Genomic DNA, 109,096 nt, shown 5'->3' with positions numbered 1-109,096 from the left:
CACGGGCGCGGGCGGCGGCGCGGCGTTCGCGTTTGCGTTCGCATTCGCAGGCGCGGATGCACCCGACGTGGCCATCGGTGCGGCTTCCGGTTTCGGCGCGACAAGCGCCGAAGGCGCGGACGCTGCCGGAGCCGCAACGGTTGCCGCCGGTGCAGTCGCGGCGGGCGGCGCGCTGGTGTTCGTCGCCGGTTCGGCCGCGCGTGCTTGCCACGTCGCCATCGTGCCGAACATCGCGCAAGCCGCCAGAATGGCCAGGTGCGGGGCACGGCAGAACGCGCGCATGCGATATGCAGGCGATCGGCGGAATTCAGCGCGCGAGGCCGGGCCAATGGCGGCGCGCCGCGACGCAAACAACATCACGACTGCTTACTCCAAGGGGCGATCCGGAACAACAGTAGCATGCCTGGAATAGCAAGCGCCGTGCAGGCCAGGAAGTAGTCGAACCAGCCGATCTGCGCGACCACGAAGCCGCTCGCCGCCGAAGCGAGCGTGCGCGGCACCGAGGCCAGCGACGTGAAGAGCGCGAACTGCGTCGCGGTATAGCGTGGGTCGGTCGTGCTGGCGATGTAAGCCGTGAACGCAGCAAGCGTGAGGCCCGTCGTGAACGTTTCGAAGCCGTACACGAGCGCAAGCGCCACCGACATCGGATCGAGCTGCACCGTCCAGCCGATGCCGAGCAGCGACAACAGCTCCGTCGTGCCCGTGCTGAGCGCCACGGCGATGTCGTAGACGACGTTCAGCCCCGGCGACGTCGGCCCGACATGCGCGAGCCACGCGAAGCCGAGCGTCGACGCCATCTGCAGAATGCCGAAGATCCACAGCCCTCGTCCGATGCCGATTTTCATCAGCGCAACGCCGCCGATGATGCCGCCCGCGAGACTCGCACCGAATGCCGTCGTCTTCGCGATCACGCCGATCTGCGTGCGCGAAAAGCCGATGTCGAGAAAGAACGACGTGGACAGCGTTGTCGCCATCGTGTCGCCGAGCTTGTACAGAAAGATGAAGCCGAGCACGAACAGCGCGCCGCGCCAGCCGTCGCGCGTGATGAATTCATGAAACGGCTCGATGATGGCTTCGCGCAGATTTTTGGGCGGCGCGCCATGCACCTCGGGTTCGCTGACGACGAGCGTCATGATCATGCCCGGCAGCATGAACGCGGCCGTCACCATGAACACGGTCGCCCACGGCATGTGATCGGAGAGGATCAGCGCGAGCGAGCCGGGCACGAGCGCCGCGATCTTGTACGCATTGACGTGCACGGCGTTGCCGAGACCCTGCTCGGTGTCGCGCAGCAGTTCGCGCCGGTAGGCGTCGATCACGATGTCCTGGCTCGCGCCGAAAAACGCAACGAGCGCGGTCAAGGCAGCCACCGTCCAGATCGAATCGCGCGGCGACACGATGCCGAGCGACGCAATCGCCACCGCGACGAGAATCTGGGTGGCGAGCATCCAGCCGCGCCGACGGCCCGGACGCCAGCCGGGCAGGCGCGGCACGTAGCGGTCCATGAGCGGCGCCCAGATGAATTTCCACGTATAAGGAAACTGGATCAGCGCGAACAGGCCGATTTCCTTCAGGTTCACACCTTCGGAACGCAGCCAGGCCTGAACGAGATAGACGAGCGTGAAGAGCGGCAAGCCCGACGTGAAGCCAAGAAAGACGCAGATCAGCATGCGCGCGTTGAGAAACGCGCGCCAGCCGGGATGTTCTTCGTGAGCGGTTAGTGCAGGCGCCTCGTGTGGCGGGTTCGACATGAGATGGGTGGCGTTAGCTTTTCTTGACGCGATAGACCGCAAGACTACCACGCCAGTTCACGCCCCAACGCACCTGCTGACCACCATGCAGCACGACGCGGTCGAGAATCTCGATGCCGACTTCCGGCGCGAGCGCCTCGAAGTCCTTGATGGTCAACACGCGCACGTTCGGCGTGTTGTGCCACTGATAAGGTAGCGACTTCGACACAGGCATACGCCCCTGCAACACGGACAAGCGATGCGCCCAATACCCGAAATTTGGGAACGAAACGATGCACTCTTTGCCGACGCGCACCGTCTCGCGCAGGATCGCGGCCGTCTGATGAATGGTCTGCAGCGTTTGAGACAGAATCGCGAAGTCGAAGCTCTCGTCTTCGAACAGGCGCAAGCCGTCTTCCAGATTCTGCTGGATCACGTTGATGCCGTTCTTCGTCGATGCGAGCACGCCGGCGTCGTTGATCTCGATGCCGTAGCCCGACACGTCGAGTTCTTCCATCAGCAGCGACAGCAGCGAGCCGTCGCCGCAACCCAGATCGAGCACCGTCGCGCGCGGTTCGACCCAGCGGGCGATCGCGCGGAAATCCGGGCGCGTCGCAAGATAATCGAGTGCGCGCTGGTTCATGCGTTGACCTCGTTGGCGATACGTTCGTAGTAGGCGCGCATCAGGTTGTGATAGCGCGCGTCGTCGAGCAGGAAGGCGTCGTGGCCATGCGGCGCATCGATCTCGCCATAGGTGACGTGGCGCTTGTGATCGAGCAGCGCCTTCACCAGTTCGCGCGAGCGCGCGGGCGCGAAACGCCAGTCGGTCGTGAAGCTTGCGATCAGATACTTTGCCTTCGTGTGCGCGAGTGCCGCCGTGAGATCGCCGTCGTAGGCTTTGGCGGGGTCGAAGTAATCGAGCGCGCGCGTGATCAGCAGATATGTGTTCGCGTCGAAATAATCGGCGAACTTGTCGCCCTGGTAGCGCAGATACGACTCCACTTCGAACTCGACGTCGAAGTTGAAGTTGTAGACGTCGTCGGCGCCCTCCGCGCGGCGCAGCGCACGGCCGAACTTCGCTGCCATGTCGTCGTCGGATAGATAGGTGATGTGCCCGATCATCCGCGCGACGCGCAAGCCGCGCTTCGGTTTCACGCCGTGCGCGTAGTAGTCGCCGCCGTGAAAGTCGGGGTCGGACAAAATCGACGAGCGCGCCACTTCGTTGAACGCGATGTTCTGCGCCGACAGCTTCGGTGTCGACGCGACGACGATGCAGTGCGCGAGCCGGTCCGGATACATCATGCTCCACGCGAGCGCCTGCATGCCGCCGAGGCTGCCGCCCATCACGGCCGCGAATTTCTCGATGCCAAACTCGTCGGCGACGCGTGCCTGCGCGTTCACCCAGTCTTCGACGGTCACGACGGGAAAGCTCGCGCCATACGGCTTGCCCGTCGCCGGATCGACGCTCATCGGCCCCGTCGAGCCGAAGCACGAACCCAGGTTGTTCACGCCGATCACGAAGAAGCGGTTGGTGTCGAGCGGCTTGCCCGGCCCGACCATGTTGTCCCACCAACCGACGTTCTTCGGATCGTCCGCGTACACGCCCGCCACGTGATGCGACGCGTTGAGCGCGTGGCAGACGAGCACGGCGTTGCTGCGCGCCGCGTTGAGCGTGCCGTATGTCTCGACGACAAGGTCGTAGTTCGCGAGCGAGCTGCCGTTCTGCAGGCGCAGCGGCTCGGAGAAATGCATTGTTTGTGGAGTGACGATCCCGATCGATTCCATTCATTCCGCCTTCTGACATGGGGCGGCTAAATGGTGTCGGCGATTGCGCGGAAGGTGTGGTTGCGCGGCTGACGACCTCTTTAGCCGCATTTGTAGTGAACCGCGAGATGGGTACCCTCTCGCTGGTTCGCGCGCCCGCAATCGAGTCAGCAAATCGGCGCGCTGTCACACTTTCAGACCGTTAAAAACGGTCAAGCGCAGAGTATAGCGGAAAAAAGCGGCGGAAAACCCGCGCGCCTCTATTGCAGGATCAGCCGCAATTGCGCGTCGGCCTGTTCGATCGGCGCGCGCGTGAAGCCGCTGCGTATGTATCGGTGCCAGCGTCCGACGATATAGCTCAGCAACAGGCTCGCGCGCACGACGGGATCATAGTCGGCGGGCAGCGGGATCGCGTTCGGTCCGGCGTGGCTCGATGCGTCCATCAGCCCGAGCCGCAGGCATTGCTTGAGCGACGCCTCGACGCGCTCGAGCAACTGGTTGACGCGCTCGGTGAGCCGCTCATGCTCGCCGACGAGCGCCTCGCACGTCAGCACGCGCGTCATGCCCGGATTCTTCGCGGAGAAGTTCAGCAGCGTCAGCGCGATCGCGCGCGCCTGCAGCACGCCGTTCGATTCTTTTGCGGTGATCTGGTTGATGAGCCCGAAGAGCGTCTGCTCGATGAATTCGATCAGCCCCTCGAACATCTGCGCCTTGCTCGCAAAATGACGATACAGCGCGGCTTCCGATACGCCGAGACGTGCGGCCAGCGCCGAGGTCGTGATTTTTTCGTTCTTCGGCGCTTCCAGCATCGCAGCGAGCGTCTGCAGGATATGCACGCGCCGCTCGCCCGGTTTCAGGCGCGTCGTGCGCGGCGCGGCCAGCTGCTGTTCGGTTACGTCGTCGTCATGCTTGCGGATTGGCTGCATGTCTGTCGTCCCTCGTTTGACAGGCTGGCTGAGTTTTCCCGTTACCCGTTCGGGATGCCTGTTCGCAACGATTTTAACGAACGAATGCAGCGGTCGACATAGTGCGGGCGCCCCGTGCCAGGCAGCGGTGCAACCGTGCCGTCGGCGCGAGCGTGGCGTGGCAGATGGCCGGTGATCCACACCGTGCGGATGCCGAGGCGCCGGTAATTCTTCAGATGGCTGCGCGTGTCTTCGACGAGAATGGCGTCGGCGAGACGCACGCGCGCGTCGCGCATCGCACGGCGCAGCATCGCGTGATCGGGCTTGGCGCGCCACGCGCGACGGTCGCGCATGTGCTCGATCGCGATCACGCGCTCGAACAGCCGCTCGATGCCCAGTTCCTTCAGCACGTCACGCGCGTAGGTTTCGGGCGCGTTGGTGAGCACGATCTTGCGGCCGGGCAGCGCATCGACGAGACGTTTCAGGCCGCGCTCGCTTCGCAGCATCGCTCGCAAGTCCGGAAACGTGTGGACGTACTCGAGGAAATCGTGCGGATCGATGGTGTGATGACGCGTCAGACCCAGCAGCGCCGCGCCGTAGCGCTGCGTGTATCCCGTGCGCAGACGGTTCGCTTCGACGCGCTCGACTTGCAGCGCGTCGATGATGTACTGCGTCATCGCGGAGTTGATCGCCGGGAAAATCGCGTGCGACGCGTGATGCAGCGTGTTGTCGAGATCGAACAGCCAGACGGGCGTGCCGGCGTGAATCTGCGGCCGGCGACGCTTTGCACGATGAGAATGCATGGAAGTGCCGCGTGGTAAGTGTCGCGCGCGACGGGCGCCCGCTGCCGTGTGAAACCGGGCGTCGCGCGATGCGTGCAGGGGAGATTCGTGAGACAGCGCAGCGTGATGCGCGAAAGACCAGGCCAGTATGCCTTGTGCGAAGCGCGGCGGCCAGCGTGCCGCGCTTCGCGTGATGCTTGCGTGATGCGCTCAGTGCGAGCGGATCATCGTGCCGAACGGCTGTTCCGTCAGGATTTCGAGCAGGACCGAATGCTCGATGCGGCCGTCGATGATGTGCACCGAACGCACACCGCTCTTCGCGGCGTCGAGTGCCGACGAAATTTTCGGCAGCATGCCGCCCGAAATCGTGCCGTCGGCGAACAGCGCGTCGATTTCGCGCGCGGACAGATCGGTCAGCAGCGTGCCTTCCTTGTCCATCACGCCGGGGATGTTGGTCATCATCACGAGCTTTTCGGCGTTCAGCACGACGGCCAGCTTGCCCGCGACCAGATCCGCGTTGATGTTGTACGACAGGCCGTCTTCACCGAAGCCGATGGGCGAAATGACGGGGATGAACGCATCGTCCTGCAGCGCCTTCACGACGGCCGGGTTGATCGCCTCGACTTCGCCGACCTGACCGATATCGATGTACTGACCCGGATTGTCGCGGTCCGGCATCATCAGCTTGCGCGCGTGGATCAGGCCGCCGTCCTTGCCCGTCAGACCGACAGCCTGGCCGCCGAAGTGATTGATCAGCGTGACGATGTCCTGCTGCACTTCGCCGCCCAGCACCCATTCGACGACTTCCATCGTCTCCTCGTCGGTGACGCGCATGCCCTGGATGAACGTGCCCTGCTTGCCGATTTTTTTCAGCGCCTGATCGATCTGCGGCCCGCCGCCGTGCACGATCACCGGATTGATGCCGACCAGCTTCAGGAGAATCACGTCGCGTGCGAAGCCCTGCTTCAGACGCTCTTCCGTCATCGCGTTGCCGCCGTACTTGATGACGACGGTCTTGCCGTGATACTGGCGAATGTAGGGCAGCGCCTCGGCGAGAATTTCAGCCTTCAGCGTGGGAGCGATCTGGGACAGGTCGGGGGAATCGGACATGGCGGCGGCTCGGACGGAAACGGTGAAAACAGGCCGAATTGTACACAACTGGCGCGCTGCAACACTGAATTCGACGGATGCCGCCGCGGCCGTCCTGACGCTTTTTTTGCACTGCGCAATGGGGCGTTCGGCGGCGGGCGGGAAGCCCTTTCGGATGCGCTTTTCGCGATCAGGCCGGGAAACTCCTGGCAGCGCGTGCACCGATCAGCGTGCCTAATCCGGCGACAAACAGGCAGACGTTTTACCGGTTCGCCGGAAGTGGCATCATGTTCTGATCCACCGACCGGTTTCATCCCGCTGTCATGAATGCAATTTCACACGATCCGCCCGACGTCCCGGAGACGTCCAGCGTGCGCTGCCCGCGCTGCCGTCGCGTGTTCGACTGCGGCGCGCGCAGCGAGGTGTCGGCGTGCTGGTGCAAGTCGATGCCCGCGCTGCCCGCCGATGCGCTCGAACCCGGCAGCGGCTGTCTGTGTCCCGAATGTCTTGCGACGGCCATCGCGCGCGCACGCGCGGCGAAGGAAAGCTCGGCAGGCAGCGCAGCGCCCGCACCCGATTGACGCGAGACGCAGTGCCTGCAGCATCAGGCGTCAGGCGAGCGCTACTGGCCTGAAGCGGCCAGCGCGGCCAGATCGCGCGTGAGTGTTTCGAACACGGGCTCCCACGCGGCAAAACGCGGTTGCCGGTACAACGTCGCGTTGGGATACCAAGGGCTGTCGGTGCGATTGAGCAGCCAGACCCAATGCGGATTGACGTCGAGCAGAACCCAGGTGCGCTGTCCGAGTGCGCCGCTCAGATGCGCAATCGACGTACACACCGTCATCACCAGATCGAGCGCGCCGAGGTAGGCCGCCGTGTCGTCGAAGGTCTTGAATTCGGCCGTGTGATCAGCAATGTCGAGCCCGGCCGCGCGCGCCGCCGCCACTTCGCCGCCGGCGCCCGGCTGCAGCGAATAGAACGCGACACCGTCCAGCTCGCGGAAATAATCGACGTACCGTTCGAGTCCGACCCGGCGATACGGATTGCGCTGATGTCCGTGGCTGCCCGTCCACACGAGCCCGACCTTGAGCCGCGTCTCTCGCGCAAGGCGCTGGCGCCACGCGTCGACGGCTTTCGGATCGGCCTGCAGATACGGAACGGCCGACGGAATCGTTTCTTCCCGCGTGTCGAACAGCAAAGGCAGCGACAGCAGCGAGATTTCGTAGTCGAACTTCGGCAGGTGTTCGACGCCGCCGCCGAGCGTGAATTCGTCGGCGTGCTGGGCGAGCGTGCGCGCGAGCAGCGAGCCCATCTGCGGAAACGAATTCCACGCGAGGCGTCCGCCTTCGCGATGCACGCGCTCGGCGAGCATGGGCACGTAGCGGCAGAATTGCAGCAGATCGCCCATGCCCTGTTCGCCCCACAGCAGCAGCGTCTTGCCGGCGAGCGGCTCGCCTTGCCAGCGCGGTCCGGGCAGAACGGGGCGCTTGCCGGCCAGTTCCTTCGAACCGTCCCAGCGCGCTTCGTGTTCCCGCCAGCCGTCGGCGTAATTGCCGCGCAGCAGGTGAATCATGCTGAGGTTCGACAGGTACGATGCGCTGTCCGGCGCGACGCGATGGGCCTCACGCGTGAAGCGTTCTGCTTCGTCCCATTGCCCGGCTTCGCGCAAGGTCTGTCCGTGATTGCCGAGCGCGATCGGATTGTCCGGCTGAAGCGCCAGAGCGCGCCGGCCTGCTTCGAGTGCGCCGTCCAGATCGAATTGCGCCTGGCGAATCTTCGCGATATTGATCCATGCATTTGCATCGGCGGGCGTGCGTTCGAGCGCGGCCTGCAACAGCCCGGCCGCCTCCGACGATGCGGGATCGCCCGACATCAGCGCGGCCGCGAGATTGTTGCGCAGGCTGTGCAGTTCGGGATCGGCGGCGAGCGCCTCGCGGTAAGGCTCGATGGCTTCGCCGTGCCGGTTCATCAGCTGCAGCGCGAGGCCGAGGCGAAAGAGCGCGCGCGGGTCTTGCGGCCACAGCTCGACGAAGGCGCGCGCGATGTGCGCGGCGTCGGCGGCACGCTGGCTCACGGCCAGTTGCTGACACAAGGTATCGAGTGAATCGGCATCGGTTGGAAAGAGATGGGAAGCGGCCTGAAGCCAGATGCCGCGAGCAAGTGGATCATCGTGCTGCTGTGCTGCGACAGCATGACGCAGGAAAGTCTGGAAGGATTCCAAAAGAACTTGATGTGGATCAACAGGTGTTTTAAGCATTGGCCGTAAAGGATGGCGAGCGGGCGGTAAAAGACAAAGGACACTATAGTTCGGAAGGATTGCGCGATGAATCAGACCGCTCCCAACAGGTAAACTCGCAGGATGCACCGTATAACCGTCACCGGCCGGGTCAATCTCGGACATCTCTTCTGGCTGCGCAGTCTTGCCATCATCGGGCAGCTCCTGACGATCGCGTTCGTCCAGAGCTTCGTCGGCGTGAAGCTGCCGTTGCCGGCGATGCTGCTCGTCATCGGTCTCGAAGTGATCTTCAACGCGCTCACCTGGCTGCGCGTCGCGAGCCAGAAGCCCGAGTCGAATCTCGAGCTGTTCGGGCAGTTGTGGGTCGATCTCGGCGCGCTGTCGGCGCTGCTGTTTCTATCGGGCGGCACGACCAATCCTTTCGTGTCGCTGTATCTGCCGTCGCTGGCCATCGCGGCCGCCGTGCTGCCCTGGCATCTGATGGCGTGGCTCGCCGCGTTCGCCGTCGCCTGCTACGCGGTGTTGAGCTTCGAATCCGTGCCGCTCAATCTCGACAATCCCGCGAACCTGTTCGACTACTACCGCGCCGGCATGTGGGTGAACTTCATGGTGAGCGTCGGGTTGATCGCGTGGTTCGTCGCGCGTATGTCGCGTGCGCTGCGCCAGCGCGACGCCGCGCTCGGCGACGCGCAGCAGCGCCTGCTGCGCGACGAGCGCGCGGTGGCGCTCGGCGTGCAGGCCGCGACAGTCGCGCATGAAATGGGCACGCCTTTGTCGACGATCGCGATGCTCACGGAAGAACTGCGCGACGCCGCGCGCAGCGACGAAGGCTTAAAGCCCTACGCGCCCGACCTCGATATCCTCGACCAGCAGATGACGCTCTGCACGTCCGCGCTTGCGCGTCTGCGCAGCCGCGCATCGACGCACGGCAGCCGGCAGCGCGTCGACGAATGGCTCGACTCGTTCGCCGAACAATGGCGCCTGCGCCATCCGCACGTGAAGTTCGAGCGGCTCGGCGAGCCGCCTGCGGACGTCAGCCTCGACGACACCGTCGCCGTCAGCCAGATTCTGACCATCCTGCTCGACAACGCCGCGCGCGCGAGCCGCGATCACGTGACGCTGGCGGCGAGGATCGTCGAACACGGATCGATCGAATTCGAAGTCTGCGACGCGGGGCCGGGCGTGCCAGCGGCGCTGCGCGGCTTGCTGGGGGCGGCGCCGGTCGACAGCACCCAGGGCGGACACGGCGTCGGGCTGTATCTGGCGTTTACGGCGGCGGCGCGGCTCGGCGGATCGATCGAGCTGAGCGACGTCAGCGAATCCAGGCCGCGCGGTACGCGCGCGGTGTTGCGGTTGCCTTTGGCCCGCGAGCAAACGGGCGCGGGCCGGCAGGGCGCCGCGTCGTCCAATACGGAGAAGCAAGCATGAGCGACAACAATTTTCTGGTGATCGACGACGACGAAGTGTTTTCCGGCATCCTCGCGCGCGGCCTGACGCGCCGCGGGTTCACGGTATCCGAGGCGCACAACGCCGACGAAGCGATCCGCCTCGCGAATCAGCAGAAGTTCGGGCAGATCACCGTCGATCTGCATCTGGGCAATGACTCGGGCCTGAATCTCGTCGCGCCGCTGCGCGACTTGCAGCCGAACGCGCGGATGCTGGTGCTCACGGGCTACGCGAGCATCGCGACGGCTGTTCAGGCCGTGAAAGATGGCGCGGACAACTATCTGGCGAAGCCCGCGAACGTCGAGACGATTCTCTCGGCGCTACAAGCCGAAGCGAGCGCGCTGCAAGCCGAAGAAGCCATCGAGAAGCCGACGCCGCTGTCCGTGGCGCGGCTCGAGTGGGAGCACATCCAGCGCGTGCTGGCCGAAAACGGCGGCAACATTTCGGCGACGGCGCGCGCGCTGAACATGCACCGGCGCACGTTGCAACGCAAGCTCGCGAAGCGGCCAGTCAAGCAATGACGTTTCGCGCATGAAAAAGGGCGGCGCTTTTGAGGCGCCGCCCTTTCTGCTTCAGCCGTCCGGCAACGTGAATTACAGCACGTAGCGCGACAGATCTTCGTCCTGCGCGACGTCGTTCAATGCGCGATCGACATACGCCCCGTCGATCACCACGTTCTTGCCCGTGTGGTTGCCCGCCGAGAACGACACTTCCTCCAGCAGCTTTTCGATCACCGTGTAGAGACGGCGCGCGCCGATGTTTTCCGTCTTCTCGTTGACCGAGTAGGCGATCTCGGCGAGACGGCGGATGCCGTCGTCAGCGAATTCGAGGTGCACGTCTTCCGTCGCGAGCAGCGCCTGGTATTGCTTGACGAGGCTTGCGTCGGTGGCGACGAGAATCGATTCGAAGTCCTTCACCGACAGCGAATCCAGTTCGACGCGAATCGGAAAGCGCCCTTGCAGCTCGGGAATCAGATCGCTGGGCTTCGCGAGATGAAACGCGCCGCTGGCGATGAACAGGATATGATCGGTTTTCACCATCCCGTACTTCGTGTTGATCGTCGTGCCTTCGACGAGCGGCAGAAGGTCGCGCTGCACGCCCTGACGCGATACCTCGCCGCCGCCCGCTTCGTTGCGCGACGCGATCTTGTCGATTTCATCGAGGAACACGATGCCGTTCTGCTCGACGTTCTGCACGGCCTTCGTCTTGACCTCTTCGTCGTTCAGCATCTTCGCAGCTTCTTCGTCGGTGAGGAGCTTCAGTGCTTCCTTCACCTTCACCTTGCGGCGCGTTTTCTTGCCGCCGCCGAGGTTCGCGAACATCGAACGGATCTGCTCGGTCATGTCTTCCATGCCCGGCGGGCCCATGATGTCCATGGTGGGCTGCGCCATCTCAATGTCGAGCTCGATCTCCTTGTCGTCGAGCAGGCCTTCGCGCAGACGCTTGCGGAACGTCTGACGCGTCACGTTCGATTCGTCGCTGGCCGCGTCATTGCCCGAGCCGAAGCCGACCGTGGTGCGCGCGCCCGGCAGCAGAATATCGAGAATGCGGTCTTCCGCGAGGTCTTCCGCCTTCGTGCGAACCTTGCGCATTTCGGTTTCGCGCGTCTGCTTGACGGAAATTTCGATCAGGTCGCGCACGATGCTGTCGACGTCTCGGCCCACGTAACCGACTTCCGTGAACTTGGTCGCTTCGATCTTGATGAACGGCGCATCGGCGAGCTTGGCCAGACGCCGCGCGATTTCCGTCTTGCCGACGCCCGTCGGCCCGATCATCAGAATGTTCTTGGGCGTGATTTCCTGGCGCAGCGGATCCGCCACCTGCTGACGGCGCCAGCGGTTGCGCAGCGCGACGGCGACAGCCTTCTTCGCGCGATGCTGGCCGATGATGTGCTTGTCGAGTTCCGAGACGATCTCGGCGGGAGTCATGGTGCTCATCGTGTGTCCTTACTCGATCGTCTCGATGACGCGGTTGTGGTTCGTGTAGATGCACATGTCGCCGGCGATCTCCAGCGCTTTTTCGACGATGTCGCGCGGCGAAAGGTCCGTGTTGTCGGCCAGCGCCTTTGCCGCGGCCTGCGCATACGCACCACCCGAGCCGATTGCGCAGATGCCGCCTTCCGGGTCGAGCACGTCGCCGTTGCCCGTGATGACAAGCGTGGTGGTGGCGTCGGCCGTGATCAGCATCGCTTCGAGACGGCGCAGCATGCGGTCGGTGCGCCAGTCTTTCGCGAGCTCGACAGCGGCGCGCGTCAGATTGCCCTGATGTTTTTCGAGCTTCGCTTCGAAGCGGTCGAGCAGCGAGAAGGCGTCGGCCGTGCCGCCCGCGAAACCGACGAGCACCTTGCCGTTGTAGATGCGCCGGACCTTCTTCGCGCCGCCTTTCATGACGATGTTGCCCAGCGTGACCTGGCCGTCGCCGCCGAGCGCGACCTTGTCGCCGCGACGCACGGAAACGATCGTCGTGCCGTGAAATTGCTCCATATGCGTTCCTTTTGCAAAAACCGCAATTAATTGCATCGGGCAGAAGCCAGCGCTGAAGCGCTCGCTCCCGCCGACAGGGAGGACGCGGGGACGCCAACGCGCCACCGCGGAATCCGAGAGCGGACGGCGCGCGATGCGAGGTGCCGCGCGCGCGTGCAACGCATGTCGAAGTTATTTTAGGGCGGGCGCCGCCATATCAAGAGCCGAAGTCGAACGGCCGAGGGAAAAGCCGCACGGGAAAGCGCAGGCAAGGACGGCCGACGTGGGAAGGGCCTGGCGGTAAAAGGTGCGCATGCTGGGTCTGCCAGGCGCAATTATGCGATACGCATTTACCGACTGGCGCATCACACCTGGCAAATGGACCGATCGATTCGCCGGCGGAAAAGAAAAAGAGGCGCACGGGCCTCCGTGCGCCTCTGACGAAGCGTGTCCTGGGGGCGCGGACCCCGAAAACCGCGCCTTGCGCCGATCAGTCGCCGAACAGCTTCTGGCGCAGTTCGCGGCGTTCCTGTGCTTCGAGCGACAGGGTCGCGGTGGGGCGCGCGAGCAGACGCGGAATGCCAATCGGCTCGCCCGTTTCCTCGCACCAGCCGTAGTCGCCCGATTCGATGCGCGCGATCGATTGCTGCACCTTCTTCAGCAGCTTGCGTTCGCGGTCGCGCGTGCGCAGTTCGAGCGCATGCTCTTCCTCGATCGTCGCGCGGTCGGCCGGGTCCGGCACGATCACGGTTTCGCGGAGATTTTCGGTCGTCTGGCCGGCATTGCGGAGGATGTCCGCCTGCAGCTGTTCGAGCCGGTTCTTGAAGAAAGCGAGCTGATCCTCATTCATGTAATCCTTGTCGCTCATCTTCAGGATTTCGGCTTCGGTCAAGAGTCGTTTCGTCGTCATCTGGCTTGCTTCTTCAATGTGAGGCAAATCATTGCCCGCACTTTCGTGTTGCCCGCAAAAGGCGCCTCGATGACGCTCAAATGAGCGCCGGCGAACACGGACGGTGGGCTGTCGTGACGCCGAAGCGCCGATGCGGGGCCGAACTCCTCTGGAAACCGATTCTTCCAATGCTCCTGAGGCAATGCTTCCCGGCAGCGCGTTATGAGCCGGCGAGTGGCAGGCCGGCATATCGGCGATGTCCCCGGATGAGATTTTCCGGCGCCGTTTTCGGCCCGGCACGGCTGCGACGCGATTACGCGTTTTCCACCGGGCAAATCGTTCTCTTTCTCCAGTGGGGCCGTATTGTAACTGAATCACAATACGAAACCGCAAGCGGGGGAAATCCCTGCGGCAAACTCCACTTATCGTGAAAATATAACGCGCTGCTCAGTAAAAAGCGATGGTCGTGCACGTATTCTCGCAACAGGGTTTTCACGTGTTTTGACCGTAAGCCGGCCATTTAATTGCCGGGCTTGCGCTTTTGGGGCTTTTCTACGTTTGGTAGCGAACAAACGGCGCAGGGCGCGAAGCGGCGAGGGCGGACACGGAAGTGTCCGCCCCGATCAAACGGTATCGGACGCGATCAGACGAGACAGGCTTCGAGGCCGTCAGTGATCAGATCCTGCGGCAGTTCAATGCCGATGAAGACCATTTTGTTGGTCTTTTTTTCGATGGGCAGCCATTTGGCCGCGAGATCGCTGCCCATCATCTGATGGACGCCCTGGAATACGACCTTGCGATCGACGCCCTTCATATACAGCACGCCCTTATAACGCAGCAGGCGCTCGCCATAAATCTGCAGAATGCCACCGAGGAAGTCTTCGAGCTTGTTCGGGTCGAACGGTCGGTCGCTGCGGAAAACGAACGACTTGATCTTGTCGTCGTGATGCGCGTGATGGTGATGATGATGGCGGTGATCGTGGCCTTCGTGATCGCATTGGCCATGATCGTGATCGCAGTTCGCGTGGTCATGATCGTGGTCGTGATCGTGATGCGCGTGATCGTGATCGTCCTCGGCGAGGAAGTCGGGGTCGATTTCGAGCTTCGCGTTCAGGTTGAAGCCGCGCAGATCGAAAATTTCCTTGATGTCCGCTTCGCCGAAATTGACGACGCGAATTTGCGCCTTCGGGTTCATGTGCAGCAGACGGTGACGCAGGTCGCCGAGCACGGCTTCGTCGACGAGATCCGACTTGGTGATGAACAGGCGGTCCGCGAAACCGACCTGGCGCTGCACGACTTCGTGTTCGTCGAGTTGATGATTGCCGTGCTTCGCGTCGACCAGCGTGATGATAGCGTCGAGCAGGAATTCGTCGGCGATCTGGTTATCCATGAAGAACGTCTGCGCGACGGGGCCGGGATTCGCGAGGCCGGTGGTTTCGATCACGACGCGGTCGAAATCGAGTTTGCCTTCCTGCTTTTGCGCGGCCAGATCGCCGAGCACGCGCGCGAGGTCGCCGCGAATCGTGCAGCAGATGCAGCCGTTGCTCATCTGGATGATCTGCTCGCCCGTGTCCTGCACGAGGATGTCGTTGTCGATGTTTTCTTCGCCGAACTCGTTTTCGATCACGGCGATCTTCATGCCGTGCTTCTCGTTCAGGATACGCTTGAGCAGCGTGGTTTTGCCGCTGCCGAGAAAGCCGGTCAGGATGGTGACGGGGATCATTGTGTTCGCCATGGGAAGTCGCCTTGTGTTCGTCAATCTGGGGTTGGAACCGCGCCTGAGCGCTGGTTCCGGACCGCAGCAATGTCAGCGGAATATTGAAGCATAAGTGCCGGGGCGCCGCTGCTGCATGGCCAAAGCCCCGTTCAAGCAAAGGGAAATAACGCGTAACTATGGGCGATCAGGCGATTTGCAACAATAGGCCTTTCAGGTATTCGCCTTCCGGGAACGCCGTCAGCAGCGGATGATCGACGCCCGCGCCCAGACGCTTGAGAATGCGCGCGTCGACGCGCGCATCGGCGGCCGCACCGGCGACGATCTTCTGAAACAGCTCAGCATCGATCGCGCCCGAGCACGAATACGTGAACAGCAGGCCGCCCGGACGCAACAGCTTCAGCCCCGTCAGGTTGATTTCCTTGTAGGCGCGCGCGGCGCGGTCCACGTGCTCGCGCGACGGCGCGAACTTCGGCGGATCGAGCACGATCAGGTCGAAGCGCTCGCCATCGTCGTAGAGCTTGCGCAGCGTCTTGAACGCGTCGGCGTCGAGCCAGGTCGCGCGTCCGGCGTCGAAGCCGTTGGCCGCGACGTTTTGCTGGGCGAGCGCGAGCGCCTCGCCGGACGAATCGATCGATACCACCCGCTTCGCGCCGCCCTTGAGCGCCGCCAGAGAAAAGCCGCCCGTGTAGCAAAAGCAGTTCAGCACGTCGCGGTCTTTCGATAGTTCCTGCACCAGCGCGCGGTTGTCGCGCTGATCGACGTAGAAGCCCGTCTTGTGGCCGTTGCGTACGTCGACGTGATAGCGCACGCCGTTTTCGCTCGCGATCAGCGTCTCGGGCGGCGCGTCGCCGGCGAGCACGCCGACCGTCTGCTCGAGCCCTTCCTTTTCGCGGATCGACACGTCCGAGCGCTCATAGACGTTCGGGCAGCCCGTAGCACCCATCAGCGCCTGCACGATCGCGTCCTTCCACGCTTCGACGCCCGCCGCCATGAACTGGCAAACGATCTGGCCGCGCTTCGATGCGTCATCCTGGATGTAGTAATCGACGATCAGGCCCGGCAAGCCATCGGCCTCGCCGAAGATCAGGCGCGTGGCGCCCGTGTTGTGCACCATCGCCTGGCGATGCGCAAGCGCGCGCTGCACGCGCCGCTTGAAGAACGCGTGATCGACGGGTTCGTTTTCATCGAAGCTCCAGACGCGCGCGCGAATCTGCGAATGCGGGCTGTACGCGGCGCGCGCGAGAAAACGGCCGTCGTGCGCGCGCACCAGCACGGTCGCGCCGGCGGCGGGCTTGCCGTCCACGCGATCGATCGCATTCGCGTAGACCCACGGATGGCGGCGCAGCAGCGATTTTTCTTTCGACGGTTTGAGCGTAACGGTATTCATGACTTCGTGAGGACTTCAGCAGAACAATATGCCGCGAAGCGCGGCAAAGCGGAGATGACTGGCGCGCAGACGGCGTCAGTCGCGTTTTTTTGCGCGCGGATGCGCCTGATCGTAGATGCGCGCGAGGTGCTGGAAATCGAGCCCCGTATAGACCTGCGTCGCGGCAATGCTCGCGTGACCGAGCAGTTCCTGCACGGCGCGCAGATCGCCGCTCGATTGCAGCACGTGCGTCGCGAACGAGTGGCGCAGCACGTGCGGATGCACGTTGGCGGGTATGCCCGCCGTGAGCGCCGCGCGCTTCACGCGCTCGCGCACCACGTTCGGCGACATCCGGTTGCCGCGCGCGGACAAGAACAGCGGATGCGGATCATGCTTCACCAGTTCGACGCGCACGGCGAGCCAGGCGCGCAGCGCGTCGAGCGCCTTGCTGCCGACGGGCACCGAGCGCCGGCGGCTGCCCTTGCCGAGCACCTCGACTTCGGCTTCGTCGAGCTTCAGCCAGCCGACCGAGCGATAACCGTCGACGTCGGCGAAACGCACGTCGAGTCCGACGAGTTCCGACAGCCGCAAGCCCGACGAATAGAACAGTTCGAGCATCGCGTGATCGCGCAAGCCTTCTGCCGTGGCGGTGGCGGGCGATTCCATCAGCTTGTGGGCGTCGTCGACGGAGAGCGCCTTGGGCAGCGTTTTCGCGCGCTTGGGCGCGCGCACGGTGGCGACAGGATTCGCCGGCAGTTCGATGCGCCCCGCGAGCCAGCGATAGAACGCGCGCCACGCCGACAGCCGGTGCCCGATCGAGCGCGCCGACAATCCGCCCCCATGCGCGCGCGCGACGGCGCCGCGGATATCGGTCGCCGTGAGGCTTTCGAGCGGACGGCCGTTGGCGAGCTTCTTCAGCTCGTCGAGTTCGTGCGTGTAGGCGCGCAGCGTATGCGCCGACAGCCGCCGCTCGTGCTCGAGGCTCGACAGGTAGCTGGCGATGGAGTCGGCGGAGCTCACGCGCTCACGCCTTCAGCGCGGCAGCAGGCGGCTCAGCGCCGCGCTGGCGAGCGCACCGATCTGCGTGAGGAAATCGGTGGCCATGCCGTCGTGGAAGCGGCGCGAATCGGGCGAACCCATGACCAGCAGGCCGAACGCGGCGCCTTCATTGGCTGCTTCAGGGTCGCGCAGCGCGATCAGCGCGATCGATTCGACCGCAGCGGATGCGCCTTCCTTGTCGGCGTCGCCGCCGGCCACGGCCGATACCGCGGGCGTCAGCCATTGTGCTGCCTCGAAGCCGGTGTTCGCGCCGCAATACGGCGTGGCGAGGCTGTTCGCGAAGATGCGCACTTCTTCGCCGACCTGACGCGTGAAGTCCGCCTGCGAATAGGGTTCGGACACGTCCCACACACGCAGCGCCGCCTGCGGCACGTCGAACACGTCGCGCAGGCCCGTCGAGATCGTGCGCGGCAGCGCGCCGGGGTCACGCTCGGCCATGACGCGCGTCGTCCAGCGGCCGAACTTCGACGCGATGCTGTCGTTTTCATGGCCGTAGCGCAGCAACTCGGCGAGACGCCGCTCGAGATGCTTGTTCTTCTCGCGCAGCATGTCCATCTGACGTTCCTGCAGCGACACGGCCGCCTTGCCGTGCGGATTGGCGAGCCGCACGGTGGCGAGCAGTTCCGCGTGTTCGGCGAAGAATTCGGGGTTGGCTAGCAGGTAGTCGGCGACTTCGCGATCGTTCATGGTTTCGGCTTAAAGGTTGCGCGCTTCGTTGCTGTCTTGCTGCTGCGCCGCGCGGTTCGGGTTTCGCGCGGCGTCGTTATGTTCCGTCGGTTCGGTCGATTCGGCTAGCTTAATCGGCCTGATCGGCTCAATCGGCGATTTCGATCTCGCCTTCGAACACGGTGGCTGCCGGTCCCGACATCATCAGCGGCGACTCGGGCTTGCCGTCCCACGCGATGGTCAATGCGCCGCCGTGCGTGTGCACCTTCACGGGCGCATCCAGCAGCCCGCGCCGGATGCCTGCCGCGACGGCCGCGCACGCGCCCGTGCCGCACGCGAGCGTCTCGCCCGCGCCGCGCTCGTAGACGCGCAGCTTCACCTCGTTGCGGCTGACGATCTGCATGAAACCCGCATTCACGCGCTGCGGAAAGCGCGCATGGTTCTCGATCACGGGACCGTCGACGAGCACCGGAAACGCCTCGACGTCATCGACCAGTTGCACCGCGTGCGGATTGCCCATCGACACGACCGAGACCCAGCGCGTCGCGCCGTCGACGTCGAGCGCGTAGAGCGTGTCGTTGCCTTCGCGGCGCGTGTCGAGGCCGTTTGCGTCGAACGGCACCCTGGCCGGTTCGAACACGGGCGCACCCATATCGACGACGACTTCGCCGTTGTCCTGCATGGTCAGCGTGATCAGGCCGTTTTGCACCTGCACGCGCACGCTGCGTTTGGCGGTGAGGCCCGTGTCGCGCACGAACTTGACGAAGCAGCGCGCGCCGTTGCCGCAATGCTCGACCTCGCCGCCGTCGCAATTGAAGATGCGGTATCTGAAATCAACGCCGTCGACGGTCGGTTTCTCGACCAGCAGCAACTGGTCCGCGCCCACGCCGAAATGCCGGTTCGCGAGCGCGCGCACCTGCGCCTGCGTCAGGTTGAGCGGTTGCGTGTAGCCGTCGAGCACGACGAAATCGTTGCCCGCGCCGTGCATCTTCGTGAATTTCAGTTTCATCCCGCTATTGTAAGTGACGGACGACCGCTCTCGCCCACGGAGCATGGACACGCGTCAGTAAAAGCTGGGATCGCCCGGCGGACGCGTCTTGAAGCGCTTGTGCACCCAGTAATACTGCTCGGGAATGCGCGGAATCTGCTCTTCGAGAAACGCGTTCATGCGGCGCGCGTCGGCCTCGTCGTCGCCCGTCGGGTAGTTGTCCCACGGCTTGAACACCTTCAGCCGATAACCCTTGTAGTTCGGCAGCACTTCGCCGATGAACGGCACCACCTGCGCGCGCCCGACCTTCGCGAGTCGCCCGACGGCCGTCAGTGTGCAGGTCGGCACGCCGAAAAACGGCACGAAGGTGGAATTGCGCATGCCGTAGTCCATGTCGGCGCCGAGCATCACCGGCTTGCGCTCGCGCAGCCAGCGCAGCACGATGCGCGCGCTGTCGGCGCGGCTCGCCATTTCGGCGTCGAAACGGCCGCGCTGCGCTTTCGCCACGGCTTCGAGCTGCTGGTTCGACATCGGCTGATATAGCGAGCCGCACGGCCGATGCAGCGAGTAATTGAGAAATATCGAACCGGCCTCGATGCCGACGAAGTGAAAACCGAGAAACAGCGTAGGCGGCAGATCGGGATCGGTGAGATCGATTTCGCTGTCGAGCTGGACCAGCTTTTCGAGCTTCTTCGCCGAGCCGAACCATTGCACGCTGCGCTCCAGATAGCTGCGGATCGCGTGCCGGAAGTGCTTTTGCGCGACGTCCTCGCGACGCTCGTCGCTCCACTCGGGAAAGCACAGCTTCAGATTGGTGTGGACGATGCGGCGGCGTCGGCTCGGAATCTGATAGAGCAGCCAGCCGAGGCCGTCGCCCAGCCGCGCGACGAAACCATACGGCAGCAACGCGAACAGCTTGAGCAGACCGATGGCGAAGTTGACGCCCAGACGGCTCAGCATGCGGCGGCCTCCATCAGTCGATGTTGGTCCGCGAGGTTTAGAAACTGACCGAAAGTGTCGATATACCGCACGTGCACGCACTCTGTGACAAATGAAAGAAGTCGCTATAATAAGGGCTTCGCCGAGTTAATAGACAACTTGCGGGGCGAAGCCGGCGGACGTTTATCTTTCGGATAGGCGTCCGGCGGTAAGGAAATCCGCTAAAGCGTCGCCGCTTCAGGCTCGAAGCAGGCTACGTGAAACCCAACCGTAACCATTAAAAAGGAGCCTGCAACGTGGCTAATGATTACCTCTTCACCTCAGAATCCGTCTCCGAAGGCCATCCGGACAAGGTCGCCGACCAGATCTCGGACGCCATCCTCGACGCAATCCTCGCGCAGGACAAATACTCGCGTGTCGCCGCCGAAACCCTGTGCAACACGGGTCTCGTCGTGCTCGCAGGTGAAATCACCACGACGGCCAACGTCGACTACATCCAGGTTGCGCGCGAAACCATCAAGCGCATCGGTTACGACAACACCGACTACGGCATCGACTACCGCGGCTGCGCGGTGCTCGTGGCGTACGACAAGCAATCGCCGGATATCGCGCAAGGCGTCGATCGCGCGCACGACAACAATCTCGATCAAGGCGCGGGCGACCAGGGCCTGATGTTCGGCTACGCATGCGACGAAACGCCCGAACTGATGCCGCTGCCCATTCATCTGTCGCACCGCCTCGTCGAGCGTCAGGCGAACCTGCGCCGCGACGGCCGTCTGCCCTGGCTGCGCCCGGACGCGAAGTCGCAGGTTACCGTTCGCTATGTCGACGGCAAGCCGCATTCGATCGACACCGTCGTGCTGTCCACGCAGCACGCGCCGGACATCGACCTGCCGCAACTGCGCGAAGCCGTGATCGAAGAGATCATCAAGCCGACGCTGCCGGCTGAGCTGATCAAGGGCGACATCAAGTTCCTCGTGAACCCGACTGGCCGGTTCGTGATCGGCGGCCCGCAAGGCGACTGCGGTCTGACGGGCCGCAAGATCATCGTCGACACGTACGGCGGCGCGGCTCCGCACGGCGGCGGCGCGTTCTCGGGCAAGGACCCGTCGAAGGTCGACCGCTCGGCGGCGTACGCTGGCCGTTACGTTGCGAAGAACATCGTCGCAGCGGGCCTCGCATCGCGCGCGCTGATCCAGGTGTCGTACGCAATCGGCGTCGCGCAGCCCACTTCCGTGATGGTCAACACGTTCGGCACGGGCCGCGTGTCGGATGCGACGATCACGCGTCTGGTTCAGGAGCACTTCGATCTGCGTCCGAAGGGCATCATCCAGATGCTCGACCTGCTGCGCCCCGTCTACGAAAAGACGGCTGCGTATGGTCACTTCGGCCGCGAAGAGCCGGAATTCTCGTGGGAAGCCACGGACAAGGCGCTGACACTGGCGGAAGCCGCCGGCACCGAGCCCGTTGCCGCTCTCGCCTGATTCCATGCGTTGAAGAAGCCGCGCGGCTGATCGTCGCGCGGTGGCATTCGCGAAGCTGGGAACAGAAACAGAAACGCCCTGCATGTGCTGTCAAGCGCATGCAGGGCGTTTTCGTTTTGTCTCGTGCGCGCGTCGCGCGAAGCCCTTGCCGTCACGCACCAACCGACGCGCACCCCTGCGTGCGAGCGCACGTACGCGCCAAGTGGTGCAGCGAGCGAAACGAGCGACAGGAGCGCCCGAAGCCTCAACGTGCAAACGCGAACCAGCCCTCGCTCGTCGCCGACACGCGGCGCGGACGGCGGCTCGTGCTGTGCGTCGCGCTGGCGGGTTTCGCGGCGCGCGGCGACGCGCCGAGCATGCGCACGCTCGCCGTATTGCGCAGCATCGTACGCAGCGAGAAGCGCCGCGACGCGCCTTGCATGCGCAACGCGCTGAAGAACGTGTGGAACCAGACGCGCACGCTATCGACAGGCTTCGCGTCGCGCAGTTGCTCGGCGAGTGCCCGCGTGCGGGCGGAATGGTGACGCAGCGCACGCGCCACATGGCGGCGTGCGGGACGCGCGGCGTTGAACGCGCGTGAGAGTCGAGTGCTCAATGGACTATGCATGGCTTCAAATCAGGCAGCGTGAGTCGCGTGGCAAGCGACGAAAAGTGCCGCAAAAGCAGCACCATCCATGCCAGCGAGCGGGACGCAATAGCCTGAGGAATGATGGAATGATCAGCAGCGGCTGCGGATGGCCGTGCCGATAGCGGAATAGCGTGTGCTGCAATCGACATGTGCGACAGGCTACACGCGATTCGTGACCGTCGAAAGTCCAGAGGGATAGGGGTTTTTCCGGGGCGCACGCTCGCGCGATCGCGCCCTTTGCGCTCGACGAGCGTGCACGCCTGCCCAGCCGGCGTGCAAGTTTGCCCGCCGGAATGGCGAACGGATCATCCGATCGCTTCATCGTCTGGGACGGCACGATCGTGCCCGTTTTACAATGAGGATCGGTTGTCGAACGAACGCAGGTTGAACGGAACGTCCATGTCAGTCCATTCGAAGAAAGAGCAGATTCAGGTGCTGCGCGAGCAGGGCTTCGTCATCGTACCGGGGCTCATCGCGCCCGAGCGCTGCGAAGAGATGAAACGGATCGCGCGTCAGCAGTTACACGAAGCCGCGCCGCCCGTCGAGTTCGAAGCGGACTTGCGCTACCCCGGCGCGCCGGAATCGAAACATGCGCCCGGCGGCCATACCGTGCGTCGCCTGCTGGACGCCTACGCGCGTCATCCGCGCTTCGCCGAATGGGCGACGGCGCCCGAACTTCGCGGCTGGATGGAGCTGTACTTCGGCGAAGAGCCGCGTCTTTCGCGCGCGCACCACAACTGCATGATGACCAAGCATCCCGCGTACGGCAGCCTGACGGGCTGGCATCGCGACGTGCGTTACTGGTCGTTCGAACGGGACGATCTGGTGTCCGTGTGGCTCGCGCTCGGCGACGAAACCGTCGATAACGGCGCGCTGTGGTTCGTGCCCGGCTCGCACACGGCGGCATTCACGTCCGACCGTTTCGACGAAGCGAAGTTTTTCCGCTCCGATCTGCCGGAGAACCAGGCGTTGATCCAGAAAGCGGTCTCGCCCGCGCTCAAGGCGGGCGACGTGGTCTTCTTCCACTGCAACACGCTGCATTCGGCGGGCAAGAATCTGACCGACCAGGTGAAGTTCTCGCTCGTGTTCACGTATCACGGCGCGAGCAACGTGCCGCTGCCGGGCTCGCGCTCGGCGTCGAAGCCCGAAGTGGCGTTCTGAGCGCTGCTCGCTTCGCGCGCGGCGGCTAGCGCATTACGGTCAGCGCTTCGACGACGCAAGCCCGATCAGTCCGGCGAGCGTCGCGACAATGCCGCCTGCGATCAGAAAGATCGTCTTGTTGGTCGGTGCGCCCGTGAACACGCGTGACACGTCGTTGCTGAACGAATGAAACGACTGTCCGCCGAAGTAAAGCAGCACCACGCCGCCGACGATCAATGCCAGCGAAATCGCTTTGGTCATGAACCAATCCTTATCGATGGATGACGGTGGCCGAAAGTCTAGGTGATCGCTGCCGCCGAGTCCATGTTCGCGTCCGGGCGCATGCAGCGAACACGTCGATTGGCTAACATAGCGGGTTGAATGCGGATTGAACGGGCGCTGACGGCCGGGCACGAGGGCATCATGGAACCCGCGCATGATACCGGTATCAAAACGCATCGGTATCGACACCCGTTGCGTCACCTCACGCTGACGGCGCCTGAATACAACGCAGAAAGCAACGTAAACAGAGACACCCTTCACCACGCGATGCGCAGCCCGCATCGCCGACTCCCCCCAGTTCTCGACAAGGACTCCATCAATGGCTTACGAAGCAGCTTCAGCACGCTATTCGGACATGCAGTACCGCGTTTGCGGCAGGTCTGGTCTCAAACTGCCGGCGCTGTCGCTTGGCCTGTGGCACAACTTCGGCGACACCACGCCGATCTCCACGCAACGCGAAATCCTGCGCACGTCGTTCGATCTCGGCATCACGCACTTCGACCTCGCGAACAACTACGGGCCGCCGTACGGCAGCGCGGAAACGAACTTCGGCCGCATCTTCAAGGACGATTTCCGGCCGTATCGCGACGAACTGCTGATCTCGTCGAAGGCCGGCTGGGACATGTGGCCCGGCCCGTACGGCCAGGGCGGCGGCTCGCGCAAGTATGTGCTCGCGAGCCTCGACCAGAGCCTGCAGCGCATGGGTCTCGATTACGTCGACATCTTCTATTCGCATCGTTTCGACGTCGATACGCCGCTCGAAGAAACGGCGGGCGCGCTGGCGAGCGCCGTGCAGCAGGGTAAGGCGCTGTACATCGGCATTTCATCGTATTCGGCGCAGAAGACGCGCGAAATGGCCAAGCTGCTGGCCGAATACAAGGTGCCGCTCCTGATCCATCAGCCCGCGTACAACATGCTGAACCGCTGGATCGAAAAGGAATTGCTCGGCGCGCTCGAAGAGACGGGCTCGGGCGCGATCGCGTTTACGCCGCTCGCGCAGGGACTGCTGACGGGCAAATACCTGAACGGCGTGCCGCAGGATGCACGCGTGAACAAGGCGGGCGGCGGCTCGCTGAAGCAGGAGCATCTGAGCGAGCAGAACATCGAGCGCGTGCGCAAGCTCAACGACATCGCGCAGCGTCGCGGCCAGAGCCTCGCGCAGATGGCGCTCGCCTGGACACTGCGCGATCCGCGCGTGACGTCGGCGCTGATCGGCGCGAGCAAGGCCGAGCAGGTGCGCGAAAACGTCGCGGCGCTGAAGAACCTGTCGTTTTCGGCGGAGGAGCTGGCGGAGATCGATCGCTATGCGACGGAGGGCGGCGTGAACCTGTGGGAGAAGCCTTCGACGGATCAGCACATCTGATCCATGGTGTGTGCGAGCTGGGCCGACGGGCCCGGCAAGCAGGCACAACAGGCACAAGCCGGCATGCAGAAGCCGCCTCATGAGGCGGCTTTTTCATCTGCACGTCGAGACCCGGCGGGTGTCGGCGTGCCGCCTTTCGTGCGTTGCGGGCAACGACGCCCCTACACCAGCGCCGGCAACCCCTCGACCAGCACGACCGCGAACACCACCCCTAGCAGCGCGCCCAACACTCTCAGCGTGTTGTGCTTGAACTCGGTCTTGCACGGCAGTGCGCCAAGGAAGAGCGCCCCCGCCAACGCCATCGGAATGACCAGAATGAAATCGCCGATCGTGAAGTAGTGCATGCCTGTCTCCTGTATGTGTGTTCGTCGTGCGCGCGACGTCGAAATCGTTCGACTGCATGCGGCGCGCCTGAATCGAGTATAGGCGACGATGTCGGCGCATATGGTGGGATAAAGCGCGAATGCATCTGTCGCCGAGCCGGCAGAGCGAAGCGCCGCAAGGCTTGGCGCGATTTACGGCAGCGCCGGCGAATGGGTTGCGCCGCGCGCGGTCCGCTTACGCCGACCTTTCTGAATATGCGTTTTGCGCGTCGAAACGTTAGCGAGCGCTGCTATAAGCGGAAGCACATCACGATGCGCTATAAGTGCGTCCCATGACATCGACACCGGCAGCCAGCGCCGCGTTTCACGCTTCGAAGGCGCGCACCTAACCGTGCGTCGCGGCGGGCATGCTGGCCGGCTGGTCGACTGCGTCGGGATGCGTGAGCTGCTCGTCGGTTGGCAGCGCGGAGGTATCCCAGCCGCCGCCCAGCGCCTTGACGAGCGCGACGCTCGCGGCCATCCGCCGGCGCGCGATCGACACGGCTTCGCGCTCGTTGGTGAGCGCCGTCGTTTGCGCGACGACCACGTCGAGATAGGTGATCGCGCCGTTCTTGTAGCGGTTCGTCATGATCGCGAGCGAGCGCTGCGCGGCCGACACCGCGTCGTCCTGCGCCTGCGCTTCCTGTTCGAGCACGCGCAGCGCGGCGATGTTGTCCTCGACCTGGCCGAACGCCGTCAGCACCGTCTGCCGATACTGCGCGACGCCTTCGTCGTAGTTCGCCTGCGCCTCGGCTTTGCGCGAAGCACGGCCGCCGAAGTCGAGCAGCGTGCCGGCGAGCGACGGGCCGAGCGACCAGAAGCGGCTCGGCGCAAGCAGCCACTGACTGAAGTTGGTGGCTTCGAGCCCGCCCGTCACGGAGAGAATCAGGTTCGGAAAATACGCCGCCGTCACCACGCCGATCTGCGCGTTCAGATCGACCACGTGGCGTTCGGCGGAAGCGATGTCGGGGCGCCGTTCGAGCAGCGTCGACGGCACGCCGACGGGCGCGATCACGGGCACCGCGACGAGTGGCGCAACGGGCAGCGAGAACGTCGAAGGCGGCACGCCCGTCAGGATCGCGAGGGCATGTTCGAGTTGCGCGCGCTGCACGCCGAGATCGATCGCCTGCGCCTGTGTCGTGCGCAATTGCGTCTGCGCCTGCGCGACGTCGGCATCCGTCGCGATGCCGCCCTTGTAGCGGTTCTGCGTCAGGTCGACGGCTTCCTTGTACGCGGCAATCGTGTCGTCGAGCAGTTGCCGCTCGCGGTCGATGCCGCGCAGCTCGAAATAATCGGTCGCGACTTCGGCCTGCATCGACAGCAGCACGCTTTGCGCGTCGGCGGCGCTCGCCTGCGCGCCTGCCTTCGCGCCTTCGACGCTGCGCGACACACGGCCCCACAGGTCCGGTTCCCATGTCGCATCGGCGCCGACGATCCAGTCGTCGAGCGTCCTGCCAGCCGTCGATTTGAACTTCACATTCTCCGACGACCGTGCGCGCGAGTAGCCGCCGTTGGCGGTCACAAGAGGAAAGAACTCCGAGCGGAGCTGCGCGACCTGCGCGCGCGCTGCGCGAAAGCGGGCCTGCGCAGCCGCCACGTTCTGGTTGGCGCTCGCGACCTGCTGTTCGAGCGCGTTCAGCGCGGGATCATCGTAGGTTTCCCACCAGGCGCTGCGGATTTTCGCGTCGGCGGGTTCGGCCGTTTTCCAGCCGGTGCCTTCGAGTTCCTTGTAGGTCGCGGCGGCGGCCGTCGTCGGCCGCTGATAGTCGGGACCCACCGTGCACGCGGCGAGCACGCTCACGCCGGCGAGCGCGAGCACGGTGGAACGTAGACGCAGGCGGCGCGTGGTCATTGGGGCGCCTTCGCGGTCTGTTCGCCCGCGGCGGAGCCCGAACCAGCAGCGGGAGCCGAAGCGGAAGCCGCGCCGGAAGCCGCGCCCGCCTTCGGATACACGATGCGCACGGCCGCGCCGTCGACGATCGAGTCCTGCGGATTCAGGATCACCTGCTCATCGCCCTTCAGCCCCGACGCGACCGCGACGCGCGTGCCGTAATCGGTGCCGAGCGCGACGGTGACGAGCTTCACGCGCTGCTGCGCATCGACGGTCGCGACTTTCACGCCGTCGGGACGAAACAGGAACGCGTTGCCGGGCAGCGTGAAGGGCGCGGCCTGCGCTTTCAGCGCGAAGTGCACCTGCGCATACGCGCCCGGCAGCAAATCGCCGTTGCCGTTGTCCACGTCCACTTCGACGAGCATCGTGCGTTGCTGCAGATCGACGGCGCCCGAAGTGCGCGCGACGGTGCCTGGATAGTGCGTCGACGGCGTCTCCGTCAGCGTCAGATACGCGCTCTGCTGCGCCTTCACGTCCTGCGCATAGGCTTGCGGCACGTTCACGTACACGCGCAACCGGTCCGCCTGCGCGACATGGAACAGTTCCTTCGCCGGTCCGCCCGAACTGCCCGCGTCGATCAGCGCGCCGACATCGACATTGCGCGCGGTGACGATGCCGTCGAAAGGCGCATACACCTTCTGGAACGACTGCGTCTTTTCGAGCCGGGCAACGTTGAAGCGCGCGGCGTCGAGCGTGCCTTTCTTTGCGAGCATGTCGCCGACTTTCTCGTCGGTTTCCTGCTTCGACACCGAGTTACTGCGCAGCATTTCCGTCCAGCGATTTGCAGTGCTTTTCGCGAGCGCGTAGTTGGCTTCGGCGTTGGCGAGGTCGGCGCGCGCGGCGCGCAACTGGTCGTCCACTTCCGGCGTGTCGATTTCGGCGAGCAGCTGGCCCGACTTCACGCGCGCGCCGATGTCGGCGTACCACTTCTTCAGATAGCCGTTGGTGCGCGCGTAGATCGGCGTGTCGAGAAACGCCTGCACGTTGCCGGGCAGCACGAGATCGAGTGCGGCTGTCGACTTCTGCGGCTTCACCACTTCGACGCTCAGTTGCGCGGCGTGTTGCGCTTCGCGTTCGAGCGCGGCGTGCGCGTCGTGACGCGACCAGATGCCCTGCGCGGCGAGCGCGAGCACGACGACAGCCGCGCCTATCGCGATCAGCCGCGAGCGTTTCGATGAGTTGCGCGGGCCAACCCCGTGTGGCGCGGACTCATCAGGACGATTGCCTTCCATCTGCACTCCAGATCCAGATACTGTGCTTGCGCATCGTTGTTATGAACGTCGGCCGCGTCATTGCGGTTTGTGGACGACATGGGCGGCGGCACGCGCGCGCCGTTCCGACAGCCGTCGATAGATCATCGAAAACACCACGGGCACGAACACCAGCGTCGCAATCGTGCCCACAGCCAGACCGCCGATCACCGCGCGCCCGAGCGGCGCATTCTGCTCGCCGCCTTCGCCGAGTCCGATCGCCATCGGCACCATGCCGATCACCATCGCGAGCGCCGTCATCAGCACCGGGCGAAAACGCGTGAAGCCCGCTTCGATGGCCGCGCGCGTCGCGTCGCCGTGTTCGAGCAACTGCTCGCGCGCAAAGCTGACGACGAGAATGGAGTTCGCCGTCGCAATGCCGATACACATGATCGCGCCCGTGAGCGCCGGAATCGACAGTGTGGTGTGCGTGAGGAACAGCATCCAGACAATGCCCGCCAGCGCGCCGGGCAAAGCCGTGATGATGATGAAGGGATCGAGCCACGACTGGAAGTTCACGACAATCAGCAGATACACCAGCACGATTGCGAACACGAGCCCCGCGAACAGGCCGGAGAACGAGTCGTTCATCGTCTGCACCTGGCCGCGCAGCTCGATCGACGAGCCCTTCGGCAACTGCGCTTTGGTGTCGGCGATGATCTTTTGAATGTCATCGGAGACGGCGCCGAGATCGCGGCCGTCGGCGGTACCGTAGATGTCGATCGTGGTTTGCGCGTTGTAGTGCGTAAGCACGGCATTGCCCGCCATGCGGTGCATCGTCGACAGCGCGCCGAGAATGTTCGTGTGGCCGTTCGCGTTGAGCGGAATGTTCGCTAGCGACTGCAGCGAATCCATCGTGTATTGCGGCGCTTCCGTGATGACGTTGTAGCTGACGCCATTGCGCGGATTGAGCCAGAACGTCGGCGTGGTCTGCTGGCTGCCGGATAGCGTGATCAGCAGATTGCTCGCCACATCGCGCTGCGAAAAGCCCGCCTGTTGCGCGCGCGTGCGGTCGACGTCCACATAGATGCGCGGCAGGTCGGACGGCTGCTGGATGCGCGCGTCGGCGAGGCCGGGAATCGCGCGCAGCTTGTCGAGCAGCAGCGCGGCAAATGCGCGGTTGCCCTGGACGTCGCGCCCGACGATCTGCACGTCGATCGGCGACGGCATGCCGAAGTTCAGCGTCTGGCTCACGATATCGGCGGGCAGGAATGCGAACTGCACGCCGGGAAATTCGTCGGAGAGCGTGCGGCGCAGCTTGCGCACGTATTCGGCCGTGGGACGATGATCCTCATTCAGGCTGATGAGAATATCGGAGTCCGATGTGCCGATCGTGCCTGTGTTGCTGTACGACAGGTTGATGCCCGACACGGGCAGGCCGATGTTGTCGATGATCGAATGCAGCTCGTCGCGCGGAACCAGCTCGCGGATGCGGGCGTCCACACGATCCGTGATCACGGCCGTTTCTTCCACGCGCATGCCCGTTTTCGCGCGCAGGTGCAGCGCGATCGTGCCCGCATCGACAGCGGGGAAAAAGTCGCGGCCGAGAAACGGCATCAAGAGCAGCGAAGCGAGACAGCACACCAGAAAGCCCGTCACGAAGATGCCGGGCCGCGCGACGCGCGCCACCAGAAACGCGTGATAACGCGCGCGCACGTTCTCGAAGCCGCGTTCGAACGCGAGATGCGCGCGCATGAACGGATTGCGCGTCGTGCCCGAATGATGCAGGTCGGCGGCGCGATGGTGATGGCGCAGCAGGTACTTCGCGAGCGTCGGCACGAGCGTGCGCGAGAAGAAGTACGACGCGAGCATCGCGAACACGACGGCTTCGGCAAGCGGGATGAACAGGAAGTGCGCGACGCCTGTGAGCAGGAACATCGGCACGAACACGATACAGATCGACAGCGTGGAGACCAGCGTTGGAATCGCGATCTGATGTGCGCCGTCGAGAATCGCCTGTTCGAGGTTCTTGCCTTGCTCCAGCTGATGACTGATGTTCTCGATCGCCACCGTCGCGTCGTCGACGAGAATGCCGACGGCGAGCGCGAGCCCGCCTAGCGTCATGATGTTGATCGTTTCGCCGAGCGCGGACAGCGCGATGATCGACGTGATCATCGACAGTGGAATCGACACAGCGATGATCAGCGTCGCGCGCCAGTTGCCGAGGAACAGCAGGATCATCAGACCCGTCAGACACGCGGCGATCAGCGCTTCGCGCAGCACGCCTTGCACGGAAGCGCGCACGAACAGCGACTGATCCGCGACGGGATCGATCTTCAGCGACTCGGGCACGAGATTGCGCAGCGTCGGCATCATCGTCTTGATGCGGTCGACGATTTCGAGCGTCGACGTGTTGCCGCTCTTGTTGATCGTCAGCAGCGACGCGCGCTGGCCATCCACGCGCACGATGTTGGTCTGCGGCTGATAGCCATCGCGTACATGCGCGACGTCGCGAATATAGACGGTGCCGTTCGACCCCGATTTGATGGGAATATTGTTCAGTCCTGCGAGGGAATCCGGGCTCGAATTCATCTGCACAGAATATTCAGTCGAGCCGATTTTCGCGGTGCCCGTCGGCACGATCAGGTTTTGCGCGGTGATCGAGTTGACCACGTCCATCGGCGACAGATTGCGCTCCTGCAGCTTGCGCGAATCGATATCGACCATGATTTGCCGCTGCTTGCCGCCGTACGGCAACGGCGCCGATGCGCCGGGCACGGTTGCGAGTTGCGTCTTCAGGAAGTTGTTACCGTAGTCGTACAGTTCCTGTTCGGTAAGCGTGTTCGACGACAACGCCAGGCGCAGGATAGGCACGGTGGATGCGTTGTAGCGCAGTATGTTCGGCGGCGTGATGCCGGGCGGCAGCGAGCGCAACTGCGTCTGCGACAGTGCCGTGACTTGCGCGAGCGCTTCGTTGATGTTCGCGTGCGGCTGAAAAAAGATCTTCACGACGGCAATGCCGTTCAGCGAAGTCGATTCGACGTGCTCGATATCGTTCACCGCGACGGACAGCCCGCGCTCGTAGTTCAGCACGATGCGCTTTTCCATTTCGTCGGCGGGCAGGCCGGTGTAGGTCCAGATCACCGACAGCACGGGAATGTCGATGTTCGGGAAAATGTCCGTAGGCGTGCGCAGGATCGTCATCGGACCGATGATCAGCAGCAGCAGCGCGAGGACGACGAACGTATAGGGGCGCCGCAGCGCGAGACGAACGATCCACATGAAAGAGCGGTCCGGTGAGGGCGGAGCGTGCTGCTTCTGGCGGCAGCGAATTGAGCGAGCGCTGTGCGGACGGCGGCCCGGCCGGGCGTGCGCGACAGGAATATAGCGCGTATCGTAGCTTACATCGGCATTTTTGAGACGGGCGTGCGCTCCGGTTTATGATCACCCTGTTACGAGGCGTTACAGTCAGGATTTCGTAAGTGGCGAGGCCTTACTTTTTGCTTTGCCAAACTGCCCAAACGGGCAACAATGGGCTTGGGGCATTTGCATCGGCAGTTCGGGTGCGAGTCGATCCGGGCCCTTGATTTTCGCTTCAGGTGCGCGCGCAACCATTTGTCCGGTGCGGCGTTTTTATCAGCACATTGACCGGCGCAGTCCCAAACAAGCCGGCAATTGGGAGAACGGGGAAACATCATGCAAGTCGGTTCTATTGTTCGATCCGTGCATATCGCTGTGCCGCAGGGCGCGCGCGGAATCGTAATGCGTATTCTCGGCGACATGGCGATGGTGGCGTGGTATGCCGGTGAGCCCGGTACGTCGAAGATTCTGAACACGGAACCCTTTTTCCTCGAAGATCTGATCGACACGGGCGAGTTCGTTCGTCCCGCTGGCGCGCAGGTGCATTGATCGCGGGCGGCTGTCTGCTCGCGGCCGCTGTGCAGTCGGTTCTCCGCTGCGCGGAGCGTGCGCCGCGGGCCAGCTGCCGTTTCATGCCGGTGAGTGTTTCCGCTCGTTTTTGTGCCCGCCACGGCGCACAATGCGGGCATGAACGAAGACACTCCCATTTCGCAGGACGGCCACGCCGTTCCCTTCGCCCGGCTCACGCCGGAAGTCGTGCTCGACGCGCTCGATAGCGTGCTCGACAGCGTCGGCGTGCGCACGGACGGGCGCATGCTCCCTCTCAACAGCTACGAGAATCGCGTGTATCAGGTGGGCGTCGAAGACGGCCCGCCCGTCGTCGCGAAGTTTTATCGGCCCGAGCGCTGGAGCGATGCGGCGATTCTCGAAGAACACGCGTTCGTCGCCGAACTGGCGGCGCGCGAGATTCCTGCCGTTCCTGCGCGCACATTCGATGGCCGCACGCTGCATATGTTCGACGGCTTCCGCTTTTCGATCTTCGAGCGGCGCGGCGGACGCGCGCCGGATCTCGATCGCACGGATACGCTCGAATGGCTGGGGCGTTTCATCGGACGCATTCATGCTGTCGGTCAGACGCAAAACTATGCGGCGCGTCCGACGCTCGATATCCAGAGCTTCGGTTATGAGCCACGCGACTATCTGCTCGCGCACGGCTTCGTGCCCGCCGACGTGCGCGCCGCGTGGGAGGCCGCCGTCAATCTGGCGCTGCAAGGCGTCGAGCAGGCACTCGAACGCGCGGGCGACGTGCGCAACATCCGCATGCACGGCGACTGCCATCCAAGCAACGTGCTGTGGACGGACGGCGGCCCGCATTTCGTCGATTTCGACGACAGCCGCATGGGCCCTGCCATTCAGGATCTCTGGCTGCTCTTGCCGGGCGAGCGTCAAGAGGCGACGCGCGCGCTGACGGATCTGCTCGCCGGCTACGAAGATTTCTGCGAGTTCGATCAGCGCGAGCTGCATCTGACCGAGGCGTTGCGGACATTGAGGCTGATTCACTACTCGGCGTGGCTTGCGCGCCGATGGGATGACCCTGCGTTTCCCGTCGCGTTTCCGTGGTTCAACACGCAGCGCTATTGGGAAGACCGCATTCTCGAACTGCGCGAGCAGATCGGCGCGATGCAGGAAGGGCCGCTCTGGCCCGTCTGACGACCACGCGACGCATCTTTGCGGGATGAGTCGCGCGCTGGATCAAACCGTGCGCTGAACGTGGACCGTCGAGCCCGTGAACATGCGCGCACGTCGCGGCCTATCGTTTTGATGCCCGCGCGCGTCTACGCAAACGCTTCCGGTGTGCCAACTTCGCTGGTGAAGCGCCTGTAGGCGTCGCGCGTCACGGTGATGAGATTCGCGCTCTCGTCGTACGAGCAGGTCGAGCGTGCGCGCATGTTGGGCGCCAATACGTCCGGACAGCGCCCGCCGTGGGATTGAGAAAAACGTCGTTCTATGTAATGATAGTCATTCTCATCTGAGGGGCATCGCCAGCTTTTCGTCAACTTTCCCCCGGTGGATTCGCAATCGGCGCCTTGCCGTCCGACTCCGGTTCCACGCGAGGAACTTGCTCAGCGGCCGCCAGCCAGCTCTTCGATGACCTCTGCTTCGGCCCGGAAATCCGTCGCCGCTGTCCATGTGACGGCATGCGTAGGCGGTTCGGGCATCGTCCGCTTCCATTGAACCGTGTCGCCACGCGTCGGCGACACACGACCCATTGACCCGCTGACCCGTTTTTGCAGGAGCACGATGAACGCGCCCGAAAAGATCGATCTGAAGCCCGCCGACCGTGCGGGCGTGCCTGCGGGCATCCCTCGTCTGGATGCGGCAGAGCTGGCTGCGCGGCGCCAGCGTTCGCGGCGCGCGACGTTCATCAAGTGGTTGCGCAAGGTGCACGGCTGGGTCGGGCTATGGGGCGCGGCGCTCGGAATGCTGTTCGGCGCGACGGGATTCCTGCTGAATCACCGCGCGGGGCCGCTGAGAGTGTCGACGGGCGAGCCGCAGGTCGAGCAGTTGCAGCTTCCGCTGCCGCCACAGGGCTTCCAATCGCCCGGCGACATGGCGCGCTGGCTGAAGGACGAATTGCATATCGACGGCAAGCCGGGCAGGGCGCGCCGCGAGCCTGCGCATCCCGTGGCGTGGGGCGACCGCAGCGCCGTGCAGCCGGAGTTCTGGCAGGTCGCGGTTGCCGGGCCGGGACAGGGCGTGCAGGCGGAGTATTGGGTGGGCAATGGTTATGTGTCGGTGAAGCGCACCCAGAATTCGTTGCTCGCCACGATGAACAACCTGCATAAAGGCGTGGGGCTGAGCGTCGGCTGGGTGCTGCTCATCGATACGATTGCGGGCAGTCTGATTCTGCTGTCGCTGACGGGCGTGCTGCTGTGGACGGAGCTGAACAGGCGCCGGACGGTGGGCGTCGTGCTGGTGGGCGCGTCGATCGCGGCCGCGATGGTTTGCGGGATGATGTGAACGGCCGGGCCAGAGAGCGGCGGCCGCTATTCATCCTGCGCGGGCTCGCCGACGGGCTCGCTCAGCTGCGCGAAGTTGGTGATTTTCACGTCGCCCTCGGGAAAGCGCGCGATGATCTCCAGTTCGCCGCCTAGCGCGCGGATATGATCGCGCAGCGTCGAAATGTACATGTCGGTGCGTTGCTCGAGTTTCGCGATGCTGGGCTGCTTCACGTTCAGACGCCTGGCGAGCGCTTCCTGTGACAGGCCGCGGGCGTGACGCAGATCGTGCAAAGGCATTTCGGCGAGCAGTTTTTCTGCCAATGCTTCGGATCGAGCCCGCGACTCGGGTGGCATCTGTGCCCGCAGTTCTTCATATTTCCTTGCCATTTTCAGTTTCCCCTCGTGCTAGCTGCACGAGATGCAGCCGATACAAAATTTCTGCTCGCGGCACATTCTGTTCATACCAGCGGTCATGACCGGTTTTGTCGCCTCCCAGCAGGAGGACTGCGACGCGGCGCGGATCGAACGCACACAGCACCCGATAAGGCCTGCCACGATGCTGGATTCGTAGCTCACGCAGGTTGCCAAACCGGGAGCGCACCACTTTGCTCGAATACGGATAGGGTAGAGCTGGCCCTCGTTTCACGAGCATGCAGATTGTCGTATCGACCGACTCCCTTTCCTCTTGCCGCAAACCTTCCCACCATGCCTGAAATGCATCGGTGTACTCAACATCCCACGTCATCGAAAATATAGCCTCCAAGGAATATTCCGTCAAGGGAATACCGGTGACTGCAAACGACGACACAGCGCAGCAACAGCTGGTCAGCCGTCCGAAAAGATTCGATGCTAGGGATGAGCGGCGCCGCGCGGCAGTCAGCCGAATGGCCAAGGCGCGGCGAGATGGGACGGCCGTGAGCGAACACGCTCGCGGCCGCAGGAGAAACAAAAACGAAATACGAAACCGAAAACCGAAACCGAAAACCGAAACCGGAAAACTACTCCGGAATATGGCAAGCCGTCCCGCTGTTCGCGGCTATCTCACGCGCGGCCTTGGCACCTTCGACTTGCAGCAATGTCGGCAGCGACACGCCATTTTTGGCCGCTGTCACTTCGGCGAGTATCGATACGGCAATCTCCGGCGGCGTCCTGCTGCCGATATAGATCCCCACCGGCCCATGCAGCCTCGCCAGTTCGGTTTCGGTGAGATCGAACTCCTTGAGCCGTTCGCGGCGCGCTGCGTTGTTGCGCCGCGAGCCCAGCGCGCCGACATAGAACGCAGGTGTCTTCAGCGCTTCCATCAACGCGAGATCGTCGAGTTTCGGATCATGCGTGAGCGCAATCACTGCGCACCGTTCATCGAGCTTCATGTCCAGTACGGTGTCGTCGGGCATCGTGCGCACGATTTTCGTGCCCGGCACATCCCACTCGTCCGTGTACTCTTCGCGCGGATCGCAGACGGTGACCTGATAATCGAGTCCCACCGCGATATTGCACAGATAGCGCGACAACTGCCCCGCGCCGATCACGAGCATCCGGTAGCGTGGGCCGTGTATGGTCAGCAGACGCCTGTCGTCGAAGTCGACGCCGTCCGTCGCCTGCGCCGGGCCCAGATGCGCGGCGCCCGTTTGCATGTCGAGCGTGCGCGCGACGAGTTGTCCGCCTTCGACGGCTTCGCACAGTTCGGCGATACCGCTCGCCTTCGTCAACGGTTCCAGCACGAGCTGGATAGTCCCGCCGCACGGCAGCCCGAAGCGATGCGCCTCTTCAGCCGTGATGCCGTATTTGACCGCTTCGGGTTTCGTCTGCTCGATGCCGCGTTGACGCACGCGGTCGATCAGATCGTCCTCGATACAGCCGCCCGACACCGAGCCGACGACCGTGCCGTCGTCGCGCACCGCGAGCATCGCGCCTTCGGGACGCGGCGACGAGCCCCACGTCTTCACCACCGTCACGAGTAGCGCGCGATGCCCCTGTTCGAGCCAGCGCGCGCTGCTCTTCAGGACTTCGAGATCCACGCTGTCCATGATTTCTTCCTCTTCGGTTCTTCGCTGCCGCCGTCGCCCGCGCCTTCAGTTGCGCCTTCCGTTGCGCCGGCCTGAGCCGCAGTGTCGCCGGAATCGGCCGATTCTGCCCGCACAGTGTCAGCGCCGCCCGTGACCTGCTCGCCGAAGCGCCGGAAAAACTCGCCCGCGAGCTTGCGAGCCGCGCCATCGACGAGCCGCGAGCCGATCTGCGCGAGCTTGCCGCCCACTTGCGCCGTGGCCGTATAGGTGAGTTTGGTCGCCTGATCGCCGTCGGGTTCCAGCTTGACGTGCGTTTGCCCTTTGCCGAACCCGGCGGCGCCGCCCTGTCCTTCGAATACGATTGTGTACATGTGCGGCGCGTCGATCTCCGTGATTTCCATGCGGCCCTTGAAACGCGCCTTCACCGGACCGACGGCCGCGCTCAGCGCGACGGCATAAGCATTCTCGCCGTCGGGCTCGATGCTGTCGCAGCCGGGAATCGACGCGCGCAACACCTCCGTGTCGTTGAGCGCTTCCCATGCCTGCTGCTGCGGGATCGGCAGCGTGTAGGTTTCGGTCAGCTCCATGAGCTTGCTCCTTCAGTGATTGCGGCGCGCGCGGCGTCGCGGGGCGCGCGCGTCAATTGCGCGAGATCGCGGCCAAACGCAGCCAGGCTATCGAGATTGTGGACGGGCTTGTGCGCATCGACATGCGGCAGGATCGCCTGCACGCCGCGCGCCTTCGGGGAGAATTCGCTGTACCGCAGAAGCGGATTGAGCCACACGACGCGATGCGCGAAGCGGCGCAGGCGGGCCATTTCGGTGTCGAGTACGTCGATGGCTTCGTGATCGAGGCCATCGGTGACGAGCAGCACGGTTGCCCTTCCTGTCAGCACCCTGCGTGCCCAGCGGCGGTTGAATTCAGCCAGCGCCGCGCCGATGCGCGTGCCGCCCGACCAGTCGACCACCTGATCGGCCAGCGCCGCAATCGCGACGTCGGGGTCACGCTCCTTGAGCGCGCGCGTGGCGTTCGACAGCCGCGTGCCGAACAGAAACACCTGCAGACGTTCGCGCGATTGCAGCAGCGCGTGGCAGAAGTACAGCACGGCGCGCGAGTAGTTGCTCATCGACCCGGAGATATCGAGCAGCAGCACGAGGGGCGGTTTGCGCTCGACCACGGCGCGATATTTCCACACAGTCCAGTCGCCGCCCGCGCGCACCGCGTGGCGCGCGCTCGCGCGCAGATCGGCCTGCGTGCCGCGCGACGCCGCCTTCAGCCGGCGCGTGCGCTCCATCGCGAGCGGCAGGCGTTGAGCGCGAATCAGATGACGCAGCGTGCGCCATTCGTCTGCCGTCAACGTGTCGAAATCGCGATGCCGCAGGCGCTCTTCGGCACTGAATGTGACGCGCGCGTGCAACTCCTGGCGGTCCTTGTCGGCGGCTGGCGCGCTCTGCTTGCGCTGGTTCGCGTGGTGCACGGCGAGCGCATCGGCGAGCCGGTTGTTGCGCTTCGGCGGCGGCATGCCGCTCGTCACTTTCGGCAGCAGCAGCGCGCGCAGCTTGCCTTCCCAGTCGGGATCACGCCAGAACAGATCGAAAGCCGCGTTAAACAGATCGCGCTCGTCGGGCGCGCGCACCAGCAACGCCGCGAGCGCGGCGCGCACATCGTCGCGCCGGTCGAGATCGATCCAGCGCAACGCTTCGAGGGCATCGACGGCCTGCGCGGGCGACATCGGCAAACCGGCACCGCGCAACAGCCGCACGAAATGCACGACGTTGCGCGCGAGCGTCGCCGGGCCGGGTTCGCATGCGAGGTTCATTGACGCTACTCCGCCGCCGCCAGACACTCGCGAATCTGCTCGGCGTCGAAGCGGGCGAGATCGTCCTGATACTTCAGCAGCACACCGAGCGTGTCCTGCACCGATTGCGGATCGAGTTCTGTGACCGTCAACGCGGCGAGCGCGCGGCACCAGTCGATCGTCTCCGCGATGCCAGGCGCCTTGAACAGATCCATGCCGCGCAGCCGATGCACGAAATCGACGGCACGCCGTTGCAGCGCTTCGCCCGTTTCGGGCGCGCGCGCCGCGACGATCGCCAGTTCGCGCTCGCGCTCCGGATAGCCGATCCACTGATACAGACAGCGGCGCTTCAACGCGTCGTGCACTTCGCGCGTGCGGTTCGACGTCATCACGACGAGGGGCGGATGCTCGGCGCGCACCGTGCCGTATTCGGGAATCGACACCTGGAAGTCCGACAGCAGTTCGAGCAGAAACGCTTCGAACGGCTCGTCCGCGCGATCGATTTCGTCGATCAGCAACACGCGGCGCGCGCCCGGATGGTTCGCGTCGGGCATCAGCGCCTGCAGCAACGGGCGCTTGAGCAGAAATTCGCTGCGATACAGCGTGCTGCTGTCGGGCTTTTCGCCGGACGCTTCGGCAAGACGCAGCGCCATGATCTGACGCGGATAGTCCCACTCGTACAGCGCGCTCGCCGTATCGAGTCCTTCGTAGCATTGGAGCCGGAGCATCGACGTGCCGAGCATGCCCGCCGCGGCCTTCGCCAGTTCCGTCTTGCCGACGCCCGGCTCGCCTTCGACGAACAGCGGCCGCTCCATGCGCAGTGCGAGAAACAGCGCCGTGGCCAGTTCACGGCTCGCGAAGTAGCCTTGGCGCGAGAGCTGCGCAAGGGTTTCGTCGATCGAAGCGGGCTGCATGGTTCTCCTTGAAACGAAGCGAGGCGGTCCCGAAGCGGCATGACGAGCTTCGGGCGCCTCGCGGCTCGCCTCCTGCGCTAGCCGTTCGCGGCCCGCACCGCACGCGCCGTCAGCACGGGAATCAGATGAGCACGATACTCCGCGCTCCCGTGCATGTCGGTGTTGAGGTCGTCGGGTGCGACGGTCACGCCGCGCGCGGCTGCTTCGGTGAAGTTCGCCGACAGCGCGTTTTCCAGCTCCGTCGCGCGAAACACCGACGGCGCCGCGCCCGTGATCGCCACGCGCACGCCGTTCGCCGTCTTCGCCACGAACACGCCCGTCAACGCGAAGTGCGAAGCCGGGTTCCTGAACTTCTCGTACGCGGCCTTTTCGGGCACGGGAAACTCGACGGCCACGATCAGCTCGTCGGGTTGCAATGCCGTCTCGTACATGCCGACGAAAAAGTCCGCCGCCGAAATACGCCGCCGGTCCGTGACGACCGTGCCGTCGAGCCCGAGCACGGCAGCGGGATAATCCGCGGCGGGATCGTTGTTCGCGATCGAGCCGCCGATCGTCCCGAGCGCGCGCACCTGCCGGTCGCCGATATGCGCCGCGAGAAACGCGAGCGCGGGCAACACGCGCTGCACGTCCGCGTGATTCCCGACGTCGGCGTGACAGACGGCCGCGCCGATCGTCACCTTGGTCGGCTCGACGCGAATCTCCTTGAGCTGCGGAATGCGCGTCACGTCGATCAGCTGCGACGGCTGTGCGAGACGCAGACGCATCGTCGGCAGCAGGCTTTGGCCGCCCGCCACGTATTTCGCCTCGCTGTCGGCCTTCAGGGCGGAGACGGCGCTTTTCGGATCGGCTGCACGTTGATAGTCGAATGAGTACATGTCGGCCTCCGCTCAGGGACGTGGGTTTTGTGCAGCCTGAATCGCGGACCACACGCGATGCGGCGTGGCGGGCATCTGCAAATCCTTCACGCCGAGCGGCGCGAGTGCATCGAGAATCGCGTTGATGACGGCGGGCGGTGAACCGATCGCGCCCGCTTCGCCGCAGCCTTTCACGCCGAGCGGATTGTGCGTGCACGGCGTGCCCTTCGCGGTTTCGACGGTGAACGACGGCAGATCGGACGCGTGCGGCATCGCGTAATCCATGTACGAGCCGGACAGCAGCTGGCCGCTTTCGTTGTCGTACACGCAGCGCTCCAGCATCGCCTGGCCGATGCCCTGGCCGAGCCCGCCATGCACCTGTCCTTCTACGATCATCGGGTTGATCACGTTGCCGAAATCGTCGACGGCGGTGAAGCGCTCGATGCGCGTCTCGCCTGTATCCACGTCCACTTCGACTTCGCAGATGTACGCGCCCGCCGGATACGTGAAGTTGGTCGGATCGTAGAACGCGCTTTCGTCGAGGCCGGGTTCGAGCTTGTCGAGCGGATAGTTGTGCGGCACGTACGCGGCCAGCGAGACATCGGCGAAGGTCTTGGTGCGGTCCGTGCCCGCGACGCGGAAGGTGCCGTCCTTGAACTCGATATCTTCCGCCGACGCTTCGAGCAGGTGCGCCGCGATCTTTTTCGCTTTCGATTCGATCTTGTCGAGCGCCTTCATGATCGCCGAGCCGCCGACGGCAATCGAGCGCGAGCCGTACGTGCCCATGCCGAACGGAATGCGGCCCGTGTCGCCGTGCACGATCTCGATGTTGTCGATCGGTACGCCCAGGCGGTCGGAGACCACTTGCGCGAAGGTCGTCTCATGCCCTTGGCCGTGACTGTGCGAGCCGGTGAAGACGGTGACGGAGCCCGTCGGATGCACGCGCACTTCGCCCGCTTCGAACAGGCCCGCGCGCGCGCCGAGCGCGCCCGCGATGTTCGACGGCGCGAGGCCGCACGCTTCGATGTAGCACGAGTAGCCGAGGCCGCGGCGCTTGCCGTTCTGCTCCGACTGCTGGCGGCGCGCATCGAAACCTTTGACGTCCGCGAGTTCGAGCGCGCGCGACAGACAGGCTTCGTAGTCGCCTGTGTCGTAAGTGAGGCCGACGGGCGTCGCATACGGGAACGAGCGAATGAAGTTGAGCCGGCGGATCGCGGCGGGGTCCATGTTCATCTCGCGCGCGGCCGTTTCGACAAGCCGCTCGACCACGTACGTCGCTTCCGGACGGCCCGCGCCGCGATATGCGTCGACGGGCACGGTGTTGGTGAACACCGCTTTCACTTCGGCGTAGATCGCGGGCGTCGCGTACTGGCCCGCGAGCAGCGTCGCATAGAGGATGGTCGGCACGCTGGAGGCGAAGGTCGACAGATACGCGCCCATGTTCGCGATCGTGTGCACGCGCATCGCGAGGAACTTGCCGTCGGCGTCCATCGCCAGTTCGGCTTTCGTTACGTGATCGCGGCCGTGCGCGTCGGACAGGAACGCTTCGGAACGCTCGGCCGTCCACTTCACCGGACGGCGGATTTTCTTCGACGCCCACGTTAGCGCAACATCTTCCGCGTACAGGAAAATCTTCGAGCCGAAGCCGCCACCGACATCCGGCGCGACCACGCGTACTTTCGATTCCGGCAGCGACAGCACGAACGCCGCCATCAGCAGCCGTTCGACGTGCGGATTCTGGTTCGCGACGTAGACGGTGTAGCTGTCGTCCTGCGGCGAAAAGCTGGCGTTGACGGCGCGCGGCTCGATCGCGTTCGGCACGAGGCGGTTGTTGACGATGTCGAGCGTGGTGACGTGGTGCGCTTTCGCGAACGCGGCGTCAGTGGCCGCCTTGTCGCCGTGGCCCCACGTGTAGCAGGTGTTGTCGGGCACGTCGTCGTGCACGGCGGCCTGGCCGGGATCGGCGGCATGCGCCGTATCGACGACGGCGGGCAGCTCCTCGTAATCGACTTCGATCAGTTCGGCGGCGTCTTTCGCGGCCTTCACCGAATCCGCGATCACGAGCGCGACCTGATCGCCCACGTGCCGCACTTTCGTATGCGCAATCACGGGATGCGGCGGCTCGTGCATCGGCTTGCCGTCCACGCTATGGATCAGCCAGCCGCACGGCAGGCCGCCCACGCTTTCAGCGGCGAGATCGGCGCCCGTGAAAATCGCGACGACGCCGGGCGACTGTTTCGCCGCTTGCGTGTCGATGCTTTTGATGCGCGCGTGCGCGTGCGGCGAGCGCAGGAACACGGCGTAAGTCTGGCCGGGCAGGACGATATCGTCGGTGTATTGGCCGTTGCCCGTGAGGAAGCGATAGTCTTCCTTGCGACGAACGGGCATGCCCACCATGCGGTGAGAATCGGGTGCATTCATGGCGGGCTCCTCAGACAGTCGTGGTGGCTTTCGACGAGGCGCCGGACTTCATGCCGTCCGCGCCCTGCATCACTGCCTTGACGATGTTGTGATAGCCCGTGCAGCGGCACAGGTTGCCATCGAGCTGCTCGCGCACGTGCTCTTCCGTGAGCTTGGGATTGGCGTCGGCGAGGGCCGTGGCGCTCATCACCATGCCGGGCGTGCAGAAGCCGCATTGCAGGCCGTGGCATTCGCGGAAAGCCGCCTGCATCGGATGCAGTTCGCCGTTCTTCGCCAGCCCTTCGATCGTCGTGACCTGCTGGCCTTCGGCCTGCACGGCGAGCATGTTGCAGGACTTGATCGCGCGGCCGTTCAGATGCACCGTGCACGCGCCGCATTGCGCGGTGTCGCAGCCGACGTGAGTTCCCGTCAGGCGCAACTGTTCGCGTAGAAACTGGACAAGCAGGGTATGTGGTTCGACGTTCGCGGTAACGGGTGAACCGTTCACCGTCAGACTGATGCTGATCGCCATGAACTGTCTCCTTGGGACGCCCTTGGATTGAGCCCCGGATTGGGGCGAGACCGGTTCGGACCCGCTTCACTACCTACCGCCTGCCTGCTTCGAGGGACCGGCTCGGTTGGGTGCTTTTATCTTTGTGTCGAAAAGTAAAACACAAAAAGCGGGAGGCGGCTATTGGGAAACTGTCATCCGCATGCAGATCGTTGCGTCCGGGAAGATGCTGCGCTGCACGAATCGCGCGACGCTTTCTTTCCGACGAATGTCGCGATGAAAGCGCGCCGAAAAGCAAAACGGCTCGCCATGTGTGGCGAGCCGCTTTCTATGATGGGCCACCAATACGCGTGTGCTGCTCAGCGATGGCCGTGACCGAGTTTCGAACGACGGCGCGAGTAGCCGAAATACACCAGCATGCCGATCACGAGCCAGATCAGGAACGCGATCCACGTGATGCCGCTCAGGTTGACCATCAGGAACAGACACGACGCGACGGCCAGAACGGGCACGACGGGCACGCCCGGGCAGCGGAACGCGCGCGGCAGATCGGGATGCGTGCGGCGCAGGACCAGCACGGCAATCGACACCATCGAAAACGCCGCCAGGGTGCCGATGTTGATCAGCTCGGCGAGCACGTTCAAGGGCACCAGCGCGCCGATCAAACCGAACACGATGCCGACGATCCACGTCGTCGCGAACGGCGTGGCGAAACGCGGATGAACCTTCGACAGCGCGGCAGGCAGCAAGCCGTCGCGCGACATCGCGAAGATCACGCGCGTCTGGCCATACGCCATCACGAGAATCACGGTCAGCATGCCGAGCACCGCGCCCAGATCGATGAAGCCGGCCACCCAGTTCTGTCCCGCGACCTGCAGCGCGTACGACACGGGATGCGATATGTTCGCGAACTGCGCCGACGGCACGATGCCCGTCACGACGGCCGCGACGGCGACGTACAGCACGGCGCACACGCCGAGCGACGCGATGATGCCGATGGGCAGATCGCGCTTCGGATTCTTCACCTCTTCGGCCGCCGACGACACCGAGTCGAAGCCGATGAACGCGAAGAACATGACGGCCGCCGCGCCGAACACGCCCGGCAGGCCGTTCGGCATGAACGGATGCCAGTTTTCGGGCTTCACATGGAACACGCCGACCACGATCACCAGCAGCACGACCGTCACCTTGATCGCGACCATCAGGTTGTTCACGCGCGTCGATTCGCGCACGCCGACGGACAGCAGCGTCGTGATCGCCATCATCACGAGGAACGCGGGCACGTTGAACAACGTTTCGTGGCCGGGCAGCGCGCCGGGCGCAGCCGTCAGCGCGACGGGCAGCGAGACGCCGAAGCCCGACAGCAGCGATTGCAGATAGCCCGACCAGCCGACCGACACGGCGGACGTCGCGAGCCCGTATTCGAGCATCAGATCCCAGCCGATCACCCACGCGGCCAGTTCGCCGAGCGTCGCGTACGAATAGGTGTAGATCGAACCGGCGACGGGAATGGTCGATGCGAACTCCGCGTACGCGAGCGCCGCGAAGCCGCACGCAATGGCCGCGATGATGAACGACAGCATCAGCGCCGGCCCGGCCTGCACGGCACCCGTGCCCGTCAGCACGAAGATGCCGGTGCCGATGATGGCGCCGACGCCGAGAAAGGTGAGATCGAGCGCGCCGAGCGCTTTCTTCAGGCCGGCAGCCTGCGCGCCGGCGATCATGTGCTCGACGTTCTTCTTGCGAAAGAGGGACATTTGGCGGGGTCTCCTGTGAAGCACGCGTGTGGGCGCGCCCAATGTCGGGGAAAACCCGCAATTTTAGCGGAAGTGGACTCGTCAGCCCTTGGTGGTGCACAAAAGCAGGGCGCCGCGTGCGCGCAGCGTGCGCTGCGTCAAGCCGTCATCGCCGGATTCAGATCGACGAGGCGGTTGCTCATCACGTAGAACGTGAGTTCGGCGTTGTTGCGCAGCTTCATCTTTTCGAGCAGGCGCGTGCGGTACACGCTCACCGTCTTCACGGAAAGCGACAGCGCCGCCGCGATGTCCGTCAGCCGCTTGCCGGATGCGAGCATGCACAGCGTCTGGTACTCGCGGTCGGAGAGCTTTTCGTGCGGCATTTGTTCGCCGTCGAACGACACGTAGTCGGCGAGCGCTTCCGCCATCGCCGGGCTCACGTACTTGCGGCCCGCCGCGACCTGCTGGATCGCGGCGATCATCTGCGCCGCGTCGACGGTTTTCGACAGGTAGCCGGCCGCGCCTGCTTTCAGCGCGCGCACGGCGTACTGATCTTCGCGATACATCGAAAACATCAGCACGGGCACGCGCGGCAGCTTGCGCTTCAGGCGCTTGAGCACCTCGACGCCGTTCAGGTCCGGCAGCGAGATGTCGAGCAGGATCGTGTCGTACACGTGCTTCGCCGCCTGCGCGAGCACTTCCATGCCCGATTGCGCCTCGTCGACGTCGTCGGCGACGCCGCGGTCGATCAGCAGTTGCCGCACGCCCTGACGGACGACGGCGTGATCCTCGGCGATCAGAATGCGCAAGCTCATAACGGAAAGTCAGTGTTCACAAACGAATGGCGGTGCGGCGCGCGCGCGGGCGCGACGCATTGCCCGTCAAGGCTTTCCATGCGAAGCGGGCGCGCACGGTGGTGCCGCGCGCGCCGCCGCCAGCCGCGCCGATGCGCAACTCGCCGTCGAATGCGTTGCAGCGCGCGCGCATACCCGCGAGGCCGAACTGGCGTTCGTCCTCGCCGGCGCGGGGCGGAATGCCGATGCCGTCGTCGCTGACGACGATGCTCAGATGCTGGGCCGTGGTTTCGATGCGCATGTCGGCGCCCGACGCGCGCGCGTGTTTCGCGATGTTGTTCAGCGCTTCCTGGGCGACGCGGAAGACGGCCAGCGATGCGTCCGCGGAAAGGCGCGTGAGACGCACGTCCGCGTCGCAGACGAAGCTCATGCGCAAGCCGGTGCGGGCGGCGAAGCTGTTGATCCAGTGAGACAGCGCGCAGACGATGCCTTTATCGAGCGTCGGCGCATGCAGTTCGGCGACGGCCTGTTGCGCGGCTTCCGTGACGGCATCGAGCGAACGCTGGGCGGTTTCGAGCGCTGCGGCGCATTGCGGCGGGACGTCGGCGGGCAGCCAGGTTTCGACGCCGGCAAGCGCGAAGCGCGCGGCCGTCAGCTCGGCGCCAAGGCCGTCGTGCAACTCCTGCGCGACGTGGCGGCGGGTGGCTTCCTGGGTCCGCGTCAGTTCGGCGGCAAGCTCCCGCACGCGAGCCTGCAGACGCGCGACATCGTCGGCGGACGGTGCGCCCGCGGCGGATGTCGCCGGTTTGCGGCGAGCGGGAGACACGGCGGACTTGGGACGGGCGAACGCATCCGATGCGCGCTGGGCGTGAGCATCGCCCGACAGCGCAACGGCCGCGTGCATCGGAACCACGATCGATGTATCCACGGCCCTGCTCACGAGATGGACGCGCCGATGCGGCAGCACGGCACCGGCAGCACATAGACGATAGAACGCATGCGAACGCTGACTCCCAGATGTGTCCGTCGCAGGAACCCTTGCGACGGAAAAACGCTACGCCGCAGCGTAACGAAATTTACATTCTGTAACAAACACACGACAGGAACATGAAAAGTCTGTCAAATGGGGCTGCGCTGCGATCATATCTTAAAAAAAAGAAAAAATGCCCGTCTATTCAGGCTTGCAGCGCAGCACTTCACGCAATAGTTGCGGTAAACGCGGTGCCCATGTCAGAAAAACGCCTACAGCGAAAGTTAACGAATCGGCATGGGACTTGTAACCGCGTATCCGACTGGATTTCGGCGGCGACGGGCGCGCTTCGCGGGGCGTAAACGGCCAAATTGTCAGACGACGCGCCAAAAGAAAAACCGGAGCGCGAAGGCTCCGGTTTCGGGTGTTGCAGTTCGCGGCAAGCGTGGTCAACGCTCGCCGAAGCGGTTCGCGGCAGTATTAGCCGACGAACGCCTTTTCAACGACGTAATGGCCAGGATTGTTGTTGCTGCCTTCCTGGAAGCCGAGGCTGTCGAGGAGTTCGCGCGTGTCGCGCAGCATGTGCGGGCTGCCGCAGAGCATCACACGGTCGTTTTCCAGCGAGAAGTGCGGCAGGTCGAGATCGTCGAACAGTTTCTTCGTTTCGATCAGGTCCGTGATGCGGCCGCGGTTTGCGAACGGCTCGCGCGTCACCGTCGGGTAGTAAACCAGCTTTTCCTGGATCAGTTCGCCGATGTGCTCGTGCGCCGGCAGGTGATCCGTGATGTATTCCTTGTACGCCAGTTCGTCGACGAAACGGCAGGTGTGCGTGAGCACCACGCGCTCGTAGCGGTCGTAGACGTCCGGGTCTTTGATGATCGACATGAACGGCGCGAGACCCGTGCCTGTGGATAGCAGCCACAGCGTCTTGCCGGGCAGCAGGTTATCGGCCATCAGCGTGCCCGTCGGCTTCTTGCCGATCAGAACCTGATCGCCGACCTTCAGATGCTGGAGGCGCGACGTCAGCGGGCCGTCCTGCACCTTGATGCTGAGGAATTCGAGGTTCTCTTCGTAGTTGGCGCTCGCCATGCTGTACGCACGGATCAGCGGCTTGCCGTCGACTTCGAGCCCGACCATCGTGAACTGGCCATTTTCGAAGCGGAACGACGCATCGCGCGTGCAGGTGAAGCTGAAAAGCGTATCGGTCCAGTGGTGGACGCTCAGGACGGTTTGTGGATTCAGGTTGCTCATGGCTTCTTCGATGGTGCGAAAACAAGGTCGGCCACAGACAAAAGCGGGGCCGCAACGGCAAAGGCGATGCGTGATCCGGCGCTGCAGCGGCCCGGAAAACGCACAATCCGCTATTTTACCGCGTTACCGCATCGGGCATTGCCGCGACGGCATGGGCGGTGAATGTGGTCAGTCAAGCGCCGCCACGGCTGTCGTCCGATTGCACGGGAACGGGCAGCCCTACGCGGCAAGGTGTACTGCTGGGGTGGTGCGGCGCGGGGTCTGTGTCCGGCCGACCTGCGCGGGTCTTGCCCTACGGGTCTCGCCCATCCGCGACGGGCGCCAGGTTGAAGCCGCTCGACCGGTTTCGCCCGTCAGCCATCGGGTGATGGCAGCCGCTCAGCGAAAACAGGCGCGGGTACGCGCTATTTCGGGATAATACCGGAAACCGCTCATGCACCGCAGCATTGACCCTTCTGCCGAAGCTGGAAAACCGCTCCATATGGGACTCCATATGGGGCGCTTTTGAGGCGCTTCGGGGCGGTCCTGGCGCTCAGCTATCGGCTGCGAGCTTCGCGCCCAGACCGACCAGCAGGGCGCCGCACACACCGTCGATGGGCCGGCGCAGACGCCGGTAGCCGCGCTGCGTGCGCTCGGTCGCGAACATCACCGCGACGCCGCCGTACCAGCTGATCGACATCGTCCCGATCATCGCGAGCGCGACGCCGTAGAACCATAGCGGCGGATGCGCCGGGAACAGCGTGGCGAAAATACTGGTCCAGAATGCACACGCTTTCGGATTCGTCAGGCACGTGAGCATGCCGGCGCGCCACGCACGGAAGTACGCGCCGCGATCGTCGGTGGGCGGCGGCTCGATGCTGACAGCAACCGTTTCGCCCCGCTTCGCGCTCGCCAGCACGAGCTTGATGCCGAACCACACCAGATAGATCGCGCCGGCAATCCGGATGCCGTTGTAGAGCCAGTCGATCTTTTGCAGCACGGTCGCGAAGCCGAGCATCGCGAGCGAGACCCAGACCGTCGAGCCCGTGCCAACGCCCAGCGCGGACGCCGCGCCCAGTCCGCGCCGTCCCGCGAGCGACAACTGCGTGATCATGAAAAAGTTGGGACCGGGGCTGACCAGCGCGACGAGATAGACGAGGGCGATTTGCAGCAGGATCGGCAGATAGGGATGCATGGCGACGATGGGTTGCGCGACAGGGCAGCGCGATCAGCGCATTCAGCGCATTCAGCGCATGGAGTGGGAAAAGGCGGAATCGCGATCTTACTCTCGTCAGCGCGTAGCGGAACGTCCGGGGTGCGCATCGGGTGCGCGTCGCGTGGTTGACGGCGATCCCGGCGGCAACGCGAACGCGCGGCCCGCGCACATCACCACGCCGCAACAAGATCCCGCGCAAATCACCCCTACGCAGCCGTCTGCCCCGCGCCCGTCGCCGCATCGGGCGTCGTAGGCTTGTGCGCGCGCTGTTTCAGCACGCGCGCCTGCAGCACGATCACGAGCAGCAAAAATACCCCGCGAATCACCGACTGCCAGTACGCCGACAAACTGATATAGCCGAGCCCGTTCTCGAAGTTCAGCAGATTGAAGACGAGCCCGAGCAGCAGCACGCCCGCAATCGTCATCGCGATCGAGCCTTCGCCGCCCGTCAGCAGCGTGCCGCCCAGCACGACAGCCGAAATCGCGAACAACTCCCATCCGACGCCTTCGTTCGGCTGCCCCGCGCCGAATTGCGCGGCGAGGATCACGCCCGCGAGCCCCGCCAGCAGGCCGCTCACCGCATACACGGCGACCAGCGTGCGGTTCACGTTCAGGCCCATCAGCCGCGCCGCTTCCTCGCTGCCGCCGATCGCGAGCGAATGCCGCCCGAAGCGCGTGTTGCGCAGCGCGAGCCAGCCCGCCACCGCCGCGACGAGCGCGATCAGGCCAGGAATCGGCAGGCCGAACAGGTCGCCCTGGCCGAAGTTCGCGAAGTTGGTATCGGACGAAATCGACACGGCGTCGTTCTTGCCGAGCAGCAGCGCGAGGCCGTGCGCGCCGAGGCTCGTCGCGAGCGTCGTGATGAACGGCAGGATCTTCATCCGCGTGATGATGATGCCGTTGATCACGCCGACCAGCAGCCCCGCGCCCGCGCCCGCCAACACGGCGAGCCAGCCGCCGTACGGACTCGCGAGCGCGGCCACGACGCTCGCCAGCGCCGCGACCGTGCCGACGGACAGATCGATGCCGCCCGTGATGATTACGAACGCCATGCCGACGGAAATCAGCGCGAACATCGAGTTGTAGCGCCAGAACGACGTGATGTTGTACGCCGACGCGAAGTGCTCATAGCGCACGAGGCCGAGCACGATCAGCGCGCCGAGCGCGAGCAGGATGGGCAGGTTCTTTTTCATCGGAGCGTGTCCTCGGAATCCTTCAGCGCGAGCGCCGCTGCACATACACCGCCGCGATGATGATGCCCGCCTTGACGACGAGCGCGGCGGCATCGGGAATGCCATGCGCGAGCAGCGTGTAGCGCAGCAGCTGGATGATCAGCGCGCCGATCAGCGTCCCGCCGATATACGCCTTGCCGCCCGTCAGCGCCGTGCCGCCTACCGCGACGGCGGCAATCGCGTCGAGTTCGATGCCGAGCCCGACAACGTTCGCATCCGATGACGAATTCACCGAAATCGAAATCAGCCCCGCGAGCCCCGACAGCGCCGCGCACAGCGTGTACGCGATCATCTTCACGCGCGCCGTCGGCACGCCGCTGAGATACGCGGATTTCTCGTTGCCGCCCGTCACGAGCAGGTACTGGCCGAACAGCGTCTTGCGCACGATCCACGCGAACAATGCGACGAGCGCGAACATCAGCAGCACCTGGAACGGCACGCCCGCCACCTTGCCGAGCGCGATCCACTGGAACGCGGGGTTGTTGAACGCCTGCAGGCTGCCGTCGGTGACGACCTGCGCGATGCCGCGACCGGCGATGAACAGCACGAGCGTCGCGACGATCGGCTGCACGGCTAATCGCGTGACGAGAAAGCCGTTGAACACGCCGCACACAGCGGCGGCCAGCACGGGCAGCACGAACGCGAGCGCAATGCCGAGCGGCCCGGCGATGTGCAGGAACAGCATCGGCGCGAGCGCGCCCGCAATCGCCATCGAGGCGCCCACCGACAGATCGATGCCGCCCGTCGCCACCACCAGCGTCATGCCGATGCCGACGATCACGATCGTCACGACCTGCGTCAGGTTGACGTTGAAGGTCTGCAGCGACCAGAAGTGCTGCGTGAACAGCAGATTGAACACGAGCATCGCGAGCAGCACGACGACCTCGCGCTGGATCGCGATGCGGCGCTTCTTCTTCACCGTCGGCGCATCGGGCGACGCGGCCGCCGTTGCGAGTGGCGCGCCGTCGTTGCGCAGCGACTCATGAGCCATGACGGTCGCCCTCCGCGATGTCGCCGATGTGCGCGGACTGCACGGCTTCCACGAGTTGCGAAGTGCCCGCGCTGCCGTATGCGATTGCATCCATGATTGCCGATTCGCTCATTTGCGCGCCGTCCAGTTCGGCCACCGTGCGGCCGTCGCGGATCACGACGGCGCGGTCGGCCACGGCCGTCAGTTCTTCGAGTTCGGAGGCGGACAGCAGCACCGCCATGCCTTCGTCGCGCAGTTCGCGCACGATCTTCGCGACATCCGCCTTCGCGCCGACGTCGATACCGCGCGTCGGTTCGTCGAGCAAAAGCAGCGACGGCTGCGCGGCGAGCCAGCGCGCGAGCAGCACCTTCTGCTGATTGCCGCCCGACAGTTCGCGGATCGGTTGATCGGGCGAGCGCAGCTTGATGCCGAGCGACGCGATGAACCGTTCGACGATTGCCTGCTGCTTCTTCACATCGACGATGCCGTGCTTCGACAGCGTGCGCAGGCAGACGAGCGTGAGGTTGTCGCGCACCGACAGCTCCGGCACGATGCCTTCCGCCTTGCGGTCTTCCGTCAGATACGCGAGGCCGCGCGCAATGGCGTCTTGCGGCGACTTCAAGGCGACGCGCTCGCCGTTGATCGACAGTTCGCCTTTTTCGGCAGCGTCGGCGCCGAACAGCAGGCGCATCGTTTCCGTGCGGCCCGAGCCGAGCAGCCCGGCAAGGCCGACGGCTTCGCCCGCGTGCACGTCGAGCGACACGTCGCTCACTTTCGGATGCGCGGACAGATTGCGCGCCGAGATCGCCTTGTCGCCGCGACGCGCGAGGTTGGCTTCGCGCGCGGCGCTGTCGTCCTGCACGACGGCGGCGAGCGTGCGGCCGAGCATCGTCGTGACGAGCTGGCGTTTGTCGATGTCTTTCATCGCGCTTTGCGCAACCGTCTGGCCGTCGCGCATCACCGTCACGCGATCGCACAGCGCATACAGTTCGTCCAGACGATGCGATACGAAGATCACGGCGCGCCCGTCGTCGCGCAGCTTGCGCACGACGGTGAACAGCAGTTCGACTTCGCGCTCGTCCAGCGACGAAGTGGATTCGTCCATGATGACCATCTTCGCGTCCGACGAAACGGCGCGCGCGAGCGCCACCATCTGCTGGATCGCTGTCGAATAGCTGCCCGCGGGCTTTTTCACGTCGATCTGCAAGCCAAACGATTCGAGCAGCGCGGACGCGCGCCGCTGCACGTCGCGCCAGTCGATCAGACCGAAGCGGCGCGGCTCGCGGCCCAGAAAAATGTTTTCGGCGACCGAGCGGAACGGCACCAGGTTGATCTCCTGATAGATCGTGCTGATCCCTGCTTCGCGCGCTTCTTTCGGGGTGCGGAAATCGATTGGACGGCCTTCGAAGCGTACGCTGCCGCCCGAGCGCCGGTAGGCGCCCGTGAGGATCTTGATCATCGTCGATTTGCCGGCGCCGTTCTGGCCGATCAGCGCGTGGACTTCGCCCGCGGCGACGCTGAGATTCGCGCCACGCAGCGCCGGCACGCCGCCGAACGAAATGTCGATGCCCTGCATGTCGAGCAGGGGCGCGCGGGAAGACGACGGCGGCGCGGCGGTGCCGGAATGCGCGTCGGGTTGCGTCACGTGTGTCTCCTTGCCATGGCCCGGCAACGGCTCGAGCCTCGTTGCGCGGGGTGCAGTCGTTGCCGTGGACGGTCGCCTGCTGTCGCGCGAGCGGCGACCTTCATGGTACCCCCGACAAAGCGAAGCGACGGTCCATGCATGCGCCGCCCGGACAAGCGCGCACAACGGACACGTCGCCTCGAACCCTTCCCGTCAGCGCGGCGCGCGAGCACCCCGATGCGGTCCTGCGTGCCGACCGTACTTCGTGCTGCGCGCTGCACTGCGTGATTCGCGGCGTGCCGGCCGGTTACATCAACTGCCCTTCACATGCCCAGTAGCCGCTCAATACGGGCTCAGTAGCCGTACTGCATGCTTTGCTGCACGTTGCTCTTGTCATAGAAGCGGTCCGACACTTTCACCCACGTCGGAACCTTCTCGCCCTTCGCGAACTTCTGCGCGACATCGCACGCGAGCGGGCCGAAGAACGGGCTGGACTGCACGCTCGCGCCCAGTTCACCGGCGGCGATCGCTTCGAGGCCGCCCTTCGTGCCGTCGATCGTCACGATCTGGATGTCCTTGCCCGGCTGTTTGCCCGCCGCCTTGATCGCGGCGATCGCGCCGAGCGCCATTTCGTCGTTGTGCGCGTAGACAGCCGTCACGTCGGGATGCGCCTGCAGCAGCGTTTCCATCACCTGGCGGCCCTTGTCGCGCGCGAAGTCGCCGCTTTGCGATGCAACGATCGACATGCCCGGATTCTTCGCGATCACTTCATCGAAGCCCTTCTTGCGATCGTTTGCAGCGGAGGCGCCCGTCGTGCCTTCCAGTTCGATGATCTTCGCCTTACCGCCCGTCGCCTTGACGAGCCAGTCGGCGGCGCGGTGACCCTGATCGATGAAGTCCGAGCCGATGAACGTGATGTAATCGCGCCCCGCCTTCGCTACCGACTGATCGACGTTGCGGTCGACGAGAATGACGGGAATCCCCGCTTTCTTCGCCTGCAACACGACAGGCGCGAGCGGTTTCTCTTCACGCGGCGGGAACACGAGCAGATCGACGTGCTGCGCGATCATGCTCTGGATGTCGGACACCTGCTTCGAGTTGGAGCCGTTGGCGTCCGTCATCACCATCTGCCAGCCGCACTTCGCGGCGATGTCCTTGAAGCTCTGCGTTTCGGCGAGACGCCACGGATTGTTGCTCTCCGTCTGCGCGAAGCCGACTTTCAGCGGTTTCTTGGCGGGAATTTTCGGCAGATCGTCGGCCTGCGCCGAGGCCATGCCGAATCCCAGGGCAACTGCCAGCAATGCTGCCGCGAGCGGCGCAAGCCGCTGACCGCGCGAATCCCGATTGAGCGACGCCATGTCTTCCTCCAGTACCAGTTGGTGTGTTTTGCTTTTGTGCTTCAACTGCCGCCGGCACTTCGGTGGTGACCGGTCATGCCGATTATTTCATCGTGAATTATTATTGGTCAATCACTAATAATATTAATTGCAGCGCGTTTTGCCTCGGTAATTTCCCTGACTGAGCCACGCTCGATCAGCGGACCGTCGAGCTTCACCATCCGGTGGCGCACGGGCGCGCCCGCAGCCTGGTTATGCACTTCCTGCAAGAGTGTTTCGACGGCCCAGCGGCCCAGCTCGTAGTTGGGCAGCACGACCGTGGATAGCGGCGGATGCGTGTGACGCGCGATTTCCTGGTCGTCGTAGCCGAGCACGGAGACGTCGTCGGGCACGCGGTAGCCGAGTTGCTTGAGCGCCTCGATGGCGCCCAGCGCCATCAGGTCGTTCGCGCAGAAGATGGCCGTCGGCGGATGCGGCTCGCGCATCAGCGACAGCGTGTGCTCGAAGCCCGTGCCCGAGCTCCAGTCGCCGTCGCGCACCATCTCCGGCGCGAACGGCAGATCGGCCGTGGCGAGCGCCGTGCGATAGCCCTTCAGACGGTCTTTGGCGGCGTCCTGCCAGTGCTCGCCGTTGATGTAGCCAATGCGCCGGTGTCCGGCGCGCAGCAGATATTCCGTCGCCACGTGGCCGCCCGCGACTTCCGCCGGCACGATCGACGACTGGCCGCCTTCGCTCGTGTAGCAGTTCAGCAGCACCGTCGGCACCCGCGACAGCGCGGCGGGCAGCGCCACCTTGCGGGTGTAGACGGTCGCGTAGATCACGCCGAACACGGTCGGGCTCGCCAGCACGGCGTCGAGCACCTGCTGCTCGATCTTCGCGTTGCCGTGCGTCGAGTAGACGGACAGCAGCTTGCCGTTGGCATAGGCGGCGTCGCGCGCGCCGTCGATGTTCACGACGGGATGCGGGCTCGTCGAGATTTCGTCGGCGAGATAGATGATCAGGTTGCGTTCGTCGGACGAAGGCGGCAGCGGTTCGCGCGCGGCCAGCCGATAGCCGAGTTCCTGCGCGGCTTTGAGCACCTTGTTGCGCGTGGTCTCGGAAAATTTCGCGCTGGTCGCGTTGTTCAGGACGAGAGAAACAGTCGATTGCGATACGCCGGTGATCTTGGCGATATCGGTCATCGTCGGGCGGCGTTGAGTCGATTTTTTCATTGATTTCGCCGCGCAACGGCGGCTGGTTGACGGGATGCCGCGGGCATCGTGGTACTGACTGACGGTACCACTAATAATATGTGCTGGACAACACGCGCAAACCCCTCTTTTCGCGACGCAGCCAGGCACCAAAAAATCAATCCATTCATCGGTATTATTACTAATAATATTGACCTGAAAGCCTGGGCGTGCGATTCTCGCTCGCGCGGGCCGCCTCTGGGTACGACGCCGGACGTGCGCCGCGCGTGCCGCAACCGTCCACGCCCACACCCACGACTATGCGCGAAGCCCTTTCCAACCCGTTCGCGGCCGATCCCGCCACCGATCTGCGCATCGACGATCCGTCGCTCGTCGTGTTGTCGAGCGGAGCGACGACGCTTGTCGTGGCGCCGCAAGTGGGCGGGTCGATTGCGGCGTATGGCGAACGGACGAACACGCGCGTGCTGCATTGGCTGCGCCCCGCGACGCGCGCCGCGCTCGCCGCCGTCAATCCGCTGCAAATGGCGAGCTTTCCGCTGTTTCCCTACTGCAACCGTATTCGCGGCGCGCGCTTCGCGTTCGAAGGTCGTGCGATCGACCTTGCCGGCGACGGCAATCGCTTCGCGCACGCGCTGCACGGTCACGCGTGGCGCACGCCGTGGCGCGTCGGCGCGCGCACGGCGACATCGGTCGAACTGCACTTCGAGCATGTGCCGGATGCGAAAGCGACTGGCGACTGGCCGTTCCGCTATCGCGCGAGCCAGCGTATCGAGCTGATCGGCGGCGCGTTGCGCGTGACGCTCGAAGCGGAAAATCTGTCGGCCGGTCCGATGCCGTTCGGCATGGGCCATCACCCGTACTATCCGCGCACATCGAACACGGTTGTCACCGCGCAGGTCGAGCAGATGTGGCACGCGGACGACCACGTGCTGCCGACGCATCTCGGCCCGCATCCCGCCGTCGATGCGCTGGCGCGCGGCATGAGCGCGGATGCCTTCGATCTCGACAACAATTTCAGCGGCTGGGCGCGCAGCGCGACGATCGCGTGGCCGGACGAGGGGCGCGAAGTGACGCTGACGGCCGAGTCGCCGTTCGATCACATGGTGGTGTTCGCGCCCGCGAACGAGGCCCAGTTGTGCGTCGAGCCCGTCACGAACACGACCGACTGCTTCAACGCGAACGAAGACAGCCGCGAACGGGCGGGCTACCGTGTGTTGCAGCCCGGCGAGACGATCCGCGCGGCGCTGGCCTGGACGCCGCGGCGCGTCTGAGACCCGAAAACGCGCGTCACTCGACGCGCAGCCGCGCCATGTACGGCAGGTGATCCGACAGCCAGGCCGTCTCTTGCGCGGGCTGAATCCATTCGATGGGTTTCATGCCGCGCACGAACATCTTGTCGAGCGCGAGCGCTGGCGAAAACGCCGGAAACGTGCGGCCCGTTTCGCCGAGCAGCGTCGCCACTTCCTCCAGGCCGTGTTCGGCGAACAGCGGCACGGAATCGTTGCGCCAGTCGTTGAAGTCGCCTGCCAGCACGAGCGGGCCGTCGGGTGCTTCCTTCGAGATCCAGTGCGCGATCCAGTGCATCTGACGCAAGCGCGCCTGGCGCGTGAGCGCGAGATGCGCGCACAGCAGCGTCACCGATTTGCCGCCGAACGTCGCGCGCGCGACGAGCAGCCCGCGCCGCTCGAAGCGGTGCGCGGAAATGTCCCAGCGTCCGCCGAGATCGAGCGGATGCGGCGACAGGATCGCGTTGCCGTGCCGCCACGACGGCTTGAACACATTCGGTCCCAGCGCGATCTGCAGTTGCAGCGCTTCGGCAATTTCAGTGGCCTGGCAATGCCAGACGTCGTTGTCGATATCGCCCATGCGCGCGCCGAACGAGCTCGCCAGCACGGGGCCCGGCATCCGGCGCGCCATGGCTTCCTGCAGGAAATACGCATCGGCGTGCACCGACTGCACCCAGCGCTGCATCGCCTGCCACGCCTGAAAGCCGAGCGGCGAGCGCCCCTTGTGCAGGTTCCAGCTCACCGCGATGAAATCTCTCCGATCGAGGTTTTCGCGTATCAGTTCTTCGGGGTTTCGCATGCCGCGTTGTCCACGTCGTTCATTGAGTTCACGGGTTGTTGGCGACGCTTGCACGCAAGCGGTAGACGAGATTCGGGTCCTTGTCGACGATCGTCCATGTGGCCCAGGCGCCCGGCGGCACCACCAGGCCCGGATGGTTCGCGCTCACCTGACGCGGTTGCGGCGGCAGCTTGCAGCCGGTGTCCGTCGTGCGCGAGCCGGGTTCTTCGAGCGTTTCCTGTGCTTCGATCGCAAACGTGACGCCGCTCGTGTCCGCCTGCGTCGGCGAAACGGTCAGCGTGCGCGACAGGTCGATGTTGCCCGCCGGCACGTTCTTGCAGCCGACGTTGTTCTGCACCACGTGATGATGCGTGTCGGTGCGCGCCTGGCCGACTGTGGTCGTGCCGTCGAACGAATCGATCTGCTGTCCGTCGCGCATGACCTGCAGTTCCCACTTGACGGAGGCGGGCGCGGGACGCTGCTGCGCGTGCGCCGTCAAGGCTTGCGCCATCAGTGTGGTGCCGAGCAGGACGGCGGCGAGGCTGGTTTTCCACATGTACGAAGAGTCTCCGGAATCGCTGCGTTGCCAGGGCGTCGGTGTCCGCGCGTTCTTTCTTGCGACCGCCGACCATCTTACGCTTTATCGGGATAACGGTTTCTGACACCCGATCCGAAGCCAAGGTTCAGCGCGCAATGGCAACCGTGCATTGCAGATAGGGACGCGGGTATGACGATTCAAGCAATCTTCTCGCCCGGCACCTGCCATTAGCAGCAGACCCTCGTGACTGCTGGCTTGCATGGGATTTCGGTGTCGATACACTGAAATCGGAAGCGGCGTCGCGGACGCCGCGGCCGCAGAACCATCTCGACGGGGTGAAACGATGACAACGGCTATGGTGAGGCAGGAAATCGCGGTTGCGTCATTCAGCGAGGTCTACGATCTGGATCGGGTCGAAACTGCGCTGAACGAACTGAACGAAGGCGCAAACGACGCATTGCGTTCCACATACGAAAAGATGCTGAAGGTCGGCAATCTGCGCTTTTGCGTGAAGCCGAACCGGATGCCGTCGATCGACGATCTGGCCAGTTCGCTGCCCAATTTTTCCGAGCCGCTCGACGACATCCGCAAGCAGGTCGCGCTGTGCCTCGAAACGGATGACCGGCTGGAACTGATGCCGCTGCTGCTGCTGGGCGAGCCCGGCATCGGCAAGACGCATTTTGCGAAGCAGCTCGCGCGGCTGCTCGGCACGTCGTATCACTACGTCGCGATGAGTTCGCTGACGGCGGGCTGGATTCTGTCGGGCGCGTCGTCGCAATGGAAGAACGCGAAGCCCGGCAAGGTGTTCGATGCCCTTGTGCACGGCAGCTATGCGAACCCCGTGATCGCCGTGGATGAAATCGACAAGGCGACGGGCGACTCGCAATACGATCCGCTCGGCGCGCTGTACGCCCTGCTGGAGCACGACACGGCGCAGACCTTCATCGACGAATTCGCGGAAATTCCCATCAACGCCGGTCATGTGATCTGGATTGCCACGGCCAACGATGAGCACGCGATTCCCGAGCCGATCCTGAACCGGATGAACGTCTACGAGATTCCGCCGCCCGATCGCGACGGCGCGCGACGCATCGCGCAGTCGATCTACGACGAAATCCGCTCTGCACACGGCTGGGGCCAACGCTTTACAGCGGAATTGGGTGACGCGGCGCTCGAAGCGCTGTCGCAGGCTTCGCCGCGCGAGATGCGGCGCGCCATTCTCAACGGCTTCGGCTCGGCGCGCATCGCCGGGCGCGACCAGATCGGCGCCGACGATATTCGCCTCGACTACAACTCGCGCCGAAAACCCATCGGTTTCTAGCATTGCTTGCGTTTGCGCGGACTAGCCGCCTTCCGGCGGTTTTTTGATTGTCGCAATGATGTAACTATTCCATGCACGATCCGAGCAAATTGACGCGCGATTGGTATTCCCTGTAACAACAGTCAATTTCGTTTATCAGGCTCGGCAACTTGATAGGTGAGGGCTAGACTGCCGTTCATCGAAGTGCGAACCGCATTTCTCCCGCACGGACTTCACCTTCAGGAACCGATCATGAAAAAGTTTTCGCTTGCAGCTTTGTTGATCTCCGCAGTGGTTGCCGCACCGGCTGTCGCGAGTGGCTACAGCCCGGCGCCGACGCAATCGCCGTCGGACGTGAACGGTCCGAAAACGCGTGCCGAAGTGCGAGCCGAACTGGCGCAAGCGCGTGCCAACGGTGAACTGAGCCTGAATCCGAACGCGCCCGCCTATCCGCAGCAGCTCGCGACGGGCGGCTACACGGTACCCGTCGCGCATGTCGACGTGCGTCATCTGTTCAAACGCACAACTGCGCTCGATTGAGCAAGCAATTCGTTGTCTGTTGTGGCCCGTTGTGGCGCGGGCGGAACGCCATTTAGCCTGAGCCCGCCAAATTCACCAGGAATGCGCGTCGTCGGCGTACACTGATTCGGACGCGCTCTGCGTTCCCCACATCGATGCCCGCAGCCAGATTCGGCTGCGGGCATTTGCGTCTGTGGCGTGCGGCGCGTTTCGCATTGTGCATGTGAAGCGTTCGACAGCACGCGGTCACGGCTCTATCGCTGCCGCACGCTATCGAAATTCTGGTGGGATGACGAGGGAGAACGCGGCGCATCGAGCCGCGTCCAACGGACATGGATCAGATCGAATGTGTGGTGATCGGCGCTGGTGTCGTCGGTCTTGCTGTCGCGCGCGCTCTCGCTGCGCGCGGACGTGAAGTGATCGTGCTCGAAGCGGCGGAAGCGATCGGCGTGGGCACGAGTTCCCGCAATAGCGAGGTGATACACGCGGGCATCTACTACCCGCGCGGCTCGCTGAAGGCGACGTTGTGCGTGCGTGGCCGCGAAATGCTCTACGACTACTGCGCGCAGCGCGGCGTGCCGCATCAGCGCTGCGGCAAGCTGCTGGTCGCCACGGCGCGCAACCAGATTCCGCAACTCGAAGGCATCATGGCGCGCGGCAAGGAAAACGGCGTGCTCGACCTGATGCGCATTTCCGGCGAAGACGCACAGGAGCTGGAGCCGGCGCTGCAATGTGTCGAAGCCGTGTTCTCGCCGCAGACGGGGATCGTCGACAGCCATCAGCTGATGCTCGCGCTGCTCGGCGACGCCGAACGCGACGGCGCTGTCTGCGCGTTTCACGCGCCCGTCGAAGCGATCGACGCGGTCAACGGCCGCTTCGTCGTGAAAGTGGGCGGCGAGTCGCCCACCACGATCGGCGCCGCGTGCGTGATCAACAGCGCGGGGCTGCACGCGAATGCGCTCGCGCGCAAGATTCGCGGACTCGATGCGCGCCACGTGCCGCCGCTGTATCTCGCGCGCGGCAATTACTTCAGCATGTCGGGCCGCGCGCCGTTCAGCCGGCTGATCTATCCGATGCCGAACGAAGCTGGGCTTGGCGTGCATCTGACGATCGATCTCGGTGGCCAGGCGCGCTTCGGGCCCGACGTCGAATGGGTCGATTCGATTCACTACGACGTCGATCCGCAGCGCGCGGAATCGTTCTACGCGGCCATTCGCGCCTACTGGCCCGCGTTGCCCGATCACGCGCTGCAGCCTGCGTATGCAGGCATTCGTCCGAAGCTATCGGGCCCCGGCGAGCCGGCCGCCGATTTCCTGATCCAGGGTCCGGCCGCGCATGGCGTGCGCGGCCTCGTGAATCTGTTCGGGATCGAATCGCCGGGTTTGACGGCCTCGCTAGCGATTGCGCAGCGCGTGTGCGAAGTCAGCGGTCGCGCCTGAAACGCGCGCGACGTGCTGGCGCGCCGGGCGACTTTGCGCCGACGTCGGGTGAAGATCGGGCAAGCGCGCGACCACCCGTTCGCCCGCGATGAGACGTGCGTGACGGCACGGCGACACGCGCAGGAGCGTCGCGCCGGGCCACGCTATGGATTTCCTTATGACAGGGATTTGACACGTCACGCGCGTCGGCTTCGTTGCTATGCTTGGGGATCGCTGTCGTCAGAACGGCGTCGTCCCACAATACCAATGGAGTGAGTCCCCATGAAAAATTCCCGTCGTACCTTTTTGATCACGAGTATCGGCGTGGCATCGACGCTCGCGCTGTCGCGCCAGGCCTTCGCCGATGCGCCGAAGGTTGCGGAATCCGATCCGACCGCGCAGGCGCTCGGCTACAAGGAAGACGCGAGCAAGGTCGACAAGGCCAAGTACGCGAAGTACGTGGCCGGTCAGGACTGCGGCAATTGCAGCTTTTATCAGGGCAAGCCCACCGACGCCTACGCGGGCTGCCCGATGTTCGCAGGCAAGCAGGTCGCGGCGAAAGGGTGGTGCAGCGCATATAACAAGAAGGCCTGACGCCAAAGTCCTCCGGCCGTTTGGGCGCGCGCGGGGCGGTGCGACGCAGCATCGCCGCGCGTGTCTTCGCAGACGTCGGCGGGGCGCGCCGTGCAACACGGCATCGCGCTCCACGTTGTATGAAAGTTGCTTGAAATCGGATGTCGTGCTCTCCTACACTCGCATGGCGTGCGCGGGCCTTCCCAAAAGCCCCATTCAAACTAACTCAATCCAACGCACCGACGCCTCGACGAGGGCCGGAGACACCGATGTCAAAAGCAGCGAGGAGCCTCAATACGCGCGCGGTCGCGGCGGCCGTCATCGGTAACGCGCTCGAGTGGTACGACTTCACCGTCTTCGGTTTTCTCACCGTCGTCATTGCTGAACTCTTCTTTCCTTCCAGCAGCGACTACGCGTCGATTCTTCTCGCCACCGCCAGCTTCGGGGTCGCCTTCGTGATGCGGCCTGTCGGCGGCATCGTGCTCGGCCTGTATGCGGACCGCGCGGGGCGCAAGGCCGCTCTGTCACTCGTGATCGCGCTGATGACGGTCGGCATCCTGCTGCTCGCCGTCGCGCCGACGTATTCGGCGATCGGCATCGGCGCGCCGCTTCTGATCGTGTTGGGGCGTCTGTTGCAAGGCTTCTCGGCGGGCGGCGAATTCGGCAGCTCCACTGCGCTCCTGATCGAGGCCGCGCCGTTCTCGAAGCGCGGCTTCTACGGCAGCTGGCAGATGGCGAGTCAGGCGGCCGCGCTACTGCTCGGCGCGGTGGTGGGCGCGCTGGTCACGCGCGGTCTGGCGCCGGAAGCGCTCAAGTCGTGGGGCTGGCGCGTGCCGTTCATCGTGGGGCTGATCATCGGGCCGATCGGCTTCTACATCCGCCGCAATCTCGCGGATTCCGAAGCATTTCTGCACGCGAAGCAGACGGCGCGGCGCGCGACGCTACGCGAACTGTTCACGCACCATAGCCGCGACGTGCTGTGCGGCCTCGGCTCCGTGGTCGCGTTGACGGTCACGATTTACGTGCTGATCAGCTATCTGCCCACGTTCGCCGTCAAGGAGCTGAAGCTGCCCTACGCGGATTCGTTCACGGCCGTGATCGTCGGCAATCTGCTGCTGATGGTGCTATCGCCCGTGACGGGCGCGTGGTCGGATCGCATCGGACGCAAAGGGTTGTCGCTGTGGTCGCTGGTTCTCACGCTGGCGCTGATCTATCCGCTATTCACGTGGCTCGAAGGCGGGCCGAGCGTGTCGAAGCTGATTCTCGTGCAGGCGACGTTGTCCGTCGCGCTATCCGGCTACTACGGGCCGTTCGGCGCGATGATGGCCGAGCTGTTTCCCGCGAACGTGCGCTCGACCGGCCTGTCGCTCGCGTACAACTTCGCGGTGATGCTGTTCGGCGGCTTCGGCCCGTTCATCGTCACGTGGCTCATCCGGACGACGGGTTCGCCGCTCGCGCCGACCTTGTACGTGATGTGCGGACTCGCGGTGTCGATCGTGGCCGTGGCGTGCATGCCTGCCAAACGTCACGCGGATCTCGACGCGATCCGCCATCGCACCTCGACGCAGGAAGTGCGTTAAGCGCCGGGTTTCAAGAGCCGGGTTTCAAGACCGTAGTTAGCTGCGCGCGGGCATCAACGGCGGCCGCCTGTCGAACCACGGACGCGCCGTTTCCAGTTGCGCGGCAAGCCGCAGCAAGGTCGCCTCGCCGCCTTCGCGCGTGGCGAACTGCACGCCGATAGGCAACCCGCGCGCATTCCAGTAGAGCGGCACCGACATCGCCGGTTGCCCCGTCAGATTGAACAGCTCCGTGCAGCCCGCCCACGCGAACGCCTTGTTCGACACTTCCGTGAGCAGCTTGCGCATCAGCGGCTCGACGGGCACGGTGGTGACCGCGCGCATCTGCATTTTCTCGACGGGCGTCGGCTGCATTTCGCCGATCTTGATCGGCGCGGACGCGAGCGTCGCGCACAAGATCACGTCGTAGCGCGTCATCAGATCCGCGAGCTTTGCGCTGACGCGGCGCTGGGCGTCGAGCGCGGCGGGCAGTTCGCGCTCGCCGAACTTGCGGCCGATGTGGCCCATCGTCCAAGTCGCGATTTCGAATTCCTCACGATTGGGCTTGCGTCCCGTGATCTGATCGGCGTGTAGCACGAGATTTTCGGCGCTCACCGACCAGATCATCAAAAAAGACTCGCGCAGGCTCACGAAGTCGATGCCGAGCGAGACGGGCTCGATGTGATGCCCGAGCGACGCGGCGAGTTGCGCCGCGTCGTCGAGTGCGGTGCGGGCGTCGGCCGAGAGCGTCGGCGCGAGCATCGGGTCGGTGACGAAGGCGATGTGCAGCGGCTTGCACGGCTCGCCGGTGGCGGCGAGAAAAGTGCCGGGCGCGCCCATCGGCCGGCCCGCATTTCCCGACGTCAGATCGAGCAGCAGCGCGCTGTCGCGCACGCTGCGCGACACGGCGTGATCGATGCCGAGATCGCCGGGTGCGGGCACGGCATCCGAAGGCTGACGTCCGCGCGACGGCTTGAGCCCGAACAGGCCGCAGCACGAAGCGGGAATGCGGATCGAGCCGCCGCCATCCGACGCATGCGCGAGCGGCACGATGCCCGCCGCGACGGCGGCCGCCGAGCCGCCGCTCGAACCGCCCGGCGTGTGATCGAGGCTCCATGGATTGCGGCACGGGCCAAACAGTTCGGGCTCCGTATAAGGCATCTGGCCCATTTCCGACGTGCTCGTCTTGCCGAAAATATTCAGGCCGGCGGCGCGCGTCAACGTGACGAGCGGCGCGTCTTCGGCGGGTACGTAGTGCCGGTAGTGGCGGCTGCCCATCGACATCCGCAGCCCTTTGACGGCGAGCCCGAGGTCCTTGATCAGATAGGGCACGCCCGCGAGCGGACCGTCGCCGAGCGTGCTGGCGTCCGTCTTGTCGACGCCGTTCGCTCCATTGCGCGATGCGCGTTCGCGCGCGGCGTCGTAGTCCTTCAGCACGATCGCGTTGATGGCGGGATTGGCGGCTTCGGCGCGCGCGATGGCTGTTTCCAGCAGTTCGCGCGCGCTCACCTTGCGCTTGCGCACGAGATCGGCGAGGCCGATCGCGTCATGATCGAGATAGTCGGATTGCACGACGATGGCCCCCGCCCGGATTGGGATGATGATGACGGCGCGCGCGGGCTGCATGCCGTTCGCTCGACGCGAGACGCGACGCAGCCAGCTCGCGCCTCTAGCGTAACTTACGCGTGCGTGCCGAGGAAAGTCAGCGTGCGGCCGTGCGCGAGCGCCGCCGAGTGCTGGTGATAGCTCGCGCGCTCGGTGCAGTTGAAGCCGTGATCGGCGTTCGGGTAGATATACAGTTCGACGTTGTCGCGGCCCGCGAAGCGCTCCTTCACCTCGCCGACTGCCGACAGCGGAATGCCGTGATCCAGCTCGCCATAGTGGAACTGCATCGGAATCTTGATCTGCGGCGCCTTGTCGAGCGCGTTCTGTATGCCGCCGCCGTAGTACGACACGGCGATGTCGAGCAGGCCCTCAGCCGCCGCCAGATACGCGAGCCGCCCGCCGTAGCAATAGCCGATGCCCGCAATCTTGCCCGTCACTTCCGGCATGGCGCGCAGCGCGGCAGCCGTTGCGCCGATGTCGGCGACGGCGAGATCGACATTGGTTTTTTGCAGGATCTCGATGCCCTTGTCGCGGTCGGCGCCGACGTACGTCAACTCGACGCGCGGCTGCGTGCGCCAGAAGATGTCCGGCGCGATCGCGATATAGCCGTCCTGCGCGTACTGATCCACGACATCGCGGATATGGCCGTTCACGCCGAAGATTTCCTGGATGATGATGACGGCCGGGCCCTTGCCGCTCCTCGGCGTCGACATGTATGCGCCAAACGAATCACTGCCGGTCGGGATGTCGATCCATCGGGAAGTCACGCTCACTTGTTTCTCCTTGCATAAACGGTGATGCCGCGATCGGGCGCAAGCGTTTGCGCACGCCGTGTCTTTGCGGATGCCGCGTCTCGCTGAGGCTTCGCCTGCGGCGGGTGCTCAGTGTGCCATCAAAAGAAAGCGGCTGCAGCGCGTGAGCGCGGGGAGGCGCTTGCCGTAAGGGGTTTGAAACAGTATCAACGCGCGCCGCGTCCGTGCGGCGACTCGTCTGAAGGAACGCGATCAGCGCAATGCGCGCCGTGCGCCGGGAACCGATTCGACTGGGAAGCGCTGCCGCGACGATCGAAAGCGGTACTCGCCATTCATATAGAGATCCGCGCGCCCGGCGCCTTGCTGAAGGTTTTTCGCGCAGCTATATCACCTTTGCGTTTTCGCGTGATGACACGTTAGACGCTTATCCGGCGCATTAACGGACGACGCCGTCAAACCCTGAGGCCGAGGCGATAGAGGCGCGCCTCGCTTGCCCGAAACCCGCATGGGCTGGTGCTTTCCGGGCATCGATCCGGCCGCTTTTCCGACTAAGTGGGATAAACGCTATTGGTAGTGATCCCACTTACTCAAAAAAACCCCACAAATTAATTTGATGGCCTACACTTGCGCGCAAGCGCGGGGCGCCACCTGTCACAAACAGGCTGGAACGCGTGCTTGCCAAGTGCATGAACGATGCAACCGGCGGAGTCGTCCACGGGATTTGAGCGACACGTGAAGGAAGCGGGGCACAAGGGCGATACCGTTGTTTTTGGGACCGAAATCGGAGACTTACATGAACATCAAAATTCAAAAGCTGTTGCCGATCAGCGCTGCGGCGATGCTGTTTGCAACGTTGGCGACGACGGCTTCGGCCGACACTGTTGTCAAGATCGGCCACGTCGCGCCGTTGACGGGTGGCATCGCTCACCTGGGCAAGGACAACGAGAATGGCGCACGTCTCGCAGTCGAAGAGATCAATGCGAAGGGCCTGACGATCGGCGGCCAGAAGGTCACGCTGCAACTCGACGCACAGGACGACGCAGCTGACCCGCGTACGGCTACGCAGGTTGCACAGAAGCTGGTCGACGACAAGGTTGTCGCCGTGGTTGGCCACCTGAACTCGGGCACGTCGATCCCGGCTTCGAAGATCTATAGCGATGCGGGCATCGTTCAGATCTCGCCGTCGGCAACGAACCCGGCCTACACGCAACAAGGCTTCAAGACGACGTATCGCGTCGTGGCAACGGATGCGCAGCAAGGTCCGGCACTGGCCAACTACGCAGCGAAGGGCCTGAAGGTGAAGAGCGTCGCGATCGTCGACGACTCGACGGCATACGGCCAGGGTCTTGCCAACGAATTCGAAAAGACGGCGAAGTCGCTGGGCCTGAACGTGATGTCGCATGACGCGACGAACGACAAGGCTGTCGACTTCCGCGCGATTCTGACGAAGATCAAGGGCGAAAACCCGGACGCGATCATGTACGGCGGCATGGACGCCACGGGCGGCCCGTTCGCGAAGCAAGCCAAGCAGCTCGGCCTGCGCGCGAAGGTGCTGGCTGGCGACGGCGTGTGTACCGACAAGCTGTCTGACCTGGCAGGCGACGCAACCGACAACATCGTCTGCTCGGAAGCCGGCATGGCGCTCGAGAAGATGGAAGGCGGTCCGGCGTTCCAGGCGAAGTATCAGAAGCGTTTCGGCCAGCCGATCCAGATCTACGCTCCGTTCACGTATGACGCTGTGTACATCATCGTCGACGCAATGAAGCGCGCTGGCTCGACCGATCCGGCGAAGATCCTCGCAGCAATGCCGAACACCGACTACAAGGGTGTGATCGGCGAAACCACGTTCGACTCGAAGGGCGACCTGAAGCACGGCGTGATCTCGCTGTACAACTACAAGTCGGGCAAGAAGACGCTGCTCGACGTCGTCAAGATGTAAGAGCCGTCTGCGCTACCGGCGGGAAAGCGGTTCGCCGCGTTCCGCCGGACGCGGGACAGCCCGCAAGGGCATCGGAGGCATGCGGATTTTCATCCGCGTGCCTTTTCTTTTGGGCGCTTGTTTTGGGCGCCTTTTTGCGTGCGTTTTGCCGGGCCCTGTCGGCACGTTGGCTCTTGCGCAGCGCGTGCGGCAGTTGCGGTATTGTCGCGTTGGACAACCATGCGGGGACGCTGTCATGACACGCCTGATCGATGACGAATGGCGGCGCTGGATCGCCGAGAACCTGTTGCTCGACGCATCGCCCGAAGCCGTATATGGCGTACTCGTCCAGCATGGTTTCGAGTATGAGAACGCACGATGCGAGATCGATAGCACGCTCGCAAGCCCTTATTTTCTAGCGGGTTCCCGCTTGCGCAATCGTTTGCGCAAGCGAGACTGGATGCTTTCCGTGTTCGGCGATCTGGGCAGCATGCGCGCGGGCGCGGATCGGGTGGAACGGTACGCACGCCTGTCGCGCGACGCGTTTTACGAGCAGTTCTATTTCCAGAACCGGCCCGTGATCGTCTCCGGGATGTTCGATGCGTGCCCCGCGCGCACGCGCTGGAGCTTCGACTACTTTCGCACGCGCTGCGGGGATGCCGAAGTGGAAGTGCAATTCGGCCGCGACGGCGACGCCCACTACGAGATCAATCAACCGTCGTTGAAACGCGTGATGCGTTTCGGCGCGTATGTCGATCTCGTCGAGCAGGCGGGCGCGACCAACAACTTCTACATGACGGCGAACAACGCGTCGCGCAACCGCACGGCGCTTGCGGCGTTATGGGCGGATGCGCCGTCTGTCGGCGAATATCTCGATCCCGCTTCGCCCGATTCGGGCTATTTCTGGTTCGGACCGGCGGGCACGAAGACGCCATTCCATCACGACCTGACCAACAATCTGATGGCGCAGGTGATCGGCCGCAAACGCGTGCTGCTCGTGCCGCTCACCGACACCGTTCACATGTACAACAACCTGCATTGCTATTCGCAGGTGGACGGGGGCGCGATCGACGTCGAGCGCTATCCGTCCGTCGAACATGCGCGGGTGATCGAGTGCACGCTCGAACCGGGCGAGCTGCTGTTTCTGCCCATCGGCTGGTGGCACTACGTCGAGGCGCTCGATGCGTCGGTGACGATGACCTACACGAACTTTCTCGAACGCAACGATTTCGGACTGACGTACAGCACGTATCACGAGCTATGAGTTCTCGGCGCTGAACGGTTTGCCGCCGTCCGAAGGCGAATTGCGTCGATAAAAAACGGCGAGCCGATGTTCTGGCTCGCCGTTCGTCGCTGATGCGCCGCGCGTCCCGCCGCAAGCAGACGCTGGAACAACCCCGGCCTTCAGATGCCGAGCCAGCGCAGCACCTTCGGCCCGATGAACGCCACGAGCGCTGCACACAGCGCGACGACGGACAGGCCGATCGGCAGGTTCGTCACCTGCGCGACGCCGCCTATGATCACCGGCCCAAGCAGCAGGCCGAAGTACGCGAGACCCGCGACGTGGGCGAGGCCTTCGGCGGCGTGAATGCCCTTGACGCGCGCGGCGGCGGCGAACAGCACGGGCATCATGTTGGCGAGACCGAGGCCCATTAGCGTGAAGCCCGTCAGCGCGGCCACGGGATGCGGCAAAAGCAGCGCGCCGATCATGCCCGCGCACGCCAGCGACGCGCTCGCCGCGATCAGTTGCGGCGCGCCGAAGCGGGCGCGGACGGCGTCGCCGGCAAAGCGCGCGGCTGCCATGCCGCCGGAAAACGCCGCGTACGCTGCGCTCGCGACGGCGGGCGTCGACGCGACGACATCGCGCATATAGACCGTCGCCCAGTCGTACATCGCGCCTTCCGCGATCAGCGCGATCAGCGCAATGGCGCCGAGCGCCCACAGCGCGGGCGAGCGCCAGCGATTGCCGCGCGGCGCCTGCGCATCGGGATGCTCCGAGTGAGGCACGTGCGGCAGGACGGCGGGGCACGCGGCGAGCAGCACGCCAGCGGCAACCAGCGACGCGAGCAGCAGATGCACGGCAGGCGCCATGCCGTGCGCGAGCGCCGCGCCGCCGACGGCTGCGCCCGCCATCCCGCCGACGCTGAACATCCCGTGCAGCGACGACATGATCGGCCGGCCGAGCGTCTCTTCGACGGCGCTCGCTTCGGCATTCATCGCGACGTCGAGCGTTGCCATGCCCGCGCCGAACAGCGCGAGCAGCACCAGCAGCATCCAGTAAAACGGCACGACGAGGATCAGCGCACCGCACGCCGACATCAGAAGTCCGCCCGCGAGGCACGCGCGACGCGTGCCGACGCGCGCGATCCACGGCGCATTGGTCACCATCGCGCCAATCGAGCCGCCCGCCACCGCGAACAGCGCGAGCGACAGCATCGCCGGATTCAGCTGAAAGCGGTCGCGCACGGTCGGCACGTGTACGCCCCACGACGCATACATCATCCCCGCGATAAAGAAGAGCGCCATCGTCGCGTAGCGCGCGCGGTTGCGCTCGCTCGCGGACAGATTGCGGTGAGCGGCGGGCAGGGAAGCGGAGTCGGATGAGCGGTCGGACACGGAGAACTCGGTGGTCGGAGGCGAAAAGACGGGCGAACCGCAGAGAAAGCACGCTGAAAGCGATCTTGGATTCTAACGAAGCATGCCCTGTCATGCCCGCAAGTCCCTGAACTAATATCTATTTTCCATGTGCGTCGCGTGACCTGCTCAGACCGGCTCAGATTTCTCCGTCACGAAGCGGATATCGCGCGGCGCCGCTCTCACCCAACCAGGACGCGCACTTGAACATTCCCGCTCACGCTCCGTTGCATCTGCTGCATCAGTCCGCCATCGGCACGCTCGCGACGCATGCGCGCCAGCCGCAAGGCTATCCCTATCCGACGGTGCTGCCGTTCGCGCCCGATGTGCGCCATCGCCCGACGATCCTGATCAGCCGGCTCGCCGAGCACACGCGCAACCTGCATACTGACCCGCGCGCCGGTTTCCTGATCGTTCACGCGCCGGACGGCGATGTGCTCAACGGTCAGCGCATCACGCTGGTGGGCGCGTTCGAGCACGTCGAGCCGGAACCGCCCGTGATTCACCGCTATCTGCGCTATCACCCGGACGCCGAGCGGTACCTCGTGCTGGGCGATTTTTCGTTCTGGGTGATGTCGATCGAACGCATGCGTTACATCGGCGGGTTTGGCGCGATGGGCTGGCTGATGGCGAACGAACTCGATCCGCTCGAACCCGTTGCATTCGACGAGGAAAGCGCGCTGATCGAGTTCTTCGAGCGGCATCCGCGCCGGCCGGCTAACGTACGACTGCTCGGCGTCGACCGATATGGCGCGGATCTCGATATAGCGGGCGCGCGACACCGGTCTATTTTCGAGACGCCGGCTACCGATGCCGAATCGTTGCACGCTTCGCTTGCGGACTGCATCGAAACGCATCACGATGTCCCGCTGAAATAGCGGGAGTCTTTGCCGCAGAACCGGCCGGCATTTTACATTTTGCCGGTGTGAACTCGCATAGCATGAAATGTTCCTGAATGAATTAACGGTTGGTTTTCATTTGACGCTAATTAAATATGAACCTATTCCTCAGATGAGGGTTATTCAGTGAAAGAATAGTTTGCGCATCTCAACCGGGGTTCCCGTCTTTCATGAAAGTTTATGAAATTGAGATTAATTAATTTTCTCAGATGGCTTTTCTGTGCTTTCTATTTTGTGCTAATCTCGCCACCAATTCCGAGGCATGACCACTTTCAGGACTAATCGGCAAAGACCGGCAGTCCAATTATCGAACCACAAGGAAACTATGTCCTCCTACAGGGAACTGCTCGCGCAGCGCGAAAAGCTCGAAAAACAGATCGAAGAGGCGAAAGCGCGCGAGTATGCGGAAGTGCTTAACGAGATCAAGCAGAAAATGGCTGATTACGGCATTACGCTGGCAGAACTCGGCGGTACGCGTGCAAAGCCGGCCAAGGCAGGTCGCCCGCGATCCGGCGTCGCGCCGAAATATCGTGATCCCGCGAGCGGCAGCACGTGGTCGGGCCGTGGAAAGCCGCCGCGTTGGATTGCAGGTCAGGATCGTGAGAAGTTTCTCATTGAGAAATAATCAGACTTAAGCTTGCATTGCAGACAATGGGAATAAGAAAGCCGCGCCGCTTTTGTGTAGCGCGGCTTTTTATTCGGCTTGCGCTATTTCAATTGCTGGGAGTCTGCGGCAGTCGGGATGCACGGTGCCGGTGAGAATGCGTCGCATTTTGATAAGCGCCTGATTTAAAAGGCGTTTTCTGAACGCTTAAGCGCGTTTTCGTCAGCGGACAGGTAGAATAAATACAGCGATTACCGGTCCCCTTCAAATGTCTTCCAACCAGGCCGTCCAAACGACAGAAAAGCAGCGCGTCGCGCGCAGGAGCACCTACGTCAGCATTGCGCTCAATATGCTGTTGATGTCGATGCAGATTGTGGTCGGCGTGATCGCGCATTCCCAGGCGCTCGTCGCCGACGGCGTGCATTCGCTCGCCGATCTGGTGTCCGATTTCGTCGTGCTGCTCGCCAACCGGCATAGCGGCGCGGAACCGGATGCCGACCATAACTACGGACACAGCCGCTACGAAACGGTGGCGTCGATGTTTCTGGGCGGTCTGCTGATTGCCGTCGGCGTGGGCATGCTATGGCGCGCGGGCACGCGGCTCGCCGATCTGCAACACATTCCCGCCGTCCATATCAGCGCGCTGGTGGTGGCGATCGTGGTGCTGCTGTCGAAGGAAGGGCTTTTTCGCTACATGCTGCGGGAGGCCCAGCGCGTGCGCTCGGCGATGCTGATCGCGAACGCGTGGCATGCGCGCTCGGACGCGGCGTCGTCGCTGGTGGTCGCGCTGGGTATCCTCGGGAGTCTGGCGGGCGTGCGGCTGCTCGATCCCATCGCGGCGGCGATCGTCGGCTTCATGGTCGCGCGCATGGGCTGGGCCTTCGGATGGGACGCGCTACAGGATTTATCCGATCGCGCGCTAGACGAAACTGATACCGCTGATCTGCGCGCTCGGATTATGTCGACGCCAGGCGTACGGGATGTCCACGAATTGCGGACGCGGAAAATGGGCGATTTCGCGCTCGTCGACGCGCACGTGCTAGTCGATCCGATGATCTCGGTTTCCGAAGGCCACTATATTGCCGAGTCGGCGCGCGCTCGTGTGCTGGCGGACAGCCGGGTGCTCGATGCGCTGATTCACGTCGACCCGGAAAACGATCTGACGCAGCGGCCGCCCGTCAACTTGCCGCCCCGTGCAAGGGTCGTCGCGGAAATCGAAGCGGCGCTCGCCGCGCAGGGACTCGAGGCGGCGAGCCTGAACCTGCACTATCTGAGTACGGGGCTGGACATCGAGGTGATGCTGCAGCCGTCGCGCCTTGGCGCGCTGGAAAGCGAGGTTCGACAGCTCGCGCGGATCGATCTCGACGCGCTCAAGCGCGCGTTGGGCGCGCGCAAGCTGAACGTGACGCATGCCGTTGATGTGTCGACCGCGGGCGCAGAACTCGCCAACCAGCCGCACGGCGACGCCTAGACGTTCGCCGTGGCTGGCCGTGACCGGCGTGCGATCAGAGCGGCAATTGCGTATCGAATTTGATTTCGCGCAGCACGACGCTCGTGCGCACCTGGGCAACGGCGGGAATCTTGAAGATGCGGTCGTGCAGGAAAGTGTCGTACGCCTTGATGTCGGGCGCGACGATCTTCAGGATGTAATCCGATTCACCCGTCGTGCTGTAGCACTCGGTCACTTCGGGGCAGGTGGCGATTTCGCGCTCGAAGGCCTCGACGCCGCCTTCCGTGTGACGCGTGAGGTGAATGTGAGCGAGCGCGCACACGTGCAAGCCGAGCTTTTCACGGTCGAGCAACGCCGTATAGCGCTGGATGATGCCCGATTGCTCCATGTCCTTGATGCGCCGCCAGCAAGGCGTGCTGGATAGCCCAACCTGGTCCGAGATTTCCTGCACGGAACGGCGCGCGTCGAGCTGCAATAGACGCAGGATCTTTTGAGAGAACGTATCGAGTGTCAACTGCGCCTCCGTTGTCGCGTGGCCTTTTCTGTTAATGGTAGAGGCCGGGGAAACGAAACGCAATGCAAACCGCCGTTACTGAGGGAGATTCCCTAATTTGGCGCCTACTCAGCGGGTTTTTGTGCTGTGTCGTCGCCGTCGGCGTCTGACGGCGCGGCGCTCTGGCCCGCGCGCAGCTCCGCCAGCATGTTGCAGAAGAGCGCGCCTTGCTCGATGGCGTCGTCGAGCGCGACGTGCGTATGCGGATGGTCGTCGAACCAGTGCTTCGGAAAGCGCGGCTTGATGCACTTGCGGTACGGCAGGCCCGTCATCGCGAAGGCGAGCGTCTTGATGTCGAGCGCCGACCATGAGAACGGGCAGCGGCCGGCAAAACGCATCATGTACCAGAACATAAAGGTGAAGTCGAAGCCCGCCGGCATCGCGACGAACACGGGCTTGCCCGGCAACGCCTCCACCCATTCGACGTACGCGACAAGGGCTGCCGCGGGCTGCTGCAGATCCTTGCGGCAGGCGGCCCACGCTTCGGGCTGCGTCTTCCACCACGCTTCCTGCACAGGATGGGGCGCCGCACCTTCGAGCAATTCGAGGTTCGCCGAGAACGTGCCGATCAACTGCTTGTCCGCCGTATAGGCCGCCGACGCGAAGCTCAGCATCGAATGCGGGCCGGGAATCGGGCCGTCCGCTTCGACATCGGTGCTCACATAAATTTCTGCGCTCATGCGCTCACTCCATCCGCGACGTACGGATTCGTGCGGCGCTCTTTGCCGAAGGTCGACGTGGGGCCGTGGCCGGGCACGAATGTGACGTCGTCGCCGAGCGGCCAGAGCTTTTCGCGGATCGAACGGATCAGGTCGCCGTGATTGCCGCGCGGAAAGTCGGTGCGCCCGATCGAGCCCGCGAACAGCACGTCGCCGACCAGCGCAAGCCGGTGCGCGCGGCTGAAGAAGATCACGTGACCCGGCGTGTGGCCCGGACAGTGGTACACCTCGAGCGTTTCGTCGCCGAACGTCACGCTGTCGTTGTCGTCGAGCCAACGGGTCGGCTCGAATGATTCGGCGGCGGGAAAGCCGAAGCGCACGCTTTGCTCAGGCAGCTTGTCGAGCCAGAAAAGCTCGTCGACATGCGGACCTTCGATCGGCACGCCGTAGTGCTCGGCAAGTGTCTTCGCGCCCGCGCAATGGTCGATATGGCCGTGCGTCAGCAGCACCTTTTCAACCGACGCATGCTGCCTCTCCACTTCACCTTTGATGAGATCGAGATCGCCGCCAGGATCGACGATGGCCGCGCGCCCGGTCTCCTCGCAAACGAGCAGCGAGCTGTTCTGCTGGAACGGCGTGACGGGAATCAGGGTGACTTTCATAGGTGACGGCGTGGCGCTTGGAAACCACGATTGTACCGGCCGTCGCGGCCGCTGCCATTGGCCGGAAAGCCGAGTGGCGCATGCGCATTTTTGCAGTAATAGTGAGAATTCATCAGCCGGATGTGGAGGTTGAGAACACAGAATTGTGTTTTTGCTATAATGCACGTATTGGGCGTGGGGAACCGCGCCGTCTTCGGTTGAGCAGTGGCTGTTTCGTATGTTGAAACTGGTACGCAGGCTGCTGATTCAGCATCAAGCAAGTGCCGTCGGGTGTACCCGATAGCAAATCCAGCACCGATCGCTTTTATCGGTGCGCACGTCTTGTCCAGCCAGGTGCTACGCGCCTGCCACGGCCTCGCTGCCGTAACGCTGGATGGGGCCTACGCCGCCTTCCTGAGCGCCGTGAGTTTCCGGCGTATGAGCGTGTATACGTTCGATGGCGGCTTGTGGGGTCTGGCCAAAACTGCGGGGACAGTTGCGTCAGACGTGAAAACTAACCGTGCGGTAGCGGCTGAGTAGCCGCGTCCGGGCTTACGTCGTCCTGCGCCAGCGTTGCGCGGTGCGCGGTCGCCCTTTGCCGCCGGAGTCGCATGCAAACACGCAGCCATTGGCGTGATGCGGCTCGCAATTGCATCAAATTGTCTTATGAAAACTCGGCTACCCCGACGTGTTGGGAGCGTTTTTGCCTTTCTGGCACTCGCCGGCTGTGCGGTGCCTCCGGGCGCGAGCACCCAGACCAGCGGCGTTTCCGCAACCACGCAGGACGTGCGCACCGCGCTCGCCCCGCAATCGTATGGTTCAGGTGCGAACAATCTGCCCGACGCGGCGGATCAAAAAGGCAAGCTCGCCGACGCAGAACCGCTGACGGACGGTCCGAACATCGCGGACTTCCAGCAGACCGGACGTGCGTCCTGGTACGGACGCGGCTTCCACGGCCGCAAGACGGCCAACGGCGAACGCTTCAACATGCACGCCTTGACGGCGGCGCACCGCACGTTGCCGCTCGGCTCGTATGTACGCGTGACCAATCCGGCGACGAACGACTCCGTCGTCGTCAAAATCAACGACCGCGGCCCGTACGCGCGTGGCCGGGTGATCGACCTGTCTTACGCGGCGGCAAAGGTTCTGCATCTGGCGTATATCGGTACCGCTCGCGTCAAGATCGAAGGTTTGACGCAGCGTGAGGCGAAGGCAGAGATCAAGGAAATGCTGGCGTCGAATCAGAGCGATTCGAACGAGAAGTAAGATCGTTTAGGAATCGAGCGCCGATGGCATTCGATGCCGTCGGAGGAAAGGGCTGCATTGCGCAGCCCTTTTTGTTTTCAGTCGTCCTTTTTCAGCGCCAGCGCACGCGTGTACAGCGCGTTGCGCGAAGCGCCCGTCAGCGCCGCCGCGACCTTGACCGCGCCGCTAACGGGCAGTTCCTCCAACAGCACGCCGAGCAGAGCGTCGTGATCGTGCTCGCTTTGGTCGTCCTCGGGCGCGCCTTCGACGACCAGCACGAACTCGCCCCGCTGCCGGTTCGTATCTTTTACAAGCCACCCTGGCCCTTCGGCCAGGGTGCAGCGATGCAATCCCTCGTGTAATTTCGTCAACTCGCGGCCGATCAACAGACGCCGCTGGCCGCCGAATGCATCGGCGAGCGCCTGCACGGTTTCGACGATGCGATGCGGCGCCTCGTAGAACACCATCGCGTGCGGATGCTTTGCGAGCGGCGCGAGTGCGGCGGCGCGCTGCTTTGTTTTGGGCGGCAGGAAACCGATGAAAGTGAACGTCGACACCCAGTCGCCGGCAACGCTCAACGCCGTGGCGAGCGCGCTCGCGCCAGGCAGCGGCACGACGGCGAAACCGGCATCGCGCACGGCGTCGACGAGTTTCGCGCCGGGGTCCGAAATGCCCGGCGTGCCCGCATCGGAGACATACGCGACGCGCTCACCCGCTCGCAGAAAGTCGACGATGCGCTGCGCGGACTCGCGCTCGTTGTGCTGATGCACGGCGACGAGCGGCTTCGATACGCCGTAGCGCGACAGCAGTTGTCCCGTGTTGCGCGTGTCTTCAGCGGCGATGCGATCCACGAGACCGAGGACATGCAGCGCGCGCAGCGTGATGTCGGCGATGTTGCCGATCGGCGTGGCCACGACGTACAGCGCGGAAGCAGGGTACTGCTGTCCTTGCGCGAGTTCTGAAAGAGGAGTCATGACACGTAAGACGCAGACGGACGAAACAAGGCCGACATTGTGCCACGCGGTTGCGGACGTGCGAGACCGCGCGGCGCACGATGGCGCGGCGCACGATGGCACGGCGCACGGTCGCGCGCGGCACGCGCACAACTTTTCCGCTCAGGCACGGTCCAAAGCCGTCGGGGCTGCATTCGAAGCGCGCGCATTGACGTTTCTCCAGCAGCAGCGCTTGCGGTTCGTCGCGCGCAATGTCGTGTGCCGTGGCGGCGAGATCGATCTCGTGATGAAGGAACGCGACGGCTCGCTGGTGTTCGTCGAAGTGCGCGCGAGGGCGCAAAGCGGATATGGCGGTGCGGCGGCAAGCGTCGTGTGGCGCAAGCAGCAGCGCATCGTGCTTGCCGCGCAGCATTTTTTGTCGGCGCGTGATGGCGCGACGCCCGCGTGCCGTTTCGACGTGATCGCGTTCGAGCGCGGACGTCTGCTGTGGCTGCGAGATGCTTTTCGCGCGGATGAGCGTTGAGCGGACAGTTTCGTTGCGTGAGTACGCTAAACTTGCGGACGCGCGACGGGCGGTGCGTCGTTGCATGTGAGCGAGCCGCGAGGTCTGTCAGGGAGCCGGCAACGGCGCAGTGCGAGCGGGCGCGCGATGACGCGGCTCATGGTCGCGCGTCCACGCCGCGCATTCACGTCGTAACACGCGAGCGTCGGAGCGGCAGCCGACCATCGCGCAGGCAAGGGCAACACGTCCAATTGAACCAGCGCTGCCGGGCGGGCGGCGCGAGCAGTAACGATAGAGAGTCGATGTCAGTCGAACGCATTCAACAACACTTCCGCGATAGCGCGGCAGTCACACTCGCAGCACTCGAAAGCCTGTCGATGCCGATCGCCGCGGCCGTCGACACGATGTTCGCCGCGCTCGCGAACGGCAACAAGATTCTGGCGTGCGGCAACGGCGGCTCGGCGGCGGGCGCCCAATACTTCGCTGCCGAGCTGATCGGCGGTTTCGAGCGCGAGCGTCCCGCGTTGCCGGCCATCGCGCTCACCACCGATTCGTCGGTCATTACGGGTGTCGCCAACGATTCCTCGCTCGAGCAGATCTTCGCGACGCAGGTTCGCGCGCTGGGTCAGCCCGGCGACGTACTGCTGGCAATCTCGACGTCCGGCAATCCGGCCAACATCCTCGCCGCCATCGACGACGCCCACGACCGCGAGATGATCGTCGTCGCGCTATCGGGCAAGGGCGGCGGCAAGATCAACGAAGTACTGCACGACACCGACATCCATATTTGCGCGCCCACCGATCGCAGGGCGCGCGTGCAGGAAGTGCACCTGTTGACGATCCATAGTCTGTGCGACGGCATCGATGCCATGTTGCTCGGCGAAGAATGATTCCGAAGGAGAGCGAGTTGATGAGCGCATATCGCGTGAAGAGTACGTTTGTGAGGACCACGCTGGTGGTCGGGCTTGTCGCCGGACTGGCCGCGACGTTGCAGGGCTGCGTGCTGGCTGTCGGCGCGGCGGCGGGCGGCAGCGCGCTGGTCGCGACCGACCGGCGCACGCTCGGCGCGCAGACGGAAGATCGCGAGATTCAGGTGAAGGCGATGTCGCTGATCAGCGAGAACCTGCCCGACTCGGCGCATGTGAACGTGACCGTCTTCAACCGACGCGTGCTGCTGACGGGCGAAGTAGCGGGCGAGGTGTCGAAGGCGCGCGCCGAATCGGTCGTGCGCAGCCTCAACAACGTGAACTCGATCGTCAACGAACTGACGATCGCGCCGGCCAGTTCGTTCTCGTCGCGCAGCAACGACACGTATCTCGAAGGCCGTGTGAAGACGGCGCTGATTGCCGAGAAGGATATTTCGGCGAACAACTATAAGGTGGTGTGCGAGCGGGGCTCGGTTTATTTGATGGGGCTGGTCACGAGGGACGAAGGCAATCGCGGGGCGGATGTCGCTAGCCGGGTTCCGGGCGTGACACAGGTCGTGAAGGTGTTCCAGTACATCCAGCCGCAGGAGGCGGCTGCGGCGACGGCGGCTGCCGCGTCCGCTGCCTCGAGCGCGCCCGCTGCGGCAGCGCAGCCCGATGCTGAAGTGACGTCGGGGGCGGTGCCGGATTCGTCGGTTACGTCCAAGCCGTTGGATCAGCAGGCGCCCGCGCCCGTCAGCAACTCGACGCAGGTGCATCCGGGGAATCCGAAGGCGGGGCAATGAGGGATTTATGGTTGTCTGGGCTTCGGATCGTGTCGTTCGGGGTGCTGGTCGGCTGGAGCTTGATCTCTCATGCCGCCGACGCGCCTGCGCGCGGGCTCGCAATCGCTCGAGCGAATGCATGCATGGGTTGCCATGCGGTAGATCGCAAGCTGGTGGGGCCTTCGTTTCAGCAAGTTGCTGAGCGGTATAAGGGGAATGCCGGGGCTCCCGTTCTGCTGGCGCACAAGGTGAAGGACGGTGGTTCCGGTGTCTGGGGCGCGATTCCGATGCCGGCGCATCCTGCGATGAGTGATGCTGATATTCGCACCGTAGTCGACTGGGTGCTTGCCGGCGCACGGTCCAGGTAGCGTGGTCTGGCGGTTGGCACAGTGAAAATGCGGTGTGCTAGAATCGGACGGTCGTGGGGGCGGTAGCTCAGCTGGGAGAGCGTCGCGTTCGCAATGCGAAGGTCGGGAGTTCGATCCTCCTCCGCTCCACCAAAAAATCCCTTTAAAAACCGGCACTTAGGCCGGTTTTTTCGTTTCTGCCGTCCGCTGCTGCTCCGAAATCGTTTGGTTTGACATCCCGCTAGGGTGACTACAGGGTGACAGACGGTTGCCTGTCGGATCAAAGCATGACACACGGGTTGACGCAGGGTCAATCGACGGGCGGCCCGCTTCACCTACCTATGCTGACGTGTTCTCAGGTCCGTAGTCGGGAACGCTCTTACAAACCCCACGCCGCTGCGCCACTCCTACACTGTATCTTCCGAACCGACGGTTGAGCGGAGGGCAATATGCGCGGACAGAGACGCGGACAGGAAAGACGGGAAGCGACGTTTGTTGACGTTGCCAACCTTGGTCAGCGCCCTTCCAATGCGGACGACGCAAAAGTGCTGGCGCGGCTGTCTCCATCAGCACTGGCTCACTGGCCGACAGTGGCTAGACAGATACGCGACGCAGGTGTGCTGGACTCTGTTGATGCAACGTCGTTGGTGCGCTATTGCGAAGCGTTCGCATGCTGGTGCGCAGCCGGTGAAGAACTCTCAAAAATGGCGATTGAACTTGGGTTGACGGCAAGCAGGCCGACGCCTGTGCCCAGCATTTCTTCAAGTTCCCCATCAAGTGCCGCCGAGCCGTCAGAAATGGCGACGCGGTCTACCCGTCGAGCGCCAAACGCAATTATGCGCCGTACAGAAGTAGAAAGCGAAACAGGCCTGTCTCGGTCAACCATTTATCAGCGGGTGAAAGCCGGGACCTTTCCCGCACCGGTGAAGCTTGGAGAGCGCTCCGTAGGATGGCGTGTCGCGGACGTAGAAGCTTTCTTGTCATCGCCCGCCGAGTACAGGGCGGCACAGAAATCGTGACGGACGAAATACGGCTAACCCATTTGGTACGTTTGGACGCAATCTGACACCGCGCCATTTCGTATGGTTAACCGCGTAGTCGGCGGGCATAATACGGCACTCGCACTAGTAATCGCCGGAAACAACCAAAATGACCGCTCTCGAAAAACTGCTCGATACGTTCCGCCATGCCGCTGTCACGGAACGGGAAAAGGGAACCTATTTCGAAGAGTTGATCGTCTGTTATCTGCGAAACGAAGCCACCTACTGCGATCTGTACAGCGATGTCTGGGCCTATGCGGAATGGGCTGACCTGCAAGGGCTGGACAAACGGGACGCCGGTATTGACCTTGTGGCGAAGACGCAGGGCACCGCCGAGTATCACGCGATTCAATGCAAGATGTATGCACCGGACTATAAGGTCCAGAAGGGCGACATCGATAGCTTCTTCACGGCATCCGGCAAAAAGCCGTTCACACGCCGGATCATTGTCGCCACGACGAATCATTGGAGTGAACACGCCGAAGACGCGTTGCTTGACCAGCAGCCGCCCGTCAGCAAGATCGACCTGACCGCCCTTGAAGAGAGCCAGATCGATTGGGGCCAGTACCAGCCGAAGGCTGCGCCGGTCATCAAGGCGAAAAAGCAACTGCGCCCGCACCAGACCAATGCACTGAATGCCGTTGTTCATGGTCTGGCAGATGCCGACCGTGGCAAGTTGATCATGGCATGCGGGACCGGGAAGACGTTCACCAGCTTGAAGATTGCCGAAAGGTTGGCCGGTGCGGGCAAGCGGGTCCTGTTCCTTGTCCCGAGCCTGTCGCTGTTGAGCCAGACCTTGACCGAGTGGACTCAGGAAGCCGAGACACCGCTGCATAGCTTCGCGGTTTGCTCGGACAGCGACGTTGGCAAGAAGCGCAAGAAAGAAGACGACATGGTTCAGACCTTCGTCCATGAACTGCGCTATCCGGCCACGACCGATTCGGCCCGACTGGCGGCAGAGATGGCGAAGCGGCACGACGCGTCGCACATGAGCGTCGTGTTCAGCACGTACCACTCCATCGACGTAATCAGCCGTGCGCAGAAGCAGTTCGGGCTGGCCGACTTCGACCTGATCGTTTGCGACGAAGCGCACCGCACGACCGGCGCAACGTTCGGCGACGATGACGAAAGCACCTTCGTTCGGGTCCACGACGCCGATTACATCCGCGCCGCCAAGCGCCTGTACATGACAGCGACGCCGCGTATCTACGGCGACACGGCCAAGGCCACGGCAGAGCGCGACAACGTTGCGCTCTGCTCGATGGATGACAAGGCGCTGTACGGCGAAGAACTGTTCGTCATCACGTTCTCGGAAGCCGTCAAGCGCGGATTGCTGGTGGATTACAAGGTGATCGTGCTGGCGGTTGAAGAAGCGCACGTCAACCGGCGTCTGCAAGACCTGCTGCGGGATGAAAACAACCAGTTGAAAGTGGACGACGCAGCCAAGATCGTCGGCTGCTGGAAGGCGCTTTCGAAGCAGGGATTGACCGAAGACTTGGTTGGCGATGGTGATCCCATGAAACGTGCAGTGGCCTTCTGTCAGGTCATCGAAGTCTCGAAGGGAGCGAAGACGCACAAGGTCAGCTCGAAGCAGATCAAGAACATGTTCCAAGCGGTCGTCGAAGCCTATCAGGAATCTGACGAGACCGAAGAATTTGAACAGGCCGCCCGACTTCACTGCGAAGCCGAGCACGTTGACGGCGGCATGAATGCCAGCGAGAAGGAAGCGAAGCTGGCGTGGCTGAAAGCCGAGACGCCCGAAAACACCTGCCGCATTCTCAGTAACGTTCGTTGCTTGTCGGAAGGTGTGGACGTACCCGCACTGGATGCCGTGCTCTTTCTGACGCCGCGTAACTCTCAGGTTGACGTGGTGCAGTCGGTCGGACGCGTGATGCGCAACGCACCGGGGAAGAAGCGCGGCTATGTGGTGTTGCCGGTAGTGATCCCGGCTGGCGTCGAAGCGCACGAAGCCCTGAACGACAACAAGACCTATGCCGTCGTCTGGCAGGTCTTACAGGCGCTTCGGTCGCACGATGACCGCTTCGATGCGATGGTGAATAAGCTCGATCTGATCGGGAAAGACACCAGCAAGATGGAAGTCATCGCGATTACTGACAAGATTCAGAAGAAGCAGCAGAAAACCAACGGGACGAAGAACAAGGACGCTGGTAAGGGCGGCTTCACCATTGGCGAAGCGGTCAAGAAGCGCTCGCCGCAGGAACAGCACGAACTGCAATTCGAGATCGGCGAGATCGAGAAGGCGATCTACGCAAAGCTGGTCCAGAAGGTCGGCAACCGTCACCACTGGGAAGATTGGGCGAACGACATCGCGAAGATTGCCCGGACCCACATTGACCGCATCACCGGCATCATCGAGAACCCCGCGAATACGAGGGAACGGGACGCGTTCGATTTATTCGCCGCCGAACTGCGCGACGACCTGAACGGCAGTATCACAGATGGCGAAATCATCGAGATGTTGGCGCAGCATCTCATCACGAAGCCAGTGTTCGATGCCCTGTTCGCAGACTACAGCTTTGCGAAGCACAACCCGATGTCGCTGGCGATGCAGCATGTGTTGGACGTGCTGGATGAACATCGGCTGGACAAGGAAGCAGACACACTGGAAAGGTTCTACGAAAGCGTGAAGATGCGAGCCGATGGCATCGACAATGCAGCGGGGAAGCAAAAGATCGTCGTCGAGCTATACGACAAGTTCTTCCGCAACGCGTTTCCGAAGATGACCGAGCGGTTGGGGATCGTCTATACGCCGGTCGAAGTCGTGGACTTCATCATTCACAGCGTCGCCCACGTGTTGCAGACCGAGTTCGGTCAGACCCTGGGTAGCAAGGGCGTCCACATCATCGACCCGTTCGTGGGTACGGGGACGTTCGTGACACGGCTTCTCCAAAGCGGCCACATCACTCCCGAGGAACTCCCGCACAAGTACAAGCACGAAATCCACGCCAACGAGATCGTCCTTCTCGCGTACTACATCGCAGCCGTGAATATCGAAGCGGTGTATCACGGAATCGTCGGCGGCAAGTATCAGCCGTTCGAAGGGATATGCCTTACAGATACGTTTCAGATGTACGAGACGGAAGATATGGTGGATGCACTGTTGGCACAGAACAGCGCACGGCGCAAGCGACAGAAAAAGCTTGATATTCGTGTCATTCTCGGCAATCCGCCATACTCGGTAGGGCAGAAGAATGAAAACGACAACAATGAAAAAGTGGAATACCCACACTTGGATGGCCGTATACGGGGTACATACGCACTGCGCTCTAACGCGATCCTAGCGAAAGGACTCTACGACAGCTACATTCGGGCGATTCGTTGGGCCACTGATCGGATCGGGGACAGCGGCGTCATTGGCTTTGTTACAAATGCGGGCTTCCTTGATGCCAAGACGACTGACGGACTGCGTAAGTCATTGGCCGAGGAATTTAGCAGTCTATACGTGTTTCATTTGCGCGGCTTGCGGGGACAAATGACTTCCGGGGAAAGGGCAAAGCGTGAAGGTGGTCAGATTTTCGGGTCGGCCAGCGGTGCTGCTATTGCCATTTCTGTATTGGTCAAGAATCCAGATGCAAGACAATATGGCAAGATTTATTTTCACGACGTGGGTGAATATTTGAGTCGTGAACAAAAATTATTGAAGATTAGTTCGCTTGAAAGTATTGCCGGGATTTCGGAGATGTCCGGCTGGACAACCATTGTTCCGGATCAACATGGCGATTGGCTGAACCAGCGTGATGGAGATTTCGAAGAATTTATCCCGTTGGGCGATAAAAAAGGCGATGATCGCTGCCTTTTTGAGAACTTTTCTCTCGGAGTAGTTACCAACCGAGATGCGTGGTGCTACAACGCTTCAAAGCTGAGTTTGGAAGCCAATATGAAGCGAATGATTGACTTCTACAACGGCGAAGTAGACCGCATCTCGCTTGCATTTCCCGGCCTTGATAAAAAAGGACGAGAGACTAAGATCGACGAAGGCTTTATTGATACCGACCCGACGAAGATCAGTTGGACTCGATCATTGAAGCAAGAGTTGGCAAAAGATCGGCGATTTGCATTCGACGAGACGTGTCTGACCAGAAGTCTTTATCGACCTTTTACCAAGTGTTGGATGTATTTCAATCGGCGCTTCAACGAGATGGTTTACCAAATTCCGCGCATTTTTCCGAATGCATCGTGCGAGAATATCGTGATTGGTTTTTCCGCGCCGAGCAATCGTAGTGCATTGTCTGTCCTGATTTCAGATAGCGTCGTGAGTCTTCATGCTGTGGATATGATAGGTTCGCAATATTTTCCACTCTACCTTTACGATGAACCCGCTCCTGATTTAGAAAAATCGCAGGCTGGACTTTTTGAATCAGCCGGTAGCGATACGACGCGACGGCACGCAATAACCCTGAACGGACTCGCCCACTTTCGGGCGGCCTATCCGGGTGAGAAGATCGGTAAGGAAGATATTTTCTATTATGTATACGGGCTGTTGCATTCGCCCGATTATCGCGAACGATACGCCGATAACCTTAGTAAGGAGTTGCCGCGCATTCCTTGTATGAAGTCCGCCGCCGATTTCTGGGCTTTCTCCACGGCTGGCCGTAAGCTGGCCGATTTGCATTTGAACTATGAGACGGTGGAGAAGTGTCCGTTGCAGATCGAAAGCGGCGGATTGCTGCTGACCGATGCCGACTACCGTGTGGAGAAGATGCGCTACGGCAAGAGCGGTAAGGACAAGGACCTAACTACCGTGATCTACAACGACAAGATCACGTTGAAAGGCATCCCGCTTGAAGCATATGATTACGTGGTGAATGGCAGGCCAGCCTTGGATTGGATAGTGGATCGGCAGTGCGTCAAGGTGGACAAAGATAGTGGCATCGTCAACGACGCGAACGACTACGCGGTCGAGACAATGAATAATCCTCGCTACCCGTTGGAACTCTTCCAGCGTGTCGTGACGGTCAGTCTGGAAACGATGAAGATCGTGAAGTCGTTGCCGCGTCTCGACATTCAGCAACCGGGTCCGACTGTTGGGCAGTTGATGGAAGCGAAAGATGCGCCGGACGCGCTGACCGCGTGACCGGTGCACATCCGTTAGCATCTGCGATGGTGGATCGCCGACCGGTGTATTTGTTCGGTTGCATTGGTATGGTCATCACCATTGGCAGTGAAGCACCGTTGCCGCCAATGGTGCGCCGACTGTTGCACCGGACTGTGGCATTGGACCGGACCGAAGAAACAGTCGCTACAGTAGTCGGGCAACGGTTCGTAGCATTTACTGAGTGACTGTCCTGCAATGGCACATCGACCACTGCGGACGCTTGCCGTTGAACTGTGGTCGATGGCATTGGTGCCCGTTGTCACCGTTGAATTGAAGCAGTGTTACCACTGACGCGATACCAATGATGGTGGCGCTATACCGTGGCGTTGCACTGCTGCCAGCGACGGGTGACGGTGTTAGACCACTTCCCTGTAGTATTGGCCGCCACGGTCGCTAACACCCAATGGTCGCTAACACCCTATGGCCATGACACCCAATGGTCGATGACACCCAATGGTCGAGACACCCAATGGTCGAGACACCCAATGGTCGAGACACCCAATGGTCGAGACACCCTATGGTCGAGACACCGTATGGTCGAGACACCGTATGGTCCGACTGCAACAGTGCATACATCGTCGCGCTGAACTACAGGCACTGAATCGGACAGTACCTTGCAACTGGTTGTATGGTGTTAAACGGTGAATATGGTGTTGCCGCACACTGGTGCCGACATGCAACACTGTGCCGACAGTGGTGATAGGCGGCAACGATTGACTAGCACAATGATGCGACGGTGCGTGCCCGACCATTTCAGTCTGGACATAGGCTCGGACAGAGGTCGCAGCCCGGCTTTCCCTTTACCGGCAGCACGTTTACAAAGCGGGCCGCCTCACGCACATTGCCAGTCTTGGTTGCATTTGCCATGACTTGAAGTTCCTGCGTAAAGGTCTGGTTGTCCGTCATAATCTCGTACTTATACAGGAATTTCTGTAGTGAATCCCTTTTGCGTGATCTGTCCGTTGAATCGATTTTGGGGTGCTTGTAATCAATCCACTTATCGAGAGCGGATTTCAGATCAACCACAAGTCCACCGCGTCTGTTGCGAAGTTTTAGAATATAACTTAGAAAGTCACGCTTACTAGGCGGGCATTGATGGAAAACCACCTGTGTCGTGACCATCCGCAATGAAATCGATGGGTATGGTATCGCGCCGCGCTTTCGTGCCATTGCTGTTGTCAGGATTTCCCCTGTATCGAGGTCGATCCATTCGTCGGGTTCAACACACGTAACTAAATCTGCACCTTTGGGTCTTTTCCAGCCTACGTATTTCAGCCTTGAATTCGGGACGGGCTTGTGTACGCCGGAAAAAATTTTAAGACTGCGTGGTGTTGAATTGCGAGAGACAGGTAATGTGAAGCCCGTTTCATGGTGTTTCTGGTATCTTTCTTCGATTATATAAGGATCGACGAAACGGACAATCGGGTCATCATACGAACCCATTTCATCATCGGTATATGTTCGTTTGATGAAGAGATGCGGATATTCGACGAGATCAGGATCGAAGACGGTGTCAGTGACTGCTTTTGACAGTGCTTTTAGTTCATTAATATTATTGTGCATCTAATTCGATGTTTTTGTTGACGACGGTATAGCGAACGGACTCACGCATTCAACGGCAAGTCCTGTTGTCGAAGCAATTCGCATTCAGCTCCTCATGCCGAGCATGGTGTCCCGAAAAACTGCGGTTTTACCGCACTTTTTGAAATCGTGAAGCCTTATCCCGCAAGGCTTTGCGGGATTTCCATGTAATACATACCCATCAACGACGAATGATGACTTGTCGTTGATGTGAGGTTCCGACATGTCCTATTTATCCGAAGGAACCAGTGCGACGTGGTGGCTGACGCGCAGCGGCGGCCAGCAACGTCATTCGGACGCGAAGCGGACGAATGAAAAGTGTTACCGGTGATTGCTTCTTCATCGCGCCTGATCGGTGAATTATGTCCCGGTGCCTACGGCCCCGGTGAATCGCCGTCCCTGCGGGCCGTCGAATTCATGAACTGGTTCGTGCGATGAACAAGAAGTCGGTTGTTCTTTACTGATCTTATTGGTGACAAGTCGGCTTGTTCATTCGAGAAGTACCAACCACTGCCCGACCTGTCACCGGACCAGAACTGATATGTACAACTGGTGACATCTGCGGTCGATCACGAAAGACCGCTATCTGGAATTCGATCAGGTCCGATTGGTGAACGTGATCCGGTGCCTACGGCCCCGGTGAATCGCCGTCCCTACGGGCCGTCGAATTCACGAACTGGTTGATATGACGTGTCATGACGAAAAAGACCCCGGTCTTCTCCGCCCGTTTCCTTCATCGATGGGCCGCGACCAGACCTAATCCGATTTGTGGTGCATCAACGGGTGCGCTTGCACTCATCGCCTTGGCCTTCGGCCTTGTGCTGGTTGATGTCATCTAAACCAGTGATTCGTCGCTGATCACGGACCAGTGACCTGATTGGTGGCTGATCTGATCCGGCGCACGAAATCCGATCAGGTGCGGTTGCCGCGAAGATCAGGCGATGGGGGAAGGTATTACGAGAAGGCTGCGGATGTGGTGCAGCCGTGTGCAACAGGCGGACCAACTTAATGCACCGGTGAAATCCGGTAGGTCAAAATTCAGATCGAATTATATCACAAATGTCAAGCCCTTGTCCATCTGTACGTCATGCAGCTTCACGCTAGCCTATGTGTCAGCCACGCGATGCCTTCATAGGTCAGATATGCCGTCGTAACTACGCCCAAGACAAGAAAGCAGATCACAGTACGCTGAAACCACGTGGGATACCTTCGCTGCAACAGCACCGGAATTTGCGTCGCGAAACCTTGATCGCTTTTGATACCGGTATTGATTTGGGCCGCTGTTAGCGGTGGGAAATACAGGTACGAGATCAGGACCTGTTCGTTTCGCACTATCGAAGGGATCACAATATCTGTGCTTCCACCGGGTGTCCTATCCACATGATGCTGTACGGGCGGGAAAACGTGGAAGTCGGGCAACGCGGCGTGCTGAACGCGAACGTTTGTCGCTGGAACTCGGCCTACGTTTCGTATCACAACTTCATGCGTAAAGACCCGTAACCCCTGAGCGTTAGGTGGGTTCATTTGGTGAGTACTGACGTGACCGAAGTAACTTATCAGCTTCGGTCGGCTTTCAAACCACCGATTGATGAACACGCCCGCCACCAACGCAATAACGGGCGCGGTAATAGTCGCCACTACATTCCAATCGATTCCCACGATGATGTGATCCCTGAGTTGTTGTTCTGTGACTTTATAGCTTACTCGCGACGCTGAGGACACCCACGCCATAGGACGACCGCCATCGGGATGGTTCGGGACGGGTGTACCTGATGGAAACCAGCTTTTTGATGGTTCGATAAATGGCTTGACTGGACTCGTAACGAACCGGTAATATGCGAACCATCCTAAAAAGACCAGTCGGGGTGATACATGTTCGTTCGTGCGTACCTTCGTGCTTCAACCAAAGAACAAGATGCCCGCCGTGCCAAGAATGACCTGATCGAGTTCGCGAAGGAACATGGACTTCATATTGCGGCGTTCTATGTCGAAAATGAATCCGGCGCATCGCTTCAACGCCCGGAACTGTTTCGGCTGCTTTCCGATTGCCACGAAGGCGACATCTTGCTGATCGAACAGGTGGATCGTCTCTCACGATTGAACGCCGATGATTGGGCCAAGCTGAAAGCCGAATTGCAATCACGCCGGGTCCGAGTTGTCGCGTTGGATTTGCCGACATCGTGGATGATGACAACCACCAAGGATGACATCACGTCCCGGATGATGGATGCGCTGAACGCGATGATGCTGGATATGCTTGCCGCAATCGCCCGCAAGGACTACGAAGACCGGCGTCGCCGACAGCAGCAAGGGATCGAGAAACTGAAAGCAGTCGGTGGCTACCGTGGGCGGAAGCCGAACGATCAGCGGAACGCGGCGATCATGCAGATGCTTCGGCGCGGGGATAGCTGGAACACCATCATCTCGGCGACCGATTGTTCACGATCTACGTTGTCCCGGTTGTCTCGGCAAATTAAAGAAGAATCGACCGGCTTGACTGGCATAGGACCGGATGGCGTACCGTGCGCACTGATTGACTGGGATCGTCGTAAGTCGCGCGGCGCATGATCGACGGCTATCTCATAACCCGGCTTCGGCTATCAACTCGGCCAGCGTTATGTCGAGTGCGTTCGCCAGTCTTTTGAGCGTCAACGTGGCGGCATTGTTGGTGCCGCGTTCAACACGACCGACATAGCTTCGATCAACGTCAGCGAGCAACGCCAACTGCTCTTGCGATAGTTCTTTGGCTTCGCGGTGGCGGCGAATCGCTTCACCGAGTGCGATTAAGGACGGGTCCTTGCTTTGACGGGTGCTAATTGGCATGCCGTCATCGTGTGGGGTAACATCGCCCAGTTCGACGGACCATGGTCCCCTTTGCGTCAGGACCTAGAAATTACGGGGAATTCACAATGAAAAAATGCCTTTTCTGCGCGGAAGAGATTCAGGATTCCGCAAGCCGGTGTAAGCACTGCGGTGGCGACATCGCCGCTGCCGAAGCGGCGGCCAAAGAAGCGAAGTTCGAACAATCGTACAGCAGCGGGTTTGGGAAGTTCTGGGCTGTGGTCGGTGCAGCAATCTTTGGGTTGCTTGCCTTCGGCGCGTACACCGAACGGCTATACATGGACATCGCGATCTGCGCCGCCTTCGCGCTCGTCTTCCTGTTCTTGGCCCCGAAGGCATGGAACCTAGGGTTTCTCGCTCGCAATGCGGGCCAACCCGACATCATCATTGCCAGCAGCGCGGGTGAATTGGCGAAGCAACGCTTCTTCTACGAATACGGTGCGCGAGTCTTCTTGACTGGTGGGCTGTTCGTTGTCCTTCTGGCCGTCCTATATTTCGTCGTGCCGCTCGACCGTATAGTCTTCGGACCGGGGACTCAGGTCGCCGCGTCGTCGGAAGTGAAGCCGTCGTCAACGAGTGGCGCAGCAGACGCACAAGCAGCAGCTAGTTCGGCGTCCACTGATGAAGCAGCAAAGGCCGTCGCAGATGGTCAGTCGGCGGGTAGTGATGTAGCGACTTCGGCGGCCCCGGTACAGGCGTCGTCCGACAATGCAACGCAAACGGCGCAGCAACCGATGGAACCAGAGAAGGCAGTCAACGCATCTCCCGCATTAGCGGCACCGACAGCCAGTGCAGTACAGCAGTCGGCATTGATGACGACCCCGACACAGGATGCAAATGGCACGACGGACGTTCATGCCAGCTTTGACTGCGTTAAGGCGTCTTCGCCCATAGAACATCTGATCTGTTCGACGCCGCAAACCGCTGACGCAGACCTACGCCTTGCGTCGGCGTACTCAGCCGCCCGTGCCAAGTCGAGCGACCCGACCGCCCTGAAAGCCGATGAGCGGAATTGGATGAAGAGCGAGCGTGACGCTTGTTCCGACTCGGCGTGTCTTCTGAAAGTAACCGAAGCCCGGATTCAGAAGCTCGCGGCCATGTAGCGGTAGCGAATTCATCATCAGATGCCGATCTTTGGCATCAGCGAAAGACCGCCTGACGGTGAAAGCCTGACGGCGGTTTTTCTCTTTGGTGGGCGTGATGCACGCAGGTCCAGTACAGTGTCGTCTCTGCGGGAGATCAGATGAACAATAAAGACGGGTATCTCGGGTTGCACCTATGTGCGGACGCGCGAATCGGCGGGCTTATTGGCTTGCTGGTTGGAGACGCACTCGGTGTGCCGTTCGAATTCAAGACGCCAAACCTGCTTCCGCCGCGTGACCAGATCGAGATGACGCCGCCAACGGGATTCCGGCGCTCTCACGCGGGAGTGCCTGTCGGCACATGGTCCGATGACGGGGCACAAGCACTGTGCCTGTTCGCCAGCCTTCTTGAACGTGGTTGCTTCTCGCTCACAGATTTCGCGGACAGGCTGGTGAGGTGGCTTGACGACGGGTATCTCGCGGTCGATGGCGATGTGTTTGACTGCGGAATCCAGACTGCCAAAGCATTGAGTAAGCTACGCGGCGGCGCGTCAGCACAGAACTCGGGCGGCGCGTCGGAGTGGGAAAACGGCAACGGGTCTTTGATGAGAGTGCTACCGCTTGCCCTATGGCACACCGGTCCTGATGACGCATTGGTCCGTGACGCCCATCTTCAATCGTTGCCGACGCATGCGCATCCGCGTTCGCTAGTCGCATGTGCGTTCTACTGCCTCACGGCACGCGGGTACTTGCAGAAGCTGGCCGATCCTTGGACATCGGCAGATCAGCGTCTCGAAGAGATTTACCGCGCATGGCCCGACCAGCGCGAGCGGAACGGGTTTCTCATCGAACTGGACGTTCTCAGAGACTTCAAGAAGACGGATCAGCCGCGTGGCACCGGCTACGTGCTCGATACGATCTGGTCAGTGCAGAAGGCACTGGAAGAATCGTCGTTCGAAAAGGTTGCGCGAACCGCGATCCTCTTCGGGAACGACACGGATACGACATGCGCGGTCGCGGCAGGTTTGGCTGGTGTGCGTTTCGGCATGAGCGAAATTCCGGTACGATGGCTGGCGCAGTTGAAGGGCTTCGAGATAGCCGAACCGCTGATTGCGCGAATCTCGGCGATCCGATAGGCATCGAGTCCGACGGACGGCTTTACGCTGCTTGAATATTGCTATATAGGAATGTTCAGCGCTGTGCCGGAGCGAGTCCACTGTCGCACAGCGCAGGATTCCAACAATGCCGTCGCACCACCGCTGATGAAACGGAGCGCCAACACTGGTTCCAGATAACCGACACGGCAACGTCTTCTTTGCAGCGTAGGGTACTGAGTCGCTCGAAGGCTAAAAAAATGATCGCCGCGGAAGCATTACATCTTCTAGGCATCTTCGCCGTTGAATTCAACAGCGGCGAAACGTCACAAACTGATAAAGATGCCAAAAATCTCTGCATCGACGAATGCTTTCAAGGGTCGAGATAACTTTACTTCGAGGTGACATCTGTGACGGCGTCGATGACCTTTTCTGCGCCATTTGCCCCAGCCTTCGCGAGGATTGCGGCTCCTGCGATGAGAGTTAGTCCCACTGCGCAGACCGTCTCCACGGGAACATCTTTCGCCTTTTCAAGGGCGGTACCCAGAGCATCCCCGACATTATCGAATATCGACACAGCAAACCCCGCACGTTAAGTTGGTTATAAATTGATGCCACTGCGGTTCAGGTTAGCACAGAGTTCGGCTTTGGAAAACTTGCGACCGTCATTCAAAAAAAATTTGAAAGTGGCCGGAAAAGTGAAGGCAATGCGAAAGTCACGGTCCACTTAATGGTGGCCGGCCTTTCTCTTGACGTGGACCGGAAGTTCGTCCCGATCGCGACCTACCCTCCCCTTCATGTCCATCGTCAACAGGTTCGCGTCGCTGCTGGAATTCGTTGTAGAGACATACAACGACGACGGGGTGATCGACCTCGGTGCGCCGACAACGGTGCCCGCCGTGGCCGACGCTGGATTAGCCAGTGGTGAATTGCTGCACTGACAGCCCATGACCTGAATCGAAACCGCCAATCCGACGGCGGTTTTTGTATTATTGGGGCTTCGAAATCAAGAGATGTACGTCGTGCGAGTCAACGGACGTCACTCGACAAACTACGGGGAAAAGCATGACCAGAATGTGGATGGTTCGATCCGATGGCGGAAGTCTCTACGAAGAATTTCGCGAACGGGGTATCGCAGCTATCGGGTGGACGAATCTCGCTCCGGATGTCAAGGTGGGCATGTCGCGGAAAGAACTAATCGACCTGTACCTTTCCAAAGAGCCGGGAATCAAAGAAAAGACAGCGATTGCAGGTGCGTCTCAGGTATGGCGCTTCATGAATGAAATCGAAGTGGGCGACTTCGTTGTCACGTATTCGCCCGCGAACCGCACCTATCTGATCGGCAAGGTAACGGGTGGATGCGAATACAGACCTGAACTGATGGACGCAGAGATGCCGCTGGCACGAGCCGTTAAGTGGCAAGAGAAAGAAATCGGAAGGGATAGTCTGAGTGAAGCCACCAAGATTGCCCTTGGTCCGACGATGACGGTCTTCGTCGTATCCGAATTTGCGATGCACGAACTACTCGGCGAAGCGACCGGACAACCTGCTGTGCCCGCACCGGAAGTGCTTGAAGAGCAGGTAGTAGCTGATCCGCTCGAAGGTCTCGAAAACCGTGCAGTCGAACGTATCAAGGACGTGGTGAACGGACTTGATTGGGACGAGATGCAGGAACTTGTTGCCGGGATTCTTCGAGCGATGGGTTACAGGACCCAAGTTTCACCGGCTGGCAGTGATCGTGGCAAGGACATCATCGCATCACCCGATGGGTTCGGGTTCGAGCATCCACGGATCATCGTCGAAGTGAAGCACCGGAAAGGCCAGATGGGGACCAAGGAAATTCGCAGCTTCCTTGGTGGTCGCCATCCTGACGACCGTGGGTTGTACGTTAGTACGGGTGGATTCAGCAAGGAAGCATATTACGAAGCGGATCGGGCTTCGGTGCCGCTTACTCTCTGGACATCCGAACATGTCGTCCGTGCGCTGATGGATCACTACGAGAAGACGGACGCGGAGACGAAGCGGCTGGTCCCGTTGAAGCGCACATACTTTCCAGCTTGAGTTTCGGTTCGGCGTTCAAGTCGATGGAGAACTGATGAAGCGTCTTTTCGAGATTGGCTTCGCTCCTGTGGGCCGCTGGCGGCTTCGGGATGGCTGTTTACATCTCGAACTTACGGACAAGGTGCATCATGCGAACGTCCTGTACGCTTTTATCAGCGGCGAAGATGTTTTGTATGTTGGGAAGACGACCAAGACGTTGCGCGGTCGTCTTGCTTCGTACCTGAAACCCAGCGAGTCGCAGCGTACCAATACCCGAAACAATGGGGCGATCCGAGACTTCCTGTCCGCTGGTCGAGAAGTCGATATTTTGGCTCTTCCAGACCTTGGCTTGCATCGTTACGGCGGCTTCAAGATCAACTTCGCTGCGGCACTCGAAGACAGCATCATTCAAACTCTGACACCGCCGTGGAACGGGACGCGTAGCAAGGGCACCAAAGATGATGATGAAGATTTGGATCAGTCCGAGATCGACGCTGCCGCTGCTGCATTGGACATAGATACAGCGCCGTCCGCGCCGTCGTTCCGGTTTGTCTTACAGACGACGTACTACAAGACAGGGTTCTTCAACGTATCGGTCGAAAATCAAAATCTCTTCGGACCGCAAGGTTCCAGTATCGACATCTACTGTGGCCCTGAGAAGGCACTGGTGCAAGGCCGATTCGACCGGACGACCAACTCCAACGGTACACCGCGCGTCTATGGGTACGTGCCGCTTCGGGATTGGTTTCAGGCGAACTTCGAGCCAATGCAGTCTGTGACCGTGAGAATTGTTGGTCCGGCATCAATCGAATTGAAGAAAGAATCTTAACGCTGCGCCGACAAGTTTCCTGAGCGTCGGACGGTGGTGACGGCGGGTGGTTTCGGCTGCTACCCGGTCTTGTACGCTCTGGCTCGTTTGGGCTTCATGTCGGTCAGAGCAGTGTCGCAGAATATCCGTGTCCGAGACGTGATGCGGAGACAGGCTATGGCAAGCAGGAAGCATCCACACCGCCGACGCGAACTGCTGAGTCGATACGGGCGAATCACAAGTTGGGACGCGAGTGTAACGGAGCGCGTGGATCGACCACGCGGTTATCCTCCCGCGCGCGAAAGTCGGGCATCGATTCTGTTGGAAGGCGAGTTTACCGAACCGGTGCGCGATGTGACCCGGTTCTTGATCCAAGTCGCCCCGACGAATAAGCCGGATATTGGCAATGCCGATGTGCCTAACATTGGCGCATTCATCTCGAACAAACCGGAGTTACAGGGCGTGGTTGACATGACGGAGAGTCGTTTTCAGGAACTGTTCACGCTCGCCGCGTCCGGTCGTTTGGAATGGTGCCACGTCGCGTTCACGGTTCCGTTTCGGCGGTCCGCGTTGATCGTCAGTATTGATTTCACGACACGCCCGCCCGATGAAGAAGGGTAAGGGTTGAGCGGACTGATCGATCCACCGCGCAGGCGGGCGATGGACCGATAACCCGTGCTGTTCCTGCTACGGTCAGCCGAGCTTCATTGCCAATTCGCCAGCGTCAATCGATACGTACCGTTGAAGCATGTTAGCGGTTGTGTGACCGGATATGGCGCGAAGTTCCAGAATCGAAAGGCCCTGCTTTGCCAGTCTGGTCAGCGCGTCGTGTCGAAGATCGTGGAAGGTGAAGTTGGCGATACCGGCCCGCGCAACCGCTCGTTCGTATGCCTGCTTTACTGTTTCCATAGACACAGGGAAGACACGACCATCAAGGCTGCGCGGTAGTGCTTCCAGCATCGCGACGCATGACCCGGACAACGGAATCCTTCGCGGTTGTCCGGCCTTTGTCACCTGTAGGATCGCTGTGCGTCGTGCCAAGTCAACGTCGTCCCATGTCACCGCAAGAATTTCGCCGCGTCGTGCAGCGGTTTCGAGCGCGAAAATGACGACGGGCTTGATCCACGGGTTGTGGCACTGACCACAAGCCGAGAGAAGGGCGGCCCTTTCTGCTGTCGTCAACACGCGGTCGCGGGCTTTGCCGGATCGTGGCTTCCTAATTAGGCTAACGGGGTTGCTTGGAAGCCGGAACCCCCATTCGCGCATTGCAATGCTGAAAATATGCCCAAGCAGTTGAAGTTCTCGCAGTGCCGTGCCGGAAGAAACTTCGTTCAGGCGGGCGTCACGCCAAGACGCGACCATCTGTGGCGTTATTGCCGAAAGGGTGTGCTTCGCGAGACCGACTTTCTTGAAGCTTTCAATTCTGTAGGCCTCGGCGCGACTTCCGCGTTTTCCGATACTTACTTCGGTGGCGTACCGGTCAAGGAGTTGTGTCAACGTGGTTTCACGTTCCTTGAAATCATCAACAAATAGTCCCGTGTCGATAAGGCGTTCCTGCTCTCGGGACCACCGTTCAGCATCTTTTTTGAGGTCGAAAGTCTTCGTTAGGACTGGGTGGCCTTTTCGCTTCACGATTGCCTGCCAGCGGTCATTGCGTTGTCGAATCGTTGCCATCACTACTCCAAGGGTGACAGCAGGGTGACAAACCGGTGTTGCGACGAACGGTGCAGGGGATAACTTGCTGATTTTCTTGATGAAGGGCGGTAGCTCAGCTGGGAGAGCGTCGCGTTCGCAATGCGAAGGTCGGGAGTTCGATCCTCCTCCGCGCCCCTCCCCCCCCGGGGAACTGTTTCCCCCAACCCCATTCCTACTCAACGTAAACCCTCACCCCCACCCCAGCGCCCGCCAGGCCCTGGCTTGCAAAACCGCAAGCCGCCGGAGAGCGCCAACCGAGCGCCAACATGTCCCCACAGCGTCCTCGCTCAATCGAAGTGGATTTTTTCCGTGGGATCGTGCTGATCGTGATCGTGCTGGATCACATCCCGGGAAGCGTGTTGCAGCATCTGATGCTGCATGCGTATGCGTTATGCGACTCCGCTGAAGTATTCGTCTGTCTGGGCGGCTACGCGTCGGCGGCGGCCTACGGCGCAGTGCTGAGCAAACGGGGCGAAAGGGCCGCCCACAACCGCTTCTACAAGCGCTGCTGGGAAATTTACCGGGCGTACCTGCTGACGGCGCTCCTCACGTTGCTGTCAGGCGCTATCCTGCAGCGCCTGCATCTGAATCAGCCGATGGTGAGTCTCACGGGCTGGCCCATGTTCTCGTCCGCTCCTGTCAAAGAAGCACTCGAAATCGCGACGCTAAGAAACCAGCCCTATCTGTCCAGCGTCCTGCCGATGTACGTCCTCTTCGCAATCACCGTCCCATTCGTCGTCCCGTTCGCGCGAAAATCCCCACTGAGCGCGCTGAGCCTGAGCATCGCCGTCTGGCTGGCCGCCGTCCCGTTAGCCAGACTCTTCGCGATCGACGACGTCAGCGACTGGGCTTTCAACCCCTTCGCCTGGCAACTGATGTTCGTCATCGGTATTCTGTGCCGTGAGCGCCCGGTGCCGGAGCATGTCCAGCAATCCAGAGCCGGCGGCTGCTTGACCCGACTCGCCATTGCAGCCGTGCTAGCCTTCGCCGTAGTCAAGCTGTTCATCCTGACCCAACCGCTGCCCGGCCACCTGAAACAGAACCTGTCGATCGAACGCGTGATCAATTTCCTCGCCATCGCCTGGCTTGCCGCCCGGCTCGTCAGCAACGGCTTCATCGCGAACCTCGCGCGCAAGGCGCCCGCCGTCGTCAAGGTCGGCCAGACGGGGCTGGTTTGCTTCGTCGGCGGCACGCTGATCTCGCTGATCGTCGACACGGCGACGCCCCACGGCCTGAGCGGCCTGAGCCACGGTCTCGCGGCGCTGGCGGGTGATTGTGTCGCGATCATCGCCGTACTGCTGCTCGCGCGGTTCTGGAACGAATGGAAAGGACCGACGCAGCCGCGCGCAGCCGTCAGCGGAGCCGACTGCCGATGAGACGCCGTATCGCAGGGCCGCGCGCGGCGCCGCGGCTCGCACGCGCTGCGCTGCATTGCGCCGCGGCAGGCGCCATCGGCGTGGCAACGACCACCACCACGGCCGCCCCCACGGCCACCCCCACGGCCGTTCCCAGCCCCGGCCAGACTCCGGCCGAATCTCAAGCCCAAAGCCAGAAGAAACCGCCGTTCGCCACGCGCTGCACGGATCTGGGCGGCCTTTGGCTCGACGCCGAAGTCATCGCGCTGCCCACGTACGGCGCGCACGTCGAAACCGCGACGCTGATCTCCGCGCAAACCCCCGGCAACGGCGCGGGCGAGTTCTGCCGGATCACGGGCGTCATCCGCGCGCTCAAGGGCACCACGCCCGACATCCGCTTCGACCTGAACCTGCCTCGCCGCTGGAACGGCCGCGCGCTGCAGGTGGGCGGCGGCGGCTATAACGGCACCGTCGTGACGGGCATCGGCGTCATGCCGTTCTCGCCGGTTCGTGCGCCGCTCGCGCAGGGCTACGTGACATTCGGCGACGACTCGGGCCACGTCGGCAATGCGGCGCTCGCGGTGTTCGGTCTGGTCGACGAAGCCGTGGTGAATTTCGGCTACGCGCATCTGAAGAAAACGCACGATGCGGCGCTCGCGCTGATCGTGCGCATGTACGGCCATCCGCCCGACCGGATGTATTTCGCGGGTGGCTCGACGGGCGGTCGCGAGGGCTACACGGTAATGCAGCGCTTTCCAGACGACTACGACGGTGTCATCGCCGATTCCCCCGCGCTGAATTTTTCGGGTGTCCGGCTGATCGGCGTGCGCATCGGTCAGGCGGAGTACGCGGCGCCCGGCGGCTTCGTCCCGCCGGCGCTGCTCGAGCGCGTCTATCAAAAGACACTCGAAGTCTGCGACAAGCTCGACGGCGCGGCGGACGGCATCGTCAGCGACGTCGCGCAATGTCGGCAGCGCGAAAGCGAAATCGTCGATGCGCTGCGCTGTCATCGCGGCACCTCCTACGCGCACGAAGGCGGTTGCCTGACGGACACGCAACTCGCCACGCTGCTCGTGCTACGCGACGGTCTCAGGCTGCCGTACAAGCTCGCGTACGACGTCGGCGGCTATGCTGGCTACAACGTCTTTCAGGGCACGCGCCTGAACGGCATGCTCGGACTCGGCCACGACGCCGCGCGTCAGGCATCGCCGACCTTCAACGGCAACGGCTATCTGTACGCGCAAGGCGACGGCTATATCCGCTATTTCGTCGCGCAGGACGCCACGTTCAATTCGATGAACTTCGACGTGCTGCATCCCGGCAAGTATCAGAAGCAACTGGTCGCGCTGTCGCAGACGATCGGCGCGATGAATCCGGACCTGAACCGCTTCATCGCAAGGGGCGGCAAGCTGATCACGCTGCAAGGTCTCGCCGACGAAGTCATCAGCCCCAACCAGACGATCGCGTATTACGACCGTCTGGTCGATCGCTACGGCGAAGCGCGCGTGAATGCGTTCATGCGTCTCTACATGGTGCCCGGCTTTCAGCACGGCGGCGGCGTGTTCATCCCGTCCGTCGATCTGCTCGGCGCGCTGGACGGCTGGGTGACACGCGGCGTCTCGCCCGAAACGCTGCTCGCCACCGACATCTCGCCTTCCACCAACGGCCGCTCGCGACCGCTGTGCCGCTATCCGATGTTTCCGCGCTACCTCGGCAGAGGCAATCTCAACGAAGCGAACAACTTCGTCTGCAGCGAGCCCTGAGCGCCGCTCTTGCGCGCAACGCATCCCGATGAACCGCGATGCAGACGTCACGCTGCAAGCGTCGCTCGCCTGTCGCGCAACGCACATTTGCGCCGACCTTTTTCTGCGCAATCGCGCCTCGCCCCTGTAGTATTTTGTCGATCGTGCGGCAAGTTGTTCGTAATTGTCATTATCGGCACGCTTTCCGGTAATGCTTTCGCGCATCAAGTGCGCACGAACAGTTTGCACGCAAACAATTCAGCAAAATTTACCTGGACTGTTCTCGGAGACCTTATGAACGCATCGAAAAGCTCGGCCCTCGTGGAGGTGCTGACGCGTCATCGCGACACCCTGCTCACGGACTGGTTGAATCAGCATCTATCGATCGCGTTGCGTCGCGGGTTGACCACGGAAGCGGAAATGAGCGACCAGTTCCGCAACTTCCTGAACATCTTCTCCGACACGCTCGCGAAGTCGGACACGCTCGACGCGAGCCGTCCCGAATGGGAGCCCGTGCGCGCGTTTCTCTCCGACATATCCGCGCACCGCGCGCGCCAGGGTTTCACGCCCGTTGAAACGGCAACCTTCGTGTTCTCGCTGAAACAGCCGCTCTATGCACGGCTGCGCGACGAATTCAGCACACAGCCGCAAGAGCTTGCCGACGTGAGCTGGACGGTGAATCTGCTGCTCGACGCGCTCGGCCTCTATACGACGGAAGTGTTCCAGCGCAGCCGCGAGGCGATCATCGCGCGCCAGCAGGAAGAACTGCTGGAACTGTCGACGCCCGTCGTGCAGTTGTGGGAAGGCATTCTCGCGCTGCCGCTGATCGGCACGCTCGATTCGGCGCGCACGCAGGTCGTGATGGAAAGCCTGCTGGAGAAGATCGTCGAGACGGGCGCGGCGATCTCGATCATCGACATCACGGGCGTTCCCACCGTCGACACGCTCGTCGCACAACATCTGCTGAAAACGGTCGCGGCCGCGCGTCTGATGGGCGCGGACTGCATCATCAGCGGCATTCGTCCGCAGATTGCGCAGACCATCGTGCATCTCGGCGTCGACCTCACCAACGTGATCACGAAGTCGACGTTGGCCGATGCGTTCGTCGTCGCGCTGCAAAAGAGCGGGTCGAGCATTGCGGCGCCCGCCGCCTGAGGTGCCGAATGGACCGCATTCCAATCCTGCGCTTGGGCGACTGCCTGATCGTCGCGATCCAGGTCGATATGCACGACCGTCTCGCCATCGCGCTTCAGGACGATCTGACCGAGCGCATCGTGAAAGACAAGGCGAAGGGCGTGCTGATCGACATTTCCGCGCTCGATATCGTCGATTCGTTCATCGGCCGCATGATCAGCAACACGGCCGCGATGGCGACGGTGCTCGACGCGCAGACGGTCGTGGTCGGCATGCAGCCGTCCGTGGCGATCACGCTGGTCGAGCTCGGACTGACGCTGACGGGCGTGCGCACGGCGCTCAACGTCGAACGAGGCATGGCGCTGCTCAAGCAGCGACAGCGCTGACGAACCGGGGCGCTCACACATGAACTCATTCGGCGTGGTGGTGACATCGACTGTCGAAGTCGGTCTGCGCTCGGATCAGGAGATCGTCAGGCTTCGCCAGATCGTGCGCGACGCAGCAATCGCGCAAGGCTTCTCGCTCGTCGACCAGACGAAGTTCGTCACGGCCGCGAGCGAACTGGCACGCAACACGCTTTTGTACGGCGGAGGCGGCGACGCGTCGCTGAGCGTGCTTCTCAACGGCACGCGCAAGGGGCTCAGGCTGACGTTCGTCGACCACGGCGCGGGCATTGCTGATATCGAACGCGCGTTGCAGGACGGCTACACGAGCGGCTCGGGGTTGGGACTCGGGCTCGGCGGCGCGCGGCGTTTGTGCGACGAATTTGAAATCCAGTCGGAACCAGGAAAAGGCACGACGGTGTCGATCACCAAATGGAAACTTCGCTGAGCGGTTTGCGCGGCATGCATGCGTCATTCGAAATCGCCGACGCAAGCAGCGTCGCGTTTGCGCGGCGCGGCGCGGGCGACGCCGCGCAAAAAGGCGCATTGAACGAAACGGATCTCGGCCGCGTCGCGCTGATCGTGACGGAGGCGGCGACCAACATCCTCAAGCACGCGCAGCACGGCGAACTGCTGGTGCGCACGCTGCCCGCCGACGCGGGCGGCATGCTCGCCGACGGCGTCGAGATCATCGCGATCGACAAAGGCCCCGGCATGCAGGACGTGCGGCTCGCGTTTCTCGACGGACGTTCGACGGCGGGCTCGCCGGGCACGGGGCTCGGCGCGATGCAGCGCCTCTCGGACGAGCTGTCGGTGTATTCGCAGCCGCGTCTGGGCACCGTGGTGCGCGCCGTCGTACGCGGCCGCGGCGGTAACGAGCGCGCGCCCGCGCGGGCGGGACAGGCGGCGGCCACGGACATCGGCGGCATATGCGTGCCGTATCCGGGCGAATCCGTGAGCGGCGACGCGTGGGGCATCGAAGCGGATCAGAACGGGCTGACGGTGACGGTCGCCGACGGCCTCGGCCACGGCCCCGACGCGCATGTCGCCGCCGCCAGTGCCGTCGATGTCGTGCGGCGGCGCGCGGGCCGTTCGCCCGCCGTGCTGATGGAGCTCGCGCACGCTGCGCTGCGGCCGACGCGCGGCGCCGCCGTGGCGATTGCCCGGCTCGATCTGACGCGCTCGCAACTGATGTTCGCGGGCACGGGAAATATCGCGGCGTCGGTGTTCAACGTCGGCAAGCCGGCGCTCGTCACGGGCGGCACGGCGGCCGCCGCGAGCGCAAGCAGCGCGGCCGACAGCGGGCGCAGCAGCTGGCAGCTGGTCTCGCGCAACGGCATCGTCGGTCACGCGATGCGCGATTCGCAGGAATTCGAAGTGACGTGGGCGCGCGACGCGATGCTGATCCTGCACTCCGACGGCATCGGCACGCGCTGGAATCTGGCTGCGTATCCGGGCTTGCATCTGCAGCCCTCGGTGGTGATCGCGGCTGTGCTGTATCGCGACTTCGCGCGCCGCCGCGACGACGCGACGGTAGTCGTCGTCAAGTCCGGGCGGTGAACGGGCGGCAGAACGGCCGACAAAAACGGGCGGAATACGACGCTAGCAGGCTGGACATGGGCGCCTCCGCGTGACTTCGGCGATGCCGTCGCAGGGGATCAGCGTAAACACTAAAGCGCCTGCTCCGATCGACAGCTATTGCATGGGACGAGAGTACATTTAGGCATGACGACGACCCCTATATTGCGCATCCGGCTCGAGGCCGAGCAAGACGTCGTGGCGGCGCGCCGCAAGGCCCGCTCGATTGCGGCGGGACTCGGCTTTTCGTCCCTCGACCAGACGCGCATCGCGAGCGCAGTCTCGGAGATCGCACGCAATGCGTTCGAATACGCGCACGGCGGCGAAGTGACATTCGCATTCGACGGCGAGTCGAGACCGCAGGCGCTGCTGATCGACATACGCGATAACGGGCCGGGCATCCGCGACCTCGAATCGGTGCTCGACGGCACGTACCGCTCTGCCACGGGCATGGGCTGCGGCATTTCCGGCAGCCGGCGGCTGATGGACCGCTGCGATATCGTGTCGTCGGCGGAGCGCGGCACGTCCGTGTCGATGACGCGCTATCTGCCAAACGACCGGCCGGAGATGCCGCTCACGGGTATCGACGTGATCATGCGCAGCCTCGGCCAGCAACACGCGCCGGGCACCGACGCGAAGCCCGCGGGCGCCGCCGCGCAAGGCTCGTTCTCCGAACTGCACGAGCAGAATCGCGAACTGCTGACGACGCTGACGGAACTGCGCGACCGTCAGGACGAACTCACGCGCCTCACGCACGAACTCGAGGCGACCAATCGCGGCGTGGTCGCGCTGTATGCTGAACTCGACGAACGCGCCGACGAACTGCGCCGCGCGGACACGATGAAGTCGCGCTTCCTGTCGAACATGAGCCATGAGTTGCGCACACCGCTCAGCTCCATCCGCGCGCTCGCGAATCTGCTGCTGAATCGCCTCGACGGCGATCTTTCGAGCGAGCAGGAACGCCAGGTGCTACTGATTCGCAAATCGGCCGAAGATCTATCCGAAATCGTCAACGACCTGCTCGATCTGGCCAAGATCGAGGCGGGGCGTACCGAGGTGAGCCCGGTCTGGTTCAAGGCCACGGGGCTGTTCGCGGCGCTGCGCGCGATGTTGGCGCCGCTTTTGACCGACCCGGCGGTGAAGCTGATTTTCGAGGACGCACAAGGTTTGCCACCCATCTTCACCGACGAAGCCAAGCTCACGCAGATACTGCGTAATTTTGTCTCCAACGCGCTCAAATTTACCGAGCGCGGGGAGATTCGCGTCGGCGCGCGCATGGAGCCGGACGGCGAGCACGTGACGTTCTTCGTGGCCGATACGGGCATCGGCATCGCGGAGGAGCACCAGCAAGTGATCTTCGAGGAGTTCGGCCAGGTGCAGAACCATCTGCAGCAGCGGGTCAAGGGGACGGGGCTCGGCTTGCCGCTGTGCCGCAAGCTCGCTGCGCTGCTCGGAGGCTATACGGGCGTGGACAGCAAGCCGGGCGTCGGCTCGAGGTTCTACGCGACGCTGCCGCTCCAGGCCGAAGCGTTCGTGCCGTCCAGCGCGGGCGAAACGAACGGTCCGTCCATCGCGCACGGAGGCGTCTCATGACGGTTGCCGCGCCGCTGATACTGAATGTCGACGACAACGACGGCGCGCGCTACGCGAAAACGCGCGTGCTTGTGCATGCCGGTTTCGAGGTGATCGAGGCGGCGACGGGGCAGGGCGCGCTCGATCAGGTGCGCGCGCACAAGCCCGCGCTGGTGCTGCTCGATGTGAAGCTGCCCGACATCAGCGGCATCGAGGTTTGCTCGATGCTCAAGCGTGATCCGCTGACGCGTCCGACGATGATCCTGCAGACCTCGGCGGCCGCGGTGCAATCGTTCGACAAGGTTCGCGCGCTCGACGGCGGCGCGGACAGCTATCTGACCGAGCCTATCGAGCCGTCGGAACTCGTCGCGAATGTGCGCGCGCTGCTGCGGCTGCATCGCGCGGAAGAAGCGTTGCGCGACGCCGACCGCCGCAAGGACCAGTTTCTCGCGACGCTCGCGCACGAGTTGCGCAATCCCCTTGCGCCGATCCGCAACGCCGTCGAGCTGATGGACCCGCGCTACCACGCGAACGAGGAAGCCGTGCGCGACGCGCGCATGATCGCGCGCCGCCAGGTCGAGCATTTGAGCCGGCTGGTCGACGATCTGCTCGACGTATCGCGCATCACGCACGGCAAGATCGCGTTGCAGATCGAATGCGTCGATGTCGCGGCCGCCGTCGCGACGGCCGTCGAGGCGAACCAGCCGTCCATCACCAAGAAGCAGCACACGCTGCGCGTGAACGTGCCCCGCGAGCCCAGCGCAATTCGCGGCGACGCCATTCGCGTCGCGCAGGTGATCAGCAATCTTCTGTCGAATGCATCGAAATACACGCCGGAGGGCGGCGTGATCGAACTCGATGTCGGCGAAGGCGATGGCCGCGTGACGGTCCGCGTGCGCGACAACGGCATCGGCATCCCGCCCAACGAACTCGCCGACGTGTTCAATCTGTTCATGCAGTCTGAAGATTCCCTCGCGCGCTCCGAAGGCGGGCTCGGCATCGGACTGTCGCTTGCGAAGACGCTGAGCGAATTGCACGGCGGCACGATCGAGGCGTTTTCGGCCGGGCTCGGCATGGGCTCCGAATTCGTCGTGACGCTGCCGATGGCGGTGCGGGAAAGCCCCGCGCAGAAAAGCCCGGCGGCGGCGGGCGCAGCGCAACCCGGCACGGACGCAGCCGGCGCCGTCGCGCGCGATGAAGCAGCGCGGTCGCCCGACGCGCCACTCGCCGACGACGCGCACCGCGCCTCGCCTGCGGGAGGTTCGGGCGCGAGGCGTCGCGTGATGGTGGTCGACGACAGCGTCGACGGCGCGGAGTCGATGTCGATTCTGCTTGAAATGCTCGGCCACGACGTGCGCGTGATGTACGACGGCGCGGCGGCGATTGCGACGGCGAGCGAGTTCAGGCCGGACGTGGTGCTGCTCGACATCGGCTTGCCGGGCATCGACGGTTATCAGGTCGCACGCGCGTTGCGCGCCGAGCCGGCGACGTCGGGCGCATTGCTGATCGCGCTGACGGGTTACGGACAGGAAAGCGACCGGCAGCGCACCCGCGACGCGGGCTTCGACCATCATCTGGTGAAACCGGCTTCCCTCGACGACATCGAGCGCGTGATCGCGGCGGACGGCGCGGGCGGCGTGCCGCGCAATCCCGGCGCGCCGGTGCGGTCGGACGTGACGGAATGAGCGGAGGGCGAGTTGCCAGCGGCGCGTGGAATCGGCATGTTGAACAGACGGCAGGCGCCACCGGAGAACAGCGCGAACCGGTAACGACAGGGAGCAAACGCGCGGTCAGTACGGCGGGACATTTGAGGTTGCGTCGATGAAACCGGACAACACGATGACGGGCGCGGCCCCTGAGGCGGACGCGGCGCTCGCAGGCGGCATGGCGGCCAGTTTCCTTGCTGGCGGCGGCGAGATGGGCGCGCTGATACGCTCGTACGACTGGCGCGCGACGGCGCTCGGCGCGCCGCAGGACTGGCCGCAGAGCCTGAAGACGGCGATCCGCATCATGCTCACGTCGCGCCAGCCGATCTGGATCGGCTGGGGGCCGGACCTGATCTTCTTCTACAACGATCCGTACCAGTCGATCATCGGCGGCAAGCATCCCGCCGCGCTCGGGCAGCCGACGTCGATCGTGTGGCGCGAAATCTGGAGCGAGATCCAGCCGCTGCTGCAGACGGCGCTGACGGGTATCGAAGGCACCTTCACCGAGCAGAAGCTCCTGATCATGGAGCGCAACGGCTACCCGGAAGAAACCTACTACACGTTTTCGTACAGCCCCGTACCCGACGACCACGGCGGCACGGGCGGCATCATCTGCGCGAACAGCGAAGATACCGCGCGCATGCTCGGCGAACGGCAGTTGCGGCTGCTGCGCGAAATCGGCGCCGCGACGCGCGACGCGCTGACGTGGCGCGACGTCTGCGAAGACAGCATGCGCGCGCTCGAGAGCGACCCGCACGACATCACGTTCGCGCTTTTCTACGAGGTCGAGCCGGGCGGCACGGTTGCGACGCTGGCGGCGCATTGCGGCATCGCGGCCCGTCATCCCGCCGCGCCGCATACCATCGACGCCGCGCAAGATTCCCCGTGGCCGTTCGCGGATGTATTGCGCAGCCAGCAGCTTGCCGTCGTGACCGATCTGACGGAGCGCTTCGACACGCCGCTGCCGTCGGGCGCATGGCAGCGGCCGACCGCGCAGGCGGCCGTGCTGCCCGTGCAGCCGTCGGGCGAAGCAGGACGCAGCGGCGTGCTGGTGGTGGGTCTGAATCCGTACCGGCTCGTCGACGACAGCTACCGCTCGTTTCTCACGCTGACCGCGCGTCAGATCGGCGCGGCGCTCGGCTATGCCGCCGCATACGAAGAAGAGCGGCGGCGCGCCGAAGCGCTGGCCGAAATCGATCGCGCGAAGACGACGTTCTTCTCGAACATCAGCCACGAGTTCCGCACGCCGCTCACGCTGATGCTGGGGCCGCTCGAAGAAATGCTGGCGAAGCCCGACACCAGTGCCGAGGACCGGCTGCTGGTCGAGGTCACGCATCGCAACGGCCTGCGGCTGCTGAAGCTCGTGAACGCGCTGCTCGACTTTTCGCGCATCGAGGCGGGCCGCATCGAAATCCATCCGCAGCCGACCGATCTCGCCGCGTTCACGGCGGATCTCGCGTCGCTGTTCCGCTCGGCGATCGAGTCGGCGGACATGACACTCGAAGTCGATTGCGAGCCGCTGCCGCAACTCGTGCCCATCGACCGCGAGATGTGGGAAAAGATCGTGCTGAACCTGCTGTCGAACGCGTTCAAGTTCACGCTCGCGGGCACCATTTCTGTCAGCATGAAAACGACGGATGGCGGCGGCATCGAGCTGTGCGTCGCCGATTCGGGCATCGGCATTCCGGCCCACGAGGTCCCGCGGCTGTTCGAGCGCTTTCATCGCGTCGAAGGCGCGATGGGCCGCTCGGTCGAGGGCAGCGGCATCGGGCTCGCGCTCGTCAGCGAACTCGTGCGTCTGCACGGCGGCACGATTCACGTCGAAAGCGAACTGGGCAAAGGCTCGCGCTTCAGGGTCGTGCTGCCGCCCGCCGCCCCTGTCGCCCCCGGCGCGCCTGTCGATGCAGCGCCTGTCGACGCAGCGCGCGGCGCACCCGGCGACGCCCCGCGCGCCATCACGAGCGCGAACGCGCAAAGCTATATCGACGCGGCGATGCGCTGGCTGCCCGACGCGCAAAATCCCGCCGACGCCGACGACGCGAGCACGCTTCCCGCGCCAGGCACCGCGACGGATGGCGCACAGGAAGGCGTCGCGGCGGGCAGGCTGCTGGTCGTCGACGATAACGCCGATCTGCGCGACTACATGCGGCGCATCCTGACGGCGGCCGGCCACGAGGTGCACGTTGCCGCCGACGGCGAAGATGCGCTCGCCGCCGCACGCAAGCTGGCACCTGAGCTGATCGTGTCCGATGTGATGATGCCGAAGCTCGACGGCTTCGGCCTGCTGCGCGAACTGCGCGCCGACGAAGACTTGCGCGAGACGCCCGTGCTGCTGCTGTCCGCGCGCGCGGGCGAAGAAGCGAAGGTGGGCGGTCTCGAATCGGGTG

General features: G+C 63.0%; 97 protein-coding genes and 2 tRNA genes (1 of these 99 running past the window's edge). 45 read left to right on the top strand and 54 right to left on the bottom strand.

Going from position 1 to position 109,096, the window contains the following annotated elements; translation table 11 throughout:
* The 7 genes from H3V53_RS08810 to argB form a co-directional block, all read right to left on the bottom strand.
* The coding region (locus H3V53_RS08810; RefSeq protein ID WP_336597623.1) for a hypothetical protein at window positions 1-211 on the bottom strand (211 nt) is incomplete at its 3' end.
* A gap of 145 nt (window positions 212-356) precedes the next feature.
* Window positions 357-1,751, bottom strand: coding sequence for an AmpG family muropeptide MFS transporter (locus tag H3V53_RS08805; protein WP_336597622.1), 1,395 nt, complete (start codon window positions 1,749-1,751; stop codon window positions 357-359).
* A 13-nt stretch (window positions 1,752-1,764) separates the two neighbouring features.
* On the bottom strand, window positions 1,765-2,373 hold the full coding sequence (metW, locus tag H3V53_RS08800; protein WP_054917904.1) for a methionine biosynthesis protein MetW: 609 nt from the start codon (window positions 2,371-2,373) through the stop codon (window positions 1,765-1,767).
* Window positions 2,370-3,515, bottom strand: coding sequence for a homoserine O-succinyltransferase MetX (metX, locus tag H3V53_RS08795; protein ID WP_336597621.1), 1,146 nt, complete (start codon window positions 3,513-3,515; stop codon window positions 2,370-2,372). The genes metW and metX overlap by 4 nt, the downstream gene beginning before the upstream one ends.
* Before the next feature lie 239 nt (window positions 3,516-3,754).
* Complete coding sequence (gene slmA / locus H3V53_RS08790) at window positions 3,755-4,420, bottom strand: nucleoid occlusion factor SlmA (protein WP_336597620.1); 666 nt, start codon at window positions 4,418-4,420, stop codon at window positions 3,755-3,757.
* Between the two features lie 41 nt (window positions 4,421-4,461).
* Window positions 4,462-5,202 (bottom strand): pyrimidine 5'-nucleotidase, encoded by a 741-nt coding sequence (locus H3V53_RS08785; RefSeq protein ID WP_336597619.1) that lies wholly within the window; start codon window positions 5,200-5,202, stop codon window positions 4,462-4,464.
* A 189-nt stretch (window positions 5,203-5,391) separates the two neighbouring features.
* Complete coding sequence (argB, locus tag H3V53_RS08780) at window positions 5,392-6,291, bottom strand: acetylglutamate kinase (protein WP_336597618.1); 900 nt, start codon at window positions 6,289-6,291, stop codon at window positions 5,392-5,394.
* Between the two features lie 302 nt (window positions 6,292-6,593).
* Here argB and H3V53_RS08775 point away from each other — a divergent pair, with 302 nt between their 5' ends.
* On the top strand, window positions 6,594-6,851 hold the full coding sequence (locus H3V53_RS08775; protein ID WP_336597617.1) for a cysteine-rich CWC family protein: 258 nt from the start codon (window positions 6,594-6,596) through the stop codon (window positions 6,849-6,851).
* 41 nt (window positions 6,852-6,892) lie between these two features.
* Here H3V53_RS08775 and H3V53_RS08770 read toward each other — a convergent pair whose 3' ends face one another.
* Complete coding sequence (locus H3V53_RS08770; protein ID WP_336597616.1) at window positions 6,893-8,527, bottom strand: tetratricopeptide repeat protein; 1,635 nt, start codon at window positions 8,525-8,527, stop codon at window positions 6,893-6,895.
* A 102-nt stretch (window positions 8,528-8,629) separates the two neighbouring features.
* On the opposite strand from H3V53_RS08770, the gene H3V53_RS08765 reads away from it, so the two are divergent.
* Both H3V53_RS08765 and H3V53_RS08760 read left to right on the top strand, forming a co-directional pair.
* A complete protein-coding gene (locus H3V53_RS08765) occupies window positions 8,630-9,934 on the top strand; it encodes an ATP-binding protein (RefSeq protein ID WP_336597615.1) in 1,305 nt (434 codons plus the stop codon).
* Window positions 9,931-10,473: a response regulator gene (locus H3V53_RS08760; protein ID WP_054917888.1), complete on the top strand. Its 543-nt coding sequence runs from the start codon at window positions 9,931-9,933 to the stop codon at window positions 10,471-10,473. Before H3V53_RS08765 ends, H3V53_RS08760 begins: the two co-directional genes overlap by 4 nt.
* 72 nt (window positions 10,474-10,545) lie before the next feature.
* Here the strand turns inward: H3V53_RS08760 and hslU are convergent, their stop codons facing one another.
* The 9 genes from hslU to H3V53_RS08715 form a co-directional block, all read right to left on the bottom strand.
* A complete protein-coding gene (hslU, locus tag H3V53_RS08755) occupies window positions 10,546-11,889 on the bottom strand; it encodes an ATP-dependent protease ATPase subunit HslU (RefSeq protein ID WP_054917887.1) in 1,344 nt (447 codons plus the stop codon).
* A 9-nt stretch (window positions 11,890-11,898) separates the two neighbouring features.
* Window positions 11,899-12,435: an ATP-dependent protease subunit HslV gene (gene hslV / locus H3V53_RS08750; protein WP_336597614.1), complete on the bottom strand. Its 537-nt coding sequence runs from the start codon at window positions 12,433-12,435 to the stop codon at window positions 11,899-11,901.
* 469 nt (window positions 12,436-12,904) lie between these two features.
* On the bottom strand, window positions 12,905-13,324 hold the full coding sequence (gene dksA / locus H3V53_RS08745; protein WP_007582076.1) for an RNA polymerase-binding protein DksA: 420 nt from the start codon (window positions 13,322-13,324) through the stop codon (window positions 12,905-12,907).
* 622 nt (window positions 13,325-13,946) lie between these two features.
* Window positions 13,947-15,026, bottom strand: a complete 1,080-nt coding sequence (locus tag H3V53_RS08740) for a CobW family GTP-binding protein (RefSeq protein WP_336597630.1) — start codon at window positions 15,024-15,026, stop codon at window positions 13,947-13,949.
* 178 nt (window positions 15,027-15,204) lie between these two features.
* Complete coding sequence (locus H3V53_RS08735) at window positions 15,205-16,407, bottom strand: class I SAM-dependent rRNA methyltransferase (protein WP_336597613.1); 1,203 nt, start codon at window positions 16,405-16,407, stop codon at window positions 15,205-15,207.
* Between the two features lie 75 nt (window positions 16,408-16,482).
* Entirely contained in the window at window positions 16,483-17,406 is a 924-nt protein-coding gene (gene xerC / locus H3V53_RS08730; RefSeq protein ID WP_336597612.1) for a tyrosine recombinase XerC, read from the bottom strand.
* A gap of 12 nt (window positions 17,407-17,418) precedes the next feature.
* A complete protein-coding gene (locus tag H3V53_RS08725) occupies window positions 17,419-18,132 on the bottom strand; it encodes a DUF484 family protein (RefSeq protein WP_336597611.1) in 714 nt (237 codons plus the stop codon).
* Window positions 18,133-18,259: 127 nt separating this feature from the next.
* The gene (gene dapF, locus H3V53_RS08720; protein WP_336597610.1) at window positions 18,260-19,120 is read right to left on the bottom strand and encodes a diaminopimelate epimerase; all 861 of its coding nucleotides are present in this window, start codon (window positions 19,118-19,120) and stop codon (window positions 18,260-18,262) included.
* Window positions 19,121-19,174: 54 nt separating this feature from the next.
* On the bottom strand, window positions 19,175-20,059 hold the full coding sequence (locus H3V53_RS08715) for a lipid A biosynthesis lauroyl acyltransferase (RefSeq protein ID WP_336597609.1): 885 nt from the start codon (window positions 20,057-20,059) through the stop codon (window positions 19,175-19,177).
* Between the two features lie 275 nt (window positions 20,060-20,334).
* Between H3V53_RS08715 and metK the strand changes: the two genes are divergently transcribed.
* Window positions 20,335-21,522: a methionine adenosyltransferase gene (gene metK / locus H3V53_RS08710; RefSeq protein ID WP_054917876.1), complete on the top strand. Its 1,188-nt coding sequence runs from the start codon at window positions 20,335-20,337 to the stop codon at window positions 21,520-21,522.
* Window positions 21,523-21,766: 244 nt separating this feature from the next.
* Here metK and H3V53_RS08705 read toward each other — a convergent pair whose 3' ends face one another.
* Window positions 21,767-22,129, bottom strand: a complete 363-nt coding sequence (locus tag H3V53_RS08705) for a hypothetical protein (protein WP_054917874.1) — start codon at window positions 22,127-22,129, stop codon at window positions 21,767-21,769.
* A 420-nt stretch (window positions 22,130-22,549) separates the two neighbouring features.
* On the opposite strand from H3V53_RS08705, the gene H3V53_RS08700 reads away from it, so the two are divergent.
* Entirely contained in the window at window positions 22,550-23,311 is a 762-nt protein-coding gene (locus H3V53_RS08700) for a phytanoyl-CoA dioxygenase family protein (protein WP_336597608.1), read from the top strand.
* Between the two features lie 39 nt (window positions 23,312-23,350).
* Here H3V53_RS08700 and H3V53_RS08695 read toward each other — a convergent pair whose 3' ends face one another.
* Window positions 23,351-23,551 (bottom strand): DUF3185 family protein, encoded by a 201-nt coding sequence (locus H3V53_RS08695; protein ID WP_054917871.1) that lies wholly within the window; start codon window positions 23,549-23,551, stop codon window positions 23,351-23,353.
* A 340-nt stretch (window positions 23,552-23,891) separates the two neighbouring features.
* Between H3V53_RS08695 and mgrA the strand changes: the two genes are divergently transcribed.
* Window positions 23,892-24,935, top strand: coding sequence for an L-glyceraldehyde 3-phosphate reductase (mgrA, locus tag H3V53_RS08690; protein ID WP_054917870.1), 1,044 nt, complete (start codon window positions 23,892-23,894; stop codon window positions 24,933-24,935).
* A gap of 161 nt (window positions 24,936-25,096) precedes the next feature.
* On the opposite strand, the gene H3V53_RS08685 is transcribed toward mgrA, so the two are convergent.
* From H3V53_RS08685 to H3V53_RS08670, 4 genes are all read right to left on the bottom strand, one after another.
* Window positions 25,097-25,279 carry a hypothetical protein gene (locus tag H3V53_RS08685; RefSeq protein WP_054917869.1) on the bottom strand — a complete coding sequence of 61 codons (183 nt, stop codon included), beginning with the start codon at window positions 25,277-25,279 and terminating at the stop codon, window positions 25,097-25,099.
* Between the two features lie 364 nt (window positions 25,280-25,643).
* Window positions 25,644-27,149 carry an efflux transporter outer membrane subunit gene (locus H3V53_RS08680; RefSeq protein WP_336597607.1) on the bottom strand — a complete coding sequence of 502 codons (1,506 nt, stop codon included), beginning with the start codon at window positions 27,147-27,149 and terminating at the stop codon, window positions 25,644-25,646.
* Window positions 27,146-28,420, bottom strand: coding sequence for an efflux RND transporter periplasmic adaptor subunit (locus H3V53_RS08675; protein ID WP_336597606.1), 1,275 nt, complete (start codon window positions 28,418-28,420; stop codon window positions 27,146-27,148). The genes H3V53_RS08680 and H3V53_RS08675 overlap by 4 nt, the downstream gene beginning before the upstream one ends.
* A 57-nt stretch (window positions 28,421-28,477) precedes the next feature.
* Window positions 28,478-31,660 (bottom strand): efflux RND transporter permease subunit, encoded by a 3,183-nt coding sequence (locus H3V53_RS08670; protein WP_336597605.1) that lies wholly within the window; start codon window positions 31,658-31,660, stop codon window positions 28,478-28,480.
* Between the two features lie 414 nt (window positions 31,661-32,074).
* On the opposite strand from H3V53_RS08670, the gene H3V53_RS08665 reads away from it, so the two are divergent.
* The 3 genes from H3V53_RS08665 (at window position 32,075) to H3V53_RS08655 (ending at window position 34,759) form a co-directional block, all read left to right on the top strand.
* Entirely contained in the window at window positions 32,075-32,287 is a 213-nt protein-coding gene (locus H3V53_RS08665) for a hypothetical protein (RefSeq protein WP_054917862.1), read from the top strand.
* A gap of 138 nt (window positions 32,288-32,425) precedes the next feature.
* Window positions 32,426-33,448 (top strand): serine/threonine protein kinase, encoded by a 1,023-nt coding sequence (locus tag H3V53_RS08660; protein WP_336597604.1) that lies wholly within the window; start codon window positions 32,426-32,428, stop codon window positions 33,446-33,448.
* Window positions 33,449-34,039: 591 nt separating this feature from the next.
* Window positions 34,040-34,759 (top strand): PepSY-associated TM helix domain-containing protein, encoded by a 720-nt coding sequence (locus H3V53_RS08655; RefSeq protein ID WP_336597603.1) that lies wholly within the window; start codon window positions 34,040-34,042, stop codon window positions 34,757-34,759.
* 26 nt (window positions 34,760-34,785) lie between these two features.
* Here H3V53_RS08655 and H3V53_RS08650 read toward each other — a convergent pair whose 3' ends face one another.
* The 19 genes from H3V53_RS08650 to H3V53_RS08560 form a co-directional block, all read right to left on the bottom strand.
* Complete coding sequence (locus H3V53_RS08650) at window positions 34,786-35,127, bottom strand: XRE family transcriptional regulator (RefSeq protein WP_336597602.1); 342 nt, start codon at window positions 35,125-35,127, stop codon at window positions 34,786-34,788.
* A complete protein-coding gene (locus H3V53_RS08645) occupies window positions 35,111-35,485 on the bottom strand; it encodes a type II toxin-antitoxin system RelE/ParE family toxin (RefSeq protein ID WP_336597601.1) in 375 nt (124 codons plus the stop codon). Before H3V53_RS08645 ends, H3V53_RS08650 begins: the two co-directional genes overlap by 17 nt.
* A 253-nt stretch (window positions 35,486-35,738) precedes the next feature.
* On the bottom strand, window positions 35,739-36,767 hold the full coding sequence (locus H3V53_RS08640; RefSeq protein WP_336597600.1) for an XdhC family protein: 1,029 nt from the start codon (window positions 36,765-36,767) through the stop codon (window positions 35,739-35,741).
* The gene (locus tag H3V53_RS08635) at window positions 36,740-37,333 is read right to left on the bottom strand and encodes an SRPBCC family protein (protein WP_336597599.1); all 594 of its coding nucleotides are present in this window, start codon (window positions 37,331-37,333) and stop codon (window positions 36,740-36,742) included. The genes H3V53_RS08640 and H3V53_RS08635 overlap by 28 nt, the downstream gene beginning before the upstream one ends.
* Window positions 37,324-38,565, bottom strand: a complete 1,242-nt coding sequence (locus tag H3V53_RS08630; RefSeq protein ID WP_336597598.1) for a vWA domain-containing protein — start codon at window positions 38,563-38,565, stop codon at window positions 37,324-37,326. The genes H3V53_RS08635 and H3V53_RS08630 overlap by 10 nt, the downstream gene beginning before the upstream one ends.
* Before the next feature lie 5 nt (window positions 38,566-38,570).
* Window positions 38,571-39,458, bottom strand: a complete 888-nt coding sequence (locus H3V53_RS08625) for an AAA family ATPase (RefSeq protein WP_054917853.1) — start codon at window positions 39,456-39,458, stop codon at window positions 38,571-38,573.
* 77 nt (window positions 39,459-39,535) lie between these two features.
* Window positions 39,536-40,333: an FAD binding domain-containing protein gene (locus H3V53_RS08620; RefSeq protein ID WP_336597597.1), complete on the bottom strand. Its 798-nt coding sequence runs from the start codon at window positions 40,331-40,333 to the stop codon at window positions 39,536-39,538.
* A gap of 12 nt (window positions 40,334-40,345) precedes the next feature.
* A complete protein-coding gene (locus tag H3V53_RS08615) occupies window positions 40,346-42,733 on the bottom strand; it encodes a xanthine dehydrogenase family protein molybdopterin-binding subunit (RefSeq protein ID WP_336597596.1) in 2,388 nt (795 codons plus the stop codon).
* Window positions 42,734-42,743: 10 nt separating this feature from the next.
* The gene (locus H3V53_RS08610) at window positions 42,744-43,244 is read right to left on the bottom strand and encodes a (2Fe-2S)-binding protein (RefSeq protein WP_336597595.1); all 501 of its coding nucleotides are present in this window, start codon (window positions 43,242-43,244) and stop codon (window positions 42,744-42,746) included.
* A gap of 338 nt (window positions 43,245-43,582) precedes the next feature.
* Window positions 43,583-44,980, bottom strand: coding sequence for a branched-chain amino acid transporter BcaP (locus H3V53_RS08605; RefSeq protein WP_336597594.1), 1,398 nt, complete (start codon window positions 44,978-44,980; stop codon window positions 43,583-43,585).
* 137 nt (window positions 44,981-45,117) lie between these two features.
* Window positions 45,118-45,774: a response regulator transcription factor RqpR gene (gene rqpR, locus H3V53_RS08600; RefSeq protein ID WP_054917845.1), complete on the bottom strand. Its 657-nt coding sequence runs from the start codon at window positions 45,772-45,774 to the stop codon at window positions 45,118-45,120.
* Between the two features lie 16 nt (window positions 45,775-45,790).
* The gene (locus tag H3V53_RS08595; protein WP_336597593.1) at window positions 45,791-46,681 is read right to left on the bottom strand and encodes a sensor histidine kinase; all 891 of its coding nucleotides are present in this window, start codon (window positions 46,679-46,681) and stop codon (window positions 45,791-45,793) included.
* Window positions 46,682-47,203: 522 nt separating this feature from the next.
* Window positions 47,204-47,974, bottom strand: coding sequence for a ferredoxin--NADP reductase (locus H3V53_RS08590; protein WP_028365683.1), 771 nt, complete (start codon window positions 47,972-47,974; stop codon window positions 47,204-47,206).
* 532 nt (window positions 47,975-48,506) lie between these two features.
* Window positions 48,507-49,148 (bottom strand): LysE family translocator, encoded by a 642-nt coding sequence (locus tag H3V53_RS08585; RefSeq protein WP_336597592.1) that lies wholly within the window; start codon window positions 49,146-49,148, stop codon window positions 48,507-48,509.
* Window positions 49,149-49,375: 227 nt separating this feature from the next.
* Complete coding sequence (locus H3V53_RS08580) at window positions 49,376-50,362, bottom strand: ABC transporter permease (RefSeq protein WP_336597591.1); 987 nt, start codon at window positions 50,360-50,362, stop codon at window positions 49,376-49,378.
* A 22-nt stretch (window positions 50,363-50,384) separates the two neighbouring features.
* Window positions 50,385-51,392, bottom strand: a complete 1,008-nt coding sequence (locus tag H3V53_RS08575) for an ABC transporter permease (protein ID WP_336597590.1) — start codon at window positions 51,390-51,392, stop codon at window positions 50,385-50,387.
* Window positions 51,382-52,947, bottom strand: a complete 1,566-nt coding sequence (locus tag H3V53_RS08570; protein ID WP_336597629.1) for a sugar ABC transporter ATP-binding protein — start codon at window positions 52,945-52,947, stop codon at window positions 51,382-51,384. The genes H3V53_RS08575 and H3V53_RS08570 overlap by 11 nt, the downstream gene beginning before the upstream one ends.
* 401 nt (window positions 52,948-53,348) lie before the next feature.
* Window positions 53,349-54,353, bottom strand: coding sequence for an ABC transporter substrate-binding protein (locus tag H3V53_RS08565; RefSeq protein ID WP_336597589.1), 1,005 nt, complete (start codon window positions 54,351-54,353; stop codon window positions 53,349-53,351).
* 107 nt (window positions 54,354-54,460) lie between these two features.
* A complete protein-coding gene (locus tag H3V53_RS08560) occupies window positions 54,461-55,513 on the bottom strand; it encodes a LacI family DNA-binding transcriptional regulator (RefSeq protein WP_336597628.1) in 1,053 nt (350 codons plus the stop codon).
* A gap of 308 nt (window positions 55,514-55,821) precedes the next feature.
* Between H3V53_RS08560 and H3V53_RS08555 the strand changes: the two genes are divergently transcribed.
* Window positions 55,822-56,793: an aldose 1-epimerase gene (locus tag H3V53_RS08555; protein ID WP_336597627.1), complete on the top strand. Its 972-nt coding sequence runs from the start codon at window positions 55,822-55,824 to the stop codon at window positions 56,791-56,793.
* Between the two features lie 16 nt (window positions 56,794-56,809).
* On the opposite strand, the gene H3V53_RS08550 is transcribed toward H3V53_RS08555, so the two are convergent.
* Together H3V53_RS08550 and H3V53_RS08545 are read right to left on the bottom strand one after the other, a co-directional pair.
* A complete protein-coding gene (locus H3V53_RS08550) occupies window positions 56,810-57,607 on the bottom strand; it encodes an endonuclease/exonuclease/phosphatase family protein (protein WP_336597588.1) in 798 nt (265 codons plus the stop codon).
* Window positions 57,608-57,635: 28 nt separating this feature from the next.
* On the bottom strand, window positions 57,636-58,142 hold the full coding sequence (locus H3V53_RS08545; protein WP_336597587.1) for a hypothetical protein: 507 nt from the start codon (window positions 58,140-58,142) through the stop codon (window positions 57,636-57,638).
* 325 nt (window positions 58,143-58,467) lie between these two features.
* On the opposite strand from H3V53_RS08545, the gene H3V53_RS08540 reads away from it, so the two are divergent.
* The 5 genes from H3V53_RS08540 to H3V53_RS08520 all read left to right on the top strand — a co-directional run bounded on the left by H3V53_RS08540 (window position 58,468) and on the right by H3V53_RS08520 (window position 63,514).
* Complete coding sequence (locus H3V53_RS08540) at window positions 58,468-59,445, top strand: AAA family ATPase (RefSeq protein WP_336597586.1); 978 nt, start codon at window positions 58,468-58,470, stop codon at window positions 59,443-59,445.
* A gap of 231 nt (window positions 59,446-59,676) precedes the next feature.
* Window positions 59,677-59,964 carry a DUF4148 domain-containing protein gene (locus tag H3V53_RS08535; RefSeq protein WP_336597585.1) on the top strand — a complete coding sequence of 96 codons (288 nt, stop codon included), beginning with the start codon at window positions 59,677-59,679 and terminating at the stop codon, window positions 59,962-59,964.
* A 311-nt stretch (window positions 59,965-60,275) separates the two neighbouring features.
* The gene (locus H3V53_RS08530) at window positions 60,276-61,382 is read left to right on the top strand and encodes an FAD-dependent oxidoreductase (protein WP_054917826.1); all 1,107 of its coding nucleotides are present in this window, start codon (window positions 60,276-60,278) and stop codon (window positions 61,380-61,382) included.
* 261 nt (window positions 61,383-61,643) lie between these two features.
* Window positions 61,644-61,955 (top strand): high-potential iron-sulfur protein, encoded by a 312-nt coding sequence (locus tag H3V53_RS08525; RefSeq protein WP_054917822.1) that lies wholly within the window; start codon window positions 61,644-61,646, stop codon window positions 61,953-61,955.
* Between the two features lie 248 nt (window positions 61,956-62,203).
* Window positions 62,204-63,514, top strand: coding sequence for an MFS transporter (locus tag H3V53_RS08520; RefSeq protein ID WP_336597584.1), 1,311 nt, complete (start codon window positions 62,204-62,206; stop codon window positions 63,512-63,514).
* Between the two features lie 36 nt (window positions 63,515-63,550).
* On the opposite strand, the gene H3V53_RS08515 is transcribed toward H3V53_RS08520, so the two are convergent.
* Both H3V53_RS08515 and H3V53_RS08510 read right to left on the bottom strand, forming a co-directional pair.
* Window positions 63,551-65,116 (bottom strand): amidase, encoded by a 1,566-nt coding sequence (locus H3V53_RS08515; RefSeq protein WP_336597583.1) that lies wholly within the window; start codon window positions 65,114-65,116, stop codon window positions 63,551-63,553.
* Window positions 65,117-65,169: 53 nt separating this feature from the next.
* The gene (locus H3V53_RS08510) at window positions 65,170-65,868 is read right to left on the bottom strand and encodes a dienelactone hydrolase family protein (protein WP_336597582.1); all 699 of its coding nucleotides are present in this window, start codon (window positions 65,866-65,868) and stop codon (window positions 65,170-65,172) included.
* Between the two features lie 772 nt (window positions 65,869-66,640).
* Here H3V53_RS08510 and H3V53_RS08505 point away from each other — a divergent pair.
* Together H3V53_RS08505 and H3V53_RS08500 are read left to right on the top strand one after the other, a co-directional pair.
* Window positions 66,641-67,786, top strand: coding sequence for a branched-chain amino acid ABC transporter substrate-binding protein (locus H3V53_RS08505; protein WP_336597581.1), 1,146 nt, complete (start codon window positions 66,641-66,643; stop codon window positions 67,784-67,786).
* A gap of 244 nt (window positions 67,787-68,030) precedes the next feature.
* Window positions 68,031-69,029, top strand: a complete 999-nt coding sequence (locus tag H3V53_RS08500) for a cupin-like domain-containing protein (protein WP_336597626.1) — start codon at window positions 68,031-68,033, stop codon at window positions 69,027-69,029.
* Window positions 69,030-69,169: 140 nt separating this feature from the next.
* On the opposite strand, the gene H3V53_RS08495 is transcribed toward H3V53_RS08500, so the two are convergent.
* On the bottom strand, window positions 69,170-70,381 hold the full coding sequence (locus H3V53_RS08495) for an MFS transporter (RefSeq protein ID WP_054917815.1): 1,212 nt from the start codon (window positions 70,379-70,381) through the stop codon (window positions 69,170-69,172).
* Between the two features lie 221 nt (window positions 70,382-70,602).
* Between H3V53_RS08495 and H3V53_RS08490 the strand changes: the two genes are divergently transcribed.
* The 3 genes from H3V53_RS08490 to H3V53_RS08480 all read left to right on the top strand — a co-directional run bounded on the left by H3V53_RS08490 (window position 70,603) and on the right by H3V53_RS08480 (window position 73,373).
* Complete coding sequence (locus H3V53_RS08490) at window positions 70,603-71,277, top strand: HugZ family pyridoxamine 5'-phosphate oxidase (RefSeq protein WP_336597580.1); 675 nt, start codon at window positions 70,603-70,605, stop codon at window positions 71,275-71,277.
* Between the two features lie 346 nt (window positions 71,278-71,623).
* Complete coding sequence (locus H3V53_RS08485; RefSeq protein WP_054917805.1) at window positions 71,624-71,923, top strand: H-NS family nucleoid-associated regulatory protein; 300 nt, start codon at window positions 71,624-71,626, stop codon at window positions 71,921-71,923.
* Between the two features lie 247 nt (window positions 71,924-72,170).
* On the top strand, window positions 72,171-73,373 hold the full coding sequence (locus H3V53_RS08480) for a cation diffusion facilitator family transporter (RefSeq protein WP_336597579.1): 1,203 nt from the start codon (window positions 72,171-72,173) through the stop codon (window positions 73,371-73,373).
* 34 nt (window positions 73,374-73,407) lie between these two features.
* Here H3V53_RS08480 and H3V53_RS08475 read toward each other — a convergent pair whose 3' ends face one another.
* From H3V53_RS08475 to H3V53_RS08465, 3 genes are all read right to left on the bottom strand, one after another.
* Complete coding sequence (locus H3V53_RS08475) at window positions 73,408-73,866, bottom strand: Lrp/AsnC ligand binding domain-containing protein (RefSeq protein ID WP_054917801.1); 459 nt, start codon at window positions 73,864-73,866, stop codon at window positions 73,408-73,410.
* Window positions 73,867-73,970: 104 nt separating this feature from the next.
* Complete coding sequence (locus H3V53_RS08470; protein WP_336597578.1) at window positions 73,971-74,585, bottom strand: 3'-5' exonuclease family protein; 615 nt, start codon at window positions 74,583-74,585, stop codon at window positions 73,971-73,973.
* Window positions 74,582-75,226, bottom strand: coding sequence for an MBL fold metallo-hydrolase (locus H3V53_RS08465; RefSeq protein ID WP_336597577.1), 645 nt, complete (start codon window positions 75,224-75,226; stop codon window positions 74,582-74,584). Before H3V53_RS08465 ends, H3V53_RS08470 begins: the two co-directional genes overlap by 4 nt.
* A gap of 645 nt (window positions 75,227-75,871) precedes the next feature.
* Between H3V53_RS08465 and H3V53_RS08460 the strand changes: the two genes are divergently transcribed.
* Window positions 75,872-76,471 carry a septal ring lytic transglycosylase RlpA family protein gene (locus tag H3V53_RS08460; protein ID WP_336597576.1) on the top strand — a complete coding sequence of 200 codons (600 nt, stop codon included), beginning with the start codon at window positions 75,872-75,874 and terminating at the stop codon, window positions 76,469-76,471.
* A 77-nt stretch (window positions 76,472-76,548) separates the two neighbouring features.
* On the opposite strand, the gene rsmI is transcribed toward H3V53_RS08460, so the two are convergent.
* Window positions 76,549-77,424, bottom strand: a complete 876-nt coding sequence (rsmI, locus tag H3V53_RS08455) for a 16S rRNA (cytidine(1402)-2'-O)-methyltransferase (protein WP_336597575.1) — start codon at window positions 77,422-77,424, stop codon at window positions 76,549-76,551.
* On the opposite strand from rsmI, the gene H3V53_RS08450 reads away from it, so the two are divergent.
* The 7 genes from H3V53_RS08450 (at window position 77,423) to H3V53_RS08420 (ending at window position 86,077) form a co-directional block, all read left to right on the top strand.
* On the top strand, window positions 77,423-77,926 hold the full coding sequence (locus H3V53_RS08450) for a YraN family protein (RefSeq protein ID WP_336597574.1): 504 nt from the start codon (window positions 77,423-77,425) through the stop codon (window positions 77,924-77,926). The genes rsmI and H3V53_RS08450 overlap by 2 nt on opposite strands.
* 281 nt (window positions 77,927-78,207) lie before the next feature.
* Window positions 78,208-78,795: a phosphoheptose isomerase gene (locus H3V53_RS08445; protein ID WP_336597573.1), complete on the top strand. Its 588-nt coding sequence runs from the start codon at window positions 78,208-78,210 to the stop codon at window positions 78,793-78,795.
* A gap of 20 nt (window positions 78,796-78,815) precedes the next feature.
* Window positions 78,816-79,616, top strand: a complete 801-nt coding sequence (locus tag H3V53_RS08440; RefSeq protein ID WP_054917963.1) for a BON domain-containing protein — start codon at window positions 78,816-78,818, stop codon at window positions 79,614-79,616.
* On the top strand, window positions 79,613-79,963 hold the full coding sequence (locus H3V53_RS08435) for a c-type cytochrome (RefSeq protein ID WP_336597572.1): 351 nt from the start codon (window positions 79,613-79,615) through the stop codon (window positions 79,961-79,963). Before H3V53_RS08440 ends, H3V53_RS08435 begins: the two co-directional genes overlap by 4 nt.
* A gap of 56 nt (window positions 79,964-80,019) precedes the next feature.
* Window positions 80,020-80,095, top strand: a tRNA-Ala gene (locus tag H3V53_RS08430).
* 644 nt (window positions 80,096-80,739) lie between these two features.
* Complete coding sequence (locus H3V53_RS08425) at window positions 80,740-80,961, top strand: helix-turn-helix transcriptional regulator (RefSeq protein WP_336597625.1); 222 nt, start codon at window positions 80,740-80,742, stop codon at window positions 80,959-80,961.
* A gap of 130 nt (window positions 80,962-81,091) precedes the next feature.
* On the top strand, window positions 81,092-86,077 hold the full coding sequence (locus H3V53_RS08420; RefSeq protein WP_336597571.1) for a DEAD/DEAH box helicase: 4,986 nt from the start codon (window positions 81,092-81,094) through the stop codon (window positions 86,075-86,077).
* A 774-nt stretch (window positions 86,078-86,851) separates the two neighbouring features.
* On the opposite strand, the gene H3V53_RS08415 is transcribed toward H3V53_RS08420, so the two are convergent.
* Window positions 86,852-87,661, bottom strand: a complete 810-nt coding sequence (locus tag H3V53_RS08415; protein WP_336597570.1) for a hypothetical protein — start codon at window positions 87,659-87,661, stop codon at window positions 86,852-86,854.
* Between the two features lie 1,890 nt (window positions 87,662-89,551).
* Here H3V53_RS08415 and H3V53_RS08410 point away from each other — a divergent pair.
* Window positions 89,552-90,247: a recombinase family protein gene (locus H3V53_RS08410; RefSeq protein WP_336597569.1), complete on the top strand. Its 696-nt coding sequence runs from the start codon at window positions 89,552-89,554 to the stop codon at window positions 90,245-90,247.
* Between the two features lie 12 nt (window positions 90,248-90,259).
* Here the strand turns inward: H3V53_RS08410 and H3V53_RS08405 are convergent, their stop codons facing one another.
* Entirely contained in the window at window positions 90,260-90,502 is a 243-nt protein-coding gene (locus H3V53_RS08405; protein WP_076926612.1) for a helix-turn-helix domain-containing protein, read from the bottom strand.
* A gap of 86 nt (window positions 90,503-90,588) precedes the next feature.
* Here H3V53_RS08405 and H3V53_RS08400 point away from each other — a divergent pair, with 86 nt between their 5' ends.
* From H3V53_RS08400 to H3V53_RS08375, 6 genes are all read left to right on the top strand, one after another.
* A complete protein-coding gene (locus H3V53_RS08400) occupies window positions 90,589-91,623 on the top strand; it encodes a lysozyme inhibitor LprI family protein (RefSeq protein WP_336597568.1) in 1,035 nt (344 codons plus the stop codon).
* Between the two features lie 140 nt (window positions 91,624-91,763).
* Window positions 91,764-92,738 (top strand): ADP-ribosylglycohydrolase family protein, encoded by a 975-nt coding sequence (locus tag H3V53_RS08395; protein ID WP_336597567.1) that lies wholly within the window; start codon window positions 91,764-91,766, stop codon window positions 92,736-92,738.
* Window positions 92,739-93,493: 755 nt separating this feature from the next.
* On the top strand, window positions 93,494-93,637 hold the full coding sequence (locus tag H3V53_RS08390) for a hypothetical protein (protein ID WP_336597566.1): 144 nt from the start codon (window positions 93,494-93,496) through the stop codon (window positions 93,635-93,637).
* Between the two features lie 124 nt (window positions 93,638-93,761).
* The gene (locus H3V53_RS08385; RefSeq protein ID WP_336597565.1) at window positions 93,762-94,757 is read left to right on the top strand and encodes a restriction endonuclease; all 996 of its coding nucleotides are present in this window, start codon (window positions 93,762-93,764) and stop codon (window positions 94,755-94,757) included.
* 34 nt (window positions 94,758-94,791) lie between these two features.
* Window positions 94,792-95,565, top strand: a complete 774-nt coding sequence (locus H3V53_RS08380; RefSeq protein ID WP_336597564.1) for a GIY-YIG nuclease family protein — start codon at window positions 94,792-94,794, stop codon at window positions 95,563-95,565.
* A 246-nt stretch (window positions 95,566-95,811) separates the two neighbouring features.
* Window positions 95,812-96,165 carry a hypothetical protein gene (locus H3V53_RS08375; RefSeq protein ID WP_336597563.1) on the top strand — a complete coding sequence of 118 codons (354 nt, stop codon included), beginning with the start codon at window positions 95,812-95,814 and terminating at the stop codon, window positions 96,163-96,165.
* Window positions 96,166-96,237: 72 nt separating this feature from the next.
* Here the strand turns inward: H3V53_RS08375 and H3V53_RS08370 are convergent, their stop codons facing one another.
* Window positions 96,238-97,218, bottom strand: coding sequence for a site-specific integrase (locus tag H3V53_RS08370; protein ID WP_336597562.1), 981 nt, complete (start codon window positions 97,216-97,218; stop codon window positions 96,238-96,240).
* Window positions 97,219-97,302: 84 nt separating this feature from the next.
* Between H3V53_RS08370 and H3V53_RS08365 the strand changes: the two genes are divergently transcribed.
* The 10 genes from H3V53_RS08365 to H3V53_RS08320 all read left to right on the top strand — a co-directional run.
* Window positions 97,303-97,374 (top strand) — tRNA-Ala (locus H3V53_RS08365).
* 131 nt (window positions 97,375-97,505) lie between these two features.
* Window positions 97,506-98,615, top strand: coding sequence for an OpgC domain-containing protein (locus tag H3V53_RS08360; protein WP_336597561.1), 1,110 nt, complete (start codon window positions 97,506-97,508; stop codon window positions 98,613-98,615).
* Window positions 98,612-100,357, top strand: coding sequence for a tannase/feruloyl esterase family alpha/beta hydrolase (locus H3V53_RS08355; RefSeq protein WP_336597560.1), 1,746 nt, complete (start codon window positions 98,612-98,614; stop codon window positions 100,355-100,357). Before H3V53_RS08360 ends, H3V53_RS08355 begins: the two co-directional genes overlap by 4 nt.
* 273 nt (window positions 100,358-100,630) lie before the next feature.
* On the top strand, window positions 100,631-101,491 hold the full coding sequence (locus tag H3V53_RS08350) for an STAS domain-containing protein (protein WP_336597559.1): 861 nt from the start codon (window positions 100,631-100,633) through the stop codon (window positions 101,489-101,491).
* An 8-nt stretch (window positions 101,492-101,499) separates the two neighbouring features.
* A complete protein-coding gene (locus H3V53_RS08345) occupies window positions 101,500-101,856 on the top strand; it encodes an STAS domain-containing protein (RefSeq protein ID WP_054917767.1) in 357 nt (118 codons plus the stop codon).
* Window positions 101,857-101,875: 19 nt separating this feature from the next.
* Window positions 101,876-102,301: an anti-sigma regulatory factor gene (locus H3V53_RS08340; RefSeq protein WP_336597558.1), complete on the top strand. Its 426-nt coding sequence runs from the start codon at window positions 101,876-101,878 to the stop codon at window positions 102,299-102,301.
* Complete coding sequence (locus H3V53_RS08335) at window positions 102,286-103,413, top strand: ATP-binding protein (protein ID WP_336597557.1); 1,128 nt, start codon at window positions 102,286-102,288, stop codon at window positions 103,411-103,413. The genes H3V53_RS08340 and H3V53_RS08335 overlap by 16 nt, the downstream gene beginning before the upstream one ends.
* Window positions 103,414-103,578: 165 nt before the next feature.
* Window positions 103,579-105,024 carry an ATP-binding protein gene (locus tag H3V53_RS08330; RefSeq protein WP_336597556.1) on the top strand — a complete coding sequence of 482 codons (1,446 nt, stop codon included), beginning with the start codon at window positions 103,579-103,581 and terminating at the stop codon, window positions 105,022-105,024.
* Window positions 105,021-106,688 carry an ATP-binding response regulator gene (locus H3V53_RS08325; RefSeq protein ID WP_336597555.1) on the top strand — a complete coding sequence of 556 codons (1,668 nt, stop codon included), beginning with the start codon at window positions 105,021-105,023 and terminating at the stop codon, window positions 106,686-106,688. Before H3V53_RS08330 ends, H3V53_RS08325 begins: the two co-directional genes overlap by 4 nt.
* A gap of 136 nt (window positions 106,689-106,824) precedes the next feature.
* On the top strand, window positions 106,825-109,096 hold the 5' portion of the coding sequence (locus H3V53_RS08320) for a response regulator (RefSeq protein WP_336597554.1). The gene runs 2,699 nt beyond the window's last position; the window shows 2,272 of its 4,971 coding nt (coding positions 1-2,272); its start codon is at window positions 106,825-106,827; its stop codon lies off the right edge, out of view.

The organism is Paraburkholderia bengalensis, from assembly GCF_037126505.1.
GTDB classification, from domain to species: domain Bacteria; phylum Pseudomonadota; class Gammaproteobacteria; order Burkholderiales; family Burkholderiaceae; genus Paraburkholderia; species Paraburkholderia bengalensis.
This window is presented reverse-complemented; position numbering and strand designations above follow the sequence as displayed.

Coding starts and splice junctions, on each gene's coding strand:
- H3V53_RS08585 (WP_336597592.1), bottom strand. CDS start 49,148: ATGCATCCCTATCTGCCGATCCTGCTGCAAATCGCCCTCGTCTATCTC.
- argB (WP_336597618.1), bottom strand. CDS start 6,291: ATGTCCGATTCCCCCGACCTGTCCCAGATCGCTCCCACGCTGAAGGCT.
- H3V53_RS08770 (WP_336597616.1), bottom strand. CDS start 8,527: ATGCTTAAAACACCTGTTGATCCACATCAAGTTCTTTTGGAATCCTTC.
- H3V53_RS08415 (WP_336597570.1), bottom strand. CDS start 87,661: ATGCACAATAATATTAATGAACTAAAAGCACTGTCAAAAGCAGTCACT.
- H3V53_RS08540 (WP_336597586.1), top strand. CDS start 58,468: ATGACAACGGCTATGGTGAGGCAGGAAATCGCGGTTGCGTCATTCAGC.
- hslU (WP_054917887.1), bottom strand. CDS start 11,889: ATGAGCACCATGACTCCCGCCGAGATCGTCTCGGAACTCGACAAGCAC.
- H3V53_RS08480 (WP_336597579.1), top strand. CDS start 72,171: ATGTCTTCCAACCAGGCCGTCCAAACGACAGAAAAGCAGCGCGTCGCG.
- H3V53_RS08715 (WP_336597609.1), bottom strand. CDS start 20,059: ATGCTGAGCCGTCTGGGCGTCAACTTCGCCATCGGTCTGCTCAAGCTG.
- H3V53_RS08805 (WP_336597622.1), bottom strand. CDS start 1,751: ATGTCGAACCCGCCACACGAGGCGCCTGCACTAACCGCTCACGAAGAA.
- H3V53_RS08530 (WP_054917826.1), top strand. CDS start 60,276: ATGGATCAGATCGAATGTGTGGTGATCGGCGCTGGTGTCGTCGGTCTT.
- H3V53_RS08680 (WP_336597607.1), bottom strand. CDS start 27,149: ATGACCACGCGCCGCCTGCGTCTACGTTCCACCGTGCTCGCGCTCGCC.
- H3V53_RS08395 (WP_336597567.1), top strand. CDS start 91,764: ATGAACAATAAAGACGGGTATCTCGGGTTGCACCTATGTGCGGACGCG.
- H3V53_RS08360 (WP_336597561.1), top strand. CDS start 97,506: ATGTCCCCACAGCGTCCTCGCTCAATCGAAGTGGATTTTTTCCGTGGG.
- H3V53_RS08725 (WP_336597611.1), bottom strand. CDS start 18,132: ATGAACGATCGCGAAGTCGCCGACTACCTGCTAGCCAACCCCGAATTC.
- hslV (WP_336597614.1), bottom strand. CDS start 12,435: ATGGAGCAATTTCACGGCACGACGATCGTTTCCGTGCGTCGCGGCGAC.
- metW (WP_054917904.1), bottom strand. CDS start 2,373: ATGAACCAGCGCGCACTCGATTATCTTGCGACGCGCCCGGATTTCCGC.
- H3V53_RS08760 (WP_054917888.1), top strand. CDS start 9,931: ATGAGCGACAACAATTTTCTGGTGATCGACGACGACGAAGTGTTTTCC.
- H3V53_RS08405 (WP_076926612.1), bottom strand. CDS start 90,502: ATGCCAATTAGCACCCGTCAAAGCAAGGACCCGTCCTTAATCGCACTC.
- H3V53_RS08385 (WP_336597565.1), top strand. CDS start 93,762: ATGACCAGAATGTGGATGGTTCGATCCGATGGCGGAAGTCTCTACGAA.
- H3V53_RS08665 (WP_054917862.1), top strand. CDS start 32,075: ATGCAAGTCGGTTCTATTGTTCGATCCGTGCATATCGCTGTGCCGCAG.
- rsmI (WP_336597575.1), bottom strand. CDS start 77,424: ATGACTCCTCTTTCAGAACTCGCGCAAGGACAGCAGTACCCTGCTTCC.
- H3V53_RS08620 (WP_336597597.1), bottom strand. CDS start 40,333: ATGTACTCATTCGACTATCAACGTGCAGCCGATCCGAAAAGCGCCGTC.
- H3V53_RS08465 (WP_336597577.1), bottom strand. CDS start 75,226: ATGAAAGTCACCCTGATTCCCGTCACGCCGTTCCAGCAGAACAGCTCG.
- dapF (WP_336597610.1), bottom strand. CDS start 19,120: ATGAAACTGAAATTCACGAAGATGCACGGCGCGGGCAACGATTTCGTC.
- H3V53_RS08445 (WP_336597573.1), top strand. CDS start 78,208: ATGTCAGTCGAACGCATTCAACAACACTTCCGCGATAGCGCGGCAGTC.
- H3V53_RS08590 (WP_028365683.1), bottom strand. CDS start 47,974: ATGAGCAACCTGAATCCACAAACCGTCCTGAGCGTCCACCACTGGACC.
- H3V53_RS08350 (WP_336597559.1), top strand. CDS start 100,631: ATGAACGCATCGAAAAGCTCGGCCCTCGTGGAGGTGCTGACGCGTCAT.
- H3V53_RS08535 (WP_336597585.1), top strand. CDS start 59,677: ATGAAAAAGTTTTCGCTTGCAGCTTTGTTGATCTCCGCAGTGGTTGCC.
- H3V53_RS08335 (WP_336597557.1), top strand. CDS start 102,286: ATGGAAACTTCGCTGAGCGGTTTGCGCGGCATGCATGCGTCATTCGAA.
- H3V53_RS08650 (WP_336597602.1), bottom strand. CDS start 35,127: ATGGCAAGGAAATATGAAGAACTGCGGGCACAGATGCCACCCGAGTCG.
- H3V53_RS08705 (WP_054917874.1), bottom strand. CDS start 22,129: ATGCATAGTCCATTGAGCACTCGACTCTCACGCGCGTTCAACGCCGCG.
- H3V53_RS08765 (WP_336597615.1), top strand. CDS start 8,630: ATGCACCGTATAACCGTCACCGGCCGGGTCAATCTCGGACATCTCTTC.
- H3V53_RS08640 (WP_336597600.1), bottom strand. CDS start 36,767: ATGGACAGCGTGGATCTCGAAGTCCTGAAGAGCAGCGCGCGCTGGCTC.
- H3V53_RS08740 (WP_336597630.1), bottom strand. CDS start 15,026: ATGATCCCCGTCACCATCCTGACCGGCTTTCTCGGCAGCGGCAAAACC.
- H3V53_RS08450 (WP_336597574.1), top strand. CDS start 77,423: ATGACACGTAAGACGCAGACGGACGAAACAAGGCCGACATTGTGCCAC.
- H3V53_RS08700 (WP_336597608.1), top strand. CDS start 22,550: ATGTCAGTCCATTCGAAGAAAGAGCAGATTCAGGTGCTGCGCGAGCAG.
- H3V53_RS08345 (WP_054917767.1), top strand. CDS start 101,500: ATGGACCGCATTCCAATCCTGCGCTTGGGCGACTGCCTGATCGTCGCG.
- H3V53_RS08410 (WP_336597569.1), top strand. CDS start 89,552: ATGTTCGTTCGTGCGTACCTTCGTGCTTCAACCAAAGAACAAGATGCC.
- H3V53_RS08425 (WP_336597625.1), top strand. CDS start 80,740: ATGGCGACGCGGTCTACCCGTCGAGCGCCAAACGCAATTATGCGCCGT.
- H3V53_RS08580 (WP_336597591.1), bottom strand. CDS start 50,362: ATGAAAAAGAACCTGCCCATCCTGCTCGCGCTCGGCGCGCTGATCGTG.
- H3V53_RS08545 (WP_336597587.1), bottom strand. CDS start 58,142: ATGTGGAAAACCAGCCTCGCCGCCGTCCTGCTCGGCACCACACTGATG.
- H3V53_RS08675 (WP_336597606.1), bottom strand. CDS start 28,420: ATGGAAGGCAATCGTCCTGATGAGTCCGCGCCACACGGGGTTGGCCCG.
- H3V53_RS08565 (WP_336597589.1), bottom strand. CDS start 54,353: ATGGCGTCGCTCAATCGGGATTCGCGCGGTCAGCGGCTTGCGCCGCTC.
- H3V53_RS08515 (WP_336597583.1), bottom strand. CDS start 65,116: ATGCAGCCCGCGCGCGCCGTCATCATCATCCCAATCCGGGCGGGGGCC.
- mgrA (WP_054917870.1), top strand. CDS start 23,892: ATGGCTTACGAAGCAGCTTCAGCACGCTATTCGGACATGCAGTACCGC.
- H3V53_RS08390 (WP_336597566.1), top strand. CDS start 93,494: ATGTCCATCGTCAACAGGTTCGCGTCGCTGCTGGAATTCGTTGTAGAG.
- H3V53_RS08610 (WP_336597595.1), bottom strand. CDS start 43,244: ATGGCGATCAGCATCAGTCTGACGGTGAACGGTTCACCCGTTACCGCG.
- H3V53_RS08420 (WP_336597571.1), top strand. CDS start 81,092: ATGACCGCTCTCGAAAAACTGCTCGATACGTTCCGCCATGCCGCTGTC.
- H3V53_RS08400 (WP_336597568.1), top strand. CDS start 90,589: ATGAAAAAATGCCTTTTCTGCGCGGAAGAGATTCAGGATTCCGCAAGC.
- H3V53_RS08735 (WP_336597613.1), bottom strand. CDS start 16,407: ATGAATACCGTTACGCTCAAACCGTCGAAAGAAAAATCGCTGCTGCGC.
- H3V53_RS08355 (WP_336597560.1), top strand. CDS start 98,612: ATGAGACGCCGTATCGCAGGGCCGCGCGCGGCGCCGCGGCTCGCACGC.
- H3V53_RS08380 (WP_336597564.1), top strand. CDS start 94,792: ATGAAGCGTCTTTTCGAGATTGGCTTCGCTCCTGTGGGCCGCTGGCGG.
- H3V53_RS08370 (WP_336597562.1), bottom strand. CDS start 97,218: ATGGCAACGATTCGACAACGCAATGACCGCTGGCAGGCAATCGTGAAG.
- H3V53_RS08550 (WP_336597588.1), bottom strand. CDS start 57,607: ATGCGAAACCCCGAAGAACTGATACGCGAAAACCTCGATCGGAGAGAT.
- H3V53_RS08555 (WP_336597627.1), top strand. CDS start 55,822: ATGCGCGAAGCCCTTTCCAACCCGTTCGCGGCCGATCCCGCCACCGAT.
- H3V53_RS08575 (WP_336597590.1), bottom strand. CDS start 51,392: ATGGCTCATGAGTCGCTGCGCAACGACGGCGCGCCACTCGCAACGGCG.
- H3V53_RS08340 (WP_336597558.1), top strand. CDS start 101,876: ATGAACTCATTCGGCGTGGTGGTGACATCGACTGTCGAAGTCGGTCTG.
- H3V53_RS08655 (WP_336597603.1), top strand. CDS start 34,040: ATGAACGCGCCCGAAAAGATCGATCTGAAGCCCGCCGACCGTGCGGGC.
- H3V53_RS08785 (WP_336597619.1), bottom strand. CDS start 5,202: ATGCATTCTCATCGTGCAAAGCGTCGCCGGCCGCAGATTCACGCCGGC.
- H3V53_RS08470 (WP_336597578.1), bottom strand. CDS start 74,585: ATGAGCGCAGAAATTTATGTGAGCACCGATGTCGAAGCGGACGGCCCG.
- H3V53_RS08605 (WP_336597594.1), bottom strand. CDS start 44,980: ATGTCCCTCTTTCGCAAGAAGAACGTCGAGCACATGATCGCCGGCGCG.
- H3V53_RS08625 (WP_054917853.1), bottom strand. CDS start 39,458: ATGCAGCCCGCTTCGATCGACGAAACCCTTGCGCAGCTCTCGCGCCAA.
- H3V53_RS08570 (WP_336597629.1), bottom strand. CDS start 52,947: ATGCAGGGCATCGACATTTCGTTCGGCGGCGTGCCGGCGCTGCGTGGC.
- H3V53_RS08630 (WP_336597598.1), bottom strand. CDS start 38,565: ATGAACCTCGCATGCGAACCCGGCCCGGCGACGCTCGCGCGCAACGTC.
- H3V53_RS08685 (WP_054917869.1), bottom strand. CDS start 25,279: ATGCACTACTTCACGATCGGCGATTTCATTCTGGTCATTCCGATGGCG.
- H3V53_RS08660 (WP_336597604.1), top strand. CDS start 32,426: ATGAACGAAGACACTCCCATTTCGCAGGACGGCCACGCCGTTCCCTTC.
- rqpR (WP_054917845.1), bottom strand. CDS start 45,774: ATGAGCTTGCGCATTCTGATCGCCGAGGATCACGCCGTCGTCCGTCAG.
- H3V53_RS08485 (WP_054917805.1), top strand. CDS start 71,624: ATGTCCTCCTACAGGGAACTGCTCGCGCAGCGCGAAAAGCTCGAAAAA.
- slmA (WP_336597620.1), bottom strand. CDS start 4,420: ATGCAGCCAATCCGCAAGCATGACGACGACGTAACCGAACAGCAGCTG.
- metX (WP_336597621.1), bottom strand. CDS start 3,515: ATGGAATCGATCGGGATCGTCACTCCACAAACAATGCATTTCTCCGAG.
- H3V53_RS08645 (WP_336597601.1), bottom strand. CDS start 35,485: ATGACGTGGGATGTTGAGTACACCGATGCATTTCAGGCATGGTGGGAA.
- H3V53_RS08460 (WP_336597576.1), top strand. CDS start 75,872: ATGAAAACTCGGCTACCCCGACGTGTTGGGAGCGTTTTTGCCTTTCTG.
- H3V53_RS08520 (WP_336597584.1), top strand. CDS start 62,204: ATGTCAAAAGCAGCGAGGAGCCTCAATACGCGCGCGGTCGCGGCGGCC.
- H3V53_RS08560 (WP_336597628.1), bottom strand. CDS start 55,513: ATGACCGATATCGCCAAGATCACCGGCGTATCGCAATCGACTGTTTCT.
- H3V53_RS08325 (WP_336597555.1), top strand. CDS start 105,021: ATGACGGTTGCCGCGCCGCTGATACTGAATGTCGACGACAACGACGGC.
- dksA (WP_007582076.1), bottom strand. CDS start 13,324: ATGACGACGAAACGACTCTTGACCGAAGCCGAAATCCTGAAGATGAGC.
- H3V53_RS08440 (WP_054917963.1), top strand. CDS start 78,816: ATGAGCGCATATCGCGTGAAGAGTACGTTTGTGAGGACCACGCTGGTG.
- H3V53_RS08635 (WP_336597599.1), bottom strand. CDS start 37,333: ATGGAGCTGACCGAAACCTACACGCTGCCGATCCCGCAGCAGCAGGCA.
- H3V53_RS08695 (WP_054917871.1), bottom strand. CDS start 23,551: ATGACCAAAGCGATTTCGCTGGCATTGATCGTCGGCGGCGTGGTGCTG.
- H3V53_RS08775 (WP_336597617.1), top strand. CDS start 6,594: ATGAATGCAATTTCACACGATCCGCCCGACGTCCCGGAGACGTCCAGC.
- H3V53_RS08670 (WP_336597605.1), bottom strand. CDS start 31,660: ATGTGGATCGTTCGTCTCGCGCTGCGGCGCCCCTATACGTTCGTCGTC.
- H3V53_RS08330 (WP_336597556.1), top strand. CDS start 103,579: ATGACGACGACCCCTATATTGCGCATCCGGCTCGAGGCCGAGCAAGAC.
- H3V53_RS08505 (WP_336597581.1), top strand. CDS start 66,641: ATGAACATCAAAATTCAAAAGCTGTTGCCGATCAGCGCTGCGGCGATG.
- H3V53_RS08615 (WP_336597596.1), bottom strand. CDS start 42,733: ATGAATGCACCCGATTCTCACCGCATGGTGGGCATGCCCGTTCGTCGC.
- H3V53_RS08435 (WP_336597572.1), top strand. CDS start 79,613: ATGAGGGATTTATGGTTGTCTGGGCTTCGGATCGTGTCGTTCGGGGTG.
- H3V53_RS08525 (WP_054917822.1), top strand. CDS start 61,644: ATGAAAAATTCCCGTCGTACCTTTTTGATCACGAGTATCGGCGTGGCA.